Here is a 110,775-nt window from a genome sequence, read left to right on the forward strand (position 1 = left end):
CCCGGTGATCGCACGCCTGGTGCGGTCGGTCGAAGGGGTGGTGGACGTGGCGTTCGACGTGACCGGGCCGGCGTCCGTGCGGCCCGATGCGCGGGCCGGGGAACGACGGATCTGACCGCGCAGGGCAGGGACGGCGGATCGGCAACAGGTGGGGCCGAGCCGTCAGTCCAGCCCGGCCGCATGATCGGGGACGTAGTGCTGCAGGTCGCGGGGTGGCCGTTGGTAGCCGGTGTTCGGCGGCCGTGGCGGAAGGTCGAGCTCCGGCGGGGAGACGTGGTGGTAGGGCACCGTGGACAGCAGGTGGGCGATCATGTTCAGCCGGGCCCGGTGCTTGTCGTCGCTCTCGACGACGTACCACGGCGCCTCGGCGATGTCCGTGTGCACGAACATCTCGTCCTTGGCCCGTGAGTACTCCTCCCAGCGGGTCAGCGACTCCAGATCCATGGCGGACAGCTTCCAGCGCCGCGTGGGGTCCTTCAGCCGCCGCCGGAACCGTTGCTCCTGGACCTCGTCGCTGACCGAGAACCAGTACTTCCGCAGCAGGATCCCGTCCTCCACCAGCATCCGCTCGAAGACCGGGCACTGCCGAAGGAACCGCTGGTGCTCGGCGGGCGTGCAGAAGCCCATGACCCGCTCGACGCCGGCGCGGTTGTACCAACTGCGGTCGAAGAGCACGATCTCGCCGGCTGCGGGCAGGTGCTCCGTATAGCGCTGGAAGTACCACTGGGTGCGTTCGCGTTCGGTGGGCCTGGGCAGTGCCACGATCCGCGCGACCCGCGGGTTGAGGTACTGGGTGACCCGCTTGATGGCGCTTCCCTTGCCGGCCGCATCGCGTCCCTCGAAGACCACGACGAGCCGGGCACCCTCGTGACGCACCCACTCCTGCAGCGCCACCAGCTCGGTCTGCAGCCGGTACAGCTCCCGCTCGTAGACCGCCCGGGGCAGTTTGGCGCGGTCCTTGTCACCTCGCTCCTTCGCCATGAGACGACGGTACGAGGAAACGTCGCTTCCCGGCTCGGGCAGGTGGACTGAACGGAGCCGGGACATCCGGCTCGGGGCGCGGCACGGGGCGTGGCGCATCCGGGATCGGCCGGCCGGCACGGTGGGGGCCGGACGGCCCCTGCCCGGCGCGGGCGGACCGCAGCAGGCTGGAGGTGTGACCACGGCCGTGCTTCTGCGGTCCGTATCGAGGAGGCGTCATGGAGCACTCTCCGCACACCGTCAGCGATGTCATGACGCAGGCCGTGGTGGCCGTCGGGCAGGAGGCACGGTTCAAGGAGATCGTCGAGACCATGGAGCGGTGGAAGGTCAGCGCGCTGCCCGTGCTGGCCGGGGAAGGGCGGGTGATCGGCGTTGTCTCCGAGGCCGACCTGTTGCCGAAGGAAGAGTTCCGGGGCAGCGCGCCCAGCCGTCTCGAACAGGCCCGGCGGTTGGACGATGTGCGCAAGGCCGGCGGTGTGACGGCCCGGGACCTGATGAGTGCTCCCGCCCTGACGGTGCACCCCGGCGACACGCTCGCCCAGGCGGCTCGGACGATGGCGCACAAGTCGGTGAAGCGGCTTCCCGTGGTCGACGGTGAGGGGTTGCTGCAGGGCATCGTGAGCCGTTCCGACCTGCTGAAGGTCTTCCTGCGTTCGGACGAGGAACTGGCGGCGGAGGTACGTGCCGACGTCATCGACCGGCTGTTCTCGGCCGCCGCCGCGGACGTGGAAACCGTGGTCACCGATGGTGTGGTCACGCTCCGGGGGAGTTCCGCCGTGGCCTCGCTGCTGCCCGTCGCGGCCCGGTTGGTGCGGGCGGTGGAGGGCGTCGTGGACGTGACGCTGGAGGTCACGGCCATGACTCCGGCCCCGACGGAGCCGCCCGCGGCGGGGCCGAGATGAAGCAGCGACGGGTCGGCAGCGTGATGACGGACGACGTCGTCAGCGCGCGGCGGGACACCTTGACCGAGGACATCGCGCGGTGGCTGGCGGAGTACGACATCAACGGGCTGCCCGTGGTCGATGCCGAGGACCGGGTGATCGGCGTCATCTCCGGGACGGACCTGGCGCGCGGGCGGGGCTCGGGAGCCGGCGCCGGCAGGCTCACCGCCGGCGCGGTGATGTCCGCTCCCGCCCGTACGGTCCGCGCCGACGACTCCGTCGTCCGTGCGGCCCGCCTCATGTGTGCGTGCGGCGTCGAACGGCTCCCCGTGGTGGACGAGGAGGCCCGCCTGGTGGGCATGGTCACCCGGCGGGACGTGCTGCAGATCTTCGCCCGGCAGGATGCCGACATCCGCCAGGAGGTGATCGACCAGATCGTGGTGCGGGCGCTGTGGTTGGGGCGGCAGAGCATGGACGTCGTGGTCCACGACGGGGTGGTGACCCTCAGCGGGCACCTGGAGAGCAGTGGCGCGGTGGCCGTCGCGGTGCAGATGACCCGGCAGGTCGACGGGGTCACCGCGGTGGTCAATCGTTTGACCTCGGCGCGGGAGGCGCCGTACCGCCGGCCTGGGTAGTAGCTCGGCGAACGCTCCGCAGAACCGCCGGCACCCGGCCGTGGCTCAGGGCTGCCGGTGCCGTCCCTGGGCGTCTGTTTCCGCCCAGTCCTTCTCCCACTGGGTGTAACGCCGGTGGTTCAGCAGGACGACTCCGGCCTTGTCCGCGCCGATCAGCAGCAAACCGGTGGTGGACGCGGCCACGATCCCGACCGCGATGCTCTGGACGACGGCGTCTTCGGGAGTGACCGGGTCCGTCAGCAGGGACCCGTGCCGGTCGACCCGTGCGGTGGTCCGGTCGCCGGCCCGCAGGCCGGGCTGCACGGCCGTCACTCCGGTCCGCACCGTGCCGTCCCGTGCCGTCCACCGCACCGTGGCATGAACCCGGCCGGCGGCGCCGCCCGGGGAATCCACACCGATGACCGTGGGGGCGTCCTCCGTGAGGACTGCGGACACCGGCACCGACGCGTGGCTCTCCTGCTCCGCCGCACGGCTCACGACACCGGCGGCCACCACCCCGCCGGCCGGGGCCAGCACCGCGATCAGCGCCCCTGTGATCAGCAGCAGCCAGGACTCCGCCACGTCCGTGCCGCGCTTGAGCGGGTTACGCAGCCACAACCACCGGATCTTCGTCAGAGGCATGGCACACCTCTCTCGCCTTGCCCTCCGAGCGTGGCACACCCGGTGCGCGCGGGCGAGGGCCGAACGGACTTATCGGGAGACGCGTGGGGAATCACCGGTGGACGGGAGGGACCGCCCGGGCCTGGCGCCGCCCTCGGGCGTGATTCACGATGGGGGTAGGCGGCGTCGGCCCGTACCACCAGCCCGGAGGACGCCATGAGCGAGGCAGCCGGCTTCTCACCTCAGCGACCGATCCGTGTGTTCCTCGTGGACGATCACGAGGTGGTCCGCCGTGGCGTCGAGGACCTGCTGGATGCCGAACCGGACATCGAGGTGGTGGGCGACGCGGGGTCCGCGAACCATGCGCTGGCCCGCGGACCCGCGCTGCGGCCGGACGTGGCGGTGCTCGACGTGCGGCTGCCGGACGGTGACGGGGTGTCCGTCTGCCGGGAGCTGCGCTCGCGCATGCCGGGTCTGGCCTGTCTGATGCTCACCTCGTTCGACGACGACGAGGCGCTGCTGGACGCGATCATGGCCGGTGCGGCCGGGTACGTCCTGAAGGAGATCAAGGGTGCGGACCTCGTCGCCGCGGTGCGCACGATCGCCTCCGGACGCTCGATGCTCGACCCGGCGACGACCGCGCGGCTGATGAGCACGCTGCGGGGCGAGGAGGCCGAAGAGCAGTCCGAAGCCGGTGCGCTGGCGAGCCTCTCTCCCCGGGAGACGGAGATCCTCGGCCTGATCGGCGAAGGTCTGACGAATCGTCAGATCGGCAAGCGGCTCTACCTTTCGGAGAAGACCGTCAAGAACCACATCTCCCGCATGCTTGCCAAGCTCGGCGTGGAGCGGCGCATCCAGGCGGCCGTGCTCGCCACCCAGGTCGCCCCCGCCCCGGACCGGGCGTCCGGCCGGCAGCACGGCTGAGGCGGCACGGCCGGGACACGCGAGGCGGCCGAGGCGTGCGGGAGCGCGTCACCCGGCGGGCACCGGCACTCGCCACACCAGTCGGGTGCCACCCCCCACCGGTGTCTCGACGCCCATCGCGCCCCCCAGACTCTCGGCCCGCTCGGCCAGGTTGCGCAGACCGCTGCGTCGGCCGCCCGCCGGGATGCCCACCCCGTCGTCCTGGACGGTCAGGGTCAGCGTCCGGTCATGGAGGACCAGGGACACCGCCACAGCACCGGCGTGCGCATGCCGCGCGGTATTGCTCAACCCCTCGTCGAGCACGGCCAGTACCTGCTCGGAGATCTCCGCAGGCACCTCGGTGTCCAGGAGGCCTTCCATACGGAGCGACGGCGCGAAGCCCAGTGCCTGCCCGGCCCGTTCCACGGCGCTGACCGTGCGGGCCCGCAGGCCGTGGGAGACACGGGCGGACTCGTGGGCGCGGAGCCCGAAGATGGTGGAACGAATGATCTTGATGGTCTCGTCCAGATCGTCGACCGCCCGCATCAGCCGCTCACCGGCCTCCGGATGATCGACGAAACGCAGCGTGCTCTGCAGCGTCATGCCCGTGGCGAAGAGGCGCTGGATGGCCAGATCGTGCAGGTCGCGGGCGATGCGTTCATGGTCCTTCAGCAGCGCCAGCTGTTCGGCGGCCCGGCGCTGGTCGGCCATCTCCATGGCGAGGGCTGCCTGGCCCGCGAACGTCAGGAGCGGTGCGGTCTCCGGCTCGGTGAACGGATCGCGGCCGCGGATCCGGGCCAGCAGCAGCGCGCCCCGCACCCGGTCGCCGGTGATCATCGGCACGGCGATCGCGGGCCCCAGACCGCTCCAGCGGGGCGGACCGGCCGTGATCCTCCGGTCATGCTCGACATCGAGGCTGGTCAGCGGGCGTCCGGTGCGGAGCGCCGTACCGACGAAGGAGCCGTCGAGGGGGAGGACCAGACCGCGATGGGCATCGGCCTCCACACCGACGGCGAGTGCGACGCTCACGTGGTCGTCGTCGACCGGCAGGGCCAGCGCGCCGAGATCCGCCGCGAGAATGCGCACGGCGTGGCCGAGGATCATTTCGAGGACGTCGTTCTCACCAGGCCCGGGCAGAAGACCGGCGACGATCTCACTGTTCGCCTCCAGCCACTGCCCCCGGTAGCGGACCTCGTCGTACAGACGGGCGTGATCGATGGCCACACCGGCCGCCACGGCCAGCGTCGCGAGCACCGTCTCGTCCGCGACGTCGAAGGGGCGGCCGCCGCGCTTCTCGGTGAGGTAGAGATTGCCGAACACCTCCTCGCCGACCCGGATCGGCACCCCGAGGAAGGAGTGCATCGGCGGGTGGCCCGGCGGGAGTCCGTACGACGCGGGATGGTCGGCGAGCTCCGTCAGGCGCAGCGGCGTGGGGTGGCGGATCAGCTCACCCAGAATTCCGTGCCCCTCCGGAAAATGACCGATCGCCTCGGCCTGCGCGTCGGGGATCCCGACGGTCAGGAACTGGGCGATCCGGGTGTCCTCGCCGATCACCCCGAGTGCCCCGTACTCGGCGTCCACGAGGACGACCGCGACCTCGACGATGCGGCGCAGCACCTGCGACAGCTCCAGCCTGCCGCCCACGGACATGACCGCTTCCAGCAGCAGATGCGGCGACCGGTCCGAGGTGGCTTCGATCGCCCGGAGCCGCTCCTGCAGATCGTGGGGCAACGCACCCAGGCTGAGGTGCGCCCCGTCGCCTCGGTCAGGCCTCTCGCCAGCCACGATGTCCTCCGCGGTGGCCGCCCCGGCATCCGCGGCCACACCTTCTACGGTAGTGACCGCGGCGGGACGAGCACGTTCGTGCCGGGCGTATGCGGCGCCGGACCGGTCGGACGGCGCGGTGGTGGGCCGTTCGGCCTCCTGACGGCACCCTTCGGCTCATTGCCGGCCGGGAGAGCATTCAGCAGGCTCGACACGTGGGACGGGTGCATCGCGACCCGTACCCCCTCCTCGCTGGAAGAAGGACAGCCATGGAGCCGGAAGTGATCACGGTGGGGCTCGACGGCTCCCCGGAGAGTCTGGCAGCGGCACAGTGGGCAGCTGACGAAGCGGACCGGCGGCGCTGCGTGCTGCGACTCCTCCATGCCTGGGTCCTGCTGGCCGCCGAAGCACCCGACACGCCTCCCGATCGCGACCAGAACGCCGGCGCCCGGGGGATCGTGCGCCGGGCACGGGAAGAGGTGCAGGACCGCCACCCCCACGTCCAGGTCATCGAGGACCTGGTCGGTTCGGAGCCGTTGCCGGCGCTGCTGTACGCGGCGAACGATTCGCGGATGGTCGTGCTCGGGACCCGTGCCCTGACGGCATGGGAGAGCTATGTGCTCGGCGATGTCAGCCTGGACGTCGTGGGCCAGGCCGATCGGCCGGTCGTGCTCGTCCGCGGGGGCTGGTCCACCGAGGCACCGCGCTCCGAGGGACACGTCGCGGAGCCGCGCATCGTCGTAGGGGTGAGCCTGAACGGGCCCTGCGACCCCCTCCTCGACTTCGCCTTCGACACCGCGGCGAGCCGCGGCCTGCCCCTGCAGGCCGTGCACGGACGTGCGCTTCCGGCAACCGCCTACGTGCCGTGGGGGATCGAACCGGAGGTGGCGGAGGAAATCGCCAAGGAGGCGGACGGTGAGCTGAGGGAGGCGATCCGCCCCTGGCGGGAGCGCTTCCCCGACGTACCGGTGCGCCTGACCGTGCTGCCGGAGAACCCGACCCGGGCCATGGTGCAGACGGTCCCGGGCGCCGAGCTCCTGGTCGTCGGCCGGAGGAGGAACCATCCGCGCTTCGCACCCCGGGTCGGCCCGGTCGCGCACGCCGCGATGCACCACGCCACCTGTCCGGTGGCAGTGGTCCCCCACGACTGAGGGGCCTTCGGCCCCGGCCCGTAACGGCGCGTCCGGGCGGCCGTTCAGATCCGCGGCACGACCGCCACGGGGCAGCGGGAATGGTGCAGCACGGCGAACACGACGGGTCCGAGCAGCATCGGCGTCCGCTGCACGCGCCGCCCCACGACCAGCAGACTCGCCCGGGAACAGGACTCCAGCAGGACCGGGGTGATCCGGCCTCGTTGCAGGTGTGCCACGACGTCGACATCGGGGAACTTCGCCCGCCAGGGCGCCAGAACCTCGGCGAGCTTCCGCTCCTCCGCTGCCGCGAGTTCCGCTTCGTCCACCGGAGGCACGGTGGTGGGCACGCACTCCACCACCGGTGGCTCCCAGGCCCGCACGGCACGCAGGCGCGTGTGATGGGCTTCGGCGGCAACGAACGCGAACTCCAGGACCGCCTCGCCCCGCGAGCCGGCTTCCTGGACGCCGACCACGACTTCGGGCCGCTCGTAGGCGGCGCTCTCCTCCTCGCGCACGGTCACCACCGGGCACTGTGCGCGCCCCAGGACATGCAGGCTGACCGAACCGAGCAGGAAGCCGGCGATCGCGCCGTGCCCGCGCGATCCGAGCACCATCATCGTGGCCAGACCACTGCGGTCCACCAACGCCTCGACCGCGTGCTCCGAGACCTGCTCGGTCGTCACCGCCACGTCCGGATGCAGCTCGTGCGCCATGGCTTCGGCCGCTCCGAGCACCTCGTGCCCGAAGCGCTGCCGGTCCGTGGCCGCGAGGGCGCCGGGGACGTCCAGCGGCTGCGAGACCCAGGAATGGAGGAGGTGCAGCGGAAGGCCCCGGGCCGCCGCCTCCGCGGCACCCCAGCGCACGGCCGGCACGCTGTTCCCGGTGCCGTCCAGACCTACGACAACAGACCCGCCCATGACGTACCTCCGCGCACCCAGGGCCCGGATACCGGCTTCCTCGTTCCAGCATCGCCGCAGCCCGGAACGGATCCCATGGGCCGAGTGGGCCCGGACGGGGGCCGGGTGGCGGTGCGGGCCCGGCTCCCGTCCGGCGGCCCGTCGCCGGGCGGCCAGGGGCGCCGCGAACTGGGCTGTTCGGCCCACCGGCCCGCGCCGAACAGCCCCTGCCCGGAACACCGTCCGCGTGCGCACGCTGAAGGTTGACCGACTTGCGGAAGGCCGGCCCGCACGCCGCCGGCCGGAAACCGGGAGCAACCGTCATGACCACGGAGCCACTGCTCACAGCGCTGCCGGCCGAAGGGCGGGAACGCCTGATGCGATTCGCCCATGAAGTGTCGTTCCCGGCAGGGGAGCGGATCTTCGACGAGCACGGACTCGCCGACCGGTTCTGGATCATCCGAACCGGCTCGGTGAACCTGGACGTCCACATCGCGCCCGGCCCCCCGACGGTCGTCGACATGCTCGGGCACGGCGACCTGGTCGGCTGGTCCTGGCTGGTCCCGCCGTACACCTGGCGCATGGGCGCGGAGGCGGCCACCCCGGTACGCGCCTACGAGTTCGACGCCACGGCAGTGCGTGCGCTGTGCGAGGCGGACCGGGATCTCGGCCTGGCAGTGACCCGCCGGGTCCTCGGCGTGCTCGCACGCCGCCTCCAGGCCACCCGGCACCGGCTGGCCGACATGTGCGCGCCGGGGGCGACCACCATGCCGGCCCCGCCGTGAGCGGTCTGGTCCGGCCTACGCCCGAGACGCTTCACGCCCGAGACGCTTCATGCCTGGGTCGAACTCCGTCCGATGGGCGAGCTCCGTCCGACGGATCCGGCCGGACCGGCGGCCATGGCCGGCCGCAGGTCCTCGGAGACCGCGACGACGCCGTCGACGCCGGCGCACATGCGCACGAGCACGGGGACCAGCAGCGGCTCGTCCACCGAACCGTGCAGCGCGACCTGACCCCGGGCCACTTCGGCGGTCACTCCCGAGGCACCGAGGCGTGCGGTGCGTCCGATGACCTCATGAGTGATCTCGTCCTCGATGGCCTTGTCCTTGCGCAGGAAGACGCGCAGGAGGTCGCTTCGGCTGACGATGCCCAGCAGCACATCCGCCTCGTCGACCACGGGGAGACGCTTGACGTTCTGGACCTCCATCAACCGTGCCGCCTCCACCACCGTCCATTCCGGGTGCGCGCACACGGCCGGCGCGGACATCAGCTCACCGGCGGTGCGCCCCTCGGCCCGGGCCCGCTCCCACGCCTCCAGATGGGGCACGGGCGTCCTGCCGGAGAGGTCCGACCGGTCGGCCGCCTTCCGCAACAGATCGGCCTCCGACACGATGCCGGCCGGTCGGCCGAGGGCGTCGAGGACCGGTACGGCGCTCACCGCGTGGTCGGCGAGGACCTGCGCGATGTCCTTGAACGGCGTATCGAGCTGCACGCTGACGACCTTCCTCGTCATGAGCTCGCCTATCGTGCGGTGTTCCATCTCCGGCTCCTTCCGCCCGGGCGGCCCCGACGTGGCATGCACTTCGCCGGCTGCTGGTCCCGCTGCTGGTTCGGCTGCTGCTCCAGCCTGGCCGCAGCGGACCGGCCGGGGGATGAGCCGATCGGCCCCCGAGCGGTGGCCGGCAGGCCCGAAAAGGCCCGGGTGGCCCACGGACAGGGCCCTACGGCCCCTGACGCGGGCCCGGCCGCACCGGCGACGCTGAAGAGGTTCAGCGATCCACCCTGCCGGTTCGGGAGGCACCCGGTGTTCACCAAGATCCTCGACGACACCCTGGTCACGAGCCTGGTCGCCGACGCGGTCACCGCGCCGTCCATGCACAACGCCCAGCCGTGGCGCTTCCGCTACGCCCGCCACAGCCGCACGTTCACCCTCTCCGCCGACCTGGACCGCGCGATACCGCAGGCCGATCCGACAACCCGCGGCATGCACCTGGGCTGCGGAGCGGCGCTGCTGAACCTGCGGGTGGCTGCGGCCCATGCCGGCCACCGCACCTGGACCACGCTGCTGCCCGACCCGGACAGCCCGGCACTGCTGGCGACCGTGCGCCTGGACGACCCGCACGGCCACGCCGACGAAGCCCTCCCCGACCTCCACCCGGCGATCCGCGAACGCCACACCAGCCGCTACCCGTTCACCGAGCGGCAGATCCCGGAGAGCGTCCGCACCGCCCTGACCGAGGCCGCGGCCCGGGAAGGCGCACAGCTGAGCTTCCTCACCGCCGCGCACCGCGAGACCGTACTGGACCTGATCAAGCACGCCGAGGGCTACAACCGCATGGACGACGCCCGGGACGCCGAACAACACGGCTGGACCCGCGACACCGGCACCGGACCGTCCGCCGACGACGGCATCCCGGCCTACGCCTTCGGCCCGCGCAAACGCGCCGGCGACACTCCCGTCCGGGACTTCGCCGGCCGGCACGCCGTGCCCGACCGTGGCTACGCCGACTTCGAGAAGAGCCCCCAACTGGCCTCGCTCAGCACCGCCGGAGACGGCCCCGCCGACTGGCTGCGCGCCGGCCAGGCACTCGAACGCGTACTGCTCGTGGCCACCTCCGAGGGAGTCGCCGGTTCGTTCGCGACGCAGCCCGTCGAATGGCCCGACCTGCGTTGGATCCTGCGCGACCCGGTCACGGGCTCCGGGTACGTCCACATGCTCCTCCGCCTGGGCTACGGCCCACAGGGACCCCGCACCCCGCGCCGCCCGGTGGACCAGGTATTGACCATCGCACCGTGAACCAGGCGCGCATCGCCGCTGTGCTGCCTTGACGCATCGTGAAGGCCTGCGGATTGGGTGGTGAGGTAGTCGCCCGCTACTCCTGCCGGCGCAACCATCGGATCTCGCCCTCGTGCCATGCGTCGGTGGGCGTGAGCCCGGCTGCGGTGGCGACGGCGGTTGATGCCTGATGGTCGGGGTGGATGTGGGCGATGACGGCCTGCACGGGCTGGTGGCCGAGCCAGTCGACGAGTCCTCGGGCTGCTTCGGTGGCGATGCCTCTTCCCTGCCACGGGGTCCCCACCACCCAGGCGATCTCGGCGAGGGAGCCGTGCCCGGAGGGACCGACCGTCGCCTGGACCGTGCCCGTCAGGCAGTCCTCGTCACGCAGCCGGATCACCCAGTTGAGCCAGGAGACGGCCGGATCGGGTGAGCCCGCGGTCATCCGCCGGTAGCGCGAGCGCAGGGCTTGTGGGGTGTCCGGGGAGCCGCCGATGAAGGTGTGCAGCACCGGATCCGACAGTACCGCTGCCATCTCTTCGGCGTGCTCGACGCGAAGGGGCAGCAGGTCCAGCCGCGCGGTGCGGATGACCCGGGCGGTGAGAGTGCTCATGCCGCGCCCACCTCCAAACCCTTGCCCCAAAGTCCCTCTCCCCGATGCATTCAATCACCGGCAGCAGGGCGGTTGTTGCTCTGTGATGCGGCCGCTGTTGTCGTGCGGGGGCCTTTGATCGGCGTGTCAGCCGCGGCTGGTAACTATGCGTGTACATCGGGGAGTTGCTCATTAATCGCTTGCCCGTCGGAGCACAGCTCAGGACCATGAACCGGTGAGCGACGTACCCGAGCGGTGGAGCAGGGCCAGCGTCTACCCCGATATGTGGGCAGACCCCGACGAGGACCCGCGCAACAGTGGCGGAGCCAGCCCGGACGGTGAGTTGGCGACGCTGCAGGACTTCCTGAGCGGCTACCGACTGGCCCTCCGGATGAAGTGCGAGGGTTTGGAACCGGCCCAACTGGCGTGCCGCTCGGTGCCGCCGTCGACCATGTCCTTGCTGGGACTGGTCCGCCATCTTGCCGAGGTGGAGCGGGACTGGCGCAACTGGATCCTGCCCGGCGACCCGGCCCCGAAGCTGTACGGGGCGGATGACGGCGACTTCGAGGGAGCCGTTGCGGAACAGGAACTGGTCGAGGGCGCATTCGCCGATCTCGCCCGCGAACAGGCGGCAACCGATGCGGTGCTGGACGGGTACCCGGATCTGGGTGCGCGGGTGGGACGCGACGGTAACTCCGTCCGGGAGCTGTTGGTCCACCGGATCGAGGAGTACGCCCGCCACTGTGGGCACGCCGATCTGCTGCGCGAACGCATCGACGGCCGGGTGGGGCAATAGCGCACTCCTCCCACAGCTCCTTCCGGTCGCCTTGACCGCACACCCGCGGTTCAGAGCATGAGCGGATTCGACCTCACGTAAGAGCCGGCATGGCGGCCGTCACCGGTCCTTGGCCAGCGCGACGAGTTCGGCGAACAACCCGCCCGCGTGGACCAGTTCGTCGTATCCGCCCTGCTCGATGACCCGACCGTCGCGCATCACGAGGATGCGGTCCGCCAGCCGGGTGTTCTCCAGCTGATGGGTGACGACGATCGTCATGCGCTCGGCGGCAATGCGTTTGACCTCCAGGAAGATCTGGTGTTCGCCGCGCGGGTCCATCTGCGAGGTCGGTTCGTCCAGGATCAACAGGGGCGTGCGCCGGTAGAGAGCACGTCCGCACACCAGGCGCTGCCACTGTCCTCCGGACAGCTCCACCCCGCCGAAGAGTTCCCGAGCGAGCAGGGTGTCGAGCTGCCGGGGCAGCTTCTCGATCGCCGCGCGCATCCCCACCGCGTCCACGGCCTCCCACACCGCCTCGTCGTCCCATGTCTTGGGCTGTCCGAGGGTGATGTTCTCCCGTGTCCGCAGGGGCCAGCAGGCGAAGTTCTGCGGGACCAGTGCGGTGCGTTTCCATACGGCGTCCGGGTGCGCATGGGCGAGGTCGATGCCGTCCCACACGACGTTGCCCTTGTCGGCCAGCAGGATTCCGGTGATGAGTTTGGCCAGCGTGGACTTGCCCGAGCCGTTCTCGCCGACGATGGCCAGGATCTCGCCGCGGCGCAGCGTGAGGGACACCCCGTTGACCGCCGGCTCGTCCTTTCCGGGGTACCGGTACACCACCTCATCGAGGCGGATCTCCTCCACGCGGTCGGGGATGGTCAGCTCGCCACGCTTCGGCGCACGCTCGGCGGCCATGTCGAGGAAACCGCGCATGTCGGCGAGGTACAGGGAGGTGTGGAACAACGCGGCGCCGTAGATGACGAATTGGGACAGCGCGGCCAGTGTCGTCTGGACGGCGACGACCGCGGTGGCCGCGACGGGCAGGGCGACCCGGCCGGTGGTGGCCAGCCAGGCCAGGGTCGCCCAGGTGGCCAGGAGGAACGCTCCACCGACCGCACTGGTCACGAGGACGATGCGCAGCATGCGGGGCGCGGCGCTCAGGGTCCGTTTGTCGATGCGTTCGGACAGGGCGCGGTACCAGAAGGTGAGGTAGCCGGTCATGCCGTTGGCCCGGACTTCGTCGCCGTGCCGGGAGTAGGTGGCCCACCAGCGCATCATGCCGCGGACGTTGCGGTCGCCCACGTTGGCGTAGTGGGTCTCGTAGTCGACGCGGGCGCAGAGCACCGCGCCGGTGCCGGCGGGGATGACGGCGAGCAGGAGCAGCGGGAGCATCATCCAGTGCAGGGCGGTGATGACGCTGCTCGCGGCGATCATGCGGATCAGGGAGGCCATGAAGCGCTGGGCGTCCTGCACCATCATCCGGGTGCGCGTGACGCCGACTTCGGCGGCTTCCTGCCGGTCGGCGAATCCGCTCTCCCCGTAGGCGGACGCCTCGACCCGGCACACGGCGGAGACCAGCGCGACATCCGCCTCGGTCATCAGCAGAGGGGTGATCCGTCCGTCGGCGTAGGACGACAGCGCGCTGCTGATGCGGCCCACGCCCGCGGTGGCTGCCACCACGATCAGGGCGGGCAGCGCGGCGTGCAGGCGTGGGGACACGGTGCCCGGCCCGAGGAGGTGGGTCATGGCCTTCGCGGTGAACCCGAGCACCATGGCGGCCGAGGCGCCCGTGAGGAGCTGGCAGATCAGCAACAGTGCGACCGCGGGTTTGTCGACGGACCAGGCCATCCGCGCGGTGTGAGCGAGCACAGCCGGCAGGCGCCGGCACATGGCGGCGAAACTGGCTTCGGCCAGCGGATTCTTGCCGTGTTTGCCTTCGAAGGTGAGGGTGGCCGGCGGGGGAGGGGGCGGATTCTCCGCGTGGGCGGTCGAGGCGTCGGTCACAGTCATCTGCATCCTCCCTGGGGCGGGCGCCGCGCCTGGATGGCTCGGCGGTGCACGGCATAACGACGGGCCGACGGAATCGAACGCGCTCGATTCCGGACTGCCTGGGACCCTGGAAACGCAAGGAGTTGACGTCCTGGGCGCGGCGCTACGGCCGTTGCGACGGGGGCGGGGATTGGCCGAAACACCGAGGACCGTGAAGCGAGTGACGGATGGGATGTGGCACGTCCTCGCAGCGTCTTCGCGCCGGGGTGCGCCGGCGAGGTGATGGGCGCCATTGGGGGAGAGATGTGGAGGTCTGCCCGTTCCGGACCCGTCGGGAAGGGATCTCGCTAGCATCTCGTCGGACGCGTCGAGCAGAGGGGGAACTCATGCTCTGGAAGAGGCTGGCCGCCGTGGGGGCGGGCATCGCGCTCATGGTGGGCCTGAGCAGCACACCGGCGAACGCGATACCGCGCACCACCGGTTTCCGGAATCAAGCCACGGACAAGCCGTGCCTGGACTTCCGGGCCGACTACGGTCCCTACGTCTTCAACTGCAACGGCACCGACTACCAAAGGTGGCACTGGAACGACGACTACGAGTACACCGCGTTGCGGCAGGTGGCGACCAAGCTGTGCCTGACGCTGCGCAACGACCGACTGACCATGAAACCCTGTGCCGCCGCTGACCAGGCAGCACAGTGGCAAATCGACGAAACCGAACCCGTTCTGATCAGGAACAGCGTCAGCCACAAGTGCCTCGCGCGGATGGCGAACGACCGCGTCTCCACCGCGCCGTGCACCGGGGGCAAATCCCAACGCTGGACGCTCAGGTAGCCCTCCTGGAAGAGGAATGAGCGGAGCTGGCCCGCCGTCAGGAGAGTGTCCCCACCCGGTCACTCTCCTTCTCCGTGCGGTCCACCTGCTCCGCGCAGGCGAGGCTCTTCCCCTCGCTCTCCTCGGAGCGGGCGACACCTTGCCGGCCCGCGCGCCACGCCCCGGGTCGCTCCGCCGCCGGAGCCGCCCGGGATCCGCGGCGCATCTCCTGCAACCCCTTGTCGATCCCGTCGCGCAACCAGGCACCCACAGAACGCTCCACCCACCGGTTGACGGCGTACGAGAGCACCAGCATGAGGGCGATGATCGACATGAGCAGTACGGGGGCCGGTAGACGGTGCCGCAGGAGGGCGATGAGCGTGAAACCGATGTACATGTGCAGCAGATAAAGCGGGTACGTCAATGAGCCGGCCCGACTCAGCCAGCGCCACCGCACTCCGTCGAACACCCCCAGGGCGATGGCCGCCATGAGGAGGAAGGCCAACAGCACTCCGATGCGTGCCGGCCAGTCGTGTGCGGTCGCGGCCTTGTCCCCGAGGTTCATCACCACGCGGCCCTTGACATAGTGCTGGGCCAGCAGGAATTCGACCGCGACGATCGCCCACAGCAGCATGGTGGGCCGGAAGCGGTGCATCAGGTAGAAGGCGATTCCCGCGATGAAATACGGGGAGTACGGTGCGATGGCCCACACCGAAAGGAAGCTGGTGTCGGCCTTGTAGGCGACCACACCGGCCACCGTCCACAGGCCGCAGAACAGTACGCATCTGCGGTAGGTGACGCCCTTGTAGACGACGAGAGCGAAGAGCAGGTAGAACTTCAGCTCGATGAACAACGACCAATAGACATCGTCGAGATCGGACACCCCCACGCCTTGCTGCAGCATGGTGAGGTTGGTCAGCACCGTCTCCAGACTGTCCGCACTGCGTACGCGGGGCCACAGCGTCAGGACCGAAGCCGTCAGGAGGACGGCGACCCAGTAAGCGGGATAAAGGCGCGAAACCCGGGACTTCACGAAATCGCCGAGGGTGCGTCTCCACGCGCTCATGCAGATGACGAATCCGCTGATCAGGAAGAAGACTTCGACACCCAGCCAGCCGAACTGTGCGACGTGGTAGAGCTCCGGTGAGAACGCCTGCGGATCGTTGCCCCACCCGTCGCGAAGGGTGAGGTAGTGGTAGCCGAGGACCATCAGTGCTGCCACGAACCGCAGCCCGTCGAGCACATAGAGTCTGGGGCGCCCGAGTGCCGATTCCGAAGGTGCCGGACCGTCAGGCGCGACCAAGCGCATACCGCGATTCCTCATTCTTCCTGGGGCGTCGGGCGTCGGGCGTCGTCCTCGCTCCCCGTGGGCGAGTGAGGAATTGTCTCTTCGATCGTTGCAAACATCGGGGACGCCGTGCGGCAGGGGTGGCGCACGGCGGCGCATGAACCGGTGGGGGGTTGGTTTCCGGTTATCGTGCAGGAAGATGTGAGGCCCCGCTCTTCGGTTCAGTCGGTGCCCCGCATTTCTCCTTCCCGACACGCCGGACCACGTGCTGCCGGGCTCCCGGTCCGCGCCGGCGTCAGCGTGCCGGGGCTGTCGGGGTCTGCTCGACGAGGGTGGCTGTGGCGCGGTCGAGGAACTCGCAGAATTGGCGGTGTTCGTCGGCGCTGAAGCGGTCGGTGAGGGCGCGTTCCAGCACGATGACCTCCTGGTACGCCCGGTCGAGCAGGTCCCGCCCGGTGTCGGTGAGGGTGGCGATCATGACCTTCGCGTGGGCCGCGGAGGCTTTGCGGCTGATGAGTTCCTTGGTCTGCATGCCGTTCAGGACAGTCGCCATGCTCTGCTGGGAGACGCCGCAGGCCCGGGCGAGTTGAGCGCCGGACCGGCCGTCCGCGCGGGAGAGCGTCAGGAGCACCGTGTACTGGGTCATGGTGAGCCCATAGGTACGCAGAACCGCCTCGTGGTGTGCCATCAGCGCCTGCTCCGCGCGGCGAAGGCGGGTGCACAGGTACTCCTCGACAGGCACCTCGGACATATCTCAACTCCCTTACTTGACTCAGCTACCTGAGACTCTTAGGTTCGGCAGTATCAGGTTACTGAGTCAACGCAGGAGGTTGAAGCGCGATGAAGGCTGTTGTCCTGGGTGCCGACGATCACTTCCGTCTGACCGAGGTCCCCGCCCCGGTACGCGGGCCGGGCGAGGTGGCTGTACAGGTCGCCTATGCGGGCGTCCAGTGGGGCGATGTGCTGGTGCGGGACGGGCACTTCCCCATCCCGCGGCCGTTCGTGCCCGGCTTCGAGGTCGCGGGCCGGATCACCGCGGTCGGCGAGGGGGTGCCGGAGGACCGGGTGGGGGAACAGGTCGTCGCCCTGGTCGGTGGAGGCGGTTTCGCCGAGGTCGTCCTCGCGCCGTCCGCCCTGGCGATCGCCGCGGAGAGCGTCGATGTCCGTACCGCGGGCGGGTTCGGCTGGATCGCCCCGACCGCCTACGACCTGATCAACACCGTCGCCGGAATCGGCTCCGGCGACAGCGTGCTGATCCATGCGGCGTCCGGCGGAGTCGGCACCCTGGCGGCCCAGTTCGCCGCCGCGGCGGGAGCGAGGCGCATCATCGGCGTGGCCGGCGACGCCGACCGGGCCGCCTATGCCCGCCAGTTCGGCTATCACCAGGTGCTGACGCGTGCGGAGTTCCCGCAGGCTCTCGGCGAGGAGACCTTCGACGCCATCCTCGACCCCGTCGGGGGACCCACCCGCACCGCAAGCCTGGCGCTCCTGGCGCCACACGGCCGGCTCGTGGTCTACGGCAACATCGCCACCTTCGACCCGGTCGACCTCTCGACGAACGACCTGCTCATGAACGGGCAGTCAGTGATGACCTACAACAGCAACCTGCTGAGCCGGACCCACCCGGACCGACTGGCCGACAGTGCCGCCGGAGCGCTGGCGCTGGTGGCCGACGGCTCGGTGCGCATCGACATCACCGCCGAACACGAGCTCGCCGACGTAAAGACCGCAATCGCGAACCTGGCCACCGGCGCCACCCGCGGAAAGAGCGTCATCCGCGTCCGGTGACCGCGGCGGCCGACGCTTGCGGAAGGTCCTGAACGCCGTGCAGTGACAGGAACTTGGGAGAGCAGCCGCTCCTAGTACGAATGCCGCTCCTGCCGGTTCGTCCATGCCGCGTAGGCCTTGGAGCCCAGCTCGGGGTAGATCTGCTTGATCTTGATCCGGCGCTGGTCGAGCGGTTTGGTGAAGTCCTCGTACTGGAACGAGTCGTCGAAGCCGATTTTCCGGGTTTCCTCCAGATCGCAGCCGAAGTAGACCTCGTCGATCCGCGACCAGTAGATGGCGCTCATGCACATCGGGCAGGGGGCGCCGCTGATGTAGATCGAGCAGCCCTGCAGCATACGGGCGCGTTCGGGAACGGGGTCCGGCGAGCCCTCGGGGCGTGGGACGTACTCCAGCGTGGTCTCGTTCTGATGGTCCGGGGAGATGGACGGCGCCTCGGGGTTGAGCGTCTGCACGGCCTTCCGGATGGTCTCCACCTCGGCATGGGCGGTGGGATCGCCGGTCAGCAGTACGCGGTTCTGCCCGCGGGCGATGATCTCGCCATCGCGTGCGAGTACCGCCCCGAAGGGGCCGCCCCAGCCCTTTTCGACGGACTCTGTGGCGAGTCGTACTGCCTCGGCCATGAGCTCTTTGTGTTCCATAGCGGAGTCTCCCTCGACGTCGGCCAATCGGCCTTTCCGAGAACCGGAAATTAAATGCCCCATTTGCCGTTTAAATGCCTTATGTACTAGGCTACTCAAGGTGAGTGCCCGTGCAAGCCGTGACTCCTCGGCCGACATTGCCACCGTGGTGACCTCGCAAAAGGTCCGCGAAGGCCGGGCCGATGAGTACCGGCGCTGGCAGGACAGAACCAACCATGCGGCCCGTGAATTCGAGGGTTTCGTGGGCGCCGAGGTATACCCACCCGGTGCCGGTGGCGCAAATGAATGGGTCACTGTATTCCGGTTTTCCGGAGTGGACCACCTGACGGCCTGGCTGGATTCGGACCGGCGGGCGGCGCTGCTCAAGGAAGCGCACGGACTCTTCGAAGGGCCTCCGACCCAGGAGGTGCTGCGCGGCGGCAGTCCGGCACAGGAGACGCCGAAGGCCGTCACCGCCGTCATTTCGCACGACGTCAAACCAGGACGCGAACAGGGCTTCCTCAAATGGCAGGAGAAGACGCTCAAGGCCCAGGAGAAGGCCCCGGGATTCATGGGCTCCGAACTCTTCCAGCCGGTCGAGGGCGTGCAGCAACACTGGGTGGTCGTCTTCCGGTTCGACTCCCGCGAGCATCTCGATGACTGGCTCGCATCGGACGTGCGCGCCGTGCTCCTTGAGGAGGGGCGCAAGTACTTCACCGCCTATGACGTGCGCAAGGTCAGCTCGGCATTCAGCGGCTGGTTCAGGTTCGGCCACGGCAACGGTGAGGGCGCGCCGCCCAACTGGAAACAGGCGATGACCGTGCTCCTGGCGCTCTACCCGACCGTCATGGTGCTCACGCTGACCCTCGGAGACGCGCTGAACCGCGTCAAATTCCCTCTCTACCTCGCGATGTTCCTCTCGAACATCCTCAGCGTCAGTGCGCTGACCTGGCTTCTGATGCCGCTGGTGAACAGGGCTCTCGGGTTCTGGCTCGCGCCCGGCAGGACCCTCGGCCGCCGGTCACAGATGGGGGGCATCGCCGCCGTGGCGCTCTGCTACCTCGTGTCCCTCGCCGTCTTCGCCCTGATCACCCACTGACGCTCCTGACGGTCCGCTGCGCATCGAGGAGGCGACATGGGCCGATGGACACCGGTGTCCGCGCCGGACCTCGACGGGACCCTGATCCGCCGGGGTGATGCCGCGTACGAGGACACCCGGGCCGACATGGTCTGGAACCGCGTCACACCGGCGCGGCTCCCCGACGTCATCGTGCAGGCCGCCTCGGAGAGCGACGTCGTACGGGCCGTCAGCTACGCCCGCGACCAAGGGCTGCGCCTCTCCACCCGCTCCGGCGGGCACAACTGGTCCGGCGCCCCGCTCCGCGACGACGGGCTGCTGCTCGACCTCTCCCGACTGCGCCGCGAGTGCACCCTGACCCCGGCCGACGGCCCCGGCCCTCCGACGGCCGTCGTCGGGCCCGCCGTCACCGGCCAGGAGCTGGTCGCCGCCCTCACCCCGCACCAACTGGCCTTCCCGGTCGGCCACTGCCCCACCGTCGCGGTGGGCGGGTTCCTGCTCAGCGGCGGCCTCGGCTGGAACTCCCGGGCCTGGGGCGCCTCCTGCGCCGACGTCCTGGAGGTCCGGGTGGTCACCGCCGACGGACGGACCGTCGACTGCAGCGAGAGCCGGCACCCCGACCTGTTCTGGGCCGCGCGCGGCGCCGGACCGGGTTTCTGCGGCATCGTCACCCGCTTCCGGCTCGCCCTGCACCCCCACCCCGTGTCGATCATGACGACCAGCTGCACCTTCCCGCTGGCCGACACCGCCCGGGTCACACAGTGGGCGGAGCCGATCGCGCGCGGGCTGCCGCCGTATGTGGAGACCGCTTTCGTACTCGCGGCGTCCGGCCCGGCGACGGCATCGGTCCCCGCGGGGCCCCGCATCACGGTTGCCGCCACGGCCTTCGCACCCTCACCCGAGACGGCCCGGCAGGCCCTCAAGCCTTTCACCGAATGCCCCTTCGGCGCGCTCCAAGTCGCTGGGGAGCCGCCCGCACCGGCCTCGTACGCCGCTCTGCACGAGGGCGCGAGCGCGGTCTGGCCACCGGGCCATCGTTACGGCGCTGACACCCTGTGGGCCCCGGAGAACTACCACACCCAGCTCACCCGACTGGTGGATGCGGTGGCCACCGCGCCCTCCGGCAAGTCGCTGGTGCTCGCGCCCGTGCAACCGGTCTCCGAGGACCCGGCGCTGCTGAGCAACATGGCCTTCGCCCCGCTCGGCGCCTCCTATCTGGTCTGCTACGCGATCTGGGACGAGCCGGCCGACGACGCGGCGAACGACCGCTGGCTTCGGGAGGCCATGGCCGCGGTGGACCCGCGCGGCGACGGCCGGCACTACATCGCGGAGGCCGATCTGGAGGCCGGCGGCCCCCGGGCCGAGGCCTCGTACACACCGGCGGCCTGGGACTGCCTCGCCGAAACAAAGGCCCGTTGGGACCCGGAAAACCTCTTCCACTCCTACCTCGGCCCCTGAGCGGCCCGGTGTGCGGGCGCCCATCCGGGGAGCGCGTATTACCAGCAGCTCCAGCCCCCGCGGTGGCTGAGCCGGCTCGCGTCCGGAGTCCGGCGGCGGTGCTGCCGCGGGTAACCCCTTGGGGCGTCTGGATGGGTGTAGGGGGCGTCGCGTTGGGGTGGGCGAAGGCGGGGGAGTGTGCGCCTGGCGTGGAGAGGTTGTGTAAATGTCTGTGTTTTGTAACACCAAACCTGAATTCTTCCGGCAAGGCATGACGTGGGGTCACTGTGTGGGGGCCCGGTCAAACCGGCCGGGCTTCCGGTTTCTTTCCGGCACCTGCATCGGGGTGCCTCAGGAGGGGATTTCGTGTTCCGTCACGCTTCGCGCATCGCCGTCGCCGTAGCGGGGGCTGCGGCTCTGGCCGCCACCGCCGCGCTGCCCGCCGCCGCGGCCGACCACCACCGCGGCCACCACGCCCCGGGCTGGCACCACCGGGTGCGCTCCGCGGTGGTGCTCGGGCCGATCCAGTACGACAGCCCCGGCCGCGATGACAACTCCAACCGGAGTCTGAACGCCGAATGGGTCACCCTCCGCAACACCAGCCGCTGGCCGGTGACCATCAAGGGCTGGACCCTCTCCGACAAGACCGGACACAGCTACCGCTTCGGCAACGTCCGGCTGGCCGGCCACAGCCAGGTCCGCGTCCACACCGGCATCGGCCGCGACAACCGCAACGACCTGTTCCAGGACCGCCGCAACTACTTCTGGGACAACTACTCCGACACCGCGACCCTGCGCAACGACCACCGTCGCATCGTCGACTCCAGGTCCTGGGGTCACCACGGCCACTGGGGTCACCACTGATAAGCCCCACCGCCGGTGAGAGCTGACGTCACTCACCGGCGCCCGCCACGATGCGCCGCAGGGGTCCGGTCCTGCGGCGCATCGCCATGTCCGGCCCGACGCCGCGGGTTTCCTCATGCATCCGGTGGCTCAAGGCGCGGCGACAATGACGTGCCCGAGGAGCAACCCGGCGAGACGTCCAGTACGAAGACCTTTTCGCCCGCCGGGAGGCTTGGGGCGGGTCAGCCGAGGTTGGTGAGGGGGAGCAGACCACGTTCGGCGAAGACCTTCTTGGCGACGAGTGTGGCGTTGATCGACCTCGGCATGCCGCAGTAGACGGCCGAGTGCAGAAGCGCCTCGGAGATCTCGGTGGCAGTCAGGCCGACGTTGAGTGCCGCGTTGATGTGCACCTCCAGCTCGATTTCGCAGCCACCGAGCGCGGTGAGCACACCCAGGGTGACCAACTGCCGTGCACGCGGGAGAAGTTCGGGACGGGAATACATGTCGCCGAACGCCCAGGCCACCACCTGGTGGCCCAACTCCGGTGAGGTGTCTGCGAGGGAGTCGACGATTCGCTGTCCCGCCTCGCCGTCAACCTGCTCCAGCACCTTCATGCCGTATGCGTAGCGGTCCTCGCGGTTCATGGTTTCTCCTCAGAGCCAGGTGCGCGTCCCGGTTCCGTCCGGTGCGCTGTGTCCAGCCTGGCCTGAGCGGCGCCCTCATCTGCTCCACAGGCATTACTGCCTATACTTCCCATGCCTGGGAGGTATGGATGGAGCTAAGGCTACTCGGCTATGCGGTGGCGATCACGGAAGAGGGCAGTATCAGCGGTGCGGCCCGGCGGCTGCATCTGACGCAGCCCACCCTCAGTCGTCAACTGAGCGAGATGGAACGGCAGTTGGGGATCAAGCTGTTCGTCAGGCAGGGACGTGGGCTGACGCCGACGCAGGCCGGCCAGGTTCTGGTACGGCGTGCGGCCACCGTGCTCGCCGAGGCGGAGGCCGCCCTGAAGGACGTGCGACTGGCCGCACAGGGCATGACCGGGCGACTGGTCGTGACCTTCGCCGGTTCGGGCATCAACGGACCGCTCGGCGCGGCGCTGGGTCGCGTGCGACGTGAACTCCCCCGCGTACAACTGCAGTTGGAGGAGAGCTTCAACGATACCGAGATGTCGACCGGTGTGCTGGAGGGGCGTTACGACCTCGCGGTGCAGCGCCTTCCGGCGCGCGATGCCCGGCTGGCCACCCAGGAGTGGTGGCGTGAACCGCTGACGTTGTTCCTGCCCGCCGGCCACCCGCTGGCCTACCCCTCCGAACCCGCCCCGCTCACCGCACTGGGCCAGATCCCCCTGGTCATCTGGCCGCGGGAGGTCTCACCGCGGTCCTACGACGAGATCATCGCGCTCTGCCACGGCGCCGGTGTCGTGCCGCAGATCGGAGCGGAAGGCCGTAGTGTGCAGACCCTCCTGGCCCTGGTCGCGGCCAAGTTCGGAGCAGCGGTGCTCGCCGATTCGCACCGTGCGCTGCGCCGCATCGGAGTGACCCCGCGGCCACTGGCCGGGACCTCGACCACCTTGCACCTGGTGTGGCGGGCCGAGGACACCAACCCCCTCGTCGAACGGATCCGCACCGTTCTCACGGACGCCATCGGCGGATGAGATCGGTCCAGGACGACGTCGTGGCCGGCGGTCAGGCGATAGGTAGTGCGGCGAGCGCGCTGCCGGCCCCGTACGGTGTCGACGGCCCTTGGTTCAGGGCGCCGGCCGGGGATCGATCCACAGCGCCTCGGAGACGGCGCACAGTTCGCCCTCCGCGGTGGTGAGCGCCACGCCCGTCATGTGCTTGCGGCCGGACTCCGACAGCAGCCACGCGTACGCCGTGTACGGCTCACCTGTGGTGACCGGCCGCAGGATCGTCCCGGTGAGGGCTGCGGTCACCGCGCCCGGACGCTGGGTGCCGAGGAGGCGGCCCGCCCAGTTTCCCGGGCAGTCCAGAGCGCCCCAGACCAGTCGGTTCGGGAGGAGGCCGTCCGGGCCGGCGAAAACGGGCGACGGGACCCAGGCAGTGGCCACCACTTCGCGACCCGGCACCGGCGTGGGGTGCATCCGCAGGCCACGGTCAGCGGGTCGCAGACCGCAGCCGAAGCAGTCGACCACACCCGACGGCGGTGCCGCCCGGAACCTCTCGGCCGCGGCAACCGCCTCGTCCCAGGAGGGCGGGGCCGGCGTGTCGAGCAGCAGCTCGGCGGGGCGCGCAGTGGCGAGGGGTCGCTCGTTCTCGCCCAGTTCCACGCCCCCTCCCGCGGTTTCGGCGATCCGCACGGGCACTTCCGTCGGCACCGGGCCGCGGAAGTCCACCCGTACCGTCTTCGCCTCGGATCGCTCCGCCAGCAGGCCGGCGACATAGCCGCCGAAGGCCACCCCGGGATAGCCAACGTACAGTCCCGGCACCACGATTGCGTCAGTACTCGTCATGGCCCCATCTCACCGCATCTCCGGGTTAGCCGCTCCACCCGGCCCCGGATGGGGAAACCTGCACGAACCTGCACGCCTGTGCCGTCGCTGTGGTGCTCGGATTCAGGGGCATGTGACGACCTGCCCGGCCCAGGACAGACCGCCGCCGAAGGCCAGCAGCAGGACCGGGGCGCCGGGGGAGAGCTCGCCGCGTTCGGTGAGCTTGGACAGGGCGAGCGGGACGGACGCGGCGGAGGTGTTCCCGGACTCCACGACGTCGTGGGCGACCACCGTGCTCCCGGGGAGGTCGAGTTGGCGTATGACGGCGTCGATGATGCGCAGATTGGCCTGGTGGGTGACGACACCCGCCAAATCGGTCAGGGCCAGGCCGGCACGTGCGCAGGCCTCCCGGGCGATGGCGGGGAGTTCGCCGGTGGCCCAGCGGAAGACCGTCTGGCCTTCCTGGGCGAAGTGGGGGTGCCAGTCGTCGACGAGGCGGACCGCATCGCCTCGGCTGGGGTCGGAGCCCCAGACGACCGGGCCGATGCCGGCGGTGTCGGTGGCGCTGAGCACGGCGGCGCCCGCCCCGTCGCCGAGCAGGACACAGCTGCGGCGGTCGGTCCAGTCGGTGACGTCGGACATCTTCTCGGCGCCGATGACCAGGGCATGCCGGGCGGCGCCCGCGCGGATCGTGTGGTCGGCGCAGGCGAGCGCGGTGCAGAAGCCCGCGCAACCGTTGTTGAGGTCGAAGGCCACCGGGGAAGGCAGGCCCAGACGTGCCGCGACCTGGGCGGCGATGGAGGGGCAGCGGTCGATCGCGGTGCACGTCGCCACCGTGATCAGGCCGATGTCGGAGGGCTCCAGCCCGGACGCGGCCAGCGCCTTGCCGGCGGCCGTCGCGGCCATGTCGGTGACTGATTCGTCCGAGGCGGCGATTCGGCGGGTGGCGATGCCGGTACGGCGCCGGATCCACTCGTCGTTGGTGTCGACCAGGGCGGACAGGTCGTCGTTGGTCAGGACTCGCCTCGGCTGGTAGTGGCCCATGGCGGTGATGCGGCTTCCCGGCACGGTGGAACGCACAGGTGATCTCCTCGGCTCGGCGACGGGGCTCCCGGAATATAGCAACCGATCGGTCGGAAGCTAAAGGTTGGGCGGCTCGGTACACTGACGCCATGAGCCCTCGCAACTCCCGTATCGAAGCCCGCAGGACCCGGGAGCGCATCGTGGAGCGCGGCATCGCACTCGCCTCGGTCGAAGGCCTCGAAGGGCTCACCATCGGACGTCTCGCCGCCGACCTCCAGATGAGCAAGGCCGGTGTGCTCGGGCACTTCGGCACCAAGGAGGCGCTCCAGCTCGCGACCCTGCAAGGTGCCGCCGCGGCCTTCTCGCGATTGGTCTGGGAGCCCGTGGCGCACGAGAAGCCGGGCCTGCCCCGCCTGAGGGCCGTCCGCGACACCTGGATCGCCTACCTGGAGACCGGGCGCGACATCTTCCCCGGTGGTTGTTTCTTCACCACCGCCTCCACCGAGTTCGATGCCCGTGGCGGCCCCGTCCGCGACGCCGTGGCCCGCCTGTTGCGCATCTGGCGCCACCGCCTCGCCGCCGAAGTACGCACGGCCGTCGCGGCGGGCGATCTGCCCCCGGACACCGACCCGGATCAGGTCGTGTACGAGATGGTGGCGCTCTACCTGGCCCTGAACCAGGAAATCCAGCTCTTCGCCGACGCCACGGCTGCCGCCCGCACCCGCCGGGCCGTCAACCGGCTCCTCGACCAGCCGTAGAGAACCGGGAAGGTTGAAGGGAGTGGGGCACGGCGTGACGGGACACGACCTGTCGCGCGACTGATGGGTTACGGTTTCCGGACTTGTCGGATCGTCGCAGCGCCACGCGGAGAGAACGTTTGACTCAGCCCTCAGCCACTGCGCCTTCCGGCCCCTCCCGGACCAGCGCCTTCTCCCCTGTGCGCGGCCTGCGTCGGCCTCTTCCCGTGGTACGGATGCTGGCGCTGGCGAGCGTGGCGGCGGCCGGTGTGGTGCTGCTGGGTGGCTGTGGGCAGGCCAGTGCGCCCAAGAGCGCCGGGCATGCCGCTCCCGTCACCGGTCCGGCAGAACTCTGGCCCGGCAGCAAGCCCGCCCCCGCGGCTTCGCCGGCCACCGGAGGCCAGGAGAAACCGCAGCCGCTGACCGCGGTGCCGCGGGTGCCGTCCGGGGACATCCGGAAGGTGTCCGCCGGCTCCGTACTCCTGGCCCAGATCGACGCGGACAAGCGCCGCGACCAGCCGGTCTTCGACGAGGGAGAGGAACGCACCATCCGCGCCTGCGCCGGCAGGCCGGGTTCGGGCTCCTGTCCTGTGCGGGCCCCCGAGTACCACGACCTCACCGGCGACGGGAAGGACGAGCTGATCGTCGGGGTCCGCAGCGGAAGCAACCTCCTGATCATCTACGCCTACACGCTCAAGAACGGGGTCGTGACCTCGATCCTCGGTTCCACCAGTTCCCCACAATCGGTGGAGGTCGCCGACCACAAGCTGGTCATCCACGAGCCCGGCGACGCGCCCGGATACGAGAGCCGCACCGTCTACGCGTGGGATGCGCGGCACCAGGTCATGACGATCCAGGACGTCGGCTACGGCCGACGGGCCCCGGCCTCTCCTACTCCTTCGGGCAGGTGAGTGGTGCGCACTCGCCGACCGCGTCCGCCGCGATGGCTGCATGCCTGGACGGCGACGCTCTACTGGAAGGCCGCCGTCTTCATCACCGTCATGTGCTGCCTGCTCGCCTCGGTGCTCGGCATCCTGGTGCACGTCCTGGTCGACCGGCAGACCCAGGACCGTGCGCGCCACACGGCACTGGCCGAACTGGACCGCAGTAAAGCCGTGTACGTCGCCGGGGACCCCCTGGACCGCAACGTTTCGGTGAGCCCGCCCGACCTCCCCGCGCCGCTGCGCGAGATGACCGTCCGGCGGCACGAGCGCGGTACCCAGCTCGCCACGCACCAGGGCCGTCCCGTGATGTGGGCCGCCACGCCCGTCGCCGGGGGGAAGGTGCTCGCGCTACGGCTCGACTACAGCGAACAGGCAGCCTCCCTCCGCGGCCTGGACGGGGCCATCATCGGCTCCTCCGCCGCCGCGATCGCCCTCACCCTGGCAGCGGGACTGATCTCGGTCTCCCGCATCACCCGCAGACTGCACCACACCGCCCGCGTCGCCCGACGCATCAGCACCGGCGATCTCGACGCCCGCGTGAACGACCCCCGCGCCCGGCGCCCCGACCGGGCCCAGGACGAGGCCGCCGCCGTGGCGACCGCGCTCGACGCGATGGCAGCCAGCCTCCAGACCCGGCTGCACAGCGAACAGCGCTTCACCGCCGATGTCTCCCACGAGCTGCGCACCCCGCTCGCCGGCCTGCACTCCGCGGCCGAGCTGCTGCCGCCCGGCCGCCCGACCGAGATGGTGCGCGACCGCGTCCGGGCCCTGCGCAGGCTCACCGAGGACCTGCTGGAGATCTCCCGGCTCGACGCCCGGGTCGAGAGCGCCGACCTCGACATCCACCAACTGGGCCCCCTGGCCGAACGGGCGGTACGGGCCACCGGAACGACGACGGAGATCCGCGTAGTGGCGGACGACCAGGTCGAGACCGACCGGCGCAGGCTGGAACGCGTGTTGGGAAACCTGGTCGCCAACGCCCACAAACACGGCTGCCCGCCCGTCGTGGTCACCGTCGACGCCCCCGTCATCACCGTGCGGGACCACGGCGACGGCTACCCCGCCTACCTCCTCGACCAGGGCCCCCAGCGCTTTCGGAGCCAGTCGGGCGGGTCTGACGCCGGCAAGCGGACCGGTCACGGCCTGGGCCTGACCATCGCCGCCGGCCAGGCCCAGGTGCTCGGTGCCACCCTCCGCTTCGCCAACGCCCCCGACGGCGGAGCCATCGCCGAACTCCACCTGCCACCCACCCCGGAGCAGCGTCGATGACCGACCGGCTCCTTCCGCCTTCAATGCCACGGCCGGAACGATGAAGCACCTCATGCCGACGCACCACGAACGGCCCCCAACCTCTTGTGGGACGGCCTAGCGCAGCACCACGGTGACGCCCATCCGCTCCAGGAACGGCACCACCGCTTCGAAGTAGCTCAGCTCGCCGTTCGCGTCCACGCTGACGCCCGCCAGGGCCTGCCGGGCCACGTCCGCGTCGTGCCAGACGAGCGTGAAGGGCGCGCGGGCCGCCTCGCCGCCGCACTGGCAGCCGCGCAACGCGTTCCAACACTGGTGCCATCGGAATCCCGGGCCGCCGACCGCCTCACCGATCGCGCAGTGCAGGCCCGTGATGTCCGTGGCGTACCGCCCGTCCAACTCGCACACCGCGCCGGGCTCTTCGGGGCCCAGGCACACCTCCGCGAACCGTAGCCACTCGCTGCGCCCGTCGGTCGGGAAACGCGCCCATCCGTTACGTGCGCGGGGCGGACCCTCGCGCCAGGCGTCCCAGACGGGCCGGGCCGCGGGCGGGGAGGGCATGCGGCGGAAGAGCCCGCCCTTGAGCGTCACGTCGATCAGCGCACCGCCCAGCATGGAGGGGCGGCATTCGTCGACGTCCACGGTGATGTGCTCCTGGACCGGAGTCGGCCGGCCCGTCCGGTCCAGGAGCCAGAGCTGCAGGTGATCGCCCCCGCCGTGACGGGGGTGGACCAGTCGGCGCAGCAGGTTCGGCGAGGGCTCGCAGCCGAGGAGCCGTACCGGTTGGCGAGCGGGGTCCGGCCGGTCGCCGTACAGGCCGCCCACCCGCCGACAGCGCCCGATCGCGCTGCCGCTGGTGCCGTTCAGGAGGACGACGTCCGTCCTCGCGGGCTCCTTGCGGTACGAGGGCGGTGCCTCGGTGACCACGCACTCGACGACGAGGTCCAGCAGCGTGGGGTCCGCCGCACTGGGCCTGCTGTCGATGACGACGGCGTCGTCGAACCCGAAGTAGTCATCGGTGTACGGATCCTCGGCGTCCAAGTCGTTCACGATGAGGTGCAACTCACCGAAGGGAACAGGGGCGTGCGTCGCGCACCGCTCGGCGGCCTTGAGGAGCCGGCCGGTGGGCGCGCAGCCGAGGAGGGTCAGTTGCTCCCGGAACGCCGCCCGGTCCATGAACAGCCCGTCGGCGTCGACGCACCGCGCCCACACCGTCTGCTCCCCGTCCCACTCCTCGCTGACGAGCGCGAAGCGCAGGGGCAGATCCCGGCCCCAGCCGATCTCGCGCAGCGACCCGTCGTCGTCTTCGTCCATGGTGCCTTGCCCCCTTCGACCTCCGAGGGTCGAGCCGATCATAGGCGCGGCCCTCGGAGGCCGGAGGGCGGTCCGGGTCGATCTACGGATGTCAACCCGTGGGTTGATGGCGGTGAGGGATTGCAACCCATGGGCTGATGCGGCTCGGTCGGGGCGGGTGACAACGTTCCTTTCATGCACACGGATCTTCGGCATCGCGCACCGATGCGCGACCGCGAGCACAGCTGACTGCCCGTCAGTTGAGCTCGAATCCGTCAGAACACCCAGGGAGGGGCCGTGACCACCACACCGTTCACCAGTCCAGACACCTTGACGCGCCGTCGCCTGCTGGGAGCCGCGCTGGCGGTGGGTGCGGCCGTGCCGCTCGGCCTCGCCGGGACGGCTCGGGCAGCCTCGGGCGCACCGGCCCCGCTGCAGCTCACCCTGCCCTCGCCGACCGGGCCGTACCCGGTGGGCACGGTCGCACTGCACCTCGTCGACGCCGCCCGTCCAGACCCCGTGGCGGGCCCGGGGCGTCATCGGGAGCTGATGGCGAGTGTCTGGTACCCCGCCCGGGACGTCGGACGGCACCCCCTGGCGCCGTGGATGTCCCCCGCCAATCTGCGGGGGCTGCTCACATCCGCGGACTTCCCCGCCGACGCCGTACAGGTGCCGCTCACCGCCGGTCACCAGAGTGCCCCGGTGCGGCGGAGCGGCCGCAAGCTGCTGCCCGTCGTCGTGTACTCGCACGGGGCGCACAGTCACCGCGCCGACCACACCCTCATGGTGCAGGAACTCGCCAGCCACGGCTACGTGGTGGTGACGGTGGACCATACCTACGACGCCTTCACCGAGTTCCCGGACGGGCGGGTCCTCGCCCCGGACCCGGATCGCGCGATGGGGCCGGCGGACTTCGCCGCCGACATCCGGTTCGTCCTCGACTGCGTCGAGAAGCTCGCCGCCGGACGCAACCCCGACGCCGACGGCCGGTCGCTGCCGGAGGGCTTGACCAGCGCGATCGACCCGCGGCGCATCGGCATGTTCGGCTGGTCGAAGGGAGGGACGGCGACCGCCCGCGTCATGCTCGACGACCGGCGCGTCCGGGCCGGGCTGAGCCTCGACGGCCCCATGCTGCCCGCTGTCACCGGCGACCTCGACCGGCCGTTCATGATGATGACCGCCCGGTTCACCCGAGCCCAGGAGCCCGGTGTCGCCGAGTTCTGGACGCACCTGCGCGGGTGGCGGCTCAACATACAGGCGGAGGGCGCCGTCCACTCGTCCTACGGCGACAACCAGGTGCTGTTCCCACAGCTGGCGAAGGTGGTGAAGATGACTGACCAGCAGCTGCGCGCCTTGATCGGCACCCTCGCCCCGGCCCGGGCGGTACGCATCCAGCAGGCCTACCCGCTCGCGTTCTTCGACCTGCACCTGCGGCACCGACGCGGGCACCTGCTCGACGGCCCGTCCCGAGCCTTCCCGGAGGTGACCTTCCTGCCATGATTCGACCGGACCGGCTGACTGGTCCGACCGGCCGACTGGGCGTTCCGCCCCGAGGCAATGGCCCCGTCGCGGTGGTGTCACCAACCTCTCCGAACGGCACACCTAGTGGGGTATCGGGGTGTCCGAGAATGCGGCGACGCTGCTGGTGATCATGGCTGTGTGGTACATCATGAAGCCGATACAGGCGTGCGCATGCGCGCCGGCGTCGGAGTTGGGGAAGCTCGGCACCTGCGAGAAGCTGTTCGCCGGCAGGAACCGGTAGCCCGCGGGCGGGTTCTGCCGGAACCGCTGGGTGTAGCAGCTGGACACGGCGCCGGGTGAGGGCGTCAGTTCCGCGGGTTCGGTGAGGATGAAGGGGCTGTCGAAGTCGATGACTTCGCGTATGAGTCCCGAGGGTTTCATCGCGGCGATGAACTTCCGCATCGCCAGGATGCCGGAGCTGAAGGAGGTGACGCCGACGTCCGTGAGATTCGACGGCGGGAGGAACGGGACGAACGCGGCCTGGGTGGCCGCCGTGATGTTGCTGAGGGTCGCGACCGGGTCGATGGAGAACATGTTCTGCTGAGGGTCGACGCCGAGCGCGGCCATGGTGGTGAACGGGACCAGCAGCGGAATCCGCCGGACAGACGCCAACTGGCTGCCCTGCAGCGCGATGTACCGCTGCAGGCTGCCGGACCAGCCGCCGGTGAAGGTGGGGTAATCGGCTTCCGTGGCGTGGATGAGCGGGGGCTGCGGCGGGGGCCGGAGCTGGACCACTGTCGGATGGAAGAAGACCTGTATACGGGAGAAGTCGGTGGTGCCGAACGGTACTGCGACACCCACCCAGAACACCTGGCTGTCCTTGGTGACCTTGAACAGGAATTCGTGGATCGTCGAGGTCAGCTGTATCTCTTCCAGGAAGTCACCCTGCATCACGGGTTTGATCACCGGATTGGTCACGACGTGCGGAAGCGTCAGGGCGGGAGGATTGGTTTGTGTCACCGTGATGTTCATGGTCGTCATCTCACCTACTCGGTGACCTGGATCCGGAAGTACGCCCGTCCGGAGGCCTTTTGACCCTGCGGACGGCAGCGGCGCAAGGCAGTGCACAGAGATAGCGACAGAGGCAGGGACGGAGGCAGGGACAAGCGAAAGCGTCCCGAGTCCCGAACCGCCCCTCACAACTTCAGGAGACACCCGCCGCTCGCCGCCCGCAACTGGGGCTGCCACGACGGTAAGCAGGTGTCAAGTCAACCGGCGGCCAGCGCGAGCACCGCACTGAGTGCGGCGGCTCCGTCCAGGAGGGCTTTGGAGCGTGCCGCGATGCCGGCGTCCCTGGCAGCCAGCGCGGCGGTGACCTCCTCCGACCGTCGGGCGCACCGCATCTCCGGCATGAGGGTTCGAAGAGGTGCGATGCGGTATCCGGCCTTACGTAGTTGGTGAACGATCCGCGCGTCTCGCACCTGGCTTGGTGTGTATAGCCGCGTGCCTCGTACCGGGTCGCGGTCGGGGACGACGAGCTCCTCGCTGTGCCAGTGCCGCAACGTCGAAGGACGTACGTCCAAGGCGGCGGCGAGTTCGGAGATGCTCATCGCGTCCGACGCGCGTACATCTTCGATCGGCTCACCGGAGATTGCCTGGGCTGCCTGCTTGGCCTGCCTCAGTTGCCCGCGCTCCGTGTCGAGCCGGGCGTGCGCTGCGTCGAGCAGAGCAAGCGCCACCTGCCAGGTGGCCGACTGGTGGACGGCCCGCACGATCTCCTTGGCCTCGGTCGGACCCGCTCCTGCTGCCAGCGCCCGGTAGGCCAGGGCGGACTGCAGATGTATCTCCGTATAGATCCGGTAGCCGGCTGCCGTGCGCGTCGCCGACGGAAGTACACCGGCGTGCTCAAGATTGCGCACCTGTTGCACGGAGCACCCGGCACGCCGTGCGACGTCGATGGTGCGCATGGCCCCCGATTTGAGACCTGGCATCGTGAAGTCCCTCCATAGCAGCCTCGAAGTCTCCACAAGCACTTCAATGCAACGCTAGAGCACATGACCATGGACGAGATCATCGGCTTCGTGGACGGCCTCGACGGCGTCCTGACCCTCAGGCCCGCACCCGGCGACGGCTCACCGGAAATCGGCTGGGGCGACACGTTCTTCTACTACGCACCTGAGGGCGTCACCCCGACGGCGGCCCAACCGTTCGCGACGATCGTGATCAAGAACTACCCCGGCGACGAGGCATCACGTCTGGACCGCCCGGACACCTTCCGCGTGAACATCTCTGCCGGGAAAGAGGCGTTCATCCGGTGGACCGGCCACGCGCCACGCGAACCAGCCCCCACCGAGGTCGACCCCAGCACCGCCGACACCGTGATCGCGCACCCCGTCTACGGCACCGTCGGCTGGCTGGCAGTGGTGAACCCAGGCCCGCGTACCGAGGTGGCGACCCGTGAGTTGCTGCACACGGCCCATCACCTCGCGCGCTCACGCTATGAGCGGCGCACGTAGAGCTGCCAGTAGGAACGAGCGAGAGGAACGAGGGAGAGAGCCGGGGGAGGGATCCGGGGGAGGGAGCGGGTGGAGGATCCGGGAGGAGAGAGGGGACAAGACCCGGTTGACCAGCGGAGTGGCGATCGCTGCCGGGCCCCTTCACATATCGGGCGCGCTGTGCAACCTTCTTCCCACCTCACGGGTCTCCACGCCGTACGTCTTACCCCGCACAGCGTGAAAGGTCCCCGTGCACCAGAAGAGACTCGTGGCCGCCCGGACAGGTGGTGCCATGTGCGCCGTCATCCTCGGCAGCCTGCTGGCCGCAGCCCCACAGGCAGCAGCCGCCGACGTCACCTGCTCGACCAACGTCTACAAGCGGACGTTTTACCACAACACCTCGTTCTCCGGCTCCCCGGTGAAGACCGACTGCGACGGCACCATCAGCCAGAACTGGTCCGGCAGCCCGGCCTCCGGCGTGCCGTCGAACAACTTCGGCGTCCGCTGGTCGGTGACCCGCGACTTCGGCTCCGGCGGCCCTTTCATGTTCACCGTCTCCGCCACTGATGGCGCCCGCGTCTACCTGGACGGCGTCCGCCAGATCGACCTGTGGTACGCCACCGGTGACACCGCCCGCTCCACGTACCTCGGCTTCGACGTCCCGTCCGGCAAGCACACCCTCCGAGTCGACTACGTGAACTGGTCGGGCGCCGCGAAGGTCGCATTCACGTACACGCCCCGGACGTCGGCCACGTACGACGAGACGAAGCCGCTCGCCCCCACCGGTGTGAAGACTTCCTACAACACCACGACCCGCAAGACGACCGTCTCCTGGTCCGCCAACAAGGAGATGGACCTGGCGAGTTACTCCCTCTACCGTCGGCCCGTCGGCTCCAGCACCTGGACGAAGGTCACCACGACCACCGCCCGCAGCTACACCGACCCCCTCGTGAACCCCGACGACCGCACGCCCTACTACTACGAGGTGCGCGCCACGGACAAGGCGGGCAACACCTCGTCGGGCAGCACGGACACCATCGTCCGCCCGCTGCCGATCGTCACCTCCCTGACCGGCACCTACGACAAGGCGACCGGCAAGGTCACCCTGAAGTGGCCGCTGAACACCGAGCCGCAGTTCGACCACTACACGGTCCTGAGCAACGACAAGGTGGACGGCTACTGGAAGTGGGTCCCGCTGGGCACCACCACCGGCAACACCTGGACCACCGCTCCGATCGTCGCCGACGGCGAGACCCGCCACTACCGTGTCCTCGTCACCAACGACGGCGGCACCACCACGTACAGCGGTGATGCCCTCAACGCCTACGCGACCAACGAGCTCTGGCTCAACATCCCCGACGGCATCGCCCCCGCCAACGCCCCCGAACTCCTCATCGGCTCCTGTGAGGGTGGCATACGGGCGACCGCGAACGACTACACGCCGGCCCCGATCCGCGACTTCACCGGCTTCGAGATCGAGCGCCGCGCGGCGGGGACGGACGCCTGGTCCGTCGCCACGCACCAGGGCTACGACCCGCGCCACGACCCGGCCTACGTAACCGTCTGCGACCCGCTGCCCGCCGACGGGCGCACCTATGAGTACCGGGCCCGTACGTACGACGCGGCCGGGAACTACTCGCCGTACAGCGAGATACGTGCCATGACCGTGCCGGTCGGCTGACGGACACGGAGCACGTGGGTTCGCCCCGTCGGCCTGGCCGGCGGGGCGAAGTGCTGCGGAGGGCGGGTACCGGTACGGGTGCGGGCGGGCCCTGGGAGGCCGCGGCTCCGGTGCCGTTTGCTCCGGTCTCAGGCGGGGGTCAGAGTGAGAAGGGACCTACGGAAAGGACATTCGGAAAGGACCTGTCCTGTGATGACTGTTCCGCAGCCGCCCGGGCCGCCAGGGCCCCTCCATCCGGAGCCGGCCCCGCCCACCCCTGGTCCTCCGCCCAGTCCGCCGGAGCCGGGGCCGGGGCCCGTACCGCCCGGACCCGAGCCTGTTCCCCCGCCGCCGCACCCTCCTCATCCGGAGCCGGAGCCTCGTCCAGGCCCCGATTGACTGACGAGGGCTCCGGGCGGCCCGTACCGCCCGGAGCCCTACGCGCGCAAACCGGTCAGACGCAGCGGGGCACGAAGGCGGGGTCCGCGGGGCCGGTGCGGCCGAGTGCGTTGAGCACCCACTGGGCGACGACCGGATCGTTCGGGCTCTGGTCGTGCTCGAAGGCGTCCAGGGGGCAGCGGTCCTGGAGCGTGACGTTGGTGACCTGCTTCGCCGGCCCGCTGAGGAAGGCGCTGGTGTACGGGGTCACGACCTCGTCGTGCTTGGTGGTGATCACCGTGTAGTCGGGGCCCGCGACCGTGTCGCCCTTCGCGTTGAGGTTCGTCAGGAACGGCGAGCCGACCATCTGGTCGGTGCAGGCGTCGCAGCCGGCAAACCCGGTGGGGATGGTCAGCGGGTTGGTCGTGCCGTGGTTCGAGGGCACGATTCCCACCAGTTCGTCGACCTTGGTCGCGCCGCCGAGGAAGTCGAGGTAGTAGCGGGGCATCATGCCGCCCTGACTGTGACCGACCAGATCGACCTTCTTGGCGCCGGTCGCGCCGAGTACCGAGTCGACGAACGTGTCGAGTTCCCGGGCCGAATCGGCGATGTGGGCGGTGGCCTGGTTGCCGTAGTCGAGTGCGAAGACGCAGTACCCGGCGTCCTTGATCTGCGGCGACAGGACCGACCAGTTCTTGGCCATGTTCTCGAAGGTGCCGTGGACCAACACGACGGGATAGGGGTGCGCGGCGGACGGCTTGCACGTCCAGTCGTTCGCGCCGGGCGGCGAGACGCTGTCGGCCTGGGCGGGGCCGGCGGTGAAACCGAAGAAGGCGCAGGTGGCCACCATCAGGGCCAGGGGGAGGGTCCTCAGACGCATGCCGTTCCTTTCGCGGACCGCGCAGGCGAGACCCGCGTGGCCACCGGGTGCCGACCGCGCACGGGAGCCTGGATGCGGCGGCTCGGCCCCTTCGGCGCGGGCGACAACTGTGTCCCCTGTTCGGCAATGTCGAACAGTAAGCGGGATTCTGGATTCCACTTACTGACGCGTCAACCCTTTGGGCGCCCATTGAGGCGCTGAACACACAGGCCGCTCATGCGACGCCGGGTCCGCCCGGTTTGCGCCCGCCCTCCCCGGCCTGCCCGGCTTCGCCCATCTGTCCCCTGTCCGCCCGGCGCTGCTCCTTGGCGCACCCTGGCCCTGCCACCGTCGTGCTGTCGGGCCCCATCGACATCCGGTGCGCACCGGTCCGACCGGCTGCGCGCGGCGGAACACCCAGGTTCTGTCTCCGTGAGCCAGGAAGCGGCTGTGAAGAGGCGCAGTGTCCGTGCGCGTGCGAGTCTGAATGGGCCGGATGCCGGCATCCTCCCGGAAGGAGCATGTCATGAGTGCCCAGTCGGGCCGGGCGAGACCAGGCGTGACGGATCAAGGCCCACGCACGGAACGCGCCGTGGACCGGATGGCTGACGACGCCAGACGGGGCGATCGCCTGGGGTCGGAGACAAGGCGGGAAGCGCAGCGGGCGCGGTCAGGCGTCGAGGGGGCGCGGACCAGGCAAGGCAAGCGACCCGACGGCGCAGGCTAGCTAGCCTTCGGGCTCCCCGCCCGCACCGAGTTCCCTGCAGTGGAAGGCAGGGGACGGATTGCCATGTGCACGTCCGGGTCAGCCCAGTCAGTCCGGTCAGTCCGGTCAGTCCGGTTAGTCAGCGGCCGGGGCCGGCCGGCGGGACAGCGGATCGTCCACTCCCGGACTGTCCATTCCAGCCGTAACGACCTCAGGCGCTGGATCCGGCAGGACCCGCCGGTCAGGACCCGCCGATCAGGCACGAACGATCAGGCACTGCCGGCGTCGCAGCCAAGCAACAACCAACAGAAGGAACCCGATACAGGAAGAAGGACGGACGTGTCCGGCAGCGAAAGTGAGAACCCAGTAATCCCCTCCCCGGCCCCCACGCCGACCCGGCCCAGGACGAACCGGGACTGGTGGCCGAATCAGCTGGACCTTCAGGTTCTCCACCAGCACTCGCCCCAGGCCAACCCGATGGGCGAGGACTTCAACTACGCGGAAGAGTTCGCCACCCTCGACCTCGACGCGCTGAAGCAGGACGTCTTCGAGGTGATGACGACGTCACAGGACTGGTGGCCTGCCGACTACGGTCACTACGGGCCGCTCTTCATCCGGATGAGCTGGCATGCCGCGGGAACGTACCGCATCGCCGACGGCCGGGGTGGTGGCGGCGCCGGCGCTCAGCGCTTCGCCCCACTCAACAGTTGGCCCGACAACGCGAGCCTCGACAAGGCACGCCGATTGCTCTGGCCGGTCAAGCAGAAGTACGGCCGGAAAATCTCCTGGGCGGACCTCCTGGTCTTCGCCGGTAACTGCGCCATGGAATCGATGGGATTCAAGACGTTCGGATTCGGCTTCGGGCGCGAGGACATCTGGGAACCCGAGGAGATCTTCTGGGGGCCCGAGGACACCTGGCTCGGAGACGAGCGCTACAGCGGGGACAGGGAACTCGCCGGCCCCTTCGGTGCCGTGCAGATGGGACTGATCTACGTAAATCCGGAGGGGCCCAACGGCAACCCGGATCCGATGGCTGCGGCCAGGGACATCCGCGAGACGTTCGGGCGCATGGCGATGAATGACGAGGAGACGGTTGCGCTCATCGTCGGCGGCCACACGTTCGGCAAATGCCATGGCGCGGTCGATCCCTCGTACATCGGGCCGGAACCCGAGGCCTGTCCCCTCGAACAGCAGGGCCTCGGCTGGCGGAACACCTACGGGAGCGGCACCGGCTCCGACGCGCTGACCAGCGGACTTGAGGGCGCATGGACCACGGAGCCGACGAAGTGGGACCACGGATACTTGGACAACCTGTTCAAGTACGACTGGGAGCTGACGAGGAGCCCCGCCGGCGCGCATCAGTGGACCCCCACGGATCCGTCGGCCAAGGACGCCGTGCCTGATGCGCATGATCCGTCGAAGCGGCACGCTCCCATGATGCTGACGACGGACCTCGCGCTGAAGCTGGATCCGGTCTACGGGCCGATCACGAAGAGCTACCACGAGAACCCGGACAAGCTCGCGGTCGCATTCGCCAAGGCCTGGTACAAACTGCTGCACCGCGACATGGGACCCGTCTCGCGCTACCTCGGCCCGTGGATTCCCGAACCGCAGCTGTGGCAGGACCCCGTTCCTGAGGTCGATCACGAACTGATCGCGGACGCGGACATCGCCGACCTCAAGGCCAGGATCCTCACCTCAGGACTGTCCATCTCCCAGCTGGTCACGACTGCCTGGGCGTCAGCGGCAAGCTTCCGCGGCACCGACAAGCGTGGCGGGGCCAACGGGGCACGGATCCGACTGGCGCCGCAAAAGGACTGGGAGGTCAACGACCTGCCCGAGGTGGCCGAGGTGCTGCAGACCCTTGAGCGGATCCAGCAGGACTTCAACGGCTCCCGGACCGGCGGAGTGAGGGTCTCGCTGGCCGACTTGATCATCCTGGGCGGGTGCGCGGCCGTCGAGCAGGCCGCCAAGAACGCGGGGCACGAGATCACCGTCCCGTTCGCACCGGGACGTACGGACGCCTCGCAGGAGCAGACCGACGTCGAGTCGTTCGCCGTGCTCGAACCCAGGGCGGACGGCTTCCGCAACTACCTGCGGGCGGGAGAGAAGTTGTCGCCGGAGACCCTCCTCCTGGACCGCGCCAACCTGTTGACCCTGACCGCTCCCGAGATGACGGTTCTGGTCGGCGGCATGCGGGCCCTGAACACCGGCTTCAAGCGATCCCCGCACGGTGTCCTCACCCACCGGCCGGAGGCCCTGACCACCGATTTCTTCGTCAACCTGCTCGACATGGGAACGGAGTGGAAGGCATCGAACTCCGCTGAGAACGTATTCGAGGGTCGGGATCGCACCACGGGCGAGGTCAAGTGGACGGCCACCGCCGTCGACCTCATCTTCGGTTCGCACTCCCAGCTCCGCGCCGTCTCCGAGGTCTACGCGTCCCAGGACGCGGGGGAGAAGTTCGTGCGCGACTTCGTGGCTGCCTGGGACAAGGTGATGACTCTCGACCGGTTCGACCTCGCCTGAGCCCGATGTCCCGCCCGGTCGGCCACTCGCCGGCCGGCCGGCCGGGACATCCTCGGGCCCCAGGGGGCTGATCCATCCGCCCTGGCTTTGCTGACCGGAGACCGGTCAGGAATCAAGAAGCGCCGGTCATCGGGCCGCGCCTAGCGTGAGGGCCATGGCAACCATCGAATCCCTCACCCTTGAGGTGGCCGACCCCAAGGCCGCCCACCGCTTCTACACCGCCGCCTTCGGCTTGGACGCGCAGATTCGTCTGCGGTCATCCCAGGCACCCAGCACCGGCTTCCGCGGATTCACGCTGGCGCTCACGGTGTCCCAGCCGGCCGACGTCGACAGTCTCGTCAACGCTGCCCTTGACGCCGGCGCCACGTCGCTGAAGCCGGCCGCGAAGTCGCTCTGGGGCTACGGCGGTGTCGTACAGGCCCCGGACGGGACGATCTGGAAGGTCGCGACCTCCGCCAAGAAGGACACCGGCCCGGCCACCCGGGACATCGACGAGATCGTGCTCCTGTTGGGGGTCGAGGACGTCAAGGCGAGCAAGCAGTTCTACGTCGGCCAAGGCCTGGCCGTGGCGAAGAGCTTCGGCGGCAAGTACGTCGAATTCGCCGCCGAGGGGTCCAGCCCCCTCAAGCTGGCCCTGTACAAGCGCCGCGCCCTGGCCAAGGACGTAGGCGTTCCCGCCGACGGCAGCGGATCGCACCGGATCGTTCTCGCAGGCAACGCCGGGCCGTTCACCGACCCGGACGGCTTCGCCTGGGAGGCCACGTCGCTCGCACCCGCGTCGTCCTGACTCCCGGCCCCGGCCGGACGCCTCGAAGGAGCTGAGGCGGTGGGCAATCCAGGCACGCGGAACCCGGGGCGGGGGAGGGCCGGGTTCCCACCGCGGCTACCGTGGCCCCGCACCCCACCGAAGGATCCACGGAACGGATCCACGGAACCCGTCCACCGAACCGATCCACGAACCGATCCCTGGAGAGCCCCCGTGCCCGTACCCCTCGGCGAGGACGTAGTGGCGCTGCTGCGCCGCCCCAGCACCTGCTACCTCGCCACGACGATGCCCGACGGCTCGCCCCAGCTCACCCAGACCTGGGTCGACACCGACGGCGAGCACGTCCTGATCAACAGCGTCGAGACGCATCAAAAGACGCGGAACATCGCGCGGGACCCGCGGGTGGCCGTCGCGGTCGCCGACCCCTCGGACCCTTCCGCCTACGTCCAGATCCGCGGTCGGGTGCTGCGGGTGACCACCGAGGGAGCGGTCGACCACATCGAGGCGCTCGCGCAGAAGTACCTCGGTGGGCCCTACCCCTGGTTCGGCGGCCGCGACCAGGTCCGGGTGATCTATGTGATCCAACCCGAACGCATCAGCAGCCCCCGCGGCTAGGCCGCTTGCCCGGAACGTCCGAACGACAGCGGCTGCCGCGGATCGCGAGACGCCCCTTGCGTCGGGCCCGGTCAGGACGGGAGGGCGCCGAGCTGGCGCAGTTGCGCGAGGACGTCGACGATGCCCCGGATCTCGACGATCCGCCCGCCGGCGAAGCGGAGGATGAAGATCTCGCTGTAGCTGACGGTCTTTCCGGTGGGCGGCAGGCCCTGGTACTCGCCCCGGTGGGTCCCGGTCACCGTGTTCCTGGAGACGACCTTGTCGCCCTCCGCGATCGTCTCCTCAACGGTGACGTGGAGGTCGGGGAATGCGTGCAGCAGCACCTCCCACACCCGCTTCAGGGCCTCCGCTCCCGTCGCGCCCATCGGTACCGGCGCATGGAAGACCAGGTCCGGTGCGACGAACTCGTCGATGGCCTTCGAGATGACTTCAAGGTCTCCGCTGTTCACGGCGGAGTGGAAGCGGTTGAGCGTCGCTGTGTTGCTTGTTGCCCCGGCTGCCGACATGCGTTTCTCTCCTCTGGTCTGTGCCCTCGCCGTGCCGTCCTACTGCTCAACGGCGTCTGAGCAGTAGGACGGCACGGCCACCGGAAATGTGACGCGACGCGCGGACAAGGGCCGGGAGTCACCGCCATGGCGCGCCGAGGCTGTCACTGACGGCTACTTCCGCGGCGGCAACCTCGCGCGGCGCACCTCCGACGGCAACTTGGTGGTGACCGGGCACCTCGCGGCGGGCTGGGGCTTGGGGCTTGGCGCTTGACCTCAACCGCAGTTGATGAATGAGAGTCCATGTCCATGAATCGATTCCTGGATCTCGTGTGCCCTGCTGCAGGAACAGCGTTGTGGAGTGAGTGGCTTACTGGTACTGCCGAGCGTTCGCGTGCGGCCGCTGACGCTCTGATGGATGAGTGGGCGGCAGCCGCGACACCGTCCGGTCGCCTGGCACAGCACGTTTACCTCTCCATGGATGGGGCCGGTCTCCTCTTCCATGCGCAGTGGACCAGCGATGCAGCGCACCTGGCATGGGCTCGTGCTCGCCGCGCCGACGTCGTCAGCCGTGTGGACACGCTCGTGCCGGGTATCGAACGCCCCGGGCTGATCCGAACTCGCCTGCATCACAGCGTCGTTCACGACGCGGAACGACCAGCCGGCGTCTTCGTGGTCAGCACGATGGCGGCGGGCGATGTGGAGGCGACGGGCGTGCCGGCGCCGGGTTTGCTCGCGGCGCACGTCCACCTTGCGACAGAGGGCGAGCGTGCGATCGTCGGCGCAGAATGGACCGACGCCTCGTCTCATGAAGCCGCCACCGCCGGTGATGTCAGCTTCAAGCGGTACACGTTGTACCACTCGTTCGTCGACGACGTCTGATTCTCGATGCCCTGCGCGGTCACGGGGCCTGACGCAGACCAGGAGTTGAGGGGAACAGGGCCGGGGTCCTCTTCTGGCCGCACACTCCGCCCGGGCGGCCGTTGGGGAGGCCGCACGGGCGGAGCGTTGTGCCGGCGTGCCTGGGAGGGTGGGGCCGGCGGTCAGGTTCCGAGCGAAATGTCAGGTACCTGTCATGCATAGGTGTAAAACTTGGTGTGGTCCAGGAGGTCCGCCGGCGTCACGTCGTTCCACGGCTTCATCGTGTCGTGCAGGTCGACGACGTCGGGGGTGTCGCCGGTCGGGAGATAGCCCGAGGTGGGGTGCAGCTTCTGCCAGTCGGCCCAGAGCTTGTCGATGAAGCAGTGGTGCAGCCAGAAGACCGGGTCGTTGGGGGAGGCGCCGGTGGTCATCTGGCCGCCGACCCAGACGTGCACCCGGTTGTGCAGGTTGGGACCGCGCCAGCCCTCGATGTTGTTGCGGAAGCCGTCGGAGGCGCTGTTCCACGGGGGCGCGTCATAGACGTTCATGGCGAGCACCCGGTCGACCTCGGCCCGGGTCGGCAGATCGCGCACGGCGGTGCCGAGCGAGCGGCGCAGGAACGTCCGGCCGTCCACCCTGAGGTTCATCGGCCACCTGCCGCCACTGAAGGCGAACGGGCCCGAGGTCACCCGGCCGTCGCCGCTGCGCCCGTCACCTCCGAGGAAGTCGTCGGCCCACAGGGAACTGCGCGGGCTGCGGTCGACGGTCCAGTCCCAGTAGGGCAGGGTGACCGATGGGGTGATGCTCTGCAGCGCCTGCTCGAACTGCAGCAGGAACCTCCGGTGCCAGGGGAGGAAGGACGGCGACCGGTGGCCGGTCCGCTCCCCGTCGTCGGTATCGCCGATGATGAACGCGTTGTGGGTGCTGATGAATTCGTCGTAACGGCCGGCGCGCTTGAGCTCCAGCACCGCGTCGACGAAGTTCCGCTTCTCGGTGGCGGTGAGGTTCGCCTGGTTCTTCCTGACTGCCATGTCGAGGGCTCCTCGGTGGGGGGACGGGCAGGGTCGGGCCTCAGCCGGTGATGACGGGGACCAGGTCGGCGCCCTGGAGCCCCCGGACGGCGGCGCGCGCCAGGGCGTGCGGGGTGCTGAACTTCTCGTAGTGGTTCACCAGGCTGATCCAGGTGCCGTCCGCGTTCCGCATCACATGGAGGTCGTCGTTGTCGATGCGGACGACGAAGTCCATGCCGTCATGCGGGCCGGCGAGCCGCTGTGCTCGCTTTCCGTGGCCTGCTTGGCCGCCGGGCGAATCGCCCGAATCCGCCGGCCAGCCCGCTATGTGGCGGCCCTGGTACATCTCGTCGAACGGCTCGGGCTCGGGCATGTCGTGACCGTTGCCGGAGTGCCCGCCTGCCGCCGGGTGTCCGTGGCCGTCGGCGGATCGTGTGGCGGCGCGCTCGGCGGATCGTGCGACGGTGCCGTTGGCGTGGGCGACCGGTGCGGCCAGCACCACGCCTGCGAGTGATGCGGCACTGCCGTGCAGCACCTGGCGCCGGGTGGGACGCGACATTTTCCACTCCTCTGGTGGGGCCTCGGCTCCCCTCCGGGGCGCGGCCGCCGCGGAGGGCAGGAGCCGGCGTGCCGACGATCGGCACGCGCCGCCCCATGCTGGCAGGGACGAACGGAGCATCAAGTCGGCCCGCATGTTCGGGCCAGGGTGGAACAACTCCCGTACCGAAGTGCAGAGTTCAACGGCGTTGATCGTCCTTGTGCGGCGGTCGGGACGCTCCCCGGAAGCGGATATTCCGCGGTTTTCGCCGCCATCCACCACAGATCCTTTTCTCCGCGCCACACATCGTGGTGCCGCGCACGACCCGAACTCGGCGCAAACGGAGGGGGTTTGGGTGTCCGGGGGTTTGAGTGTCCGGGGTTTGGGCGCCCGAGGGCTTGCGGCCGGTTCGCCTGCCGGGCCTCGGTGCCGGCGGACAGGCATCAACGCAGCTGCGGGTGGGGGAGGGGGCGCCAGGTGCACGAGCGGGCGGACGGCCACCCGAAGGGGAGATCAGAAGATCAGCGGATTCCCAGCTGCCGCAGTCCACCGCGCAGCGAGAAAGGGGCAGGCACCAGCCTCTGCTCGTCGGCGATGAGCACCCGGATCGTCGGGGAGGTGGGCGACAGGGTCGCGCGGTGCCGCCGCTGGGAGGAAGCGGCGGGCACCACGTCGGTCCGGATGCGGGTCGCGGTCAGCCGGAAGTGGCCGTGCCCCAGCTCTCGGTGATGACGACCTTGGCGTCGCTCTGCTGCGTCTCGGTCGGGAAGCTCGGCGTGCCGGAGACCTTCGGCAGCTTCGCCGCCGCGGCCCTGTCGAGCGTGCCGGCCTTCTTCATGGCGGTCATCAGAGCCGGACGGGCGTAACCCTTGAGTCGGAGGTTCTGGCCCTCGGTGCTGTAGAGGTACTCCAGCCACAGGCGCGCGGCCGCGGGGTGCGGCGCGTCCTTGTTGATGGCCTGCGAGTAGTACTGGGAGAACTTGCCGTCCGAGGGGACCACGACCGTCCAGTCGAGGCCCTTGGACTTGAACTCGTCGGTGTACCCCGCGTTGAGGTAGTCCCAGTCGATGCTGATCGGCGTCTTGCCCTTTTCGATGGTGGCCGGGGTGGATTCGACGGGCGTGTAGTTGGCGCTCTTCTTCAGCTTGGCGAAGAAGTCCAGGCCGGGCTGGATGTCATCGAAGGACCCACCGTTGGCAAGGGCGGCCGCGTACACGGCACCGAAGGCCGAACCGGACTTGGTGGGGTTTCCGTTGAGTGCGATCTGCCCCTTGTACTGCGGTTTGAGGAGATCCTTGAAGCTGGTCGGGCAGGTCTGCACCCGTCTGGCATCGCAGCCGAAGGAGATGTAGCCGCCGTAGTCGTTTGCCCAGCGGCCGATCGAGTCCCTCTGGACATCGGGGATGTCGGCGAAACCGGCGACCATGTACGGCGCGAGCAGCCCCTCCTGGGCGGCGCTCTGCGCGAAGGAGCTGCCGAGGTCGAGGACGTCGGGCGCGTTGTCCTTGCCCTTGCGCGAGGTGACTGCGCTGATTTCGTCCTGGCTGGCGCCGTTCGGGTTCTCGACCTCGACCTTGATGCCGTACTTCTTCTTGAAGCCGTCGATCAGGGCGCCGTAGTTGGCCCAGGTGCGGGGCAGCGCGATCGCATGCAGCGTGCCCTCCTTCTTGGCTTCCTTGGCCAGGGCGTCGATGCCGCCGAGGGCCTCGGCCGTGGTCGCGGTGGCCGCGCTGCTCTTTCCGCCGGCGGTGCTCGACTCGTCGGGGGCCGCGCTGCAGGCACTTAGGGCGGGTGCGGCGGCGAGGGCGAGGATGCCGGTCAGGACGGCAGTCCTCGGCGGGAACACGGTCACGGTCTCTCCAGGGGTACGCACAGAGCATTGAGGGGATTCATGCGGGGCCACACAGGGGATGCACGTGGGGGGTGAGCACCTGTCCGACGACTTGCCTGAACAAGTTGGGCCTCAGTAGGCCCAACTATGGTGTCCGTCAGGTAAACATTGGTAAAACTAATGACTCCGATTCCCTCACAATCGCAGCTCGGAGGGGTCACCATGGCAACGTTCCCGGGCTGGACGGGCTCCACAATTTGCACACAATTGCGCGCGAGAGGGATCACGGCGACCCGCCCCGAGAAGATCACCGGAGAGCCTCTCCGTCGAGCGCCCACCTCAGTTCTCCGACGCCACATCGCCTCTGGTGCAGCCTCGTTGCACTCTCCCTCCGACGAGGTGACGCTGGCTGCGCATCCGCTGCTCGACGCAATCAGTCAGGCAGGGTGAACGGTGTCCGAGTGAACCGATACGGGCGTGCATTCGCCGCCACCGCAGTCACGCAGGGAGCGTGACCTAGTCGCAAGGCGGGGCAATTGCGGTCATAACGGCCTGCCAGGGGGCGGAGTCGAAGAGGAGTCTGATCGCGGTGATCCGGCCGTCGCGGAGGCGGAAGTGTTCGGCGGTGTGCTGGGTGCCGACGGGCGAGGCGGTGTGCACGTCGTAGATCAAGGTCGCCTCGTGGTCGCCGTACAGCTCGCTGATGAGGTCGACGCCGGTGACGATTCCCAGGAGTGCGTCGAGGCCGTCGAGGTGGCCGGTCGGGCTGTCGGAGGCGACGAACGGGCTGCGGAAGGTGAAGCCGTCGCCGATGTGAGCGGCGGCGGCCGCGACATCGCCACGGAACCGGGCCTCGTGATAGGCCCTGACCGCGCGTCGGGTCGGTGAATCGGTGGTCATGGCGTCCTCGGGACTCGTTGGTAGGGGAAGGAGCAGGGGAAAGGGGGTGACCGGTTCAAGAGGAAGCGGACTGGTCGGGGGGACTCGTACGCAGGTAGTGCTCGATCCGCTGCTGGTTCTCGACCAGGCGCAGGCACAGATGCCGGAATTGGTCCAGTTCGGCCGGGCTGAAGCCCTGGAAGACCGCCGACATGGCGCGTTGCGTCGGTTGGCGGAAGGACTCCAGCCAGTCGCGTCCGGACGGTGTGATCCGCACTCGGACCGACCGGCGGTCGTGCCGGTCCTGGACCCGCTTGACGAGATGGTCGCGCTCCAGGGTGTCCACCAGGCCGGTGATGTTCCGGGAGCTCACCCCGCCGGCGCGCGCCAGTTCGCCGATGCTCAGACCCTCGTCAGTGGTAGCGCCCAGTCGTACGAGGACGTCGAGTGCGCCGGCGCTGAGGCCGCGGCCGGCCGCGCCCTGCGAACGCAGCCGGTCCACCGCCTGTGAGGCCGAGCGGACAGCTGCGGCCGCTTCCAACGCCAGGGTGTCGCCGTCGCACGCGAACGTGCCCATGGATGCCCGGACTCCGGGGTCGTAGAGGAGGCCGGCATCGTCCCTGGCCAAGCCCTCAGGCGAATTATGTACGTGCTTCATAATGAAGCAGCACTGTACTTTGGTCGGGGCGTTTCGCCAAGGGGACAGAGGTGTGGCTGCCCGGACGGTAGGTGCCTCTGTAGGCTGGCTGTCTCGGGGGGAGTTCATGCGCTTTGTGATGACCGACAACTATGCCGCGATCGTCATGTCCGTCGACGCTGGGCTGCTGGTGGTGGGGGCCGTGCAGTCCCACGGCACCATCAACACGGTCAGAGAACGCATCAGAGCGGTGAATCAGCGACACGCGGCAGCCGTGAGCGTGCTCGCCGACCGGCTCCGGGCAGGTGAAGAGCCGACGAACGCCGAGCTGTGCCGGGCCCATGATGTGTCCCGAAAGGCAACCGGAGACCTGCGGCGACGGTTCGAGAGGCCGGCCACCGTGGGCTTGATGTGGGTCATCATGTCGTTCTGGCTGGTGGTTTCCGTGATTGCGACACTCTGGTGGTCGGCAATGGAAGGACATGGCCAAGCACCATGGCTGGCCGAGGGCACGTTGGCGGCTACCGCCCTCGCCCCCCTCGTCCTGCTGGCAGAGACCATCCTCCGGTTCTGTTGGGCGGGCGAAGCGGCGACGGACGACTTGGCGCAGGAACAACTGCAACGCCAAGTGGCTGCAGTCGACCTGGACGCCGAGTTGTACCACCGGGTGAGGCAGCGCCTCGATGAGTTCACCCGGGACGGCCGCCGCTGAGGTCGTGGAGGACGCGCAGTTGTTCTGCTGCTGCGGGTTGCGGCAGGCGATACCTTCCGCTGGCAACGACGGCCCTACGCGGAGGCTTCATTGACTCTCCCCGGTTCACTCAACGGTGCTTCGCTGCACCCGATGAGGAAGGCCCCTGAGTCGAGGGGGGAGTTGTGGCAGGACGGATGAGTCGGGCTCCATGGTCACCGTACGGGTGCCAGTCGTCCCGCCGGACGACTGGATTGCCGACCACCGGCAGCGTCTGCGCAGGGTGCTGGATCACTGGGCCCCATGCTGTCAGCGTAGGGAGACGAGTTGGGGGCCGAGCTCGACGCTCGACCTCGGCCCTGGGCGAGAGCGGCTCGATCACGGCCCACATGAGGTGTCCTTCACCAGCACGCCGGCGCCGGGGAGCCACTCGGTGACTGGGTGGTGAGCGTGCAGAGCCGTTTGGTGGCCCGGGTGAGGGCGACGTACAGGTCGCGTTCACCGCCTGGTTGGGCTGTGGCGATCTCCGACGGGTCGATGAGGACCACGTGGTCGAATTCCAGGCCGCGGGCTTGGGAGACCGGCACGATACGGGCCAACAGGCCGATCCCTGCAGCGGTCAAGGCGGCCACTCTCCTGTCCGCGCAGATCACCGCGAGCAGATCGCCCGGATGGGCTGCGGCCTGGGACCGGAGTTCCGCAGCCAGGACGTGGGTGAGTTGGTTCCGGTGGGTGGTGAGCTCGCGGGGGACCGGACCGTGGCGGATCGCGCGGCTCGGCGCCTGGCCGGGGGCGATGCGGGCGAGCAGGCCGTGGGTGGTGGCGAGGATCTCGTGGGTGCTGCGGTAGCTGACGGTCAGGGTGTGCAGGGCATACCGGGCGCCCACGTGCGGACGTAGCGCTTCGGCCCACGTGCGCTCCGTTGCCGTGGGGCCGGCTTGGGCGAAGTCGCCGACCAGGGTCATTGACCGGGAAGGACACCGGCGCAGGGCCATGCGCCACTGCATGGCGGTCAGTTCCTGGGCCTCATCAACGACAACATGCCCGTAGATGCGCGCGGGCGGGCCCTCGACCAGGGTCGCGGCCTCGTCCAGCAGCGCCGCATCGGCGTCGGTCCAGCCGGCACCGGGCGTGCGCAGCAGCCCGGACCGTTCCTCGTAGGTCAGCGACGGCAGGTGGAGAGCCATCGTCTCCGCGTCCGTCAGGAGGGCCTGGACGACGGTTTCGGGGGTCAGCTGCGGCCACAGCATTTCCAACACCTCGTCAACCGAGGGGTCGTTGAGGAGATCGGCCCGGACGGTGTCCCTGTCGAACTCGGTTGCCGGGGCTGGGGTGGGGGTGCCGTCCAGGCCGAGGGTACGCAGGTCGGCTTCGACTGCCTGGTCGAGATCGAGGCCGGTGCTCTCCAGTGCCTCGGTGTCGATGGCTTCCAGGGTGGCGTTCATGGCGCGTTCCAGGACGTTGGTGACCTGGTCGACCAGGTGTTGCTTGGACACTTCCCTGGCCGGGTTGTGCGCCAGACCGCTCGTGAGGGCCGCTTCACGCGCTCTGGCCACGGCGACGTCCGGCAGACGGACCAGTTCCCGGCCTACCTGTATCGCGAGACCTCCCTCGGCCGCCTGGTGGGAGCGGACCAGAGCCGCGAGGGCATCGGCCAGCTCGGCCCGGCCCTTGAGGCGGGCGATGTCGGGTGGTTCCACGCCGGCGGGAGTCACCTGTGCGAGGTCGGCGCACGTCGCCAGCACCGCGTCGTTCTCTCCCAGGGAGGGGAGGACCTGCGAAATGTACTCGAGGAAGCGCGTGTTCGGGCCGAGGACCAGCACGCCCTGCTCGGCAACCCGCGGGAACGCGTACAGCACGTAGGCGGCCCGGTGCAACGCGACCACCGTCTTACCCGTACCGGGGCCGCCCTGCACCACTGTGACCCCGCGGTGCGCGGAACGCACTATCGCGTCCTGCTCGGCCTGCAAGGTGGCCACAGCGGACCGCATCCGCCCCGTCCGTCCGGCCTCCAGAACGTGCGTCAGCGGCCCGTCAGCCACGACATCGTCAACGGCCGGTGCCGAGCCGTCCAGGAGCTCGTCACTCACGGCTCGCACCGTGCGGCCCGTGACACGGAGGTGACGGCGCCGCCGCAACCCCAACGGGCGCTTCGACGTCGCCTCATAGAACGGGCGCGCCGCCTCCGCCCGCCAGTCCACCACCAGTGGCTTTGCGTCCCCGTTTTCGTCCTCGTTTTCGTTCCCGTTCAGGGACAGGCCGATCCGACCGAGGTGCAGCTCCGTACCGTCCACGGCATCGAGCCGACCGAAGACGAGCCCCTCCTCGGCACCTTCCAGTCGCCGGATCTGCCTGGCCAGCCGTCCAGCGGCGACCTCGCGTGCGTAGATCTCGCCCGGACCCGCATCATCGGACGCATCGGACCGCAAGACGTCCGCCAACTGGGCCCGCGCCTCAGCGAGCCGCTCATCCAACAACCGGTACGCGGCGGTCACATGGAGCTGTTCCGACTCCGTCTGACGCGCAGCGACGCGGGCATTGATGTCATCGAACCGCACCCGTAGCCAGCCTTTCCCTCGTGAAGGCCCTCCACTATGCGACCGAATTCCCGCAAAGGTAAGGCTTGACTTACCTGGACGCGTCAGCCGCCCGGCAGGGGATGCCTGGCCGGGACGCCTGGTCAGGGCTATAGCAGGATGCTCCGGCCGGGCGGGCAACAGCCGCCACGCACCGGCACGATGGAGATCGAGTACTGGAGGGGCCATTCAGTACAGGAGCGAGACCTAGGGGGCGGGAGGGGCCCTTCAGGACAACCAATCGGTGTAGTGGGTGGAGGCGATGCGGGCGTCGTTCGGGGCGGTGAGGACGTCGCCGTGGGCGGCGGCGAACATGCCGGCGCTGTCGTCGGTGACGACGGAACGCCCGTCGCCCTTGGCGGTCAGGGTGACTCGGCCGAGTTCGTCGAGGGGGTAGACGTCTGGGCCTGCGATGTTGAGCACACCGTTCAGGGGGCTGCCTGCGGCGACTTCGGCGACAGCGCTGGCGACGTCCGCAGCGGCGATCGGCTGGATGGGCGTACGCGGCAGGCGCACGGTGTCGCCGTCGGTGGTCATGGCCAGGGTCGCGTCCATGAACTCCATGAACTGCGTGGCGCGGACGATGGAGTACGGGATCGGGCCGGCCTTGAGGATGTTTTCCTGAAGCACCTTCGCCCGGTAGTAGTCCAGATCAGGCACTTGGTCCACGCCGACGATCGAGAGGATGACGAAGTGCCTGACCCTGCTCTTCTCGCTCGCGGCAAGAAGGTTGTCCATCGAAGTCTGGAAGAAGGCGAGCGAGGCGTCGTCGAAGGTCGGGGAATTCGTCAGGTTGATGACGGCGTCGGCGCCCGCCACGGCCGCCTCCAGCCCCTGGCCGGTGATGATGTCGACGCCCGTGGACAGGGAGTGCGGTACGGCCTCATGCCCGTCCGCGTTCAGGTTCTCCACCACCCGTGACCCGATGAGCCCGGTCCCGCCGACGACTGCGAACTTCATGGCCAACCTTCCTTCCACAACGCTGCCCGATATGAGATGTATGCGGCCTTAATGACCCTTTACATATACCCGCACCCGGGCATCGCCGCCGCGGCGATCACGACACGTCAGCCCCTCCGCCATAGCGTTCACTTTCAGTTCATTGCAATGAGCGCGACGACCGTCGTTGCATTATCGTCGAGGCCGTTGCAACTCTTTCCATGGAACTACCTGCACTGATGCAGCATCTACGCAAAGAGCGTGTTGCAGCTACTTGGAAAGCAACGTAGCGTTTCCGTTGTCAGAAAGACCCAGCGAGTACAGGAGAGCACAATGCAGAAGTTCGACACCCCCGACCCGATTTCCGCCGTCCTGGACGTCCCCGCCGGGCGCATCCAGTTCATCGCCGCCGACCGCGCCGACACCACCGTCGAGGTCCTGCCCGCCAAGCCCTCGAAGAGCCGTGACGTCCGGACCGCCGAGCAGACCACCGTCACCTACGTCGACGGCGTTCTGAGGATCCGCACCCCTGAGCCCAAGAATCAGCTCTTCGGGCCCTCCGGTTCCGTGGAGGTCACCGTCCAGCTGCCCGCAGGCTCATGCATCGAGGCCAAGACCGCCGCCTGTGAGCTCCGCGGCGTCGGCCGCCTTGGTGATGTCGTCTTCGAAGGGGCCTACCGCCAGATCAAGATCGACGAGGCGGCGAGCGTCCGCCTCACCGCGACCGACGGCGATGTCGAGGTCGGCCGGCTGGGCGGCCCCGCGGAGATCAGCGCCGCAAGGGGCGACATCCGGATCGCCGAGGCCGTGCGCGGCGCGGTCGTGCTCAGCACCCGGTCCGGCGACATCGCGGTCGGCGCCGCCGCCGGCGTCTCGGCCGCCCTCGACGCCGGCACCAGCTACGGCCGAATCAGCAACACCCTCAAGAACAACGGCACCGCCGAACTCGACATCCGCGCCACCACCTCCCACGGCGACATCACCGCCCGCAGCCTCTGACGGAGCGAACCCGGACCGTGCGGCCGGGTCCACCGCAGTCGAGATCCCGCCGGGTCGCCGCCGACGACCCGGCCGACCGTCCCCAGGGGCCTGCGATCCACGCGCAGGCCCCGGATGCGTCGTACGAGACGCTCACGCGACCAGGAGGGCGGGGACCGGCGGTGGGTCGTCGGTGAACTGGGGGGTGGGGTGACGGCGCATCACCTACGACGAGTGGGCCAGCGGCAGCAACTCCCCGAGTTCTCTCCGCAGTCTCTCCGGCCACGCCCCCTCCATCCTTGTCCTCCCCCTTGTCGCCGGTGGTCCTAATGCGCGTCTTTGTTGGCCTTGAGTTTGTGCCAGACGGTGCTGAGGGCGGCGAGATCGGTCTCGTCGAGGAGGTCCGTGAACACGGGGGCCAGGCAGGCGCGGCGGGTGGCGTCGGCCTCCTCGAAGAGTTGGTGGCCTTCCGGAGTGAGAGCCACCTCGATCGAGCGGGCATCGCGGGGGGAGGGGGTACGCGTGACCAGTCCCCGGCCCTGCAGGGCATCGACGACCCGGGACACCTGGCTGCGACTGAGCATGGTGCTGTTGCCCAGGACGGAGGCGGGGACCGGGTCCGGGCTGGAGGCGAGCCACAGCATCACCTCGAACCATGAGACCGGAAGATCGTGTGCCTTGGTGAGGGCGCGGTCGACGCGCTCGGTCAGCACGGTTCCGGCCCAGACCAGGCCGTAGAAGGCGTGGTCGGCCACGGGCATCTCGGCCTGAGTCAGCTTCTTCTTCGCCATGCGGCCAGCCTACTGGGTTGCGTGTGCACGCACATAATGCTTATGGTGTGTGTACACGCACTTAAATTGCTCCGACATCCCGGAGTCGAAAGGTCTTTTTCATGTCTTCCCAGTCGTTCCAGTCGTCCCGGTCTTCCCGCACCGTTTCGCAGGCTCCCTCGAACCCCAAGGTCGTCCTGATCACCGGCACGTCCTCCGGCATCGGCCTCGCGGCCGCGGTTGCCGCCGGCCAGGCAAGATGGCGCGTCGTGGCAACGCTGCGCAACCCGGGCCGGGCCGACGCGCTGCGCACGGCCGCGGCGGAGGCGGGGGTGGAGCTCGATGTCCGGCGGCTCGACGTCGTCGACGAGGCCTCGGTCGCCGCGGCGATCGATGGGGTGATCGCCGACTACGGCAGGCTCGACGCCGTGATCAACAATGCCGGCGCCGGCCACCTCGGCACCCTGGAGAACGAGAGCGTCGCCGACGTGCGCGAGGTGATGGAGGTCAACTTCTTCGGCGTGCTCCACGTCTCCAAGGCGGCCCTTCCTCACCTGCGTGCCGCCGGGGGACGTCTGATCACCGTCACCAGCGTCGGGGGAGTCGTCGGTCAGCCCTTCAACGAGGCTTACTGCGCCGCCAAGTTCGCCGTCGAGGGCTTCATGGAGAGCCTGGCGCCCGTGGCGGCCCGGGTCGGAGTCAAGGTGTCCGTCGTCGAACCCGGCGCCGTGGTGACCGAGTTCGTGAACAACATCGGGGTGGATCTGGAGGCCGAGGTGGCCGCCGCCGGTCCCTACGCAGACACCTTGCAGGCCTACCTGGACCGTACCGTCGCCCAGTTCCTCGGCAGCAACGCGCAGACGCCGGCCGAGGCTGCCGAGGCCGTCATGGAAGCCCTGGAGGCCGACCAGCCCGCGTTCCGTATCCAGACCTCTGACTGGGCGCGCGGTTTCACCGGCACCAAGCTGAGCGACCTCGACGGTTCCGCGGTCCTCGGCCTCACCGGTGAATGGGTGGGCTGATCCGAGCCGGCCTGGCCGATGGGCGATCTACCGTAGGGCGGGTCGCCCGGGTCGCCCGGGTCGCCCGGGTCGCCCGGGTCGCCCGGGTCGCCCGGGTCGCCCGGGTCGATCCGACGACCCGGGCGGGCGTGAGTGGGGGCACGCCCCATGGACGAGAACGGCCCCGCCCCCGCCTCCGCCCCCGCAGCCAGCGGCCCTGGTGCCGGCCTGGGCTCCGTGCCTTGTGGCGCGGGAGGGCCGTCACCCAGGGGCATTTCGCTCGTGGAATCATCAAGGATCGTGATGAGTGAGGGGTGGTAGGTGTGGAGCTGCGACAGGTCCGGTACTTCCTGGCGGTTGCCGAGGAACTGCACTTCGGGCGGGCGGCCGAACGGTTGCGTGTCGTCCAGCCCACCGTCAGCCAACAGATCCGGCGGCTGGAACGCGAGCTCGGCCTGGAGCTGTTCGACCGCACGACCCGCACCGTCAGCCTGACCACCGCAGGCAGCGCGTTCCTGCCACACGCCCGCGCCATCACCGCGGCAGAGCAAGGGGCGTTGGAGACCATGGCCGCCCTGCACGCCGAACAGGAGACGGTGCTGCGCATCGGCACCAACGTCGGCCTGGGCGTACGCCTGGAACACCTCCTGACGACGCTGGCCGAGCGAGCGCCGCACGTCACGGTGGAACTGACCAGCGCCGAGCCCGCCACGCGGCTGCAACACGTACGGGACGGCGAGCTGGACGCCGCCTTCATCCGCGGCGTAGACCAGAGCCCAGGCCTCGACCTCATCCCTGTCTGGCAAGACCCCCTCGTGGTGGCTCTCCCGGCCACCCACCCGCTGGCCGCTCGTCAGACCGTCGACATCGCCGACCTGGCCGCCATGCCCCTGCGTATCGTCCCCCGCGCCGCCAATCCCCATCTGGTCGACCTGGTCACCGCCGCCTGCCGGGACGCCGGCTTTGAACCCGTCCTGGGTCCCGCCTTCACCACCGACCAGGACACCCTCGCCGCCATCGGCACCGGCAAACCCGCCTGGACCGTCTTCTACGCCACCCAGGCCGAACTCCTCCCCACCACCCGCACCGCCTTCCGGCCCTTCACCCCGCCCGCGCCGGCCATGGACACGTACCTTGCCGTCCGCCCCACCGCACCCGCCCGCCGTCTCGCCCCCCTCCTGGACGCCTGCCGAACCCACCGGACCTGAGCGCCTGCCGGTTCCGCCAGGCCTGCGGCCAACTCCCGGACGGTGAACTACGCCTGATTCAGCCCCACTTGACCGCGCTGAACAATTGTTTATCATCGTGAACATGCATTCACCCCCGGACGACCGGACCGCACGGGCGAAGATCCGTGACGAGGCCCTGCGCCTGTTCGGGGAGCGGGGCCCCGACGCCGTTACCGTCCGCGACATCGCGGCGGCGGCCGGGGTGTCACCCGCGCTCGTGATCCGGCACTACCAGTCCAAAGACGGGTTGCGCCAGGCGGTCGACGAGCATGTGACCGGCGTCTTCGAGGCGATGCTGACGCGTGCCGTGCAGACGGTTGACGGCGATCCGCTCGACCAAGCGGCCCTGCCCACCCTGGCCGAAGCAATGGCGGAGTTCCTGCCTGCGGATTCCCCTGTTCCCAGCTACCTCGGCCGACTTCTGCTGGCCGCCGGACCGGTGGGAACGGCCCTGTTCCGCCGGCTGCACGACGTCAGCAAAGACGCACTGGCCGCAATGGCACAGGCAGGCGCCGCGGACACCGGCGCCGACCCCGACGTGCGCGCGGCATTTCTGCTGGTCAACGACCTCGCCGTGTTGATCCTGCGCCCTCAGCTGCGCGAAGTGCTGGGCATCGACCCGCTGTCCGGCGACGGCATGCAGCGCTGGGCCACCGAGACGCTTTCGGTCTACCGCACTGGTCTCAGCGGCAATACCGCCCCCACCTGACATTCCGCACTTCCGCACCAGGACGAGACGGAGATGCCATGCCTGAAACGCCCACGCCCTCCGACGCGATCGCCCAACACGGCGCCCGCATACTGCGTACCCGTTGGCTGATGCGCGCCCCGATCCGGCTGTACCGGGCCAGGCTCGGCTTCCTGTTCGGTTCACGGACGCTGATGCTGGAACACATCGGACGGAAGACCGGTGCCACCCGCCACGTCGTCCTGGAGGTCATCGACCACCCCACCCCGGACACCTACGTGGTGGCGTCCGGCTTCGGCGACCGGGCCCAGTGGTTCCGCAACATCCAGGCCCACCCGCACGTCCGCGTCACCGTCGGCACGCGCGGTCCGGCACCGGCCATCGCACGCGTGCTCCCGCAGGACGAGGCGGACGGGGCGCTGCGCCACTACATCACGCGGCACCCCCGCGCATGGAAGCGATTCAAGTCCATCCTGGAGAACACGCTCGGCACCCCGATCACCGAGCGGAACACCCCCTTGCCGATGGTCGCACTCCGCCTCGTCCGCTGAGAGTTTGCTGACCCACTGGCCAGGCTGGCTATGCTACGACTACGGCTCCGGCTCCCCGATGTCCTCCCACCAGAGTTGCGGTCTGGCCGCGATGAAGTCGCGCATCAACGCCACGCATTCGGCGTCGTCCAACACCACGATCTGCACACCGTGCTCAGCGAGCCATGCCTGACCCCCGTCGAAGGACCGGGCCTCTCCGATCACGACACGGGAGATGCCGAACTGCCGCACGAGCCCGGAGCAGTACCAGCACGGGGAGAGCGTCGTGACCATGGTCGTCCCGCTGTAGGTACGCTGCCGTCCGGCCGCCCGGAAAGCGGCCGTCTCGGCGTGCATGGAGGGGTCGTCGTCCTGTACACGCCGGTTTCGCCCCCTCCCGAGCAGGGCGCCGTCCGCGCCGTACAACGCGGCCCCGATCGGGATGCCGCCCTCCTTGAGCCCGATGCGGGCCTCCTCCAGCGCGACGTCGAGCAGGGTCCGTTCCCGGATGAGATCCATGTCCCCATTGTGCTCTTCGAGGGTTTCGTGCTCAATGGAGCGAGCGGCTGAAGGGGGACAGCGCTATGCGGAATCCGAGCCGACGTCTGATGTCCTGGCTCTTTCAAGGCACTTACCGGGGGCCGGACCTGCCACTGCACCTCGCCGCCATACGACGGCTCGAGCCGCGCAGGGAAGAGGTCTACGAACACGAATACCTGTACAACTGTCTGAGCGTCCTCGACGCGAAGGCCCAGGTCCTCCTCGGCTATGACGCGCTCCTCATGGCCGCCGCCTCCATCGTGCTCTCCGTCGTCCCGGACGGGATGTCCATCGGCAAGTCGTTGATCGTCGCAGCGCTCGCGACGAGTGGCGTGTCTTCCGTGCTCTGCCTTCCGGTCGTCTGGGTCCAGTGGACGGACACGGACGAGTTCGAACAGGCGGAGGATTCCTTCCAGCGCCTGCTCGTGACCAGGAATCGGCGCACGATCAGTTACCGGGTGGCCTGGGTGATAGCCCACCTTGCCGCCGTGCTCCTGATCGTGGGCACCCCTCTTCAGTAGCCGCTGAGCAGCGCAGACCGCTCGTTTGCAATAGCCGTGGAGCGGCGCAGACCGGCACAGCGGGCCCCGGCGGCGCAGGATGGACGGACGGCAACCCGTCGGCTTTTGTGCAGCGAAGGCGAAACGTGACGGTAGATGTCAAGTATTACCCGCAGAGTGGTCCCATCGGCCCGCACACCGACCGGGCCCGTACGAGAGGTGCGTCCATGAACGCGTTCGACCCCCGTCCCCAGTTCCTCCACGCTCTGAATCAGCTGGAGACGTTGCTGAGCGGCCTCGACCCCGCTCTGCTCGGCCGTCCGACCCCCTGTGAGGCGTACGACTTGCGGGCGCTGCTGAGCCACACGGTCGGCGCGGTCCACCGGATCTCCTACATCGGCGAGGGCGGCCGCGGGATGGACGTCCCCGCGGCGGCCGGGCAGATCGCCGACACCGACTGGGCCGGCGCGCTCGGCAGGGCGCGCGCCCGCGCCGCAGCGGCCTGGGCCGACGACGACAAGCTCGACCGGGAGTTCGAGGTTCCGTGGGGTGTGGCCGCGGGCCGGATCGCCCTGAGTGGTTATGTGATGGAGATCGTCACTCACACCTGGGACATCGCCCAAGTCATCGATCCTGCGGTGGAGTTGGACGAGGAGCTGGGGCACCTGGCCTTCAGTATCGCCCAGAAGGTCCTGCCGGCCGAGCCGCGCGGTGGCGAGATGCCGTTCGCCGCGGTCAGTCCCGTCCCGGACGACGCCGACGTCCACCGTCGCCTCGCCGGCTGGCTCGGCCGCGCTGTCTGACCCTCCTGGAGCGTCGTCCGGGACGGGATGTCCGTCTCAGCGGCCCCGCTGCAACAGGCCGCGTTCCAGGGCCACCACCACCGCACGCGTACGGTCGTTGACGTCCAGCTTGGCGTAGAGCCGCAGCAGATGGGTCTTCACGGTGGCTTCCGCGATGACCAGGCGGCGGCCGATCTCGGCGTTGGAGAGGCCGTCGGCGACCGCGTTGAGCACGTCGGTCTCCCGGGCGGTGAGCGGTACCTGGACGGGCTGCCGCATCTTGGCGACGAGCTTCTCGGCCACCCGGGGGGCGAGCACCGTTTCCCCGCGGGCCGCCGCCCGGATGGCGTCGGCCAACTGCTCACCGGTGGTGTCCTTGAGGAGGTACCCGATCGCACCGGCCTCGACCCCGCGCTCGATGTCGGCGTCGGTGTCGTACGTGGTGAGGATCAGCACCCGGGTCCGCGGGTGCCTGGCCACGATGGCGGTCGTGGTGGTCACCCCGTCCATCACCGGCATGCGCAGATCGACCAGGGCGACATCGGGGGCGTGCCGGCCGACGAGTTCCAGTGCCGCGCGGCCGTCGGCCGCCTCGCCGACGATCTCGATGTCCGGGTCGGCGGCGAGCAGGGCGATGACGCCCGCACGCATCACGGTGTGGTCGTCGACCACGATGACGCGGACCGCGTCGCTGGTCGGGTGCTGGGTCAGGTCGCCCGTCATGCCCTCTCCTCGTGCTCCAGGGAAGTGGGTTCCATCGGAGTCGGTCCCACCGGAGTCGATTCCCGCGGAGTCGGTCCCGCCGGAGTCGGCTCCGCGGGCAGCAGGGGGACCGTCGCGAGCACCCGGGTCCCGTCGCCGAGCGAGCTGGTGACGGTGAGCCGGCCGCCCAACTCCGCCAGGCGCTTGCGCATCCCGTCGAGCCCGAACCCCGGCGCCTCGCCGATCACGAACCCCCGCCCGTCATCGGTGACTTCCAACTCCACCCCGTACGGCTGCTGGGCCAGCACCACGCTCACATGGGAGGCCGCCGCGTGCTTGCGCACATTGGCCAGCGACTCCTGCAGACAGCGCAGCAGCGCGATCCGGGTGTGCTGCTCGCACACCGGGTCGGCCAGTTCCGCGGTGAGCGTGAGCCCGGTGTCCTCGGTGAAGCGGTCCAGGGTCCGCCGCAGTGTGCCGGCGAGCGAACCGGCGGCCACCCGGCTCTGCCGCGCCGATCCCACCAGTTCACGTGCCTCGGCGAGGTTCTCGCGGGCCGTGTGCTCGATCGAGCGCAGCTGCTGGGCGCTCCGTTCCGGGGCGGTTGCCAGGCCCGCCCGTGCGGCCTCGGCCAGCACGACGACGGAGGCGAAGCCCTGCGCGAGGGTGTCGTGGATCTCCCGGGCCAGGCGCTCGCGTTCCTCGGCGGCTCCCTGGCGCCGGTGGGCCTCGGCCAACCGCAGCTGGGTCTGTTCCAACTCCTCGATCAGCCGGGCCCGTTCACCGCTCTGCTCGACGACCGAGTGCACCCACAGCCCGATCAGTACGCTGGCCGCGACCACGATCAGGGTCGAGACCAGCGTCGAGCCGAAGAACTCGGCGCTCCAGCCCTTCCGCAGCGAGCTCCCGGCCAGCGTGGACACCGTGGCGAGCCCGGTGAAGCGCAGCGAGGCCCGCACCGTACGGCCGAACAGCCAGAAGTGCGGCAGCGTCACGATGAACAGCGCCGCATAGCCGCTCCAGACGTACGCGCTGCCCCCGAGCCCGAGCACCAGCACCCACAGGTAGGTGTACGGCCGGAGGACCGGGTTGCCGGGGAACCGGTCGAGGAGCGCGTAGCACAGCACCACACAGCCCAGCAGCGCCAGCGCCGCGCAGGTGCGCCCGCCCGGCCGCTCCGTCGTGGCGAGTCCGACGAACAGCGCGCCGAACAACACCCAGCAGACCGCGTTCCAGCGGCGCAGGGTGCCGGCCCGGAACGGGTCGGCAAGGCGACCGGAGGCCGTTCCGCCGAAGACCGTTCCACCGAAGGAGTGGGGGCCGCTCGCACCCCTCGACCACCGATTCATGGTGATCAACCTACGCCGACCGGCACGGGCGCCGTCCGCCGCGCCCGCCGCAGCCCGCGCGCCGGCCACCAACTCGCCTCGCCCAGCAGCGTCATGGCCGCCGGCAGCACCAGGATCCGGATGATGAAGGCGTCCAGCAGCACCGCCGCCGCCAGCACGAACCCGATCTGCTTCATCTCGATCAGGTGCAGGAAGACGAAGCTGGCGAACACCGTCACCATCACGACCGCCGCACTGGTCACCACCGCGGCCGAGCTGCCGATCCCGTCGAGCACCGCCTGGCGCGTCGGCACACCCCGCAGGACGGCCTCCCGGATCCGGCTGACCACGAACACCTGGTAGTCCATCGACAGCCCGAAGAGGATCACGAAGAGGAACAACGGAACCCGGGAGCCGATCGATCCGGTGGAGTGGAAGCCCAGCAGACCCTCGGCCCAGGTGCCTTGGAAGACCAGCACCAGCAGCCCCAGCGCGGCCGAGGCCGACAGCAGGTTGAGCGCGACGCCGAGCAGCCCCAGCACCACGGAGCCGAACGCCAGCGCCGTCATGACGAACGTGACCAGCAGGAGCGCACCGATGACCAGTGGCAGCTTGGCGCTCTGGTGGGCCGGGTAGTCCGTGGTCCGGGCGACGTCACCGGTCACCCCCGCCTCCGCACCGGGTATCCGCCCGACCGTGGCGGGCAGATAGGTGCTCCTTAGGTGGTCCAGGGACGTCCGCGCTTTCGCGGAGTTCGCCAGGTGCGGCACGGAGAGTTCCAGCACGCTGATGCGCCGGTCCTCCGACGTACGCAGCCGCGGGCGGCCGGTGAACAGGGGGTCGGCCTGCGTACGGCGTCCCAGTTCCGTGAGCGCTCCGGCCACCGCTCCCGCGCGGCCCGGCCGGGCCCGCACCACGACCTGATGGGTGACCCGGTGCTCCGGGAACGCCGCGTTCAGCCGGTCGTACGTCCGCATCGCCGGTACTTCCCGCGAGTGCGTGTCCCGGCCCATCTCGACCAGTTTCAGCCCCGCCAGCGGAGCGGACAGACCCAGCAGGAGCAGCACCGACACAGCCAGCGTCAGCACCGGTCGCCGGCTCGCCGGCCGGGTCAGCGCAGCCCACACCCGGCCGCCGCGCCCGGCCCCGTTCCGGCCGGTCCGGGCAGCTCGCTGCCACCGCCGACCGGGTGCGCCCGCCCGGCGTTGCGCCCGCCGTTCGGCCCGCTGTCCGGTCTTGACCAGCACCGCGGGCAGCACGGTCAACGAACTTGCCACGGCGACCAGGACGACCACGATGGTGCCGGTGGCCAACGATGAGAAGATCACGTCCGCGGCCAGGTACAGCGTGGCCGTCGAGACCGCCACCGCCAGCCCGGACACCACGACCGCCCGCCCGGAGGTCGCCGCGGCCAGCTCCACCACCGCCTCCGGACCGAGCCGGCCGCCGGACCGCGCCCGCTCCTCCCGCTCCCGCTTGAGGTAGAAGAGGGTGTAGTCGACACCCACCGCGAGGCCGATCAGGATGATGACGTTGGTCCCGACGCCCGCATCGGGGAAGAGGTGCGAGGCCAGCATGGACAGCCCCAGGGCCGCCGCGATCGACGACAGCGCCAGCAGCAACGGCACCACGGCCATCACCAGCGAGCCGAACGCCAGCAGCAGTGTGATCAAAGTGGCCGGCAGCGTGATCGCCTCGGAGAGCGCGAGATCACTACCGCGCTGGCCATCCACCCCCTGACTGATGGACGGGCTCCCGGTCTCCTCCACCACCAGCTCCGGATGGTTCCGCTGCACCGCTGCGGTCTGTGCCCGCAACGGCCCGACGTGCTGACGCGCATCCAACTCCGCGCCCCTCATGGTGACTTCGACCATGACCACCGGAGCGTTCCCGTGGTGCGCGGCCCGCGGCGCGGCCACGCTCTCGACCTCGGGCAACGTCCTCATCCGTGCGGCGACCTCATGTGCCGCGGCGTCGATACCGCGCCGGTCCGGCGCCCCGCCCTTCGCGGACACCAGCACCTGCTCAACGGGCTTCCGCTGCAGATGCCCCTCGGCCGCCATCGCCTCGGCCCGGCCGGCCTCACCGACCCGATAGTCCTCGGTCGAGGCGCTGTGGGTCCCCACCGCCGCCCCCAGCCCGAGGCACACCACCACGAAAACCAACCAACCGACAATCGCCCGCCAGGGGTGCAACGCACTCCACCGAGCGGCCCGCACAGGTAGCTCTCTCATGCCCCGAGCCTCGCCGTTCGGCCCCCGCCGCCGACACCATCGACCGGCTGTACTTCACCTCCACCGGCTGGCGGACGGAGGTGGTGGGGATACCCCTACCTCCGGGGTGAGGCGGGCCCCCGGGAAGCACGGTCCTACGGTGCACGCCAGGGTTCGGCCAGGCGGACGGCGCATTCCAACATCAGCGCATGGACGAATGCCTGGGGCAGATTGCCGCGCATCTGACGTTGTATGACGTCGTACTCCTCGGAGAAGAGCCCTGGGGGCCCGCAGGCCGTGCGGTTGCGTTCGAACCAGCGGTGGGCCGCCACCTCGTTGCCTTGCTGGTGCTCGGCCAGCGCCGTGGCGAAGCCACACAGGAGGAAGGCGCCTTCGGCTTCCTCCAGCGGCCGGTCGTCGTGGCGGAACCGGTAGGCGAAATGATCCTGCGACAGTTTCCCGACGTACGCCCGCAGCGTCGCGACCGTACGCGGGTCATCGGCCGGAAGCGCTCCCCGCAACGGAGGGAAGAGCAGGGCACCGTCCAACCCCGGGTCCTCGGGGGAGCGTTGCCAACGCCCCGACGGATGCAGGCACTCGGCAGCGGCCGCGGAAACCAGCCGGTCGGCCAGCGCCAGCCATTCCGCCGACCGCGTCGGCGAGACCTTCGCCCGGGCGATCGCACGCAGCCCTGCGGCGCAGATGAGCCGGCTGTGGGTCCATGGGCGGGGTGACAGTTCCCATACGCCGGCGTCGGGCTCGTGATGGCGGCGCGCGATGGCGTCGGCGGCGAGGGACGCAGCGCGTCGGGCGTCGGTATCGAGCCGGTCGTGGCGGGCCGCCGCGCCGAGCAGCAGGAGGGCCTCGCCGAAGGCGTCGAGCTGGAATTGGTCGCTGACCTGGTTCCCGATGCGGTCGAAGCCGCCCGGGTAACCCGGCAGGTTCAACTGCTGCTGCCTGGGAATTCTGCGACCGTCGACCGTGTAGGCGGGAGCCATCCGGGGGCCGTCCTCGTGCAGCCGGGCCGTGAGGAACCGTACGGCGTCGTCGAGCAGCGGGTGGGCGCCGGCCGCGGCGGCCGCCTGGCCGGCGTAGCACTGGTCCCGGATCCATACGTAGCGGTAGTCGTAGTTGCGGCCCGCCTCCGCTCGTTCCGGCAGGCTCGTGGTCGCCGATGCCACCATGCCGCCCGCCGAACCGGTCAGTCCGCGCAGCACGGCGAATGACTGCTGGGCGTCCCGTCGACCGATGGCGTTGCCCAGCTCCGGCACCTCTCGGCGCCATGCGGCCTCCGTGTCCTCCCACAGCGTGGCCGCGTCGGGCGGGCGGCTGGGGAGGGCCTGGTCGCTGATTTCCAGGACCAGGTCGTGGTGCGTCCCGGTCTCGACCGTCAGTTCAGCCGTCAGCCGGCAGGCACCCGGGCCGGCCGGTCTCGCCCAGGCACACCCGGACCAACGCAGAGCCAGGTCGCCGGAGCGGGCATGCCACGTCCCGTCGTCGTCCCGTGCCAGGTCGCGCAGGGAGTGGTGTCCGAAGTCGGCGGAGGGTTCCAGGACCACCCGGAGCTTTGCGGTCTTCTCGCGGGCGATGACGCGACGGAGGATCAGGGCCCGGTGCGGGTCTCCGGGGAAGGCGAGGGCCTCACGGCACTCCACCACGCCGTCGTCGGTGACCCAGCGGCTGCGCCAGATCAGTGAGCCCGCTTCGTAGTAGCCGCCCCAGACATTGCGGTTCATCGGCGTTACCGCGTAGCTGCCCGACCCGCCGATCAGGGCGGAGAAGACCGCTCCGGAGTCCCAACGGGGAGCGCACATCCAGACGAACTCTCCCCGTGGACCGACCAGCACCCCTCGCTCCCCATCGGCCAACAGCGCGTAATGGCGCAGCGGATGCGGTCCGCAGATCAGCGTCTCGTCCTGGTCGTCAGCTCCTGTCGGAACCACATGCGCCTCCTGGCCGGCTGAGTGTGCGCCACCGGGATCGATCGCAGTGCACCAGGCATCGCGCTCCGGCACTCGCAGACATCTGCCGACCACCGCAATGGCGCACTACCGCACGGCTCCGTACTCGTCGGCCGACCTCGGGACTCGACTGGCGCAGCACCTGTTTAGAACGACGGAAATTTTCACAATGACATATTCGTAATCATACAACCACTCTATGTGATCGGGAGTGTCGCATGACCACCACCCGCGTGCGCCCCACGGCTGCGCCCGCAATGGAGCAGCTGCCCACACCCACGCTGCGTACGTCGCGGGAGATCCAGGGCAATGTCCTGGCCGCGTTCAACAAGGACCACATGGCGTTCCGCTACATGCGGTTCCCGGAGGACAAGGCGAAGGGGCGCGGATGGCTGTCCGTGATCCTCAACAGCGTGGCGGTGACCGCCGACGTGGAGGACTTCAATGAGGAGTTCTCACTGGCCCGCCGGGCGTACGGCCAGGACCCGGCGCAGCAGGCGACCTGGGTCGGGGTCTCCCTCACCTTCCCGGGCCTGCTCAGTGTCGCCGCGGACAGCGAGCAGGTGCTCAGGGAAGACCTCAAGAACTTCCCGCAGCTGCTCAACGGTGCGGCTGCAAGTGCCGCGCGACTCAGCGACACCGGGGCGAGCGACCCGAAGAACTGGCTGTTCGGCTCGCCCAGCACCATGGTGCACGCGATCCTCCTGGTGGCCTCGGACAGCAAGGAGGCGCTCGAGGCGAAGCTGCAGAACATCAAGGCCGCGGACGAGGCGCACGACATGACGCTGGTCCATCAGGACGACGGCCAGACCCTGCCCGGCAAGCTGAAGGGGCATGAGCACTTCGGCTACAAGGACGGCATCTCCCAGCCCGGCGTCAAGGATTTCCACCGCGAGGAGCCCACCAACCCGGGCTTCCGCGAGAACCGCCCCGGAGCCAAGCTCATCGAACCGGGTGAGTTCGTCTTCGGCTACCAGACCGAGCCGAACAGCAAGAACCGCACCGGCCCTGCCTGGATGAAGAACGGTTCGCTCCAGGTCGTGCGCCGCATGAGCCAGGACGTCCAGGGCTGGCGCGACGCGGTGGCCGAGCAGGCCGAGAACTTCGTGCCGGAGCTCGACGCAACCCAACTGGGAGCGTGCCTGGTCGGCAGGCACCTGGACGGCACCCCCCTGGCGGCCCCCACCGACCGCCTGAAGGGCCTCGGCAGCGACGCCAACGACTTCGACTACGCGGACGACCCGGAAGGCGGCCGGACCCCGTGCGCCGCGCACATCCGCCGTACCAACCCCCGCAAGGCCAACCCCAACATCCCGGTGGACAGCAACCGGATCATGCGCCGGGGCATCCCCTACGGCCCGCTCCTGGAAGACGACCCCAAGGCGGACCGCGGGCTGATGTTCGTCTGTTACGGCACCTCAATTGACGAGCAGTTCGAATTCGTCCAGGCGAGCTGGTCCAACAACGGGCGGTTCACACCGGGCGCAACGGGGGCGCCCAACTGCCTCGACAAGGTCACCGGGCCCGACGGCGGTGGCGAGATCGCGCTCGACCCCCCGCGCGGACCGAAGGCCACGATCACCATGGCGCAGTGCGTCACCACCAAGGGCTCCGTGTACGCCTTCACCCCCTCCATCACCACGCTGCGCCACCTCGCTGCGGGCGACTCGTTGCCCAGAGGCTGAGGGCGGGAACCCTGAACACCGAAGCCTTGCCGGTGTGGGCCCAACGGCCCCGCGCCGGCAAGGCGTAAAACCTTCACCTCCCGTCGCACGACCGGGCCGCGAGGGCGCGAGGCCGGCGGTCAAGCAACGTCATCAGTTCCCATGGGGGTGGTAGAGCGCGTGGGCGCGGGGAACGTCGATGGGCTCGTCGTCGGACAGCTGCAGGAAGTGTTGCACCTGCCAGGTCTGTGTGCTGCGGGCTTGGCGGTTGGTGGTGGTCACCCATGGCGGATAGACGCGGAAGGCTCGTTTCCCGCCGGAACCGTTCGTTGACACGATGTCCCGTGCACGGAGCACTTCCCGCGGGAACACGAACTGCCCGAACCGTTCGCCCTCACGGGCACTGATGACGAACAGATCAACGGGATCTTCGGCATCGAAGGGCTGGATCGGCCCGCCCTCGGACCTCTTCCACACCGTGACGAACTGGCCGACCTTCGTCGGGGTCGTCTTGGCCACGCGGAACCTGACCGAGTGGCCGTCCAACGTGAACTCGCACGCCCCGTACTCGGCGCTCTCCGCTTCCGGCGCCGGCGGCGAGCACATGAACCCACTCGGGTCGTACACCAGCGTCTTCGCCCTCAGCAGGTCATCGGGGATCCCCGGCCCGGGGGCCCAAGGCGCAGGCCCACCGACGCCGCATGTCCGAGACTCTTCACGTTCCTTCGCCATTCCCGCATCCTGTCATATATCGAACACGCGAACGAATCGAGCTCAAGGTGACCGGCTCGGATCTGTCAGGGCGCTACGTCCTCTTTACGTAGATATTCTGTGGAGTGTGATCGAGTCTGGACGGCCGCGGCTCCGTCGGCGCCACGGCCGGTGGCTTGTGCGGCTGTCGCCGGTGATCCTGACCGTCGTCATCGCCAGCCTGGCATATGCCACTCCGCCGGAAGTGGCCTTCAGCCGCCTCCTGCCCGCGGCCCCGGCCCTGGCCGCCGCCATGTGGCCGGTGCTCCCCACCGTCCTGCTGGGCACGGTCTGCCTCTTCCTGATGATCGGCCTCAGCCTGGTCTTCCCCGGTCTGGGGACGTGGTGGACGGCTGCGGGGATCATTGCCGTCACCGTGGCGGCCGCGTACGGAAGTCATGTCCGGCTCCAGCGGGAGCGGACCCTCTTTCAGGTGCGGCTCGTCGCCGACGCGGCGCAGCAGGTGGTGCTGAGCCCGATGCCGCGCCGCTTCGGCAGCGTCGAGATCGACTCGCTGTATCTCGCGGCAGCGGCGGAGGCCCGAATCGGCGGCGACTTCTACGAGGTGGTCGACACGCGATACGGGGTCCGGCTGCTCATCGGCGATGTGCGGGGCAAGGGCCTGCCGGCAGTGGGGGCGGCCGCGGCGATCGTCAACTCCTTCCGGGAGGCGGCCTACGGCGAAGCCGACCTGGTCAGCGTCGCGCGCCGGCTGGACGCCAGCAGCACGCGTTACAACGCCGCCTTTCCCCCCGAGGGGCCGATGGAGCGCTTCGCCACCGCCCTTCTCGTCGAGATCCCGCACGAGGGCCGGCGCATCGAGATCCTCAACTGCGGACACCCCCCGCCGCTGCTCCTGAACCGCGAAGAACTCCGCGCCCTCGAACCCACCACCCCCTCGCCGCTGCTCAACCTCGCGGAGCTGATCGGTGAGCACTACACCATCGACACCTTCGCCTTCGCCCCCGGCGACCTGCTGCTTCTCTATACCGACGGGGTCGCCGAGGCCCGCGCCCGCGACGGCGGGTTCTTCCCGCTGGCGGCCTGGATGAGCCAGCAGCCCCCGACGACACCCCACGAACTGCTCCTGGCCCTCCACCGCGACCTCCTCCGCTACAGCAGAGGACGCCTGGACGACGACATCGCCGCCCTGGCAGTGCGCCTGTGCTAGCCCGAAGGGTGAAGCCACACCCGAGGCCCCGGGGCGGGTGAACGATACGAAGGGAAGCGGTCGGTGAGTCCAGACCCCTGGCCAAGGCACGCAAGGAGGTGACGCGCAGGAGGCGCGCGGCGGAGGAAGCGCTGGAGGCGTGCGCGCCGGCACGACAGGTGGCCGTCCATGACTTCGGCGACTTCGCCGACAACCCGCACTACCTCGGGCTCCGCGACGCAGGTGGACCGGGCGTTCGCGGCCGACGAGACCTTCCGGCGCGCCTGCCTGGAGATGAGCCGTCAGGCCGTCAGCGGCCGGTTGCGCACCGTCCGTGGCCCCGATGCCTGCGTCGACGACCAGCAGGCTGCTGCGGCGGTGCGCTACGTGCGGGACGAACTCCCCTACGTCCTGGACGGCGCCACCATCCTCGGCCGCGAGGAGACCCTCATGGTCTACCACCGCCCTTGGCCGCTGGGGGACCGCATCGAACGCGGTGAGTCCCCCCTCAAGGTCAGCCCCCGTCAGGGATTCCTCGTCCTCGACGACTGCCAGGAAATACGCCGGTAGGTCTGTCTGCTGTCTGGCGCACGCTGTCCACGGAGGGGCGCACAGTCGAGGTCAACGCGCAGATGCTGTAGACCACTTGGTGCTCGACGGAAAGAGCCGGTCCGGCCGGGCCGGCTTCCTGGATATGGGCCTCATGTCCTCGACTGTGCTCAGGCTCAGCTTTACCTACCCAGGTCAGGAGGCGTGCGCGGACGATTCCGCCCGCCACGCTGACCGGACGCACCAGGACGGACTGTGCCGAATAGCACCTCCTGCGGTATGCATGGCGGCAGGCTGGGTACTGACGCGTGCGTGAACTGGGAGCGAGGTGGGGCCGGTGGATTCCCATGCCGACACGGACGGCTGTGGGGCGCTGCACGAGCATCTGATGCGTGCCGGCTACGCCCTGGACGGGGACGACGGGTGCATCGCTGATGCGCGCCACTACGCCATGGCTTTCCTCGACCAGGCCCACGATATCCATCTGCTGTCGGTGCCTGCACGTGCCAGGGACCTCATTCAGCTGGTGGTCAGCGAGCTGGTCACCAACGCCCGCAAGTACGCACCCGGCCCTGCCCTGATGGAACTGCGCATCAACGCCGTCAGCGTGGACGTCGTCGTATGGGACAGCGACCCCACCGTCCCCGCGGCGCGGGCCACCGATCCCGGCCGGATCGGCCAGCACGGTCTGGAGATCGTCAAGGCGGTCGCGGAGGCCCTCTCCATCGAGCAGGAGCCGGTCGGCAAGCGCATCACCGCCCGCATCGCCCTGACGGACACAGACAAACAGACACGCCACAACCCGCACCCGATGTAGCCGCCGGCTCCGGGCCGGCATCTGAAGTCGGCAGAGCAAGAGGCCGAAGGAGTAGCAGGCAGGGAGTAGCAGGCAGGAAGACAGGTGAGCCTGCCCATGCGTCTGCCATGCGTCTGCCATGCGTCTGTCATCACGGCCGTCCGTCGCAGGCGGTGTGAAGTACGGTGGCGGCGATTTCTCGTCCCCGGTCCAGGGTGATTCCCGTCCGTTGCTCAACGGCGAGGGGGTGGTCGGTGGGTTCGAGCTCGACGAAGGGGAGCTCTTCGACCGGACGGGTGTGGAGGGCCTCCGCCGTGTAGTTCATCGGCAGTTCAGGGTGGTGCGCGCCGCAGGCCACAACGCTCACGGGCCAACCCGAGCCTGACTGTTCGATCACGTGGTGTCTGGCAGCACCCCTGGCAACCGTGGAGGTCGCAGGCTGGCATGCTAGGTCCATGAAGATCGCGACAGCCCAGTTCACCTGCGTTCCTGCGGATATTTCGGCGAACGTGCAGCAGATGGCTTCCCTCACCGACGAGGCGCGTGTTCAGGGAGCCGAGCTGGTGGTCTTCCCTGAGCTGGCGCTGACCGGGTACGAGCTGGAAGCCGTGCTTGCCCGTCGTGATCTCTGGGTGCAGGCGGACGATCCGCGCCTGGATGCGGTTCGGGCGTCTGGTGTCGCCAGCGTCGTCAATTGCGTTGCGCCTGCCGACGGTGCGCCCACCGACGGAGCGCGGCCAGCCATCGAGACGTTGGTCTTCGGTGCTGACGGCGAGCTGATTACCACGTATCGCAAGCAGCATTTGTTCGAGCACGAGCAGGATGTGTTCCAGGCAGGGCGGTGTGACGGGCGATTTGAGCTCGGAGGACTTCGTTTCGCTCTGGCCACGTGCTTCGACAACCACTTCTCCGAACTGGTCTCCCGGGGTGCCGCCGATGGGTGTCAGGTCCATCTGGCCAGCTCGCTGTATGGCACGGGCGGCGGCGTGGAAGAGCTGGCGACGGTGTATCCGGGCATCGCCAAGAACTTCAATCTGTACGTGGTGATGGCCAACCATGTTGGCCCGGCCGGCGAGTGGACCGGCTGCGGCCGCTCCGCGCTGTGGGCGCCGGGCGGCGCCCTGCTCGCACAGGCCGATGCTGAGACGCCCATGGTGGTCACCGCGGAGGTCGGGTAGAGCGGGCCTTCAGCGCCACCAACCCCATCCTGTCCCTGGCGGTCGGGCCGGCCTTCGGCGATGGGCTGCTCCGGCTGGACCAGCCCGTGTACTTCAGGCCGGACCTGTTGGGGGGTCACCGGTGCCGGCCCCCGACGCCGTGACGAGCACTTCCCCGGCCGCCGTTCGCACGTAGAGCACCGACCGCCCGGCCCGACGCCGCTCCACCAGTCCCGCGTCCAGCAGCACCCGCAGATGCCGCCCCACCGACCCCAGTACCTGGCCAGTCACGGCGACCAGCTGGGTCGTGCTCATGGGAGTCCCGAGCAGCACCAGCAGTCCGGCCCGCGCAGTCCCGATGAGCGCCCCGAGCCCGGCCGGAACGGGCCGCCGGTCGTGGTCCTCGGCGAGCACCCCGAGACACGGGTAGACGACGGCGTACCGCTCCCGTCCCTCCCAGGACACCCACCCGGTCCTCGGCGTCACCGGCATGAACAGCAGCTCGGCCCCGGCGGCGATCTCCCGCGGCGGATACGTGTGCAGGTTGACCTGGAACCGGCTCTCCCCGAGCCACCGCGTCCCCGGTCGCAGCGAGTCCAGCACGGCCGCCCAGCCGCCCTGGCTCACCCGCGCGGTCCGTGCGACCACATCGGCCTCCAGGACGCGCCGCCGACGTTCCCAATACGGCCGCACGGTCTCTTCCCAGACGTACGTCAGGAGCACGGTCGCCCGCTCGGGCAGGTCGTCCCGCTCCAGGGCGGCGGGGAGCGGGCCCCGGAGGGACACACGGAGGTTGGCGCGCGCCTCCCCGCCCCCGGTCGCCCGCACGCGGGCCACGGTCTCCTCGAAGCTCTCCCCGACGCACGAGGTGGGGCAGAAGAAGTCGGCGATCCAGGACGTGCCGAGTGCCGCCCGCACCAGCAGTGCGGTCACCGGGTCGGCCGCGAGGCGCGCGCGGTAGCCGGGCAGGTGCGCGCGCAGCCAAGCCTCCTCGCCCGGATGGGTACCGGTCCCCGCGTGCAGCAGTTTCAGGCTCGCGAAGGTCTCGGCGAACGGCGAGAGCATGAACCGGCTCCGGGCCAGGGTGTCGGTGTCGATCTGCCATAGGCCCATGCGTACGACCTTTCGCGTGTCGGCGAAACAGTAAACACGGCCCTCGGGCCGCTCCGAGACTCCGACCCATGCGCAGCTACCGAATCCTGTTCCGCACCCCGGAGTTCACCCCTTTCCTGCTCTCCTTCGCCGCTTTCGCCGCAGCCCAGACAATCGGCGGCCTGGCCCTCGGCACGCTGGTCTTCCGGGCCACCGGCTCGCCATTCCTGTCGGCGGTGAGCATGTTCGGCCCGCAGCTGGTGCAGTTGCTGGGAGCCACGTTCCTGCTCTCGGGCGCCGACCGCCTGCCTCCGCGCACGACCCTGTCCGGCCTCGCCCTCGCCTTCGCGGCCGGTACCTCGGTGTTGGCGTTGCCCGGCCTGCCGGCTTGGGCGGTCTTCGTCGTCGTACTCCTGCAGGGCCTGGTCGCGTCGCTGGGCGGGGGAGTGCGTGGGGGACTGCTGAACGAGATCCTGTCCAAGGACGGCTATGTCCTGGGGCGTTCGGTGTACAACATGCTCTGGGGGCTGATGCAGATGACCGGTTTCGCGACCGGCGGCGCACTGCTGGCGCTCCTGTCCCCACGGACCTGCCTGCTCCTCGCGGCGGTGCTCTACTTGACGTCGGCCCTCGTCACCCGCCTGGGCCTCACGGCCCGCTCACCGCCGTCCGCCGGCCGCCCGTCCGTCTCGGCGACCTGGCGCACCAACGCCCTCCTGTGGTCCTCACGCCCCCGCCGCCTGGCGTACCTGGGCCTGTGGGTTCCCAACGGCCTGGTCGTCGGCGGCGATTCGCTTTACGTCTCCTACGCCCCCGCAGCCGCCGGCACGCTCTACGCGTGCGGGGCGCTGGGCATGTTCGTGGGTGACATGGCGGTGGGCCGCCTGGTCCCGCCTGCGGTGCGCCCTCGACTCGCAACCCCACTGCGTCTGCTGCTGGCCGTTCCCTACCTCTTCTTCGTGCTACGGCCGGGAGTGACGCTGTCGGCCGTAGCCGCCACCGTGGCCTCCGTCGGCTTCGCGGCGAGCCTGGTCCTGCAGGAACGCCTGATGTCCCTCACCCCCGACCACCTCGCGGGTCAAGCCCTCGGCCTGCACGCCACCGGCATGGCCGCCCTGCAGGGCGTCGGCGCTGCCCTCGCGGGCACGCTGGCCCAACTGACCTCGCCGGCCGCGGCGATGACGCTGATGGCGGCCGGATCGGTCACCGTGACCCTGACCCTCACGGCGCTGGGCAGGCACGAGGAACGACAGCCGTCCGTGCCTGGTACGCGCCCGGGGATCCCGTCGGAACCCGCGGCCACGGACTAGCCGGCCAGACCGGTGAAAGGGCTCCCATGACGTCTGGTGTCAGGGCGGCGTGATCGGCTCCTGCGGCGCCCGCTGTCAGGACGGCGTGATCGGAAAAGGGGAGACACGGCCCGGACGGCTCTGCCAGCCTGGCGGGATGATCCCGAAGGAGGTCGCGTGAGCGACGAGGAGAAGTCCCGTCTCGGCGAGTTCAGTGCCCGGCTGGAGAGCGACGACATCGACGTCGTCCGTGGGGCTCTGGACGATTACCAGTCAGCGCAGGCAGTCACCAGGTGGGGCGGGGACAATCCCTACTGGCCGTTGGACAACGAGGTGCGCTTCGCCGCCCGGGACCTCCTTGGACGATCTCCGTCCGGCCGCAGCCACGCGAGCGCTCTCACCGTGATGTGGCATCTCGCCGAGGAGGAGGACGCGGACTTGATCGCCGAGGTCCTCGAAGGCGCCCCGGACGGCGAGGTACGGGAGATGGCGCTGCTCGCGGCCGGCACCGCCCTCGCGCAGGGCGAGGAGCCGAACGGGCGGCTGTTTGCGCTGATCAGCGACATGGTGTTCGACGAGCGACTCGATGTCGGGGAGCGCAAGGACGCCATGCAGGCCCTGGACGATCTCGATCTGCCGGAGGTCGAGGACCTCATCGTTCGTCTCAGTGAGTCGTCAGAACTGGAACTCCAGGTGTATGCGGCGGGTTGTCTCGCGACACCCCTGCGGCTCCGCGCCCACCGCGACCGCGTCCGGCGGCTCGCGGAGTCCTGGTCGGAGGACGCGGGGTGGGAGGCCGAGCGCATTCGTCGTGAAGCGTGCGAGGGCTTCCACAGCACCTACTGGAAAGACACCGAGCTGGACGATCCGATGCTCCGCAAGGCCCACGACGAGCTGAGGTTCCCGCTCAGCGACGAAGGATGCCTGCACGCATTCGGCACCCTGCTCCGCAGCGAGGACCCGGTCGCCGTAGGTATTGCGCTCGACCATTACGACTCCTCGGAGGGGCTGCGCCATGTCCTGGATGACGAGGAACGTGCCGAGTCCTACCTCCCCGAGGTGCTGGCCCGCGCTCGTGAGGTGCTCCGGCGGCCGATATCTCCCGCCGAGGTGAGTGCGCTGAACGTGATCGGGGCGCGGCATGCGGAGCCCCGCGACGCGGACCTCCTGCTGGACGTTCTCCTGCGCACCGACTCCAACTCCGTGCGGGCGGAGGCGATGTGGGTGGCCTCCGGCGTGCTCGACGCGGCCGAGGTGAAGGACGACAGGCTCGTCGCCGCCCTGGGTGACCTGATCATCGACCCGTCCGTCGGCTTCTGCGTTGCGAAGGAGACGGCGATCCGCGTCCTGGCCGAGAGCCTCGGCGCGGACGCGGACGACATTCTTCTGCGGGCGCTCCGCGAGGGTGAGCCGGAGGTGCAGGCCCACGCGTCCTATTACCTGGTCGAGACGGGAGGCCTGGATCGGCACCGCACCACGCTGGAGGAGGTCGCCGAGAGCTGGGACGACCGGCCTCCCCAGCGCCCCTGGGGCCAGGACCCCATCGAGCTGATCTTCGGCAAGCCGCACAGTGTCCACTGGAAAGGACACCGGCTGGCGGACCCGGACCTGTATCGCGCCCACAAGAGGCTGCGGGCTCCCGTGGTGGACGAGTCGTATCACCAGGCGCTTCGTACGCTGCTCGAAAGCGAGGACCAGGCGGCCGTCGGCATCGCCCTCGACCACTGGTGGAGTCCCGACGGAGTGGTGAAGCGGGGCGGCGAGGAAGCACGGGGACCGGAGAGGGCACTCGTCCTGGACCGCATCCGGGAGGTGCTGCGGCAGCCTCCCTCGCCGGCCGGGCTCAGTCGCACGTACGGGCCCGAGGCCAAGCACCTCTCCGCGCTGTCGGCCTTGGACGTCGTGGCAGCGGAAGAGCCGTCCCTGGTGGCCGAAGTCCTGGAGACCGCGACGGGCGAGCGGGTTCGCGAGCGGGTCCTCGATGCGGTGGAAGCGGTGTTCAACGACGCGGAGGAAGCCGACCTACGGCTCGTCGAGGCGCTGGGCAAGGTCGCCTGCGACGAGAACGTGCCGTTGTACACGCGCGTCAGGGCATTGGAACTGCTGGATGAGTCTTTGGGGACCAACTCCGTGGAGGCACTGGTCCGGGCGACGCGGTGCCCCGAGGTAGAGGTTCAAGCCGCTGCGGCGTGGGGGCTGATGCGGGAAGAGGTCTTCGAGAGCCAGCGCGCCCTGCTTGGGGAGTTGAACGCGAACTGGCCTGTGGAAGACGCGCCGTGGGAGGTCACGCGGGTGCGGGACATGCTCAACGCCGCCAAAAGGAGGCCGGCCGCGCGCGCGGGCGGGTAATGGCTGGCTGACGCCTGCGCATCCCATCGCTGAATGTGTCGCGGGAAGAGGAGCTCCGGGGCGTGCGCGGCTCGGCAGGAGTTGGCGATGTAGCACTCACGGTGCGCCTGTTCGGCCAGCGCCTGGACTGCGGCCGCGTCGGCCCTGGCGGCGACCCTGATGGTGAACGGCAAGGCGGATGACGCCAAGGCGGATGGGCTTGGCCGTGAGGCGTAGCAGTCGATGCAGCCGATGCCGCGGAAGAGCAGCCGGTGCAGAGGAGCAATTAGTAGCCATGTACATAGCAGCCATGTACTGTATTTCGAGTGAGTTCAGCAACTGAGCGCGCCACGGCAGGGTTCCTGGTCTGGCGCTTGTCGATGAAGTGGCGGGTGGCCGTCGACCGGGCGGTCGCGCCGTTGGGTCTGACCCATGCCCAGTACGCGCTGATGGCGTCGCTGCACGGTATGGGGCGCTCCGGACTGCGGCCCAGTCAGCGTCAGCTCGCCGACACCACAGGACTTGAACCGCTGTACGTTTCCAAGCTCGCCCGCGCCCTGGAGGCCGCCGGACTCGTCGCCCGTACCCGGGATCCGAACGACCCGCGCGCCATGCAGCTGACGCTCACCGAGCACGGGCGCGACGTCACACGCCGGGCGATCAAGGTGGTCCAGGGACTGCTGGACCAGTTGCTGGAGCCGCTCGGGGGACAGGACAGCCCGCGCACCCGGCAGTTCACCCGCGAACTGGCGACCCTGCTCAACACACCTCTTGATCCGCACACAGAGCACGATGAGGAGCAGTCATGACCACCACCGCACCCACAGTCAATGGCCGGGTCATAGCCCTGGCGCACTATGCCGGGCGCGCCCTCGTGGAGCGCGTAATGGCCCGCCACGGCGCCACGTTCCACCAGAGTGTCGCCCTCCGGGCCGTCGTGATCGCGGGTGAGTCCATCGGCAGGGACGAGCTCGTCGGCGACGTCACCGGATCGCTGAAGATCGACGAGTCGGTCGTGCGCGGCGTGATCGAGGAGCTGACGGCCACGAAGCTGCTGGAAGAGGACCCGGCGGAGGCGTCCCGGTTGCGGCTCACGGACGCCGGACGAGAGCTCTGCGAGAGCACCGCCGCCGAGACCGCCGAGATCTCCGCCCGGCTGTACGCTGGTATTCCGGCCGAGGAACTGGCGCTCGCCGGCCGCGTGTTGACCCTGGTCACGGAGCGGGCGAACGCCGAGTTGGCCGGTGCCTGAGGTTCTGTCCGGCTGATCACGACCGGAGCTTTGTGCTCCTCCTTTTTTGGGACCGCCTTCCTCGCCTCCCTCGTGTGAGGAGGCGGGGTGGGGGGCTTCGCATCGCCGAAACGTGTTGAGATGCTGCCGTGCGTCGGTGAGGATCTGCGGTCATGGAGTTCTTCTGCTACCACCGTGATCGGGCCGATTCCGGGGCGCTGCGCGACAAGCTGCTGGAGGAGCACTGGTCCTACATGGACCGGTACGCCAAGGAGATCATCGCGCGCGGCCCGACCTTCGCCGCCGACGGCGAAACACCCACCGGCAGCGTACACATCGTCGACCTGCCGGATCCTGCTGCGGCCCGTGCGTTCGCCTTCGACGAGCCCAACTACCAGGCGGGCGTGTACCGGGACGTGCTGTTGCGCCGGTGGCGCAACCTGCTGGGGCGCACCATGTGGGATTTCCCCGGCGGCCGGACCGACGGCAACCGGTACCTGGTGCTTGGTTTCGGTCCGGAGCAGGCCGCCGACGTTGCGGTGCCACCCAACCAGGACGAGCTGATCGCGTTCGGGCCGCTGCTGTCCGACGACGGCACCACGTGGCTGGGCACGGCAGCGCTGGTCCGGGCGCCGGACCCGGATGCGGCACGGGCCGTCCTGTCCCCGAGCCGGTACGCGGACATCGAGGTCCACGACTGGGAGTCGGCGGGCGTCGGTGACGAAGTTCGCCGGAGGAATGCCGTGCGCCACCAGCGCGCCCGGGTGGCGCGCACTGTGCTGCGTGGTCAGGTGTCGATGATGCGGCGGAGCACGCCGCGGGCGAGTTCGGCGGCGTCGATGCTCGGGTACTCGAAGCGCATCCTGTCGAAGCTGAAGTCCAGTCGGCCTCCCTCGGCATGGAGCGGCAGGAAGACGCCGAAGGTGAGGTTCGACCCGTAGTCGAATGCGGCCAGTTTCCACTTCCGCTGGTACAGCTCCACGGTGGTGAGCAGCAGATCGGCGGTGACGAGTACGAACGCGTCGGCGGTGAAGCGGAAGACGGGCTGCGCCGACAACCCTGCCTCGGCGTCCAGGACCAGGCCGCGCGACCGCGTCCAGAGCAGGTGGACGTCCGCGGTGAGTTGTCCGGCGAGGCCGAGTTGACCGCCGAGCTCGATGCCCGCGGTCGCGCTCACGACGGGGATGCCGGCGCCGATACCGCCCTGGACGAACAGCAGCCCGGCATCGGCCGGGAGCACCAGCCGGGTGATGAGACCTTCGGCCTCACCCCCCCCGGACAACCCCGGCGACCTCTTGGCCGTAGCGGAGGCGGAGTTCGGCGCTCAGTTGGAGGCCTGGGTAGGCCGCTTCTACCAGGAAGAGGAATAACTGCGGCGCTCGGCCAACGGGTCGGGTGACCGGCTGCATTGAGGAATGACCGGCTGAACTCGGGCGGGGATCCTGAAATTAATCCAGCTGTAAATCGTGATCACGCTGGACTTGCGTCGGGTAGTCGGGGCCAGCGCGCCGGCCCCGACTACGCCTCCGCCGTGCCGTATGCGGGCCGGCTCAGCCGAAGATGTGGATGTTCTCGTCGACCCAGGTGCGCAAGGTCAGCGGCATGGTGCCGGTGATCTTCTCGACGGAGTCGGAGATCTTCCAGTCCCAGGCGGCCGATTGGCGCTTGAGCTCAAGCAGGGCCTCAAGTCTCGGGCCGCCCCAGCCGAGGCGGTCGAACTCCGCCTGGGCTTCGGCAGTGGTGCGTTCGACGACCTTGACGTCCTGGCCGAGGGCCTCCCCGATGATCTCGCCCTGGCGCTGCGGGCTGAGGGCCTCGCTGCCGGTCAGGGTGTAGGCACGACCTTCGTGGCCGGAGGTGGTGAGGACGTTGGCGGCGACGGCCGCGATGTCGCGCGGGTGGATCATGGCGGAGACCGGGTCGCCCTCGGTGACGTACATGGTCCGCTCCTTGCGGATGGTGTGGGCATAGCCGTAGAGGTAAACCATGAAGGTGCCGGGACGCAGGGTGGTCCACGCCAGCCCGGACTCCTTGATGACCTGCTCGCCGGCGCGGTGGCCGGAGGTGAGCGGGTCGGTGGCGCCGAAGCCGACACCGCTGGTGGAGAGCTTGACCAGGTGTGTGACACCGGCCTTGCGGGCGGCGGAGACCAGGGTGGTCTCCTGGACCGGGCCCTCGGGGCCGTAGCCCGGCGGGACGACGAAGACGCGCTCCACCCTGGCGAGGGCGGCGGGCAGGGTGTCCGGCTTGTCGAAGTCGCCGGCGATGACCTCGACGCCGGCGGGGAAGTTCGCCTTCTCCGGCGCGCGGGTCATGGCCCGCACGGGTACGCCTTCGGCGGCGAGCCGGGCGACGAGTTCGCTGCCGACATTGCCGGTGGCGCCGGTAACCAGAATCATGCGTGTTTCTCCTATGGGGATGTTTGGGGATGTTCTGCACGGCGGACACCGTGCGGGGAAGCCACTCGTCGAGTCGAGTGGTGAGTCAGGAATTGCCGTGCGCGGCCGAGCCGGAATCGGCGCTCTCGTCTGCGGATGGCCTTTCCGGCTCGGCCGGCGCCTGCGCACCGGCGAGCTTGTCGTCCGTGAGGAAGAACGCGGCCATCAGTCCGACGAGGACGAGGGGAATGACCGCGTAGAAGATGCCGCGGAGCGAGTCCGCGTAGACCCCCGCGGCTTCGAACCGGAGGGGGGCGGCCAGCTTGCCGATGACCTCGGGCGAGAGTGAGCCGCGCTTGTCGATGGCGACACCGGACGTGCCGAGGCGGTGGAGTCCGGTGCTGAGCCGACTGGTCATGAGGGCGGCGAAGAAGGAGACCCCGAGCGTCGTTCCGAGCTGGCGCATGAGGGTCGCGGTGCCCTGGACGGCGCCGATGTCCTGTGTGCTCGCGGTGTTGCGGGCGGCGAGGCTGAGGGCCTGCGAGTTGAGGCCGCCGGCGATGCCGAACAGCAGCATGTAGACGACGGCGAGCAGGATGCTCGTCGAGGGCCCTGCCGTGGAGAACAGCACCGCGGCGACCGCGAAGACGACCATGCTGAGGACCGGGAACCAGCGGTACGAGCCGGTGCGCCCGATGACCTTGGTGCTGACGTAGGAGGTCAGTACGACGGCGAGCATCATCGCGGTGAGGACGAAGCCGGATTGCCGGACGTCGAGGGTGAGTACGGTCTGCAGCCACAGCACCAGGTAGTTGATGAGGCCGAGGCCGACGAATCCCGAGAGGAAGCCGAGGATGATGACGAGGGTGAAGGTCTTGTTGGCGAACAGCCGGAGCGGGATCACGGGGTCGGTGGCGCGGCGCTGCGAGTGGATGAAGAGCACCACGACGACGGCGCATCCGGCGGTGAGGCCGACGATGACCGGGGAGTTCCAGTCGTAGGTGATGCCGGCCTGGCCGGTGAGCAGGTTGAGACCGACGATCGCGAGGACGAGGAGGATGATTCCGACGTAGTCGATGTGGGCCTTCTGGCGGCGGGCGGGCAGGTCGAGCATCGAGGAGACGATCAGCAGGACGACCGTGCCGATGGGCAGGTTGATGAAGAACACCCAGCGCCAGTTGGCGAGTTCGGTGAGGATGCCGCCGAGGGTGGGGCCCGCGAGGGAGGCGGCGCCGAAGGTGAGGGAGAACCAGCCGTAGTAGCGGGCGCCTTCGCGCGGGGAGAACATCTCGCCGATGATCGCGAGCACGGAGATGAACAGGCCGCCGCTGCCGATGCCTTGGACCACCCGGCAGGTGATGAGCTGACCCATCGTCTGCGTGAGGCCGCAGAGGGCGGATCCGACGAGGAAGACGATGATGGAGGCCATGAAGACGCGTTTGCGGCCGAAGAGGTCGCCGAGCTTGCCGTACACGGGGGCGGCTGCGCTGCCGCCGATGAGGTAACCGGTGGTGACCCAGGCGAACTGGTCGAGCCCACCGACATCGCTGATCACACGGGGCAGCGCGGTGGCGACGATCTGGGAGTCCAGCAGGGAAAGGAAGACCGCCACCATCAAGGTGAGGACGACCGCGGTGGTCTTGGCCGGCGCGGCCGGTCCTGTGGAGGTGCCGACGGCAGGCTCGGATGAGCGGGAAAGCATGAGGGTCCTTGTAATCGAGAAGCGATGCCACGATGTGGAGCACCGCCCGCAGTGGGAGCACGCGTAACGAACTCGGTGAAGAACGCTGCTTGGTTCAGCAGCGGAGATGGGGTGGTCGGGTCCTGTGTCCGACTCCGGCCTTCCTCGGCCCTCTCAACCGTCGATCAGTCCTCAACGGACGTGTCGATCGCGGTCCTTCGCAAGTCGCTTAGCTTCTCGCCACTCCTCTGCGTCGATTACAGATGTCGAACACAGTAGCGGAGGGTCCGCGAACCGTGCAACCTTGATCGTGATGCCGATGCCGGCGTTTCAGGCAGCCAGGACGACCCGGAGGTTCTTGGTTCCGTCGAACCGCTGCGCAGTCAGGATGAGTACGGCGACTCACGCGACTGCGGCGCCCAGCGGCGACGATGAGGGTCTGCATCGTTCAGGAAAACCGGGGGACCACTCATGCTCAGCCGCATCGCCGACACTCTGGTGCCCGTTTTCGGTCGTCTGTCGGTGACGGCCGACCCCGGCGCCGAGTTCGTGCCCGGCACCTTGATCGTCGCCAATCACACGTCGTTGGCGGACCCCGCGGTCGTACTCGCCGCCCTGCACCGCCTGGGCGCCGAGCCGCTCATCATGGCGACGGCGGGTCTGTGGCGCATCCCGCTGCTGGGCCGCAGGCTGAGTCGTGAAGGGCACATTCCCGTCCATCGCGGCGACCGGCGCGCCGTTGACGCGTTGGAAACCGCGGCAGAGGCACTGGAACGGGGGCGGTTGGTCCTGATCTACGCGGAGGGTGGTCTGCCGCGGCGGCGGGATGCCGCCGAGGCGGCTCCGGCGGCGTTCCGCAGTGGTCTGGCCAGGCTGGTGGAGCGCACCGGCGCACCGGTGGTGCCCGTGGGACAGGCCGGTGCGCGCCGACTGGTTTCGGGCAGCGTCGCCAAGCAGCTCGCCGGCCTGGCCACCGCGCCGCTGCGGCGACCCTCGATGCATGTCCACGTAGGAGCGCCCGTGGAGCTGACCGGCGACCGCCTCGCGCGCACGGCCGTGGCGCGCACCGCTGTGACGGCCGCGTGGCGCACGGCGGCCTCCCGACTCGGGGAGCCCGCCGCCCTCGCCGCGTAGACCGTCGGTGGGATGGGACCGACGGTGAGGCGGCCGCATCCCACCGGCGCGTTCAACCCTCGCGTTCATCCCTGTGGTTCAACTGCCGTCTTCAGTCGTTGAGTTCATGCAGGTGACGTACGTACCGGAGGGGTGAGCAGAAGATGACGAGCCAGCTGGTGGCGATGAGGACGGCGCCGGTGCAGATCGCGGCGCGGGGACCGAGCCAGGCGCCGATCAGTCCGGCCAGCAGCGCGCCGACGGACAGGGCACCGGTGAGCAGGAACCGGTAGGTGGCGTTCATCCGGCCCAGCATCGCCGGCGGCGTCACGGCCTGGCGGGTGCTGACGGCGAGGACGTTGGCCAGGCCGGTCTGGACGATGGTGAGCATCCAGCCGGCCGCGGCCACCCACAGCAGTGGGCCTCGGGCCATGAACGGAGTGAGCAGGGCGAAGGGGCCCGTCAACACGCCGACGAGCCACAAGGCGCGGCCGTGCCCGAGCCGTCGGCCGGCAACGGGTGCGAAGAGTGCGCCAAGGAAGCCGCCGATCCCACCGGCCGACAGCACCAGCCCCAACACGCCTGCTGACAGACGTAGTTGCTGCGTACACAGCACCACGAACGACACCTGGCACAGTTGAATGCCGAGGTTGGTCACGGCACCTTTGACGGCGAGCGCGCGCAGCACCCGGTGGCCGATCACGAAGCGCAGCCCGGCGGCCGTCTCCCGCCACAGCCGGGGCCGGGCCGTACGGTGCGGACTCGGCTCGTTGGCCCGGATCCGCGCGATCGACCACGCCGACCACAGGAAGCCCAGCGCGTCGACGACGACGGCCGCCGCCGGCCCAAGCAGCTGCACGACCAGGCCGCCGATGCCACGTCCGGAGACGTCGGCAACCTGGTTCAGGCCGGTGAGGCTGGAGTTGGCGGCGACGAGCCGGTCCGCACCGACGAGGGAGGGCACGTACGACAGGTGGGCGATGTCGAAGAAGACCGTGGCCACCCCGATGAGGAATACGACCGCGTACAGCTGCGCAAGGGTGAGCACTCCGCAGGCCCAGGCCACGGGCAGGGAAGCGACCAGCGCGACCCTGCTCAGGTTGGCAGCGAGGAGGACGGTCCGCTTGGGCATGCGGTCGACCCACGTCCCTGCGGGCAGGCCGATGACCAGGAAGGCCATGGTGCCGAGCGCGGACAGCACGCCGATCTCAGCGGCTCCTGCGTTCAGCACGGTCTGCGCGAGGACGGGGATCGCCAAGAAGCTGACTTGCGCGCCGAGCCTGCCGGCCGCGTCGGCCGTGTAGAGAAGCCGGAAGTTGCGGTCGGCGAGGACACTGCGGTGCCGCCGGTCCGCGGCGGCGGGTGCGATGAGTGTGCGGGTCATGGCGCCCGAGGTTGGCGGTTCCCCGCGATGATCCGCCATGAGTTCAGAAATACCTAAACTCAGTGGGTGCTTGAATTGGAGTTCACCACCGAGGACCTCGCGCTGACCCGCTTGGCGCTCTCCCCGCTGTGGGAGGCGATCGCGAGCCTCCGGGTACTGACCCGCCCAGACCGTCACACACTGCACCACCCGTGGCTCGCGGCCGTACGACCTCGGCTTGCGCGGGCGCGGCTGGATCTGCGGCCGGTCACCGAACTCCTCACGCCGAAGGTCGCCGCGTTCGTCGCACCGGCTCCGATGACCTCCGCCCCGGACATCCAGCTCGAACTCGCGACGATCCGCGCGCAACCCGTGGAACGGATCCACGCCGATCTCGATGCTCTGGGACTGCCCCGATACCCGGATCCCGCCGCGGCGGTGGAGAAGGTGGCGACCACCATCGAGGCGTACTGGGAGCTGGCGGTGGCACCGTACTGGGCGCGCATCCGCGCGGTCCTCGAAGCCGACATACGCCACCGGGCGTATCTGCTGTCCACCGGCGGAGGCCGCCGGCTCTTCGCCGACCTGGATCCCAACCTCCGCTGGGAGGGCGGCAGGCTCGCAGTCAGGCTGCGCAACAACCGCTCCGGCACCGTCGAACTGAACGGGCGGGGCCTGGTCCTCGCCCCGTCCGCCTTCGCCTGGCCCCGGATCTCGCTGCTCACCACTCCTCCCTGGCAGCCGCTCCTGCGCTACCCGGCGCGCGGAACCGCAACCATCTGGGAATCACGCCCGGCAGCTCCCTCCACCGCGCTCACCCGCGTGATCGGCAGGCCCAAGGCGCGCCTGCTCACCCTGCTCCACGAGCCGGCGACCACCACCCAACTCGCCGCGCTCGCCGGGCTCACGGTCGGCGGGGCGTCCCAACACCTCACCGCGCTCCGGGACGCCGGCCTGGTCCGCCCCACCCGGATCGGCCGCAGCATCCTGTATGCCCGGACCGATACGGCGGAGACGCTCGTGGGGCGACGCAGCTGAACGCTGAGGAGGGGCGGCAGCTTCGCTCGACATAAGCCGTTGGGTGGGGTATTTCGGGCGCACGGTGGAGGCTCAGGTCCGTCGGCGACAGGTGTGCTGCTCGATAGCCACACGTAAATTCGCGATTCCTGCCCGCTTTCGGGCAGGAATTGTGGACGCCCCAAGGCTCCCGCCCTAAGGTGATCGCTCATGATCGTCCTGGATGCAATAGGGACTTTCTCCCTGAAGTTGGCCTCTTCATCCTCATCTCACCCGGCGGCGAAAAGGACATCCGTATGAGCTCGCTCCCCACCAACGCCGAGGCCGTGGTCTTCGACTGCGACGGCCTGCTGGTCAACACCGAACCCTGCTGGACCGTTGCGGAAACAGCGATCTTCGCGGCGCACGGCCATCCCTTTGGCCCCGAGCAGAAGGCCCTGGTCATCGGCCGCAGCGTGGAGGCCGCTGGCGAGGCCATGGCCCAATACCTGGGCCGTCCCGACGCCGGTGCCGAACTCGCTGCCGAACTGCTCACAAGAGTCCGCGAGGAGCTTTCCCGAGGCGCCGCAGCCCTTCCCGGTGCGGCGGAATTGGTGCGCGCCTGCCGGGCAGCCGTACCCATTGCCGTGGCCAGTAACAGCCCCCGTGAACTGCTGGATGTCGCACTGTGGTCGGCCGGCCTCACCGACTGCTTCGCCCACTCCTTCGCCGCCGACGAAGTACGCTCGCCCAAGCCCGCACCAGAGCTCTACCTCACGGCATGCGAGACGCTCGGTGTGGCCCCGAAGTATTCCGTGGCCTTCGAGGACTCGGCCACGGGCATCGCCTCGGCCCGGGCTGCCGGGCTCTACGTCGCTGTCGTACCGTCCCTCGCCGGAGCCGAACCGGACCATGACTGGCTGGGCGCCAGCCTGACCGACCCCGAACTCCAGGACTGGGCCCGGGGGCTGGCAGCTGGGGCTGGGAGTTGGAAGGTGGGAACCGAGGCATGACGCTGTCTGTTGCCCCCTCGACGGTGAGCGGGCCTTCGGACGGTGACGTGATACGTCGTCGTCGAGGTGGGCGCTGCCTAGGCCTTCTCCCAGACACTCTCTCTCGCGGAGAGCCAACTGCTCAGTGCCCCAGCCTCCGTAGGGCCGATTCCGGGTAGCGCTCGCCCGCCACGGCCTCTTCCGGTACGGCCTTGCGCAGCAGATCGACGTCGGCGTCGGTCAGGGCCACTGACACGGCAGCGGCGTTCTCCTCAAGGTAGCGCCGGCGCTTGGTGCCGGGGATGGGCACGATGTCCTCGCCCTGGGCGAGCAGCCAGGCCAGCGCGGCCTGGGCGGGCGAGCAGCCGATCCGCTCGGCGACATCCCGAACGGCCTGGACGAGTGCCAGGTTGCGCTCGATGTTCTCGTCGGCGAACCGAGGCCAGCGCCGGCGGTTGTCGTGCGGGACGAGGTCGCCGCGGGAGGAGAGATTACCGGTGAGCATGCCGCGTCCGAGGGGGGAGTAGGCCACGACGGCGATGCCCAATTCCCGGCAGGTGGCGAGCAATTCGCCCTCCACCACGCTGCGGGTGAAAAGGGAGTACTCCACCTGAACCGCGCTGACCGGGTGAACGGCGTGGGCCTTGCGGAGCGTCGCCGGGCTGACCTCGCTCAGTCCGATGTGGCGTACCAGACCGGCCTGCACCAGCTGGGACATGGCACCGACAGTCTCCTCGATGGGAGTGGCGGGGTCGCGGCGATGGGCGTAGTAGAGGTCGATGTGATCGACACCCAGGCGGCGCAGCGAGGCGCGGCAGGCGTGCGGAACGTAGTCGGCCGAGGTGTCCACGTCGCCGACCCGGCCCGTGGCCGCGTCGTGGCGGAGCCCGAACTTGGTCGCCACGACGACCCGGTCACGCTCCTGAGCATGTCTGCGCAGCCAGCGGCCGACCAACTCCTCGTTGCTGCCTTGCCCGTAGGCATCGGCGGTGTCCAGGAGGGTGATGCCGATGTCGAGGGCGCGGTCCAGGGTGCGTTGGGACTCCTCCTCGTCCGGGACCCCGTATGCGATGGACATGCCCATGCAGCCCAAGCCGATCGCGGACACCTCGGGGCCTTCATTTCCCAGCCTGCGGTATTTCAACGCACCTCACCTTCCTGGCAGTGGGCCGAGCGGCCCGCGCCTCTCCCATCGATTCGATTCTCAGGTCATTCCCTTGTTCCGGCCCTCCTGGAACATTGTCCCGTTGTCGGCCCGTGGCGATCTGACGGGCGATGAGTGGAGATGACGCGCGCCGTGAGGTGCCCCGCCAGCGGACGGACACGCCTCCGTCGCCGGTGAGGGGAGAGATTCAGCGGCACTGTCCGAATCTCAGGCCGATGGGAAGACGAATACGTCAGCTCGGGGTGCAAGCGCGAAAACGGCGAAGTAGCTCGCTCGCGGCAGAGCTCCCGGCGTCGAAAGTCTGGCTCTGCAGGGTGGCTGGCACGTCCGGGCCCCAGATACGCGCTCCGTGGCAGCGGAAGCAGAAGGCGATCTCGAACAGGGGATGGGTGGAGCTGTGGGCCCGGATTCCCCAGCCAGGAAGGAAGCAGCGGTACATCTCGCCGCCTGGCAGGTCGTGAATCAGGGACAGGGCCTGCTGGGCTTGTTCGCTGTCCCAGATCGCGACAGCGTCGCCGTCGAGGTCCTGCGACATGAGGTGCCTGGCAGGATCGGTGATGCGGACGACTTCGATGAACTCGGACTTCGCAACAGAGAGGGGCAGCAGCATGCTCCCCAGACTCTCTGATCACGACGCCGCTGGCCAAGTGCGCCGGCCCCACACTTCGATGACTCATGACTCATGACTCATGACTCATGACTCATGACTCATGACTCTTGAGTTACGTGGCAGGCGCAGGCGCAGGGACATGGGCAGGGGCAGGGGTATGTGGGGCACTTCACCCGAGTGCCTGGCCAACCCCGCATCATCCTCCCTTCGCGTAGGCGTCGGGCTGGTTGACTCTCCCACTGTGGGAGAGCCAAGGGTGGGGCGCATGCACGTCGGCGACGCAGGGTTGTGGAGCATCGGGGAGATTGCGCGGAGGACCGGGCTGTCGGTGAAGCTCATCCGGCACTGGTCCGACGTCAGTGTGGTGCCGCCTGCCGGGCGCACCGCCGCCGGCTACCGCGTCTACGACTCCGAGTCCCTGGCCCGTCTGGAGCTGGCACGGACCCTGCGGGACCTTGGACTGGGCTTGTCGCAGATCCGTGAGGTCCTCGACCGTGAGCACACCCTGGCTGAGGTGGCCGCGGCCCATGTCGACGCGCTGGAGGTGCAGATCCGCGCGCTGCGTACGCAGCAGGCGGTGCTGCGCTCCGTCACCCGCCGTTCCACCACTGCCGAAGGACTCGCCTTCATGTCCCGAACCGCCCGTTTGTCCGCCGCCGAACGCCGCACGCTCATCCATGACTTCCTGACCGAGACGCTCACGGGCCTGGATGCGCCGGCCTACCGCCGCGGTCTGCTGGCCGCAGCCCCGGACCTCCCCGAGAACCCCACCGACGAACAGGTCGACGCCTGGATCGAATTGAGCGAACTGGTGACGGCTCCAGCCCTACGTACCGGGATGCGGCGCATGGCCCGGTACGCCGCAGAGCATGCCCCCGGCGACCACGACGACAGCACGCTTCGAGAGGCCCAGCGGCTCACCGACGAGTGGACGCAACTGGTGAACACCGCGATACGGGACGGGATCGCTGCGGACTCACCCGCGGCCGACCAGGTGGTCGCTGCCATCGTCACCGCCTGGATCCCTACGCAGACTCATACGCACAACGTCGTGCACACCGACGGGGCACACGCCCGCCGCGTGCTGCTGGACCAGTTGGAGACCGCCAGCGACACGAAGGTCGAGCGGTACTGGCAGTTGATGTGCACCATCAACGGCTGGCCGGTACGACCCGACATGGCAGCGGCCGGTGACTGGCTGAAGACCGCGTTGCGCACCAATCCTGATCCCGGGTCCCGGGCCGATGAACTGGACATGTTGTACGACACGGGGGCCGACGCATGGCAGCCCGGGGGAGTGCTCGACGCCTGCGACAGGGCCCTGACCACTGTGGAAGGCCTCGTCCGCGCCGTCGACCGGGACCACTTCGACCTGCCGACGCCCTGCGCACAGTGGAATGTGCGCGCCCTGCTCAACCACCTCGTCTGGGAGAACCGGATGTGGGCCGGCCTGGCCAACGGCACACCCTGCTCCGATATGAGTGCCGACCACCTCGGCGATGACCATATCGAGGCATTCCATGCCGCCGCGCACGGTTCGCGGGCCGCTTTCCACCGCCCCGGGATGCTCGATCAGCGGTACGGGCCTGCTCCGGGCCGACGGATCGTCGAGCAACTGGCCATCGAGATGCTGGTGCACAGCTGGGATCTGGCCACGGCCATGGGGCACCCGCGCGACCTCGTCCCAGACCTCGCCGAGTCGGCCCTGCCGGTGGTACGGGAGATCTACGGCAGCCTGCCGCGGACGCCCGGTGGCTCCTTCGCGCCACCCCAGGAGGTGCCCCACGACGCGACCGCCCTCGACCGCATCGCCGGGTACCTCGGCCGCATCGTGGGCTCTCCCCGGGCCACCGAGCCAGGCAACCGCCGCTCATGAACCAAACGGTGGGGACATGAGCAGATCCGGCGAACCAAGTGAGCGCCGGAGACCTGCCATGCACCGGGAGTCTGGGCTGTGCCGGAACCGATCGACTATCGGACAGCGCGATGTCGTCGCAGGCCAGAGCTCGCTGGCGAGGGCTCGCAGGGGCGGGCTTGCTGGCCAGGGCTCGTTGTCGTTGTCGTTGTTTCAGCGAAGGTTGAGCATTCTCGTCGATGTTTGAGCGGTGTCAGGTGCGGCCGCTGATGCTGTGGTCGATGAGTATTCACGGCCGCGGGGTCAGCTGCGGGGGGGGGGGGGACTGCCGGCGGGTCACTTCCGGCGGGGCACGGTGAAGTAGTTCTCCGTGGAGGAATCCCACCTGTCTCCGAGGCTGAAGGTCAGGACGGTGCCGTACCGGGCCCGCGCAGCCGCCGTGCTCATCGGGGTTTGCGGGACGGTCGAGCAGCGCTGGTAGATCGCGGTCTCGACCGGGGGGCACGGCGCGGGTTCCTCGACCTTGTTCGGGAGAGGGAGGTCCGGCCGGTCCCAGTCGATCCGGAGCCCCGGTGCTGTGAGCGTCGGGGCGGGCAGCAGGCTGCCGTCCGGGTTCCGGCCGCGCTTATGGTGATAGTCGAGTGCGTAGGAAACCGTGCCGGCCGCGTGCGGCAGGTCCCGCCCCTTGCCGTCCTGTCGTCCCCAGGTCGCGATGCCGGCCGCGCGGATCCGGGGCAGCACGTCGGTGATGTCTCCGCGGACGCCGAAGTAGGCGACGGCCTCCATGCCACACGTGAGGACATAGGGAGACCGGTTGTTCTCGAAGACCGAGCGGTTGCCAGGCCTGGCACAGGAGTCGGTGAAACGTGTGAGTAGGTGCTCCAGGCCCTCAACAGCGCTAAGGCGCTCGATCAGGGCGCGTATTTTGTGCTCCTGCTCCGCCCTGCGGGACTCGGCCAAGGGGGACGTGGCTTGCTTCCGCAGCTTCTTCTCCGACGGCTTGCGAGAGCACGCTGCCGTCAGCCCCACCAGGGCGAACGCCAGCAACAGTCCGCCCGCTTGGGCCCACCGCCTGCGGACTCGGCGCCACCGGCCAGCTAGGGTCTCCTTCATTCCCCGCACCTCCGACCCCACCTTTCGAGGAGGCGGGGTCTGGCGCATGAGTACGCGTACTCAAATTCCGTGTCTGCCGTAGGTCGGGACAGAATTCGAGGGCGTCCGACCTGAGGCATGCCAAAGGCCTGGACATCTGGCCCGGGACTGGCATCTCTCTGCAGGGATGGATCGTGCGAGTCGGTTGTAGTCGGCCCTGGCTGATCAGCTTCGTTGAGTATTGCTATGCGGTTGCGGTTGCGGTTGTGCTTGCCATGTTGGTGGGGTGGTTGAGCCAGTACAGGGCGGTGTCCATGTCTCGTGCGGTCCAGTTGCGGATCGGTGGTGGGGCAGCGGCCAGGAGCTGGTCGATCGCATCGATGTAGCGGCTGTAGCGGCCGGGTGCGTGGCTGAGAGTGATGCCTAGGGTGTGCAGTGCGCTGTGGGCTCGCCGGTCGTACATGGCCATGCGGTCCGGTGCGGCCGCCGTGAGGACTGCGGAGGCGAGGGCGTCGCCGGTGTGGAAGCCCGGTAGCGAGCGGAGGGCTGCTCGGCCGGCTCGTGCTGCCGCACTGCGGCTGAGGGAGGTGTCCCGGGCGGCGGCTGTGGCCGCGGCTGTTACGTGGCGTACGTCGGCATCCGCGAGGGCCATGAGTTTGGCGGCCCATGGCGTGTCGGCCCTGAGCCGTTTCCATATCAGCAGTGCTCCGATGTCGGCTTTGCCGATGTCTCCGCTGGCACGTGCACGTTGCGTCACCTGTTGCAGAGTCTCGTCGTAGTGCGGGCTGACGGTGTCGGTGTAGGCCTGGCGGGCGGCGGCGAGCTGCTGCCATTGCTCGGTGGCCAAGGTGAACGGGCTGCCTGTCATGGATTGGCCCTCCGTCTTGTCGGGAGGCTCGTGGTGTGGGTAGTACTGGTCAGCGGCTGCCGGCTGCCTGGTGGGGTGTTGCCCTCACGGTGGATGCCGATGCACGGGCGTTCCACTGTCTCGAACTGACTCGAGACGGTACGCCTCCTGGAGTGGGCGTGAGCGCGGCTTCGCGGAACGCGGCCAATGGCGGGGGGAACCCGCTGGAACGAACCTGGCTGCTGTTGACCGGCGCGGGTTTCAGCGAGCGGAGCCGGTGTTCGTCCGCTCGTCCGTGGGGTTTGAGGCCGGTGGAGGTGTCTTGGGCATAGGGGTTACTGGTAGCTGTGGCGGGGGTGTCCGGTTCGGGAGGGGAGCAGTGGTGATGTCGGTGAGGCGAAGGTGGACGGCTGGTCTGGTCGCGGCGGTTGCCGTCACAGCCACTGCTGCGGGGGCCGCCGCGGTCCTGGACCGCGTAGGGGCGTCTGCTTCAGACGAGAAGCCCAATCTGGACGCCATCGCGGCCTATCCCCACGCGTGGTTGATGGAGGATCGTGACACCACCCGCACGCGCCTGGTCGCCGCCCGCCTCACTGGTAACTGCCTCAACGCACCGCGAAGCGGGACTTGGGCCGCGTTCGAGTTGCGCCGTGATGTGACGGTGACCGAGAAGTTCACCCTCGGCGAGGGGCGCAGCCCGGTCAAGCAGGCTCTGATGTGGGACCGGGCCGCCGCAGCCTGCTTCCACACCCACCCCTCGGTCATGACCGTTCTGATCGGTATTGAGACCAAGGGCGACTACACCACCGCCAAGAAACTGGGCGCCTACGCGGTCGTGACCAACTCTCCCAAGCACATGATGGAGGTGACGAACAAGCCGGCAGCGACAACCAGTTGACTGCCTCGTCCTCGCCCTTGCCCTCGTCCTCGCCCTCGACCTCGTCTTCGTCCTTGCTCTGTTGCGGTCTGGCGCCGGGTCATCGCGGAGGACCACTCCAGACAGCGCTTTCGTTGTGCAGGGTGGTCAGCCATGTGCGGTTGTCTGCGGCGCGGGCGAAGTCCACCCCCACCTCAAGGTGGCTGGCCGCGTTCAGGGGCAGGGCGAAGCGCTGGGTGATGACTTTCTTCATGCCGGGCAGCAGCAGCGTTCGTCCCAGTCCGCTGGAATGATCGTCACCCTCGAAGAGGGGGTCGGCCGTGCGTCCGTGGGCGTCCTTCGCCCCGATGCTGTAGAGCTCCTCCGTATCCAGGATGCCGGTGGATCCGTTGCGGATCGTGATCTGTACGGACACGATGTGCTTGTCCCGCATGTTGCTGTCCTGTCGCTGCCGTTCCTCCTCGCTGGGGGTGTACGGCGTGGAGGACGAAGCGGTGACCTGCAGCCCGTCCTCGAAGCACCGCGTGCTGTCATAACGGAGCTGGCCGTCACCGGCCGTCGGGGCGGCGCAGGAGACCTGTTGGAAAGCGTTGGTGGTGACCATCGCGCCGTTGAGGAACCACGCGGTAGCCATGGCACCGAGGACCGCGCCGGTCACAGCGGTGGCGGGGTTGCCGGTGTCAGCCCGCCGTCCCCGCTCTGCCCACTCTGCCCACTCTGCCCACTCTGCCCGCTGTGCCCGCTGTGGCCGCAGGGCACCGAGGATGCCCAGGGCACCCAGGACCGTTGCGGTCGCGGTCAGAGCCCCCGCCGCCCAGAACAGGGCCGGGAAGACCGACCCGGCGATGAGGCCGATGATGCCAAGAAGAGCGAGGACGAGAGCGGCGATACCAAGACCGTTGCGGGGCGGCCGTGCGCGGGGCGCGGGTGCCGACGCCGGCTCTGAGACAGCCGAGGGTCCGCGATCGGAGGGGCCGGAGTGGCCGGAGTGGCCGGAGAGACTGGAGTGGCCGGAGGGCTCGAAGACATCAGAGGCAGATCCCGGGGGCCTGTTCCCACCACGCGATGCTGAGTCTCCTTGCTGCGTATGGTCGTCTGCCATCTCAACTCCGTTCGTAAGGCGCCCGGTTCCTGTTATTGCGTACGCCAAGGAGCCGCCCCCCGGCTGTGCGCACAACGGTGCAGACTGGGAGGGCTGGCCTCCCAGTTCTGCGGGGAATTCACTTCCGCAGGAAATCCCCCGTGTGGCCCCGACCCTCCCTTTCCCGGGTCGAGGCCACGTCGTCGTATGGACTGCCGGTGGGGCTAGATCACGCGCTTGAACCAGGTGATCGGGCTGGTGGTGTTGCGGGCTTGGACGTAGACGCGGGCCGGGACGGCGACCATCCGCTGCTCGGTGTCATTGTTCTGCCGGTAGACGATATAGCCGGTGTAATACCCGCCGTTGCCCCGGGGCTCCAGCCACCCCTTCTTCTTTCCGTCGGGCACGGTCATCTCGACGTCGGTTTCCAGGGTGCTTTGCAGCTTCTTGGTGGAGGTGGACGAGTAGCTGTAGGCGAAACTCACCTCCCCCGGAAGCTCGTTCTTTCCGTCGCTGATCTTCGGTGTGATCTTTCCGCCTATTGACCAGCCTTCGGTCTCGCTCTTCTCGTCGGCCACCGAGCTGGAGATCTTGTAGGTCAGCTTCCCGCCACCGGCCAGGCCGTCTCCGGCGGAGCCTCGGAGGGGATACTTGTCGGTGAGCTTGCCGACGAAGGCGCAGGGCGGCTTCTGGCCGACGCGGGCAGGGTCGTGGTTCGGTCGATTGCAGAGCTGGTCGAGATTTTCCTGGGTCCACTCGTCCTTGTAGCCAGCTTTGCCGGTGAATACCGGGGCGGTGTAGTCGGGCGATTGGTTGAGCCCCGAGATGGGCTCGTAGAGCCTCTTGGCGCTTTCGCGGGCAGGCTCCTTGGTGTTGGGGTCCTCGGCGAACGCCTTGGCCGCGGCCTGGGCATCCTTGATGGCCTGATCGGGGCTGTAGTTGACCTGTCCTCCCTGTACGTCCGAGAGGTTGACCTGCTTGTCGTCGAGGCCGGTGGGCAGGCCCATCACGCTCTCGGAATCCTGGAGCGGAGACCACTTGGTCAGGTCCGCCATGACCTGGTCGTCGGATTCGTAGATGGTGTCGGGCACCGTGGACGAGCCCTCGGCGAAGGCCGGCGCCTGCGAACTGAGTACCGACGCACCGGCGAGAAGAGTGGTGGCGACGGCGATGGTCACGCGGCTACTTCTGCGCTGACGTCGTACGGCAGCTGTGGATGCGGGCATGCGAATTCCCTTCGACCGGCACGCGCGCCTACCCCACTCGTTAAGGTGCGCATGACGGAACTGTGCTGGAGAAGAACGAGGAAACAACGCTGCATCACGCAGGACGCGTCTACCAAAGGGTCCGGGAATTCGGGGTGTGAAGTTCCGGCGGCTTCGGTGCTTGGAGCCTTGTAGGGCTCGTTCGACCACAGAGATGGCATTCCTCGGCGTCCGGTTGCCCCGAACTGATCGGTAGCTTTCGGCGGTGTTCCGGTACGTCGGCCAGAGGGCGGAGAAGGCGAAAGGGAACGCTCAGTAGGGGTGCGGTGGCGGGGCGCGACCTGGAATTCGAGATCGTGGACGAGGACGAAAGACTGACCGGTCAGGACGGTGAGTTGCCCGCCTGGTCCGGCAGCCGAATGCCCTTCATGGTGGTGTCGAAGACGGGCCGGTAGCGGGTCCACCGTGCCTCTGGTGCGGAGAGGTAGACCGTGTACTGGGTGCCGTCCGTCCCGGAGAAGGCCATTTCGACAGCCCGGAATCCGCGCTGTGTGCCGTCGAAGGTGAACTCCCAGTAGCCGGCCCGGAGTCCGCGGAAGGTGGTGCGGCTCATCCGGACCCGTTCGTAGCCGGGGTTGTCCCGACGGGTCTGGGCCTCTTCGGTCTCCTCCCAGTGCCGCAGGGGGTCCGACCCGGCGAACTCCACGACGTCGACCCGCAGGCCCACCAGCCCGGTCGGATCGATGTAACGGATCTCCCCGTCGGGCGCGTCGTCGCGTTTCCAGCCGTCCTGCACGGGGAGCGAGAAGCCCTGTGCCACCTTGACCTGGTGGTACCCGGAGGGCAGTGGGGGAGGAGGAGTCGGGTGGGTGGAGGGGCGGTGCCGGGGGGAGTTGGTCGCGGAGGGGTGGGTGCGCGCCGTTGTGCCGTCGCCCGGAGGCCACAGCAGTACGGCACCAGTCACGCCGGCTCCGGCCACCACCGCCACCGCCGGCACCAGCCATCGCGCCTGGCGGCGGCCGGAACGTCCCTGGCGCGCGGGGGCGACAGCACCCGGCACCGGCTCCCGCCGGGTGGCCGCCTCGACGGGAGCCACCTGCGCACCGGCCATTTTCCCCACGCCGGCTTCTTCCGCACCGGCGAACTTCCCAACGCCGGCCTCTCCCGCCCTGGCCAACTTCCCAACGCCGGCCTCCGCACCGGCCAACTTCCCACCACCGGCCTCCACCGCGCCGATCCACTCCGCCTCGCCGGCCTCCTCCGCACCGGGGGCGCCGTCCGGGACGTGGGGCACCTGCCCTCCAGCCACCTGCCCCAGGAGCCGACGAGCGTCGGAGCCGTCCATCCGGCGGGCGGGGTCCTTGACCAGCAGCCCCTCGATCACCGGGGCCAGGGCACCTGCGCCCCGGGGGCGCGGGTGGTCCTCGGTGGCGATGGCGTACGCCGTCTCGATCGCGGTGTCCCGGAGGAACGGCGGGCGCCCATCGACCGCCTGGTACAGCGTCGCTCCCAGGGACCAAAGGTCGCTGGCCGGGCCGGGCTCGCCCATCGAGCTGCGCAGGCGTTCCGGTGCGAGGTACTGGATCGAACCGATCAACTCCCCGGTCCGCGTCAGAGAGGGCGTCCCCGACACCACGGCGATGCCGAAGTCGGTGAGGACGATCCGGCCGTCATGCGCCAGCAGGACGTTGGCGGGCTTGACGTCGCGATGCAGTACTCCGGCATCGTGCGCGGCGCGCAGGGCACCGGCCATCGCACCGCCGATCCGGGCCGCCTCCCGCGGCGGCAACGCACCCTGTCGCTTGAGCAGATCGCTCAGCGTGACGGAGGGGACGTACTCCATGACGATGCACGGCAGGCCCTCGTCGTCGACGACGTCGTGCACCACGATCACATGGGGGTGGGTGATCCGGGCCGCACTGCGCGCCTCGCGACGGGTCCGTTCGTGGAGGGTGCGCACCTCGTCGTCGTGCAGGTGCGGCGGTACGTGGAGCTTCTTCACGGCCACCTGGCGCCCGAGCACCTCGTCCTCGGCCCGCCAGACCGTGCCCATGCCGCCCCGGCCCAGCCGTTCGATCAGCCGATACCGCCGGGCTATGAGCCGCCCCGATTCGGACACCGTCGGACCCCCTTCTCGGCTACTCGGCTTTTCGGCCATGTCATGGCAACAGATCGTCACCCTAATACGGCGACGTCGGTTGCCATGACACGGGAGCGAGCCGATGCCTCTCGGCCCCAGCTTCAACAAAACCCTCGGTCAGGCTCAGCTTCCTGGGCCGTGACAGCTCTGATGGGTGATCGAGGCGCGGCTGATACATCACCTTGCGAGGGCTGCAACACAAGAGCTGGCTGACTTGCCGGGCACGTGCGCTTTCCCGTGCCGGGCCACGCCCGATCTCGACGGGGCGCGGCGCGTGCGTAACAGCCTCGGGGACGCCGCGGGTACGTAGCAGCAGCCTTGCAGGCTGGGCCGTTGTGCCTGTTTCGGGAGGCGTTGGACGCCGCTGTCAGGCGCGAGTCAGGCGCGCTTTGCCGAGGCCGGATGCTACCGACCCATCATCGGGCCGTACTGTCCGGCACCGTGGCCGACGTGTGCGTGGCTGGTGTCGTCACCAGAGCGTCCGGGCTGGCCGGGCTGGTGGGGAGTCGGTGGGCTGTGACGCATGCGGTGGCCAGGATGCAGGCGAGGACGGCGTAGACCGCCTGGTAGCCGCCGGTGGTATCGGCGAGGTGTCCGGTCACCCAGGGGCCGGCGAAACCGGCGAGGTTGCTGAGTGCGTTGGTCGCGGCGATTGCGGTGGCGGAGTGACGGCCGGCCAGTGAGCTGGTGCAGCGGCTCCAGAGGGCGGGCACGGCGGCCATGTTTGCCGCGACGGTCACGGTCAGCGCGGCCAGGGTGACCAGGGGCAGGTCGCACAGCGCGGCTGCGGTGGCGGCGAGCGCGGCGACGGCGATGGGAACGGTGACCAGCGAGTTCCGCTGTCCTGCGTGGTCACCGTGGCGGCTCCAGAGGAGCATGGTCGGGGCCGCGATGAGGTAGGGGAGGGCGGCGAGCGCGCAGACGCCGGAGGCATTCACCCCGGGGAAGAGCGCGGTGAGGGCTTGCGGAAGGAAGAACTGCAGCGAGTAGGCCGCGAAGCACACGCCCGCCTGCACCAGTGCGAAGGGTACGACCCGCCCCAACACGGTGCGGCCGGTGGTGGTCGGCGGCGTGTCCTTGGCCAACTCCCTTTCCAGCGCCGCACGTTGGGTGGCGGTCAGCCAGGCGGCCCGGCGCGGCGAGTCCGGCAGCAGGCGCAGCGCCGCGGCCCCCAGGACGATGGCAGGCGCGGCCTCGATCAGGAACATCGACCGCCAACCACTGAGACCGAGGACGCCGGCATGCTCGACCAGCAGACCGGAGGTGGGCAGACCGGCTGCGGTCGCCACGGGAATGGCCAGCAGAAATGCCGCCAGCGCACGGGTGCGCCGCTGGGCGGGGAACCAGGTGGTCAGATAGGCGACGACACCGGGGAAGAACCCGGCCTCGGCGAGCCCCAGGAGAAAGCGCGCCAGGTACAGGCCGCGGGCGTCGGTAACGAAGGCGGTGGCGGCCGAGCACAACCCCCAGGCAGTGACCACGCCCGCCAGCCAACGCCGGGCACCGAACCGCTTCAACCCCACGGCAGCCGGCACCTGGAAGAGCACATAGCCCACGAAGAACATCCCGGCGGCGGTTCCGTAGTCCGTCGCGCTCAGGTGCAATTCGGCATTCATGGCCAACGCGGCCACGCCGATGTTGGCGCGGTCAAGGAAGTTGACCACGTACAGCACGAACAGCAGCGGCAACAACCTCCGCGCCACCACACGCACCGCGCCCTGGCCAGCCGCCCCGTCCTTCCCGTCCCGCGCCGCCCCGCTCGCCTCTGCTACCGCCATCGCTCGCCGCCTCCGCTTCTCGGGCCACCTGCTGCCGTCTGCTGTCTGGCGTTTGCTGTCTGCTGTCTGCAGTCGCTGAAGTGACAACGACTCAGCCGCTCTCAGGTGTGCGGGATGAGCTCCAGTGGGCGATGGCTATCTGTGGGCGCCTGGGCGCCCGGGCCCCTTGCCGCTGCTGGTGACAGCGGGTACTCCTTCCAGACCCCAACTCCCCACCCTTCCGACCGGTCGGAAACCGGGTGCGGACCGTCGGTGCGGTGGTGTGTGATCGGGCGTATGACGATTGCGTTGGGCAAGCCGGGAGTCGACGGGCTGAGCGAGGCTGTGGGCGTGCTGCGGGAGTGGCAGTACGAGGGGGCACCGATGCAACTGCATCCGGGGGACCTGGGTTGGTTCTGGCGGTCAGGTGCGGAAGCGACCGCCGCGGCGGTCCGGACATGGAGCCGGGACGGACAGGTACTCGCCGTCGGGCTGCTGGACGGTCCCGGGCTGCTGCGGCTGACGATCGCGCCGGACGCTCACCGGGACGAGGAGCTGGCGCAGCAGTTGGTTGAAGACGTGACCGAGCCGGAGCGCGGCGTGCTGCCCGAGGGGAGGGTGAACATCGAGGCGCCGATGAGTGCACTGGTCCAAGACCTGCTGGCCGAGGACGGCTGGCACGTCGACGAGCCGTGGACGCCACTGCGCCGTGACCTCACGGAGCCGGTACAGGACCCAGGCGTGCGGATCGAGGTGGCCGGGCCGGAGCAGGCGCATGTGTTCGCCGCCGTACATCGGGCAGCGTTCGACGGGTCGAGGTTCACGGACGAGGGCTGGCACGCGATGGCGGCCGGGTTGCCGTACGCCGACGCCCGGTCTCTGATCGCGTACGACGACCGGGGCAACGCGGTGGCGACGGTGACGGTGTGGTCGGCCGGTCCGGGCAGGCCCGGGTTGCTCGAACCGATGGGCGTGCACCGGGACCATCGCCGGCGCGGCTACGGTGAGGCGATCACCGTTGCCGCGGCCGCCACACTCCGGGAGTTGGGATCGTCGAGCGCGATCGTCTGCACCCCGAGCTCCAACGTCGGCGCCGTCGCCACCTACAAGTCGGCCGGCTTCCGGCAATGTCCCGAGGTCCGGGATCGATACCGGGACGCCTAGCGCTTTGTCTCCTCGGTCCCGAGCGGAGCCAAACTTTGGCGTGCGACGTGCGACGTGCGGCATGCGGCATGCGGCAGCGGTGACGGTGCCGAGGAAGACGTATGCGGAGGAAAACGTATCCGCAGGAAGACGTATCCGGAGGTGGTGTCGCCCTTCTGCCGCCCCCCTTCAGATGGCCTCGCGGATGGCCCGCTCGAAGCCCTCGACGTGACCGCGGGCGAGCTGCGCCGCCTGGTCAGGGTCACCGGCGACGATCGCCTCGATCAATGGTCCGTGCTCTTCGACATGGCCGGCCATGTCTGACATGCGCTCGACGAACAGGCACCAGATGCGGGTGGCCAGGTTGTCGTGGCGGACGAGGGTGTCCTCCAGGTACGGGTTGTGGGTGGCGGCGTAGATGGCGCGGTGGACCTGCAGGTCCAGGCGCATGAGCTCGTCGGCGTCGCGGCGACGGGAATCCACGCTCTCCAGCTCCCGCCGGACGGCCGTCAGAGTCGCGCGGTCCGCGGCTGTGGCGCGCCGCGCGGCCTGGGCGGCGGCCAGCGGCTCCAGCTCCAGGCGGACCTCGGAGATGTGGGCCAGGTCGGTGATGTTGACATCGGTGGCGAAGGTGCCGCGCCGGGGATAGGTCGTGATCAGCCGCTCGTACTGGAGCCGCTTGAGTGCTTCGCGCACCGGGGTCCGCCCGACGCCCAGGGACTGTGCCAGCTGGTCCTCGTTGATCGGCGCGCCCGGGCGGATCTCGAGCATGACGAGCCGGTCGCGGATGGCGCGGTAGGCGCGCTCGGCGAGGGAGAGCTCCTCGCCCCTGGGCTCGGTCGCCACGTGCTGCATGAGGCCCCCTTGACGTGTTCAGCAAGCTCCCATACCTTAACGCACAGGCTAATATATCAGTTGCTCATTAGTTGGCTCCCAGAATGGTGTGCAGATGGCAACGAACCCGTCGATCGCCACGGTCGCCTCTCCCCTCACCCTCCCGCTGAGCAAGATCGACCCGGAGATCGCCTCCGCGGTGGACGCGGAGCTCCACCGTCAGCAGTCGACCCTGGAGATGATCGCCTCGGAGAACTTCGCCCCGGCCGCCGTCATGGAGGCCCAGGGCTCGGTCCTGACCAACAAGTACGCCGAGGGCTACCCGGGCCGCCGCTACTACGGCGGCTGCGAGCACGTAGACGTCATCGAGAAGCTGGCCATCGAGCGGGTGACGGAACTGTTCGGCGCCGAGGCCGCGAACGTGCAGCCGCACTCGGGCGCCCAGGCCAACGCAGCCGCGATGTTCGCGCTGCTCAAGCCCGGTGACACGATCCTCGGCCTCGACCTCGCGCACGGCGGTCACCTGACCCACGGCATGCGCCTCAACTACTCCGGCAAGCTCTACAACGTCGTGCCATACCACGTGCGCGAGTCCGACATGCGCATCGACATGGACGAGGTCGAGCAGCTCGCCCTCGCGCACCGGCCCAAGATGATCGTCGCCGGTTGGTCGGCCTACCCCCGCCGGCTGGACTTCGCCGCGTTCCGGCGGATCGCCGACGCAGTGGGCGCGTACCTGATGGTGGACATGGCGCACTTCGCCGGCCTGGTGGCCGCGGGTCTCCACCCGAGCCCGGTGCCGTACGCCGATGTCGTGACCACCACTACGCACAAGACGCTCGGCGGCCCCCGCGGCGGGGTGATCCTCAGCCGCGCCGACCTCGCCAAGAAGATCAACTCGGCGGTCTTCCCGGGCCAGCAGGGCGGTCCGCTGGAGCACGTCATCGCGGCGAAAGCGGTGGCCTTCAAGGTGGCGGCGGGCGAGGCGTTCAAGGAGCGCCAGCAGCGCACCCTCGACGGCGCCCGCATCCTGGCCGGACGGCTGCTGGCCGACGATGTGGCCGAGGCCGGGATCACCGTGCTGACCGGCGGCACCGAGGTCCACCTGGTCCTCGTCGACCTGCGGAACTCCGCGCTCGACGGGCAGCAGGCCGAGGACCGGCTGCACCGCATCGGCATCACCGTCAACCGCAACGCGGTGCCCTTCGACCCCCGCCCGCCGATGGTCTCCTCCGGGCTGCGGATCGGAACCCCGGCCCTGGCCACCCGGGGCTTCGGGACCGCGGAGTTCCGCGAGGTCGCCGACATCATCGCGCTCGCCCTCAAGGAGGAACGCGCCGACGAGCACACGGCTGAGCTGCGCGGCCGCGTCACCGCGCTCGCCGGGAAGTTCCCCCTCTACGCCGACCGGAACGGATTCGCCGGATGACCACCACGCCCCTCCCGGAGCACCCCGACTGGCTCTGGCGCAACCCCGAGCCGCGCTCCTCGTACGACGTCGTCATCGTCGGCGCCGGCGGTCACGGCCTGGCCACCGCCTACTACCTCGCCAAGCACCACGGCATCACCAATGTCGCCGTCCTGGAGAAGGGCTGGCTGGCCGGCGGCAACATGGCGCGGAACACCACGATCATCCGCTCCAACTACCTGTGGGACGCGAGCGCCGCGATCTACGAGCGGGCCCTCAAGCTGTGGGAGCAGCTGCCGGAAGAGCTGGACTACGATTTCCTGTTCAGCCAGCGCGGCGTGCTCAACCTCGCGCACACCCTGCAGGACGTCCGCGAAGGCGTACGCCGGGTCAACGCCAACCGCCTCAACGGCGTCGACGCCGAATGGCTCGAACCGGACGAGGTCGCCAAGGTCTGCCCGATCCTCAACGTCTCGGCCGACACCCGGTACCCCGTCCTCGGCGGCACGTACCAACCGCGGGCCGGCATCGCCAAGCACGACCACGTCGCCTGGGCGCTCGCCCGCCGGGCCGACGACATGGGCGTCGACCTGATCCAGGGGTGCGAGGTCACCGGCTTCCTCAAGGACGGTGACCGGGTCGTCGGCGTCGAGACCAGTCGCGGCTGCATCCGCGCCGGCCGGGTGGGCCTCGCGGCCGCCGGGCACAGCAGCGTGCTGGCCGAGCGGGCGGGCTTCCGGCTGCCGGTGCAGTCCCACCCCCTCCAGGCGCTGGTCTCCGAACTGCACGAGCCGGTGCACCCCACCGTGGTGATGTCCAACCACGTGCACGTCTACGTCTCGCAGGCACACAAGGGCGAGCTGGTGATGGGCGCGGGCGTCGACGCGTACAACGGGTACGGCCAGCGCGGCTCCTTCCATGTGATCGAGCAGCAGATGGCGGCCGCCGTCGAACTCTTCCCGGTCTTCGCCCGCGCTCACGTGCTGCGCACCTGGGGCGGCATCGTCGACGTCACCCCCGACGCGTCCCCCGTCATCGGCACCACACCGATCGAGAACCTCTACGTCAACTGCGGCTGGGGCACCGGCGGTTTCAAGGCCACCCCGGCCGCCGGCCTGACCTTCGCCCACACCATCGCCACCGGCGAACCCCATCCGCTCAACGCCCCCTTCGCCCTTGACCGCTTCACCACGGGCGCGCTGGTCGACGAACACGGCGCCGCAGCCGTGGCCCACTGAAACGCCGCTGAGAGAAGGACACCGTGCTGCTGATCAGCTGCCCCTGGTGCGGTCCGCGCGACGAGACCGAGTACCACTACGGCGGACAGGCCCATGTCCCCTACCCCGAAACCCCCGCGGACCTCACCGACGAGCAGTGGGCCCAGTACGTCTTCTACCGCGACAACCCCAAGGGCCACTTCGCCGAGCGGTGGATGCACAGCCTCGGCTGCCGCCGTTGGTTCAACGTCCTGCGCGACACCGTCAGTTACGACGTTCTCGCCGTCTACCGGCTCGACGAGCCGCGCCCCGAACTGCCCCAGGCCGGAGGGAACCGATGACCGACCAGCACTTCCGGCTCCGGCACGGCGGCCGGGTCGACCGCGGCACCGTGCTGCGGTTCACCGTCGACGGCCGCGAACTGACCGGCCACCCCGGTGACACCGTCGCCTCCGCGATGCTGGCCCACGGCCTCATCGAGGTCGCGCCGTCCCTCTACCGCGGCCGCCCGCGCGGCATCGTCGCCGCCGGTGTCGAGGAGCCCAACGCCCTTCTGCAGCTGGGCAGTTCATGTTCGGAGGGCATGCTCCCGGCGACGACCGTCGAGCTGTACGACGGCCTGTCCGCCACCACCCTGTCCGGCATGGGCCGGCTCGACCCGGCCCCCGACCCCGCGGTCTACGACAAGAAGTACCTCCACACCGACGTCCTGGTCGTCGGCGCCGGACCGGCCGGGCTCGCGGCCGCCGCCGCGGCCGCCGACTCCGGCGCCCGGGTGATCCTCCTCGACGACCAGCCCGAACCCGGCGGTGCGCTGCTCTCCGGACGCACCGAGACAGTCGGCGCGCAGCCCGCCCTCGCCTGGGTCTCCGACATCCGCGCGGCGCTCGACGCCGCTCCCGAGGTCACCGTCCTGCCGCGCACCACGGCGTTCGGTTCGTACGACGACAACTACGTGCTGGCCCTGCAGGCGCGCACCGACCACCTCGGAGCAGCGGCGGCCCCTGAGGGCGTTTCGCGCCAGCGGTTGTGGCACCTCCGCGCCCGCCAGGTGGTCCTGGCGACCGGCGCGCACGAGCGTCCGCTGGTCTTCGCCGGCAACGACCGGCCCGGAGTGATGCTCGCCGCGGCCGTGCGCTCGTACCTCAACCGGTACGGCGTGGCTCCGGGCTCGCGGGCCGTGGTGAGCACGACCAACGACAGCGCCTATGACACGGTCGCCGATCTCCACGCCGCCGGGATCGACATCGCCGCCGTCGTGGACGCGCGTCCGGAGCTGTCCCACCGGGCCGCCGAGGTCGCCGCGGCGACGGGGCTACGGGTGCTGACCGGCAGCACGGTGGTCGACACCGCGGGCGAGGGCCGGCTCACCGGAGTCACCGTCCAGGCGCTTGACGCGGACAACCAACTGACCGGTTCTTCACAGACGTTCGACTGCGATCTGCTCGCCGTCTCGGGCGGCTGGAGCCCGGTCGTGCACCTGCACAGCCAGCGCCAGGGCCGGCTGCGCTGGGACGAGGACCTGGTCGCCTTCGTGCCTGATGGTTACGTACGGGACCAGCAGGTGGTCGGTGCGGCGCGCGGGACGTACGACCTCGACGGCTGTCTGGCCGAGGGGGCGCGGGCGGGTGCGCAGGCCGCGACGGACGCCGGGTTCCCGGTCGCCGTTCCGTCGCCCGGCGATGCCCGGCCCGTGGGCCCGACGCGTGCCGTGTGGCTGGTGCCCGCCCCCGACGGCGAGCCCGGTGTCTGGGACACCCACTTCGTCGATCTGCAGCGCGACGTCACCGTCGCCGACGTCTGGCGGTCCACCGGAGCCGGTATGCGCAGCGTCGAGCACGTGAAGCGCTACACCTCGCTCGGCACGGCCAACGACCAGGGCAAGACGTCCGGCGTCAATGCGATCGGCGTGATCGCCGAGGCCCTCGGCGCGGGCGCGTCACCCGGGGAGATCGGCACCACGGCCTACCGTGCGCCCTACACGCCGGTGGCCTTCGCCGCCCTGGCCGGGCGGGAGCGCGGCGAGCTGTTCGACCCGGAGCGCACCACCTCCATCCACGGCTGGCATGTGGCGCACGGAGCGGAGTTCGAGGACGTCGGGCAGTGGAAGCGCCCCCGGTACTACCCCCTGCCCGGTGAGGACATGGACACGGCCGTGGCCCGCGAGTGCCGCGCGGCCCGTGGGGGAGTGGCGTTCATGGACGCCTCCACCCTCGGCAAGATCGAGATCTGGGGCGCGGATGCCGGCGAGTTCCTCAACCGGATCTACACCAACGCCTTCAAGAAGCTCAAGCCCGGCATGGCCCGCTACGGCGTCATGTGCAAGCCCGACGGCATGATCTTCGACGACGGTGTGACGCTGCGCCTCGACGACAACCGCTACTTCATGACGACCACGACCGGCGGCGCCGCCGGGGTCCTGGACTGGCTGGAGGAGTGGCTGCAGACCGAGTGGCCCGGACTCGACGTCCACTGCACGTCGGTGACCGAGCAGTGGACGACGATCGCCGTCGTCGGCCCCCGCTCCCGCGAGGTCGTCGCCCAACTCGCGCCCGATGTCGACCTGTCCACCGAAGCGTTCCCGTTCATGGCCTTCCGCGAGACCACCCTGGCCTCCGGTGTCCCGGCCCGCATCTGCCGGATCTCCTTCTCCGGCGAACTCGCCTACGAAATCAACGTCTCCGCGTGGTACGGCCTGGCGGTCTGGGAGGAGGTGGATGCGATCGGCCGCCCCTACGACATCACGCCGTACGGCACCGAGACCATGCACGTCCTGCGGGCCGAGAAGGGTTACATCATCGTCGGCCAGGACACCGACGGCACCGTCACGCCACAGGACGCGGGTATGTCCTGGGTCGTCTCGAAGCAGAAGGACTTCGTCGGCAAGCGGTCCTACTCCCGCGCCGACACCTCCCGCACCGACCGCAAGCAGCTGGTCGGCCTGCTACCGAGCGACCGCACGACCCGGCTGCCCGAGGGCACCCAGCTCATCGCGCCGGACGTGCCCCTCACCCCGGAAGCCGGGCCGGTGCCGATGCTCGGCCACGTCACCTCCAGTTACCACAGCGAGGCGCTGGGCCGCCCGTTCGCCCTCGCCCTGGTCGCCGCCGGCCGGGACCGGGTCGGCGACACGCTCTTCGCCCCCGTCGGCGACGACCTCGTACCCGTCCGGGTCACCGAACCCGTCCTCTACGACCCCGAAGGGACCAAGCGAGATGGCTGAGCCGACGTTCGACCCAGGCGCAGGCGCAGGCGCAGGCGCAGGCGCAGGCCCGGTCGCACTGCGCAGAAGCCCGCTGGCGCATCTGGAGGAGCGGATCCGCGCCGCCGCCGTCACCGGCGCCCGCGGCGTCACGCTGACCGAATGGCCGTTCCTCACCATGGTGAACCTGCGCGTCGCCCCCGCTTCCGAAGCGGCCGCCCGCATCGAGAAGACCCTGGGCACATCGCTCCCGCGGCAGTGCGGCCACACGTCCGCATCCGGCCCCCACACGGTCTGCTGGCTCGGCCCCGACGAGTGGCTCGTACTGTCCCAGGCCGAATCGACCGCTGTGACCGCCGAGTTGCGCCAGGCACTCGGAGGGGCTCCGGGCTCGGTCGTGGACGTTTCCGCCAACCGCACCACGCTGGAGCTGAGCGGCCCGGCCGCCCGGCAGGTACTGGAGAAGGGCTGCCCACTGGACCTGCACCCCCGGTCCTTCGCACCCGGCCAAGCCGTGTCGACCACGGTGGGCCCCGTTGCGGTCCTGCTCTGGCAGGTCGACGACAAGCCCACGTACCGGCTGTTCCCACGCTCCTCGTTCGCCGACTATCTGGCGCGCTGGCTCATCGATGCGATGCGCGAGTACCGCGGCCCCGAGGTCCCCTGATGGCACTCAGCGCATTCGACCTCTACTCGGTCCGCATCGGCCTCCTCCTCACCGTAATCGAGTGCTGACACCATGACTGATCTCGCAGCTTCCGCCACGGCGCCGCCCGTCGAGCACATCCTCACCGTCGACTGCCCCGAGGCTCCCGGCATCGTGCATGCCGTCTCGCGGTTCCTTCTCGAGCACGGCAGCGACATCATCGACAACCACCAGTTCGGTGACCGCCGCGACGGCCATTTCTTCATGCGGGTCCACTTCGCCACCTCCGGCAGCGAGAACACCACCGAGGCCCTCCGCCGGGACTTCGCCACCGTGGCCGCCCCCTTCGCGATGCGGTGGCACCTCGAACCGGCCGGCACCCGGCGCCGCGTGCTCGTCATGGTGTCCCGCCACGGCCACTGCCTCAACGACCTGCTCTTCCGCACCCGTAGCGGTGACCTGCCCGTCGACGTGGTCGCCGTGGTCTCCAACCACCCCGACCACGAGGCACTCGTCAGCTGGCACGGCATCCCGTTCTTCCACGTGCCGGTCACCGCCTCGACCAAGCCCGAGGCCGAAGCCCAACTCCTGGGGATCGTCGAGGAGTTCGACGTGGACCTGGTCGTGCTGGCCCGCTACATGCAGGTCCTTTCCAACGACCTGTGCACCCGACTGGCCGGCCGGACGATCAACATCCACCACTCGTTCCTGCCGAGCTTCAAGGGCGCCAAGCCCTACCACCAGGCACACGACCGCGGCGTCAAGCTCGTCGGCGCCACAGCCCACTACGTCACCGCCGACCTCGACGAAGGCCCGATCATCGCCCAGGAGGTCATCAGCGTCGACCACAGCCACACCCCCGACGACCTGGCCGCCATCGGCCGCGACGCAGAGTCGGCAGCCCTGGCCCGAGCGGTCCGGTGGCACTGCGAGGGCCGGGTGTTCGTCCAGGGCCGGCGCACGGTGGTCCTCCGCTGACGACCGGACGCCTCCCTCGCACCTGCGGGCGGTGGGTTCCGACATCCGTACTCGGCTCTCCACGTCCGGGAAGCCCGGGGTGGCGTCGAGGCGTGGGGCCGCCGATGGGTGCCGGCCGTGGTGTCGGCCGTGGTGTCTGCCTGGCCTCTGCCGGACAGGCACCCTTTGTTCGCAACAGTTCCCTAGGAGGCGTTCAGCGGTTGCGATCACACTGCCGAAGTGGGGGAGTGCGGGGCTGCCATAAAAGAGAAGCCGGGCGGTGGTTGGGTTCCCTATATTCGTGGTCATGCCCGAAATGCAGCTGCTCCGTCCAGGCCATATCTCCGCGTTGCTCGCCTTCGAGCAGGAGAACCGGGCTTACTTCGCCGCCTCTGTGCCCGACCGAGGTGATGACTACTTCGCCCGGTTCGACGAGCGGCTGCGCGGCCTGCTTGCCGAGCAGGAGGCTGGTGTCTGTTACTTCCACGTGCTGGTCGGCGCCGACGGCGAGGTGCTGGGGCGCATCAACCTCATGGATGTGGCGGATGGCGGTGCCGAGCTCGGATACCGGATCGCGGAGCGTGCCGCAGGCCAGGGGCTGGCCACCAGAGCCGTGCGTAAGCTGTGCGACCTGGCTGCCAACAGCTACGGGCTGACCTTCTTGCGGGCCGCGACCACGCTCGACAATGCCGCATCGCGGGCCGTGCTGGCTCGCTCAGGGTTCGCGGTCGTCGGCGAGAGGCAACTCTCCGGTCGCCCCGGTCTGTCGTACCTCCGCAGTCTTACGGATTTCCGGACTCGGCCCGGTGCGCCGGCCGGCGTTCAATCAAGGGCGAGTTGACCGCCTGCGGTGAGGAGGCAGCGCCTCACCAGCCGTCTTACGGCGGGCTCGTGCCCAGGGCGCTGCCGGCCCCCGCCGCTGTCGGCCCCGCTAGCGCACCCGCCCGGTCGGTCTGTGCGAGCGCCTACGGCTGAAGCAACTGCCGTCCCCCCGTGTTCCGTTCGGGTTGATGGGGGATCAGCCTGTGCCGCTGGGGCGCCAGGGGGCGTCGGCTTCGGTGGGGAGGGCGTGGGCCGAGATGCGGAGGGCGTAGACGGGCGGCCCATCGCCGGGGACCGGGCCGAGGTAGTGGTGTCCGGTCATGTGGCACCAGGCAGGCAGGTCGAGGGGGGGCGGCTGGGTCGGTGGCGATGATGTGGACGACGGTGCCGGGGGTGGCGCTGTCGATGGCCTTGCGGATGCGCATCAGGAGGGTGACGCAGAGCAGTCCGGTGCCGTCGACGGTGATGTCCGGCGCGGGCGTCAGGGGGTTCATGGGGTTCGGGGGGTTGGTGGAGTTCGTGGGGTCCATGGGCTCACGCGGTTCGTCGGTGGTAGGCGGTGGCGGCGATGGCAGGCAGGAGAGCGAGGGAGAGGATGCCGCCGGTGAGGGCGAGGGCGGGATAGCTGGTGGTGGTGACCATCATGCCGGAGGCCATGCCGCCGGTGGCTCCGGCGAGGGCGATGGAAACGTCGACCAGGCCCTGGGGCTTGGCGCGGGTGGTGAGCAGGACGGTGTCGGTGATGATCGCGGTACCGGAGACGAGGCCGCGGTTCCAGCCCAGCCCGAGCAGGGCAAGGGCGCATGCCAGGAGCGCGGCGGAGTCGCCGGGCGCGGCGGCGGCCCGGATGCCGGCGGTCAGCAGGGTGATGCCGGAGGCGGCGGCGATCTTCGTACGGCCGTAGCGGTCGACGAGCCAGCCGGTCAGCGGGGAGGGCAGGTACATGACGCCGACGTGGACGGCGATGACGAGGCCGGAGGCGGCGGTGCCGTGGTTGTGGTCGTGCATGTGCACCGTGTCAGCCAGACTGGGGAATGCGCCCGGCGGTGTCGCGCCGCCCGGCCGACAGCATACGCAGCGGGAAAGGGCACAGCACGATGACAAGCGGTGACACCGCGGCACTGGACGACCCGGTGGGCGAATCGCTACGCGGCCGCCATGCAGGTCTCGGGCGCCGACTCGGCCGGGCTGCCACCTACCTGCCGCACTTCGCGACCTTCTCGTCGGTGCCGGCCGACGCCGACGCGGCGGACTGGGCAGACCTCGCGCGGCTCCTCGGTCACAAGGCGTTCGCCGACATGTTCAGCTGCCCGGCGTCCCCACCGTCGGACTGGGAGCCGGTCTTCGTCCTCGAAGGCCGACAGCTGATCTGGCCCGGCAGCAGCCGCCCCGACCAGGCTCCTGCCGCGGCCGGAACCGAGGTGGTCGAACTGGGTGCAGCCGATGCACCCCAGATGCTCGACCTGGTCGCACAGACCCAACCAGGACCGTTCTGGCCACGCACCTACGAACTGGGCACCTACCTCGGCATTCGCGAGGGCGGCAGACTGCTGGCCATGGCGGGCGAACGGCTCCGGCCACCGGGATGGACCGAGATCAGCAGCGTCTGCACAGCCCCCGAAGCACGCGGGCAAGGCCACGCCGCCCGCCTGGTCAGCAGCCTCATCGCACGCATCCTGGCTCGCAACGAACGCCCCTTCCTGCACGCGGCCGAAACGAACACCGGCGCGATCGCACTCTACGAACGACTTGGCTTCGTGAGCCACAAGCACGTGACCTTTCGCGGATTCCGTACTCCGTGACTGGGACTGGGGCTGACTGTCCAGACATGCCCCGCCAACAGCCCTCGCAGTCGGTGCACATGGTTGTGGGCCACGCCCCGCGCTCGGGCCGGCGGCTCCCCGTCCCACGCCAGGTCGATCAGCCGGTGCACCGGGACCACACGGTTGATCTCGCTGATCAGCACCGCGGCCACGGTACGGATGCGGCCCGCCCCCAGGGCCAGTGACAGGCCCTGGTCCGTCTCGATCTGAACTGGCCCTAGCAGCCGCAACTGAACCATCGTGCCCTCTTGTGCATACCGCCGAACGGCGCGTGCGTCCTGAACGCCCTTGCTCATGTATTGACCGCGGAATTACCTCCAAGGTTGACGGCCCCATGTCCCTCACACCATGTGGAACATCTGGTGCCCCAGTGCCTCATGGCATTTGCCGGACCGGTCCGCCGCGGCTCGTTGTGGCTCGATGCGGCCCGATGGGGCCCGCTGCAGTCCGATGGGGAACCCGATGCGGTCCGATGACGGCCCGGCCCCTTCCCTTTCCCCCGTGCCGACTTCATCTCCTCAGTGGCTTTTTCACTTTGATGTGGGATCGGCCCGGTCCGCATGCTTTGTCATGGATTGGTAAAGGTGCCGGGTGGGGCGCAACGGGCGGGGCGGCCAGCTCATCTGGGTAGTCAGCGAGGCGCACCAGGCGCCTACGTGAACGGGTGGGTCTCACCATGTGCGGGAGACCCACGGGAGGGAAGCCCATGACCAGGACGAAGAAGACCGGGATGAGGGCGCGGGGCGGTCGTGTGGCCGTGGTCGGTGCGCTCGGTCTGGCCTCGGTGGCTCTGGCCGCCGTGCCGGCATTCGCCAAGGGCAGTGTGGAGATCAAGGCGCCGCACACGGCGCACGTCGGCAAGGCCTTCACAGTCACGGCGCGCGGGGATGACGACGCTGCCAGCTACCTGCAGATATGCCTGGAGGGCCGCAGCGGCGGGCA

The 110,775-nt window shown here is 69.5% G+C and carries 106 protein-coding genes and 3 pseudogenes (2 of these 109 running past the window's edge); 59 read left to right on the forward strand and 50 right to left on the reverse strand.

Annotated elements, in window-relative coordinates; all coding sequences use genetic code 11:
• On the forward strand, nucleotides 1-115 hold the 3' end of the coding sequence (locus ACGF4C_RS13545) for a CBS domain-containing protein (RefSeq protein WP_393565979.1). The gene continues 572 nt to the left of window position 1, outside the view; 115 of the gene's 687 nt are visible here — the last part of the coding sequence; its start codon lies beyond the left edge, outside the window; the stop codon is at nucleotides 113-115.
• Between the two features lie 47 nt (nucleotides 116-162).
• Here the strand turns inward: ACGF4C_RS13545 and ppk2 are convergent, their stop codons facing one another.
• Entirely contained in the window at nucleotides 163-981 is an 819-nt protein-coding gene (ppk2, locus tag ACGF4C_RS13550) for a polyphosphate kinase 2 (protein WP_393565981.1), read from the reverse strand.
• Nucleotides 982-1,199: 218 nt separating this feature from the next.
• Between ppk2 and ACGF4C_RS13555 the strand changes: the two genes are divergently transcribed.
• Nucleotides 1,200-1,883: a CBS domain-containing protein gene (locus ACGF4C_RS13555; RefSeq protein WP_393565983.1), complete on the forward strand. Its 684-nt coding sequence runs from the start codon at nucleotides 1,200-1,202 to the stop codon at nucleotides 1,881-1,883.
• Nucleotides 1,880-2,497: a CBS domain-containing protein gene (locus ACGF4C_RS13560; protein WP_393565985.1), complete on the forward strand. Its 618-nt coding sequence runs from the start codon at nucleotides 1,880-1,882 to the stop codon at nucleotides 2,495-2,497. The genes ACGF4C_RS13555 and ACGF4C_RS13560 overlap by 4 nt, the downstream gene beginning before the upstream one ends.
• 45 nt (nucleotides 2,498-2,542) lie before the next feature.
• Here the strand turns inward: ACGF4C_RS13560 and ACGF4C_RS13565 are convergent, their stop codons facing one another.
• Nucleotides 2,543-3,118: a hypothetical protein gene (locus tag ACGF4C_RS13565; protein ID WP_393565987.1), complete on the reverse strand. Its 576-nt coding sequence runs from the start codon at nucleotides 3,116-3,118 to the stop codon at nucleotides 2,543-2,545.
• Nucleotides 3,119-3,313: 195 nt separating this feature from the next.
• Between ACGF4C_RS13565 and ACGF4C_RS13570 the strand changes: the two genes are divergently transcribed.
• Nucleotides 3,314-4,021: a response regulator gene (locus ACGF4C_RS13570; RefSeq protein WP_393565989.1), complete on the forward strand. Its 708-nt coding sequence runs from the start codon at nucleotides 3,314-3,316 to the stop codon at nucleotides 4,019-4,021.
• 48 nt (nucleotides 4,022-4,069) lie between these two features.
• Here the strand turns inward: ACGF4C_RS13570 and ACGF4C_RS13575 are convergent, their stop codons facing one another.
• The gene (locus tag ACGF4C_RS13575) at nucleotides 4,070-5,731 is read right to left on the reverse strand and encodes a GAF domain-containing sensor histidine kinase (protein WP_393565991.1); all 1,662 of its coding nucleotides are present in this window, start codon (nucleotides 5,729-5,731) and stop codon (nucleotides 4,070-4,072) included.
• A 302-nt stretch (nucleotides 5,732-6,033) separates the two neighbouring features.
• On the opposite strand from ACGF4C_RS13575, the gene ACGF4C_RS13580 reads away from it, so the two are divergent.
• Nucleotides 6,034-6,915, forward strand: coding sequence for a universal stress protein (locus ACGF4C_RS13580; RefSeq protein WP_393565993.1), 882 nt, complete (start codon nucleotides 6,034-6,036; stop codon nucleotides 6,913-6,915).
• A gap of 44 nt (nucleotides 6,916-6,959) precedes the next feature.
• Here the strand turns inward: ACGF4C_RS13580 and ACGF4C_RS13585 are convergent, their stop codons facing one another.
• Nucleotides 6,960-7,814, reverse strand: a complete 855-nt coding sequence (locus tag ACGF4C_RS13585) for a universal stress protein (protein ID WP_393565994.1) — start codon at nucleotides 7,812-7,814, stop codon at nucleotides 6,960-6,962.
• Nucleotides 7,815-8,116: 302 nt separating this feature from the next.
• Here ACGF4C_RS13585 and ACGF4C_RS13590 point away from each other — a divergent pair, with 302 nt between their 5' ends.
• Nucleotides 8,117-8,578 (forward strand): Crp/Fnr family transcriptional regulator, encoded by a 462-nt coding sequence (locus ACGF4C_RS13590; protein ID WP_393565995.1) that lies wholly within the window; start codon nucleotides 8,117-8,119, stop codon nucleotides 8,576-8,578.
• Between the two features lie 47 nt (nucleotides 8,579-8,625).
• Here the strand turns inward: ACGF4C_RS13590 and ACGF4C_RS13595 are convergent, their stop codons facing one another.
• Complete coding sequence (locus ACGF4C_RS13595; protein ID WP_393565997.1) at nucleotides 8,626-9,333, reverse strand: CBS domain-containing protein; 708 nt, start codon at nucleotides 9,331-9,333, stop codon at nucleotides 8,626-8,628.
• A gap of 264 nt (nucleotides 9,334-9,597) precedes the next feature.
• Here ACGF4C_RS13595 and ACGF4C_RS13600 point away from each other — a divergent pair, with 264 nt between their 5' ends.
• A complete protein-coding gene (locus ACGF4C_RS13600) occupies nucleotides 9,598-10,590 on the forward strand; it encodes an Acg family FMN-binding oxidoreductase (RefSeq protein WP_393565999.1) in 993 nt (330 codons plus the stop codon).
• A 76-nt stretch (nucleotides 10,591-10,666) separates the two neighbouring features.
• Here the strand turns inward: ACGF4C_RS13600 and ACGF4C_RS13605 are convergent, their stop codons facing one another.
• Nucleotides 10,667-11,182 (reverse strand): GNAT family N-acetyltransferase, encoded by a 516-nt coding sequence (locus ACGF4C_RS13605; RefSeq protein ID WP_393566001.1) that lies wholly within the window; start codon nucleotides 11,180-11,182, stop codon nucleotides 10,667-10,669.
• Between the two features lie 214 nt (nucleotides 11,183-11,396).
• Here ACGF4C_RS13605 and ACGF4C_RS13610 point away from each other — a divergent pair, with 214 nt between their 5' ends.
• Nucleotides 11,397-11,957: a DinB family protein gene (locus tag ACGF4C_RS13610; RefSeq protein ID WP_393566002.1), complete on the forward strand. Its 561-nt coding sequence runs from the start codon at nucleotides 11,397-11,399 to the stop codon at nucleotides 11,955-11,957.
• A gap of 99 nt (nucleotides 11,958-12,056) precedes the next feature.
• On the opposite strand, the gene ACGF4C_RS13615 is transcribed toward ACGF4C_RS13610, so the two are convergent.
• On the reverse strand, nucleotides 12,057-13,946 hold the full coding sequence (locus tag ACGF4C_RS13615) for an ABC transporter ATP-binding protein (protein WP_393566004.1): 1,890 nt from the start codon (nucleotides 13,944-13,946) through the stop codon (nucleotides 12,057-12,059).
• A gap of 365 nt (nucleotides 13,947-14,311) precedes the next feature.
• Between ACGF4C_RS13615 and ACGF4C_RS13620 the strand changes: the two genes are divergently transcribed.
• Nucleotides 14,312-14,758, forward strand: coding sequence for a ricin-type beta-trefoil lectin domain protein (locus ACGF4C_RS13620; protein ID WP_393566006.1), 447 nt, complete (start codon nucleotides 14,312-14,314; stop codon nucleotides 14,756-14,758).
• A 37-nt stretch (nucleotides 14,759-14,795) separates the two neighbouring features.
• On the opposite strand, the gene ACGF4C_RS13625 is transcribed toward ACGF4C_RS13620, so the two are convergent.
• Complete coding sequence (locus ACGF4C_RS13625) at nucleotides 14,796-15,959, reverse strand: acyltransferase family protein (protein ID WP_393566008.1); 1,164 nt, start codon at nucleotides 15,957-15,959, stop codon at nucleotides 14,796-14,798.
• 361 nt (nucleotides 15,960-16,320) lie between these two features.
• Nucleotides 16,321-16,776, reverse strand: a complete 456-nt coding sequence (locus ACGF4C_RS13630; protein ID WP_393566009.1) for a MarR family winged helix-turn-helix transcriptional regulator — start codon at nucleotides 16,774-16,776, stop codon at nucleotides 16,321-16,323.
• Nucleotides 16,777-16,865: 89 nt separating this feature from the next.
• On the opposite strand from ACGF4C_RS13630, the gene ACGF4C_RS13635 reads away from it, so the two are divergent.
• On the forward strand, nucleotides 16,866-17,813 hold the full coding sequence (locus ACGF4C_RS13635) for a zinc-binding alcohol dehydrogenase family protein (RefSeq protein ID WP_393566011.1): 948 nt from the start codon (nucleotides 16,866-16,868) through the stop codon (nucleotides 17,811-17,813).
• 71 nt (nucleotides 17,814-17,884) lie between these two features.
• On the opposite strand, the gene ACGF4C_RS13640 is transcribed toward ACGF4C_RS13635, so the two are convergent.
• Complete coding sequence (locus tag ACGF4C_RS13640; RefSeq protein ID WP_393566013.1) at nucleotides 17,885-18,451, reverse strand: nucleoside deaminase; 567 nt, start codon at nucleotides 18,449-18,451, stop codon at nucleotides 17,885-17,887.
• A 100-nt stretch (nucleotides 18,452-18,551) separates the two neighbouring features.
• On the opposite strand from ACGF4C_RS13640, the gene ACGF4C_RS13645 reads away from it, so the two are divergent.
• From ACGF4C_RS13645 to ACGF4C_RS13655, 3 genes are all read left to right on the forward strand, one after another.
• Nucleotides 18,552-19,529, forward strand: coding sequence for an antibiotic biosynthesis monooxygenase (locus ACGF4C_RS13645; RefSeq protein WP_393566015.1), 978 nt, complete (start codon nucleotides 18,552-18,554; stop codon nucleotides 19,527-19,529).
• Nucleotides 19,530-19,565: 36 nt separating this feature from the next.
• Complete coding sequence (locus tag ACGF4C_RS13650) at nucleotides 19,566-20,966, forward strand: FAD-binding oxidoreductase (RefSeq protein WP_393566017.1); 1,401 nt, start codon at nucleotides 19,566-19,568, stop codon at nucleotides 20,964-20,966.
• A gap of 345 nt (nucleotides 20,967-21,311) precedes the next feature.
• Nucleotides 21,312-21,809 carry a lamin tail domain-containing protein gene (locus tag ACGF4C_RS13655; protein WP_393566019.1) on the forward strand — a complete coding sequence of 166 codons (498 nt, stop codon included), beginning with the start codon at nucleotides 21,312-21,314 and terminating at the stop codon, nucleotides 21,807-21,809.
• Between the two features lie 221 nt (nucleotides 21,810-22,030).
• On the opposite strand, the gene ACGF4C_RS13660 is transcribed toward ACGF4C_RS13655, so the two are convergent.
• Complete coding sequence (locus ACGF4C_RS13660) at nucleotides 22,031-22,432, reverse strand: carboxymuconolactone decarboxylase family protein (protein ID WP_362134398.1); 402 nt, start codon at nucleotides 22,430-22,432, stop codon at nucleotides 22,031-22,033.
• Nucleotides 22,433-22,560: 128 nt separating this feature from the next.
• Here ACGF4C_RS13660 and ACGF4C_RS13665 point away from each other — a divergent pair, with 128 nt between their 5' ends.
• A complete protein-coding gene (locus ACGF4C_RS13665) occupies nucleotides 22,561-23,445 on the forward strand; it encodes a LysR family transcriptional regulator (protein ID WP_393566020.1) in 885 nt (294 codons plus the stop codon).
• A 93-nt stretch (nucleotides 23,446-23,538) separates the two neighbouring features.
• Here the strand turns inward: ACGF4C_RS13665 and ACGF4C_RS13670 are convergent, their stop codons facing one another.
• Together ACGF4C_RS13670 and ACGF4C_RS13675 are read right to left on the reverse strand one after the other, a co-directional pair.
• A complete protein-coding gene (locus ACGF4C_RS13670; protein WP_393566021.1) occupies nucleotides 23,539-24,261 on the reverse strand; it encodes a PaaI family thioesterase in 723 nt (240 codons plus the stop codon).
• A 102-nt stretch (nucleotides 24,262-24,363) separates the two neighbouring features.
• Nucleotides 24,364-25,308, reverse strand: a complete 945-nt coding sequence (locus ACGF4C_RS13675) for a beta-ketoacyl-ACP synthase III (RefSeq protein ID WP_393566311.1) — start codon at nucleotides 25,306-25,308, stop codon at nucleotides 24,364-24,366.
• A gap of 104 nt (nucleotides 25,309-25,412) precedes the next feature.
• On the opposite strand from ACGF4C_RS13675, the gene ACGF4C_RS13680 reads away from it, so the two are divergent.
• The 3 genes from ACGF4C_RS13680 to ACGF4C_RS13690 all read left to right on the forward strand — a co-directional run bounded on the left by ACGF4C_RS13680 (nucleotide 25,413) and on the right by ACGF4C_RS13690 (nucleotide 28,213).
• Entirely contained in the window at nucleotides 25,413-26,021 is a 609-nt protein-coding gene (locus ACGF4C_RS13680; protein ID WP_393566023.1) for a TetR/AcrR family transcriptional regulator, read from the forward strand.
• Nucleotides 26,022-26,236: 215 nt separating this feature from the next.
• Complete coding sequence (locus ACGF4C_RS13685) at nucleotides 26,237-26,911, forward strand: hypothetical protein (RefSeq protein ID WP_393566024.1); 675 nt, start codon at nucleotides 26,237-26,239, stop codon at nucleotides 26,909-26,911.
• A gap of 3 nt (nucleotides 26,912-26,914) precedes the next feature.
• Nucleotides 26,915-28,213, forward strand: coding sequence for an ATP-binding protein (locus ACGF4C_RS13690; protein WP_393566026.1), 1,299 nt, complete (start codon nucleotides 26,915-26,917; stop codon nucleotides 28,211-28,213).
• Between the two features lie 96 nt (nucleotides 28,214-28,309).
• Here the strand turns inward: ACGF4C_RS13690 and ACGF4C_RS13695 are convergent, their stop codons facing one another.
• Entirely contained in the window at nucleotides 28,310-29,506 is a 1,197-nt protein-coding gene (locus ACGF4C_RS13695) for a hypothetical protein (protein ID WP_393566028.1), read from the reverse strand.
• Between the two features lie 276 nt (nucleotides 29,507-29,782).
• Between ACGF4C_RS13695 and ACGF4C_RS13700 the strand changes: the two genes are divergently transcribed.
• Nucleotides 29,783-30,985, forward strand: a complete 1,203-nt coding sequence (locus ACGF4C_RS13700; RefSeq protein ID WP_393566030.1) for an alpha/beta hydrolase family protein — start codon at nucleotides 29,783-29,785, stop codon at nucleotides 30,983-30,985.
• A gap of 102 nt (nucleotides 30,986-31,087) precedes the next feature.
• Here the strand turns inward: ACGF4C_RS13700 and ACGF4C_RS13705 are convergent, their stop codons facing one another.
• Both ACGF4C_RS13705 and ACGF4C_RS13710 read right to left on the reverse strand, forming a co-directional pair.
• Entirely contained in the window at nucleotides 31,088-31,987 is a 900-nt protein-coding gene (locus tag ACGF4C_RS13705) for a hypothetical protein (protein WP_393566032.1), read from the reverse strand.
• A 227-nt stretch (nucleotides 31,988-32,214) separates the two neighbouring features.
• The gene (locus ACGF4C_RS13710; protein WP_393566033.1) at nucleotides 32,215-32,913 is read right to left on the reverse strand and encodes a MerR family transcriptional regulator; all 699 of its coding nucleotides are present in this window, start codon (nucleotides 32,911-32,913) and stop codon (nucleotides 32,215-32,217) included.
• 87 nt (nucleotides 32,914-33,000) lie between these two features.
• On the opposite strand from ACGF4C_RS13710, the gene ACGF4C_RS13715 reads away from it, so the two are divergent.
• Both ACGF4C_RS13715 and ACGF4C_RS13720 read left to right on the forward strand, forming a co-directional pair.
• Entirely contained in the window at nucleotides 33,001-33,462 is a 462-nt protein-coding gene (locus ACGF4C_RS13715) for a DUF6194 family protein (protein ID WP_393566034.1), read from the forward strand.
• 271 nt (nucleotides 33,463-33,733) lie between these two features.
• Complete coding sequence (locus tag ACGF4C_RS13720) at nucleotides 33,734-35,122, forward strand: PA14 domain-containing protein (protein WP_393566036.1); 1,389 nt, start codon at nucleotides 33,734-33,736, stop codon at nucleotides 35,120-35,122.
• A gap of 433 nt (nucleotides 35,123-35,555) precedes the next feature.
• Here the strand turns inward: ACGF4C_RS13720 and ACGF4C_RS13725 are convergent, their stop codons facing one another.
• Nucleotides 35,556-36,359 carry an alpha/beta fold hydrolase gene (locus tag ACGF4C_RS13725; RefSeq protein WP_393566038.1) on the reverse strand — a complete coding sequence of 268 codons (804 nt, stop codon included), beginning with the start codon at nucleotides 36,357-36,359 and terminating at the stop codon, nucleotides 35,556-35,558.
• A 1,024-nt stretch (nucleotides 36,360-37,383) separates the two neighbouring features.
• On the opposite strand from ACGF4C_RS13725, the gene katG reads away from it, so the two are divergent.
• The 3 genes from katG (at nucleotide 37,384) to ACGF4C_RS13740 (ending at nucleotide 40,954) form a co-directional block, all read left to right on the forward strand.
• Nucleotides 37,384-39,573: a catalase/peroxidase HPI gene (gene katG, locus ACGF4C_RS13730; protein WP_393566040.1), complete on the forward strand. Its 2,190-nt coding sequence runs from the start codon at nucleotides 37,384-37,386 to the stop codon at nucleotides 39,571-39,573.
• Between the two features lie 154 nt (nucleotides 39,574-39,727).
• Entirely contained in the window at nucleotides 39,728-40,360 is a 633-nt protein-coding gene (locus ACGF4C_RS13735) for a glyoxalase (protein ID WP_393566042.1), read from the forward strand.
• A gap of 192 nt (nucleotides 40,361-40,552) precedes the next feature.
• Nucleotides 40,553-40,954, forward strand: a complete 402-nt coding sequence (locus ACGF4C_RS13740) for a PPOX class F420-dependent oxidoreductase (protein ID WP_107052616.1) — start codon at nucleotides 40,553-40,555, stop codon at nucleotides 40,952-40,954.
• A gap of 71 nt (nucleotides 40,955-41,025) precedes the next feature.
• On the opposite strand, the gene ACGF4C_RS13745 is transcribed toward ACGF4C_RS13740, so the two are convergent.
• The gene (locus ACGF4C_RS13745) at nucleotides 41,026-41,460 is read right to left on the reverse strand and encodes an ester cyclase (protein WP_393566044.1); all 435 of its coding nucleotides are present in this window, start codon (nucleotides 41,458-41,460) and stop codon (nucleotides 41,026-41,028) included.
• 288 nt (nucleotides 41,461-41,748) lie between these two features.
• Here ACGF4C_RS13745 and ACGF4C_RS13750 point away from each other — a divergent pair, with 288 nt between their 5' ends.
• Entirely contained in the window at nucleotides 41,749-42,321 is a 573-nt protein-coding gene (locus ACGF4C_RS13750) for an antibiotic biosynthesis monooxygenase (RefSeq protein WP_393566045.1), read from the forward strand.
• Nucleotides 42,322-42,512: 191 nt separating this feature from the next.
• Here the strand turns inward: ACGF4C_RS13750 and ACGF4C_RS13755 are convergent, their stop codons facing one another.
• From ACGF4C_RS13755 to ACGF4C_RS13780, 6 genes are all read right to left on the reverse strand, one after another.
• Nucleotides 42,513-43,331, reverse strand: a complete 819-nt coding sequence (locus tag ACGF4C_RS13755; RefSeq protein ID WP_393566047.1) for a tyrosinase family protein — start codon at nucleotides 43,329-43,331, stop codon at nucleotides 42,513-42,515.
• Nucleotides 43,332-43,371: 40 nt separating this feature from the next.
• Nucleotides 43,372-43,869 carry a tyrosinase family oxidase copper chaperone gene (locus tag ACGF4C_RS13760; protein ID WP_393566049.1) on the reverse strand — a complete coding sequence of 166 codons (498 nt, stop codon included), beginning with the start codon at nucleotides 43,867-43,869 and terminating at the stop codon, nucleotides 43,372-43,374.
• Between the two features lie 500 nt (nucleotides 43,870-44,369).
• The gene (locus ACGF4C_RS13765; RefSeq protein WP_393566050.1) at nucleotides 44,370-44,519 is read right to left on the reverse strand and encodes a hypothetical protein; all 150 of its coding nucleotides are present in this window, start codon (nucleotides 44,517-44,519) and stop codon (nucleotides 44,370-44,372) included.
• Between the two features lie 23 nt (nucleotides 44,520-44,542).
• Nucleotides 44,543-45,700 carry an ABC transporter substrate-binding protein gene (locus tag ACGF4C_RS13770; protein ID WP_393566052.1) on the reverse strand — a complete coding sequence of 386 codons (1,158 nt, stop codon included), beginning with the start codon at nucleotides 45,698-45,700 and terminating at the stop codon, nucleotides 44,543-44,545.
• A gap of 495 nt (nucleotides 45,701-46,195) precedes the next feature.
• Nucleotides 46,196-46,579 (reverse strand): nuclear transport factor 2 family protein, encoded by a 384-nt coding sequence (locus ACGF4C_RS13775; protein WP_393566053.1) that lies wholly within the window; start codon nucleotides 46,577-46,579, stop codon nucleotides 46,196-46,198.
• Nucleotides 46,580-46,634: 55 nt separating this feature from the next.
• Nucleotides 46,635-47,135: a MarR family winged helix-turn-helix transcriptional regulator gene (locus ACGF4C_RS13780; RefSeq protein WP_393566055.1), complete on the reverse strand. Its 501-nt coding sequence runs from the start codon at nucleotides 47,133-47,135 to the stop codon at nucleotides 46,635-46,637.
• A 199-nt stretch (nucleotides 47,136-47,334) separates the two neighbouring features.
• On the opposite strand from ACGF4C_RS13780, the gene ACGF4C_RS13785 reads away from it, so the two are divergent.
• Both ACGF4C_RS13785 and ACGF4C_RS13790 read left to right on the forward strand, forming a co-directional pair.
• Complete coding sequence (locus ACGF4C_RS13785; protein ID WP_393566057.1) at nucleotides 47,335-47,907, forward strand: hypothetical protein; 573 nt, start codon at nucleotides 47,335-47,337, stop codon at nucleotides 47,905-47,907.
• Between the two features lie 145 nt (nucleotides 47,908-48,052).
• On the forward strand, nucleotides 48,053-48,334 hold the full coding sequence (locus tag ACGF4C_RS13790) for a DUF5959 family protein (protein ID WP_393566313.1): 282 nt from the start codon (nucleotides 48,053-48,055) through the stop codon (nucleotides 48,332-48,334).
• On the opposite strand, the gene ACGF4C_RS13795 is transcribed toward ACGF4C_RS13790, so the two are convergent.
• A complete protein-coding gene (locus ACGF4C_RS13795; protein ID WP_393566315.1) occupies nucleotides 48,288-50,276 on the reverse strand; it encodes a HelD family protein in 1,989 nt (662 codons plus the stop codon). The genes ACGF4C_RS13790 and ACGF4C_RS13795 overlap by 47 nt on opposite strands.
• Here ACGF4C_RS13795 and ACGF4C_RS13800 point away from each other — a divergent pair.
• The gene (locus ACGF4C_RS13800) at nucleotides 50,160-50,450 is read left to right on the forward strand and encodes a hypothetical protein (RefSeq protein ID WP_393566319.1); all 291 of its coding nucleotides are present in this window, start codon (nucleotides 50,160-50,162) and stop codon (nucleotides 50,448-50,450) included. The two genes, ACGF4C_RS13795 and ACGF4C_RS13800, sit on opposite strands and share 117 nt — an antisense overlap.
• 240 nt (nucleotides 50,451-50,690) lie before the next feature.
• Here the strand turns inward: ACGF4C_RS13800 and ACGF4C_RS13805 are convergent, their stop codons facing one another.
• Nucleotides 50,691-51,422: an SDR family oxidoreductase gene (locus ACGF4C_RS13805; RefSeq protein WP_393566059.1), complete on the reverse strand. Its 732-nt coding sequence runs from the start codon at nucleotides 51,420-51,422 to the stop codon at nucleotides 50,691-50,693.
• A gap of 312 nt (nucleotides 51,423-51,734) precedes the next feature.
• Here ACGF4C_RS13805 and ACGF4C_RS13810 point away from each other — a divergent pair, with 312 nt between their 5' ends.
• Nucleotides 51,735-52,400, forward strand: a complete 666-nt coding sequence (locus tag ACGF4C_RS13810) for a DUF4097 family beta strand repeat-containing protein (protein WP_393566060.1) — start codon at nucleotides 51,735-51,737, stop codon at nucleotides 52,398-52,400.
• 305 nt (nucleotides 52,401-52,705) lie between these two features.
• On the opposite strand, the gene ACGF4C_RS13815 is transcribed toward ACGF4C_RS13810, so the two are convergent.
• Complete coding sequence (locus ACGF4C_RS13815) at nucleotides 52,706-53,170, reverse strand: MarR family winged helix-turn-helix transcriptional regulator (RefSeq protein ID WP_393566062.1); 465 nt, start codon at nucleotides 53,168-53,170, stop codon at nucleotides 52,706-52,708.
• Between the two features lie 101 nt (nucleotides 53,171-53,271).
• Here ACGF4C_RS13815 and ACGF4C_RS13820 point away from each other — a divergent pair, with 101 nt between their 5' ends.
• From ACGF4C_RS13820 to ACGF4C_RS13835, 4 genes are all read left to right on the forward strand, one after another.
• Nucleotides 53,272-54,171 carry an SDR family oxidoreductase gene (locus tag ACGF4C_RS13820; RefSeq protein WP_393566063.1) on the forward strand — a complete coding sequence of 300 codons (900 nt, stop codon included), beginning with the start codon at nucleotides 53,272-53,274 and terminating at the stop codon, nucleotides 54,169-54,171.
• Nucleotides 54,172-54,473: 302 nt separating this feature from the next.
• Nucleotides 54,474-55,358: a LysR substrate-binding domain-containing protein gene (locus ACGF4C_RS13825; RefSeq protein WP_393566065.1), complete on the forward strand. Its 885-nt coding sequence runs from the start codon at nucleotides 54,474-54,476 to the stop codon at nucleotides 55,356-55,358.
• Nucleotides 55,359-55,443: 85 nt separating this feature from the next.
• Nucleotides 55,444-56,088, forward strand: a complete 645-nt coding sequence (locus ACGF4C_RS13830) for a TetR/AcrR family transcriptional regulator (protein ID WP_393566067.1) — start codon at nucleotides 55,444-55,446, stop codon at nucleotides 56,086-56,088.
• Between the two features lie 38 nt (nucleotides 56,089-56,126).
• The gene (locus tag ACGF4C_RS13835; RefSeq protein WP_393566069.1) at nucleotides 56,127-56,618 is read left to right on the forward strand and encodes a nitroreductase family deazaflavin-dependent oxidoreductase; all 492 of its coding nucleotides are present in this window, start codon (nucleotides 56,127-56,129) and stop codon (nucleotides 56,616-56,618) included.
• 39 nt (nucleotides 56,619-56,657) lie between these two features.
• Here the strand turns inward: ACGF4C_RS13835 and ACGF4C_RS13840 are convergent, their stop codons facing one another.
• Nucleotides 56,658-57,116 (reverse strand): nucleoside deaminase, encoded by a 459-nt coding sequence (locus ACGF4C_RS13840; protein WP_393566070.1) that lies wholly within the window; start codon nucleotides 57,114-57,116, stop codon nucleotides 56,658-56,660.
• A 65-nt stretch (nucleotides 57,117-57,181) separates the two neighbouring features.
• On the opposite strand from ACGF4C_RS13840, the gene ACGF4C_RS13845 reads away from it, so the two are divergent.
• A complete protein-coding gene (locus ACGF4C_RS13845) occupies nucleotides 57,182-57,658 on the forward strand; it encodes a hypothetical protein (protein ID WP_393566072.1) in 477 nt (158 codons plus the stop codon).
• Between the two features lie 206 nt (nucleotides 57,659-57,864).
• On the forward strand, nucleotides 57,865-58,440 hold the full coding sequence (locus tag ACGF4C_RS13850; protein ID WP_393566074.1) for a TIGR03086 family metal-binding protein: 576 nt from the start codon (nucleotides 57,865-57,867) through the stop codon (nucleotides 58,438-58,440).
• A gap of 36 nt (nucleotides 58,441-58,476) precedes the next feature.
• Here ACGF4C_RS13850 and ACGF4C_RS13855 read toward each other — a convergent pair whose 3' ends face one another.
• From ACGF4C_RS13855 to ACGF4C_RS13870, 4 genes are all read right to left on the reverse strand, one after another.
• Nucleotides 58,477-59,142: a response regulator gene (locus ACGF4C_RS13855; RefSeq protein WP_393566075.1), complete on the reverse strand. Its 666-nt coding sequence runs from the start codon at nucleotides 59,140-59,142 to the stop codon at nucleotides 58,477-58,479.
• Nucleotides 59,139-60,470 carry a sensor histidine kinase gene (locus ACGF4C_RS13860; RefSeq protein ID WP_393566076.1) on the reverse strand — a complete coding sequence of 444 codons (1,332 nt, stop codon included), beginning with the start codon at nucleotides 60,468-60,470 and terminating at the stop codon, nucleotides 59,139-59,141. The genes ACGF4C_RS13855 and ACGF4C_RS13860 overlap by 4 nt, the downstream gene beginning before the upstream one ends.
• Nucleotides 60,471-60,475: 5 nt before the next feature.
• Entirely contained in the window at nucleotides 60,476-62,683 is a 2,208-nt protein-coding gene (locus ACGF4C_RS13865) for an MMPL family transporter (protein WP_393566078.1), read from the reverse strand.
• Between the two features lie 134 nt (nucleotides 62,684-62,817).
• Complete coding sequence (locus ACGF4C_RS13870) at nucleotides 62,818-64,605, reverse strand: glycoside hydrolase family 15 protein (RefSeq protein ID WP_393566080.1); 1,788 nt, start codon at nucleotides 64,603-64,605, stop codon at nucleotides 62,818-62,820.
• Between the two features lie 236 nt (nucleotides 64,606-64,841).
• Here ACGF4C_RS13870 and ACGF4C_RS13875 point away from each other — a divergent pair, with 236 nt between their 5' ends.
• The gene (locus tag ACGF4C_RS13875) at nucleotides 64,842-66,308 is read left to right on the forward strand and encodes a Dyp-type peroxidase (protein ID WP_393566082.1); all 1,467 of its coding nucleotides are present in this window, start codon (nucleotides 64,842-64,844) and stop codon (nucleotides 66,306-66,308) included.
• Nucleotides 66,309-66,440: 132 nt separating this feature from the next.
• Here ACGF4C_RS13875 and ACGF4C_RS13880 read toward each other — a convergent pair whose 3' ends face one another.
• Nucleotides 66,441-67,019 (reverse strand): MepB family protein, encoded by a 579-nt coding sequence (locus ACGF4C_RS13880; RefSeq protein ID WP_393566084.1) that lies wholly within the window; start codon nucleotides 67,017-67,019, stop codon nucleotides 66,441-66,443.
• A gap of 106 nt (nucleotides 67,020-67,125) precedes the next feature.
• Between ACGF4C_RS13880 and ACGF4C_RS13885 the strand changes: the two genes are divergently transcribed.
• The 3 genes from ACGF4C_RS13885 to ACGF4C_RS13895 all read left to right on the forward strand — a co-directional run bounded on the left by ACGF4C_RS13885 (nucleotide 67,126) and on the right by ACGF4C_RS13895 (nucleotide 69,553).
• Nucleotides 67,126-68,208 carry a PP2C family protein-serine/threonine phosphatase gene (locus ACGF4C_RS13885; RefSeq protein ID WP_393566086.1) on the forward strand — a complete coding sequence of 361 codons (1,083 nt, stop codon included), beginning with the start codon at nucleotides 67,126-67,128 and terminating at the stop codon, nucleotides 68,206-68,208.
• Nucleotides 68,209-68,376: 168 nt separating this feature from the next.
• Entirely contained in the window at nucleotides 68,377-68,757 is a 381-nt protein-coding gene (locus ACGF4C_RS13890; protein ID WP_393566088.1) for a tRNA-dependent cyclodipeptide synthase, read from the forward strand.
• A gap of 316 nt (nucleotides 68,758-69,073) precedes the next feature.
• Nucleotides 69,074-69,553, forward strand: coding sequence for an ATP-binding protein (locus tag ACGF4C_RS13895; protein ID WP_393566090.1), 480 nt, complete (start codon nucleotides 69,074-69,076; stop codon nucleotides 69,551-69,553).
• A gap of 130 nt (nucleotides 69,554-69,683) precedes the next feature.
• Here ACGF4C_RS13895 and ACGF4C_RS13900 read toward each other — a convergent pair.
• A pseudogene (locus ACGF4C_RS13900) lies at nucleotides 69,684-69,836 on the reverse strand (DUF2199 domain-containing protein); the annotation flags it as partial.
• Between the two features lie 151 nt (nucleotides 69,837-69,987).
• Here ACGF4C_RS13900 and ACGF4C_RS13905 point away from each other — a divergent pair.
• A complete protein-coding gene (locus tag ACGF4C_RS13905) occupies nucleotides 69,988-70,710 on the forward strand; it encodes a carbon-nitrogen hydrolase family protein (RefSeq protein WP_393566092.1) in 723 nt (240 codons plus the stop codon).
• Nucleotides 70,711-70,803: 93 nt separating this feature from the next.
• Here ACGF4C_RS13905 and ACGF4C_RS13910 read toward each other — a convergent pair whose 3' ends face one another.
• Nucleotides 70,804-71,802 carry a winged helix-turn-helix domain-containing protein gene (locus ACGF4C_RS13910; protein ID WP_393566093.1) on the reverse strand — a complete coding sequence of 333 codons (999 nt, stop codon included), beginning with the start codon at nucleotides 71,800-71,802 and terminating at the stop codon, nucleotides 70,804-70,806.
• A 68-nt stretch (nucleotides 71,803-71,870) separates the two neighbouring features.
• Here ACGF4C_RS13910 and ACGF4C_RS13915 point away from each other — a divergent pair, with 68 nt between their 5' ends.
• The 5 genes and pseudogenes from ACGF4C_RS13915 to ACGF4C_RS13935 all read left to right on the forward strand — a co-directional run.
• Complete coding sequence (locus ACGF4C_RS13915; protein WP_393566095.1) at nucleotides 71,871-73,091, forward strand: MFS transporter; 1,221 nt, start codon at nucleotides 71,871-71,873, stop codon at nucleotides 73,089-73,091.
• A 156-nt stretch (nucleotides 73,092-73,247) separates the two neighbouring features.
• Complete coding sequence (locus tag ACGF4C_RS13920; protein WP_393566097.1) at nucleotides 73,248-75,419, forward strand: hypothetical protein; 2,172 nt, start codon at nucleotides 73,248-73,250, stop codon at nucleotides 75,417-75,419.
• A 305-nt stretch (nucleotides 75,420-75,724) separates the two neighbouring features.
• The gene (locus ACGF4C_RS13925; RefSeq protein WP_393566099.1) at nucleotides 75,725-76,207 is read left to right on the forward strand and encodes a MarR family winged helix-turn-helix transcriptional regulator; all 483 of its coding nucleotides are present in this window, start codon (nucleotides 75,725-75,727) and stop codon (nucleotides 76,205-76,207) included.
• Complete coding sequence (locus tag ACGF4C_RS13930; protein WP_393566101.1) at nucleotides 76,204-76,650, forward strand: MarR family transcriptional regulator; 447 nt, start codon at nucleotides 76,204-76,206, stop codon at nucleotides 76,648-76,650. The genes ACGF4C_RS13925 and ACGF4C_RS13930 overlap by 4 nt, the downstream gene beginning before the upstream one ends.
• Nucleotides 76,651-76,802: 152 nt before the next feature.
• Nucleotides 76,803-77,342: pseudogene (locus ACGF4C_RS13935) on the forward strand (YciI family protein); the annotation flags it as partial.
• A gap of 74 nt (nucleotides 77,343-77,416) precedes the next feature.
• On the opposite strand, the gene ACGF4C_RS13940 reads toward ACGF4C_RS13935, so the two are convergent.
• From ACGF4C_RS13940 to ACGF4C_RS13950, 3 genes are all read right to left on the reverse strand, one after another.
• Complete coding sequence (locus ACGF4C_RS13940; protein ID WP_393566103.1) at nucleotides 77,417-77,911, reverse strand: hypothetical protein; 495 nt, start codon at nucleotides 77,909-77,911, stop codon at nucleotides 77,417-77,419.
• A 268-nt stretch (nucleotides 77,912-78,179) separates the two neighbouring features.
• Complete coding sequence (locus ACGF4C_RS13945) at nucleotides 78,180-79,028, reverse strand: SDR family oxidoreductase (protein WP_393566105.1); 849 nt, start codon at nucleotides 79,026-79,028, stop codon at nucleotides 78,180-78,182.
• An 85-nt stretch (nucleotides 79,029-79,113) separates the two neighbouring features.
• A complete protein-coding gene (locus tag ACGF4C_RS13950; RefSeq protein ID WP_393566106.1) occupies nucleotides 79,114-80,709 on the reverse strand; it encodes an MDR family MFS transporter in 1,596 nt (531 codons plus the stop codon).
• Between the two features lie 450 nt (nucleotides 80,710-81,159).
• On the opposite strand from ACGF4C_RS13950, the gene ACGF4C_RS13955 reads away from it, so the two are divergent.
• Nucleotides 81,160-81,822 (forward strand): lysophospholipid acyltransferase family protein, encoded by a 663-nt coding sequence (locus ACGF4C_RS13955; RefSeq protein WP_393566107.1) that lies wholly within the window; start codon nucleotides 81,160-81,162, stop codon nucleotides 81,820-81,822.
• A gap of 91 nt (nucleotides 81,823-81,913) precedes the next feature.
• Here ACGF4C_RS13955 and ACGF4C_RS13960 read toward each other — a convergent pair whose 3' ends face one another.
• Entirely contained in the window at nucleotides 81,914-83,185 is a 1,272-nt protein-coding gene (locus tag ACGF4C_RS13960) for an MFS transporter (protein WP_393566109.1), read from the reverse strand.
• Between the two features lie 66 nt (nucleotides 83,186-83,251).
• Here ACGF4C_RS13960 and ACGF4C_RS13965 point away from each other — a divergent pair, with 66 nt between their 5' ends.
• Nucleotides 83,252-84,202, forward strand: coding sequence for a DUF5937 family protein (locus ACGF4C_RS13965; RefSeq protein WP_393566111.1), 951 nt, complete (start codon nucleotides 83,252-83,254; stop codon nucleotides 84,200-84,202).
• Nucleotides 84,203-84,477: 275 nt separating this feature from the next.
• Nucleotides 84,478-85,173, forward strand: coding sequence for an HAD family hydrolase (locus ACGF4C_RS13970; RefSeq protein ID WP_393566113.1), 696 nt, complete (start codon nucleotides 84,478-84,480; stop codon nucleotides 85,171-85,173).
• A gap of 121 nt (nucleotides 85,174-85,294) precedes the next feature.
• On the opposite strand, the gene ACGF4C_RS13975 is transcribed toward ACGF4C_RS13970, so the two are convergent.
• Together ACGF4C_RS13975 and ACGF4C_RS13980 are read right to left on the reverse strand one after the other, a co-directional pair.
• Complete coding sequence (locus ACGF4C_RS13975) at nucleotides 85,295-86,296, reverse strand: aldo/keto reductase (protein WP_393566115.1); 1,002 nt, start codon at nucleotides 86,294-86,296, stop codon at nucleotides 85,295-85,297.
• Between the two features lie 253 nt (nucleotides 86,297-86,549).
• Complete coding sequence (locus ACGF4C_RS13980) at nucleotides 86,550-86,927, reverse strand: hypothetical protein (RefSeq protein WP_393566116.1); 378 nt, start codon at nucleotides 86,925-86,927, stop codon at nucleotides 86,550-86,552.
• 265 nt (nucleotides 86,928-87,192) lie between these two features.
• Here ACGF4C_RS13980 and ACGF4C_RS13985 point away from each other — a divergent pair, with 265 nt between their 5' ends.
• Nucleotides 87,193-88,803, forward strand: a complete 1,611-nt coding sequence (locus ACGF4C_RS13985; RefSeq protein WP_393566117.1) for a TIGR03086 family metal-binding protein — start codon at nucleotides 87,193-87,195, stop codon at nucleotides 88,801-88,803.
• Nucleotides 88,804-89,118: 315 nt separating this feature from the next.
• On the opposite strand, the gene ACGF4C_RS13990 is transcribed toward ACGF4C_RS13985, so the two are convergent.
• The gene (locus tag ACGF4C_RS13990) at nucleotides 89,119-89,568 is read right to left on the reverse strand and encodes a hypothetical protein (protein WP_393566118.1); all 450 of its coding nucleotides are present in this window, start codon (nucleotides 89,566-89,568) and stop codon (nucleotides 89,119-89,121) included.
• 550 nt (nucleotides 89,569-90,118) lie between these two features.
• Nucleotides 90,119-90,742, reverse strand: a complete 624-nt coding sequence (locus tag ACGF4C_RS13995) for a hypothetical protein (protein ID WP_393566119.1) — start codon at nucleotides 90,740-90,742, stop codon at nucleotides 90,119-90,121.
• A 358-nt stretch (nucleotides 90,743-91,100) separates the two neighbouring features.
• Between ACGF4C_RS13995 and ACGF4C_RS14000 the strand changes: the two genes are divergently transcribed.
• Entirely contained in the window at nucleotides 91,101-91,619 is a 519-nt protein-coding gene (locus tag ACGF4C_RS14000) for a hypothetical protein (protein WP_393566121.1), read from the forward strand.
• A 79-nt stretch (nucleotides 91,620-91,698) separates the two neighbouring features.
• Here ACGF4C_RS14000 and ACGF4C_RS14005 read toward each other — a convergent pair whose 3' ends face one another.
• From ACGF4C_RS14005 to ACGF4C_RS14020, 4 genes are all read right to left on the reverse strand, one after another.
• The gene (locus ACGF4C_RS14005; RefSeq protein WP_393566123.1) at nucleotides 91,699-92,232 is read right to left on the reverse strand and encodes a hypothetical protein; all 534 of its coding nucleotides are present in this window, start codon (nucleotides 92,230-92,232) and stop codon (nucleotides 91,699-91,701) included.
• 671 nt (nucleotides 92,233-92,903) lie between these two features.
• Entirely contained in the window at nucleotides 92,904-93,857 is a 954-nt protein-coding gene (locus tag ACGF4C_RS14010) for a hypothetical protein (protein ID WP_393566125.1), read from the reverse strand.
• Between the two features lie 409 nt (nucleotides 93,858-94,266).
• A complete protein-coding gene (locus ACGF4C_RS14015) occupies nucleotides 94,267-96,003 on the reverse strand; it encodes a serine/threonine-protein kinase (RefSeq protein ID WP_393566127.1) in 1,737 nt (578 codons plus the stop codon).
• Between the two features lie 437 nt (nucleotides 96,004-96,440).
• Nucleotides 96,441-97,802 (reverse strand): MFS transporter, encoded by a 1,362-nt coding sequence (locus ACGF4C_RS14020; protein WP_393566129.1) that lies wholly within the window; start codon nucleotides 97,800-97,802, stop codon nucleotides 96,441-96,443.
• A gap of 276 nt (nucleotides 97,803-98,078) precedes the next feature.
• Here ACGF4C_RS14020 and ACGF4C_RS14025 point away from each other — a divergent pair, with 276 nt between their 5' ends.
• Nucleotides 98,079-98,945 carry a GNAT family N-acetyltransferase gene (locus tag ACGF4C_RS14025; protein ID WP_393566131.1) on the forward strand — a complete coding sequence of 289 codons (867 nt, stop codon included), beginning with the start codon at nucleotides 98,079-98,081 and terminating at the stop codon, nucleotides 98,943-98,945.
• Between the two features lie 168 nt (nucleotides 98,946-99,113).
• Here ACGF4C_RS14025 and ACGF4C_RS14030 read toward each other — a convergent pair whose 3' ends face one another.
• Nucleotides 99,114-99,779, reverse strand: coding sequence for a GntR family transcriptional regulator (locus tag ACGF4C_RS14030; RefSeq protein ID WP_393566133.1), 666 nt, complete (start codon nucleotides 99,777-99,779; stop codon nucleotides 99,114-99,116).
• Nucleotides 99,780-99,873: 94 nt separating this feature from the next.
• On the opposite strand from ACGF4C_RS14030, the gene glyA reads away from it, so the two are divergent.
• The 7 genes from glyA (at nucleotide 99,874) to ACGF4C_RS14065 (ending at nucleotide 108,029) form a co-directional block, all read left to right on the forward strand.
• Nucleotides 99,874-101,187 carry a serine hydroxymethyltransferase gene (gene glyA / locus ACGF4C_RS14035; RefSeq protein WP_393566134.1) on the forward strand — a complete coding sequence of 438 codons (1,314 nt, stop codon included), beginning with the start codon at nucleotides 99,874-99,876 and terminating at the stop codon, nucleotides 101,185-101,187.
• Nucleotides 101,184-102,404 carry a sarcosine oxidase subunit beta family protein gene (locus ACGF4C_RS14040; RefSeq protein ID WP_393566135.1) on the forward strand — a complete coding sequence of 407 codons (1,221 nt, stop codon included), beginning with the start codon at nucleotides 101,184-101,186 and terminating at the stop codon, nucleotides 102,402-102,404. Before glyA ends, ACGF4C_RS14040 begins: the two co-directional genes overlap by 4 nt.
• A 23-nt stretch (nucleotides 102,405-102,427) precedes the next feature.
• A complete protein-coding gene (locus ACGF4C_RS14045) occupies nucleotides 102,428-102,724 on the forward strand; it encodes a sarcosine oxidase subunit delta (protein WP_393566136.1) in 297 nt (98 codons plus the stop codon).
• Nucleotides 102,721-105,606, forward strand: a complete 2,886-nt coding sequence (locus ACGF4C_RS14050) for a sarcosine oxidase subunit alpha family protein (RefSeq protein WP_393566138.1) — start codon at nucleotides 102,721-102,723, stop codon at nucleotides 105,604-105,606. Before ACGF4C_RS14045 ends, ACGF4C_RS14050 begins: the two co-directional genes overlap by 4 nt.
• On the forward strand, nucleotides 105,599-106,252 hold the full coding sequence (locus tag ACGF4C_RS14055; RefSeq protein WP_393566139.1) for a sarcosine oxidase subunit gamma: 654 nt from the start codon (nucleotides 105,599-105,601) through the stop codon (nucleotides 106,250-106,252). Before ACGF4C_RS14050 ends, ACGF4C_RS14055 begins: the two co-directional genes overlap by 8 nt.
• Nucleotides 106,253-106,324: 72 nt before the next feature.
• A complete protein-coding gene (gene purU / locus ACGF4C_RS14060; protein ID WP_393566141.1) occupies nucleotides 106,325-107,209 on the forward strand; it encodes a formyltetrahydrofolate deformylase in 885 nt (294 codons plus the stop codon).
• Nucleotides 107,210-107,495: 286 nt separating this feature from the next.
• The gene (locus tag ACGF4C_RS14065; RefSeq protein WP_393566143.1) at nucleotides 107,496-108,029 is read left to right on the forward strand and encodes a GNAT family N-acetyltransferase; all 534 of its coding nucleotides are present in this window, start codon (nucleotides 107,496-107,498) and stop codon (nucleotides 108,027-108,029) included.
• 177 nt (nucleotides 108,030-108,206) lie between these two features.
• Here ACGF4C_RS14065 and ACGF4C_RS14070 read toward each other — a convergent pair whose 3' ends face one another.
• Both ACGF4C_RS14070 and ACGF4C_RS14075 read right to left on the reverse strand, forming a co-directional pair.
• Nucleotides 108,207-108,332 (reverse strand): hypothetical protein, encoded by a 126-nt coding sequence (locus ACGF4C_RS14070; protein WP_393566145.1) that lies wholly within the window; start codon nucleotides 108,330-108,332, stop codon nucleotides 108,207-108,209.
• A gap of 212 nt (nucleotides 108,333-108,544) precedes the next feature.
• Nucleotides 108,545-109,024 (reverse strand): annotated as a pseudogene (locus ACGF4C_RS14075) (MFS transporter); the annotation flags it as partial.
• 83 nt (nucleotides 109,025-109,107) lie between these two features.
• Here ACGF4C_RS14075 and ACGF4C_RS14080 point away from each other — a divergent pair.
• On the forward strand, nucleotides 109,108-109,812 hold the full coding sequence (locus tag ACGF4C_RS14080) for a GNAT family N-acetyltransferase (protein WP_393566316.1): 705 nt from the start codon (nucleotides 109,108-109,110) through the stop codon (nucleotides 109,810-109,812).
• Nucleotides 109,813-110,539: 727 nt separating this feature from the next.
• Nucleotides 110,540-110,775, forward strand: the 5' portion of a protein-coding gene (locus ACGF4C_RS14085) for a hypothetical protein (RefSeq protein ID WP_393566146.1). Its footprint extends 190 nt past the window's final position; only the first 236 of its 426 coding nucleotides appear in the window; the start codon lies at nucleotides 110,540-110,542; its stop codon lies off the right edge, out of view.

Origin of the sequence: Streptomyces sp. NPDC048197 (genome assembly GCF_043202395.1) — a bacterium.
Lineage (GTDB): Bacteria > Actinomycetota > Actinomycetes > Streptomycetales > Streptomycetaceae > Streptomyces > Streptomyces siderophoricus.

Coding starts and splice junctions, on each gene's coding strand:
- ppk2 (WP_393565981.1), bottom strand. CDS start 981: ATGGCGAAGGAGCGAGGTGACAAGGACCGCGCCAAACTGCCCCGGGCG.
- ACGF4C_RS13555 (WP_393565983.1), top strand. CDS start 1,200: ATGGAGCACTCTCCGCACACCGTCAGCGATGTCATGACGCAGGCCGTG.
- ACGF4C_RS13560 (WP_393565985.1), top strand. CDS start 1,880: ATGAAGCAGCGACGGGTCGGCAGCGTGATGACGGACGACGTCGTCAGC.
- ACGF4C_RS13565 (WP_393565987.1), bottom strand. CDS start 3,118: ATGCCTCTGACGAAGATCCGGTGGTTGTGGCTGCGTAACCCGCTCAAG.
- ACGF4C_RS13570 (WP_393565989.1), top strand. CDS start 3,314: ATGAGCGAGGCAGCCGGCTTCTCACCTCAGCGACCGATCCGTGTGTTC.
- ACGF4C_RS13580 (WP_393565993.1), top strand. CDS start 6,034: ATGGAGCCGGAAGTGATCACGGTGGGGCTCGACGGCTCCCCGGAGAGT.
- ACGF4C_RS13585 (WP_393565994.1), bottom strand. CDS start 7,814: ATGGGCGGGTCTGTTGTCGTAGGTCTGGACGGCACCGGGAACAGCGTG.
- ACGF4C_RS13590 (WP_393565995.1), top strand. CDS start 8,117: ATGACCACGGAGCCACTGCTCACAGCGCTGCCGGCCGAAGGGCGGGAA.
- ACGF4C_RS13595 (WP_393565997.1), bottom strand. CDS start 9,333: ATGGAACACCGCACGATAGGCGAGCTCATGACGAGGAAGGTCGTCAGC.
- ACGF4C_RS13605 (WP_393566001.1), bottom strand. CDS start 11,182: ATGAGCACTCTCACCGCCCGGGTCATCCGCACCGCGCGGCTGGACCTG.
- ACGF4C_RS13615 (WP_393566004.1), bottom strand. CDS start 13,946: ATGACTGTGACCGACGCCTCGACCGCCCACGCGGAGAATCCGCCCCCT.
- ACGF4C_RS13620 (WP_393566006.1), top strand. CDS start 14,312: ATGCTCTGGAAGAGGCTGGCCGCCGTGGGGGCGGGCATCGCGCTCATG.
- ACGF4C_RS13630 (WP_393566009.1), bottom strand. CDS start 16,776: ATGTCCGAGGTGCCTGTCGAGGAGTACCTGTGCACCCGCCTTCGCCGC.
- ACGF4C_RS13635 (WP_393566011.1), top strand. CDS start 16,866: ATGAAGGCTGTTGTCCTGGGTGCCGACGATCACTTCCGTCTGACCGAG.
- ACGF4C_RS13640 (WP_393566013.1), bottom strand. CDS start 18,451: ATGGAACACAAAGAGCTCATGGCCGAGGCAGTACGACTCGCCACAGAG.
- ACGF4C_RS13650 (WP_393566017.1), top strand. CDS start 19,566: ATGGGCCGATGGACACCGGTGTCCGCGCCGGACCTCGACGGGACCCTG.
- ACGF4C_RS13660 (WP_362134398.1), bottom strand. CDS start 22,432: ATGAACCGCGAGGACCGCTACGCATACGGCATGAAGGTGCTGGAGCAG.
- ACGF4C_RS13665 (WP_393566020.1), top strand. CDS start 22,561: ATGGAGCTAAGGCTACTCGGCTATGCGGTGGCGATCACGGAAGAGGGC.
- ACGF4C_RS13670 (WP_393566021.1), bottom strand. CDS start 24,261: ATGACGAGTACTGACGCAATCGTGGTGCCGGGACTGTACGTTGGCTAT.
- ACGF4C_RS13680 (WP_393566023.1), top strand. CDS start 25,413: ATGAGCCCTCGCAACTCCCGTATCGAAGCCCGCAGGACCCGGGAGCGC.
- ACGF4C_RS13685 (WP_393566024.1), top strand. CDS start 26,237: ATGCTGGCGCTGGCGAGCGTGGCGGCGGCCGGTGTGGTGCTGCTGGGT.
- ACGF4C_RS13695 (WP_393566028.1), bottom strand. CDS start 29,506: ATGGACGAAGACGACGACGGGTCGCTGCGCGAGATCGGCTGGGGCCGG.
- ACGF4C_RS13705 (WP_393566032.1), bottom strand. CDS start 31,987: ATGACGACCATGAACATCACGGTGACACAAACCAATCCTCCCGCCCTG.
- ACGF4C_RS13710 (WP_393566033.1), bottom strand. CDS start 32,913: ATGCGCACCATCGACGTCGCACGGCGTGCCGGGTGCTCCGTGCAACAG.
- ACGF4C_RS13715 (WP_393566034.1), top strand. CDS start 33,001: ATGACCATGGACGAGATCATCGGCTTCGTGGACGGCCTCGACGGCGTC.
- ACGF4C_RS13720 (WP_393566036.1), top strand. CDS start 33,734: ATGTGCGCCGTCATCCTCGGCAGCCTGCTGGCCGCAGCCCCACAGGCA.
- ACGF4C_RS13725 (WP_393566038.1), bottom strand. CDS start 36,359: ATGCGTCTGAGGACCCTCCCCCTGGCCCTGATGGTGGCCACCTGCGCC.
- ACGF4C_RS13735 (WP_393566042.1), top strand. CDS start 39,728: ATGGCAACCATCGAATCCCTCACCCTTGAGGTGGCCGACCCCAAGGCC.
- ACGF4C_RS13745 (WP_393566044.1), bottom strand. CDS start 41,460: ATGTCGGCAGCCGGGGCAACAAGCAACACAGCGACGCTCAACCGCTTC.
- ACGF4C_RS13750 (WP_393566045.1), top strand. CDS start 41,749: ATGAATCGATTCCTGGATCTCGTGTGCCCTGCTGCAGGAACAGCGTTG.
- ACGF4C_RS13755 (WP_393566047.1), bottom strand. CDS start 43,331: ATGGCAGTCAGGAAGAACCAGGCGAACCTCACCGCCACCGAGAAGCGG.
- ACGF4C_RS13760 (WP_393566049.1), bottom strand. CDS start 43,869: ATGTCGCGTCCCACCCGGCGCCAGGTGCTGCACGGCAGTGCCGCATCA.
- ACGF4C_RS13775 (WP_393566053.1), bottom strand. CDS start 46,579: ATGACCACCGATTCACCGACCCGACGCGCGGTCAGGGCCTATCACGAG.
- ACGF4C_RS13780 (WP_393566055.1), bottom strand. CDS start 47,135: ATGGGCACGTTCGCGTGCGACGGCGACACCCTGGCGTTGGAAGCGGCC.
- ACGF4C_RS13785 (WP_393566057.1), top strand. CDS start 47,335: ATGACCGACAACTATGCCGCGATCGTCATGTCCGTCGACGCTGGGCTG.
- ACGF4C_RS13805 (WP_393566059.1), bottom strand. CDS start 51,422: ATGAAGTTCGCAGTCGTCGGCGGGACCGGGCTCATCGGGTCACGGGTG.
- ACGF4C_RS13810 (WP_393566060.1), top strand. CDS start 51,735: ATGCAGAAGTTCGACACCCCCGACCCGATTTCCGCCGTCCTGGACGTC.
- ACGF4C_RS13815 (WP_393566062.1), bottom strand. CDS start 53,170: ATGGCGAAGAAGAAGCTGACTCAGGCCGAGATGCCCGTGGCCGACCAC.
- ACGF4C_RS13820 (WP_393566063.1), top strand. CDS start 53,272: ATGTCTTCCCAGTCGTTCCAGTCGTCCCGGTCTTCCCGCACCGTTTCG.
- ACGF4C_RS13835 (WP_393566069.1), top strand. CDS start 56,127: ATGCCTGAAACGCCCACGCCCTCCGACGCGATCGCCCAACACGGCGCC.
- ACGF4C_RS13840 (WP_393566070.1), bottom strand. CDS start 57,116: ATGGATCTCATCCGGGAACGGACCCTGCTCGACGTCGCGCTGGAGGAG.
- ACGF4C_RS13845 (WP_393566072.1), top strand. CDS start 57,182: ATGCGGAATCCGAGCCGACGTCTGATGTCCTGGCTCTTTCAAGGCACT.
- ACGF4C_RS13850 (WP_393566074.1), top strand. CDS start 57,865: ATGAACGCGTTCGACCCCCGTCCCCAGTTCCTCCACGCTCTGAATCAG.
- ACGF4C_RS13855 (WP_393566075.1), bottom strand. CDS start 59,142: ATGACGGGCGACCTGACCCAGCACCCGACCAGCGACGCGGTCCGCGTC.
- ACGF4C_RS13860 (WP_393566076.1), bottom strand. CDS start 60,470: ATGAATCGGTGGTCGAGGGGTGCGAGCGGCCCCCACTCCTTCGGTGGA.
- ACGF4C_RS13865 (WP_393566078.1), bottom strand. CDS start 62,683: ATGAGAGAGCTACCTGTGCGGGCCGCTCGGTGGAGTGCGTTGCACCCC.
- ACGF4C_RS13875 (WP_393566082.1), top strand. CDS start 64,842: ATGACCACCACCCGCGTGCGCCCCACGGCTGCGCCCGCAATGGAGCAG.
- ACGF4C_RS13880 (WP_393566084.1), bottom strand. CDS start 67,019: ATGGCGAAGGAACGTGAAGAGTCTCGGACATGCGGCGTCGGTGGGCCT.
- ACGF4C_RS13890 (WP_393566088.1), top strand. CDS start 68,377: ATGACTTCGGCGACTTCGCCGACAACCCGCACTACCTCGGGCTCCGCG.
- ACGF4C_RS13905 (WP_393566092.1), top strand. CDS start 69,988: ATGAAGATCGCGACAGCCCAGTTCACCTGCGTTCCTGCGGATATTTCG.
- ACGF4C_RS13910 (WP_393566093.1), bottom strand. CDS start 71,802: ATGGGCCTATGGCAGATCGACACCGACACCCTGGCCCGGAGCCGGTTC.
- ACGF4C_RS13915 (WP_393566095.1), top strand. CDS start 71,871: ATGCGCAGCTACCGAATCCTGTTCCGCACCCCGGAGTTCACCCCTTTC.
- ACGF4C_RS13930 (WP_393566101.1), top strand. CDS start 76,204: ATGACCACCACCGCACCCACAGTCAATGGCCGGGTCATAGCCCTGGCG.
- ACGF4C_RS13945 (WP_393566105.1), bottom strand. CDS start 79,028: ATGATTCTGGTTACCGGCGCCACCGGCAATGTCGGCAGCGAACTCGTC.
- ACGF4C_RS13950 (WP_393566106.1), bottom strand. CDS start 80,709: ATGCTTTCCCGCTCATCCGAGCCTGCCGTCGGCACCTCCACAGGACCG.
- ACGF4C_RS13955 (WP_393566107.1), top strand. CDS start 81,160: ATGCTCAGCCGCATCGCCGACACTCTGGTGCCCGTTTTCGGTCGTCTG.
- ACGF4C_RS13960 (WP_393566109.1), bottom strand. CDS start 83,185: ATGACCCGCACACTCATCGCACCCGCCGCCGCGGACCGGCGGCACCGC.
- ACGF4C_RS13970 (WP_393566113.1), top strand. CDS start 84,478: ATGAGCTCGCTCCCCACCAACGCCGAGGCCGTGGTCTTCGACTGCGAC.
- ACGF4C_RS13980 (WP_393566116.1), bottom strand. CDS start 86,927: ATGCTGCTGCCCCTCTCTGTTGCGAAGTCCGAGTTCATCGAAGTCGTC.
- ACGF4C_RS13985 (WP_393566117.1), top strand. CDS start 87,193: ATGCACGTCGGCGACGCAGGGTTGTGGAGCATCGGGGAGATTGCGCGG.
- ACGF4C_RS13990 (WP_393566118.1), bottom strand. CDS start 89,568: ATGGAGGCCGTCGCCTACTTCGGCGTCCGCGGAGACATCACCGACGTG.
- ACGF4C_RS13995 (WP_393566119.1), bottom strand. CDS start 90,742: ATGACAGGCAGCCCGTTCACCTTGGCCACCGAGCAATGGCAGCAGCTC.
- ACGF4C_RS14005 (WP_393566123.1), bottom strand. CDS start 92,232: ATGGCTACCGCGTGGTTCCTCAACGGCGCGATGGTCACCACCAACGCT.
- ACGF4C_RS14020 (WP_393566129.1), bottom strand. CDS start 97,802: ATGGCGGTAGCAGAGGCGAGCGGGGCGGCGCGGGACGGGAAGGACGGG.
- ACGF4C_RS14025 (WP_393566131.1), top strand. CDS start 98,079: ATGACGATTGCGTTGGGCAAGCCGGGAGTCGACGGGCTGAGCGAGGCT.
- ACGF4C_RS14030 (WP_393566133.1), bottom strand. CDS start 99,779: ATGCAGCACGTGGCGACCGAGCCCAGGGGCGAGGAGCTCTCCCTCGCC.
- glyA (WP_393566134.1), top strand. CDS start 99,874: ATGGCAACGAACCCGTCGATCGCCACGGTCGCCTCTCCCCTCACCCTC.
- ACGF4C_RS14040 (WP_393566135.1), top strand. CDS start 101,184: ATGACCACCACGCCCCTCCCGGAGCACCCCGACTGGCTCTGGCGCAAC.
- ACGF4C_RS14050 (WP_393566138.1), top strand. CDS start 102,721: ATGACCGACCAGCACTTCCGGCTCCGGCACGGCGGCCGGGTCGACCGC.
- ACGF4C_RS14055 (WP_393566139.1), top strand. CDS start 105,599: ATGGCTGAGCCGACGTTCGACCCAGGCGCAGGCGCAGGCGCAGGCGCA.
- purU (WP_393566141.1), top strand. CDS start 106,325: ATGACTGATCTCGCAGCTTCCGCCACGGCGCCGCCCGTCGAGCACATC.
- ACGF4C_RS14065 (WP_393566143.1), top strand. CDS start 107,496: ATGCCCGAAATGCAGCTGCTCCGTCCAGGCCATATCTCCGCGTTGCTC.
- ACGF4C_RS14070 (WP_393566145.1), bottom strand. CDS start 108,332: ATGACCGGACACCACTACCTCGGCCCGGTCCCCGGCGATGGGCCGCCC.
- ACGF4C_RS14080 (WP_393566316.1), top strand. CDS start 109,108: ATGACAAGCGGTGACACCGCGGCACTGGACGACCCGGTGGGCGAATCG.